Genomic DNA, 115,343 nt, shown 5'->3' on the forward strand with positions numbered 1-115,343 from the left:
GTTATTAGCTTAAAAGATACCTCGCTATTTTCAGCTATCGCAGTAGGGGAAATGGTGTATCAAGCGAAAACCTACTATGCTTCAACTTTTACCCCTTTCGAAACTCTGACGATGGTTTGCTTACTTTATCTACTGATTACAATTCCGACATCTCTTTATTTGAGACGGATTGAAAGGAAGCTGGATGTCTAATGATACAAGTAAAAGATTTGCATAAATCCTTTGGGAAATTAGAGGTATTAAAAGGAATTAACGCCAACATAAAGGAGAAGGAAGTTGTATGTGTCATTGGTCCTTCTGGTTCAGGGAAAAGTACGTTTTTACGTTGTTTGAACTTATTAGAAGAAGTGACAAGTGGTGAAGTGATCATAGATGGTGAGAATTTAACCGACCCTAAAATTGATATCAACTCGATTCGTTCACGAGTGGGTATGGTCTTTCAGCATTTTAACCTTTTTCCACATATGACGGTTCTTGATAATATCACACTGGGACCACGTAAAATTAAAAAGATGAGCCAAAGTGAGGCAGAAGCTGCCGCTTTGCCTTTATTAGAGAAGGTTGGTTTATCAGATAAAGCATCCGTATACCCAGATAGCTTGTCTGGTGGACAAAAGCAAAGGGTCGCCATTGCTAGAGCACTGGCAATGGAGCCGAAAGTGATGTTATTTGATGAACCGACTTCTGCACTCGACCCTGAATTGGTTGGCGATGTGCTACAGGTCATGCAAGATCTAGCTAGAGAAGGTATGACCATGGTCGTCGTGACTCATGAAATGGGTTTTGCAAAAGAAGTCGGAAATCGGGTACTGTTTATGGATGAAGGCATCGTCATGGAAGAAGGTTCACCAGGACAAATCTTTGATAACCCGCAGAATACCCGAACACAATCATTTTTAAGTAAGGTCTTGTAATTACTATTGAATATTTTCCAAGCATTTCTGGAGAAGTTGTTCCGGAAATGCTTTTTATTTGCTAAAAAGTTGAGTAAATCTGAGAGTTTAAACCCATGTTCACGATTTTGCGATTACTTTATGGACATTCAGCAACAATTCATCAAGTCGTCTCCTTTGTGTTTCATTTTTCCTTATAATTTTTTTAGGGAGGAGACAGTATATGAAATCAAAACAATACTATTATCGGCAACTCAGACGCAGACCAATAACCTTTCTAAGACAAGGGGTGAAAATAGCCTTCTTGTTATTTTCTCTCTATGTAGGGTTGCAGTTTTATCAGTTTTATCTCCATTTTGTATCAGCGACCCCAATGCCTTATGTTGAAAGGCCAGGCGCTGTCGAGGGTTTTTTACCAATCAGTGCTCTTATGGGATTTAAAGTTTGGGTAACGACAGGAGAATTTGATCTAATCCATCCTGCGGGACTTGTCTTATTTACTTTTTTTGTGGGATCGGGATTCCTTTTCCGCCGTGCTTTTTGCAGTTGGATTTGTCCGGCGGGGACTGTCAGTGAGTGGGCAGGCATGTTAGGGAAAAAGGTATTTAAGAGAAATTTTGAACTTCCAAAATGGCTTGTGTGGCTCTTATTTCCAATAAAGTATTTGCTCTTGGCATTCTTTTTATATATGGTTATTACAATGCCAGTCGACGCTGTAATCGGTTTTTTAGTTTCCCCGTATAACATCATTTCCGATGTAAAGATGCTACAATACTTTTTAAACATAAGTGGAGTCACACTTATTGTGATTACCGTCGTGGCAATTCTATCTCTTTTCTATAAAAATTTCTGGTGCAGGTTTTTATGTCCTTATGGAGCCTTGGTGGGGCTCGGCTCATTATTCGGCATCACACGAATTAAACGAAATGAAGATACCTGTAGTAGTTGCAACCAATGTACACGTGCATGTCCACAAGGGATTAAAGTAGCCGAAAAGAAATCAGTGCTTACACCAGAATGTTCTGCTTGTATGCAATGTATCGAGGCTTGTCCTCTAAAGGATACTCTTACTGTTAAGGTTGGTCCAAAGAAAGTGAATAAATGGGTAATCCCTGTCGGCTTTTTCATTTTATTCACCATCGTTGTTGTGACAGCAAAGCTAACAGGTCATTGGAACACCGTTCTTACATATGATCATTTTAAAGAGCTAATTCCCTGGGCTGACCAGATTCATTAAGAATTGAGGTGAATTAGAATCAAAAGAGCAAAAGGCAAGAGAAAAAAACTCAGAACTAATTCTGAGTTTTTTTTATGAAACCATATTTATAAACGGTAATAATCAGTTTGAGAAGGGGACATATCTATTTAGCCTTTGTTAAAATACTGTGAAACATCTGCTGCTTTTACATTTGTGAAAACATTGATCACAAATAACAACACACTTAGAACCAAAACATTAGGGAAAATCATTAACAGAAACATTAAAGATGTATTCCCTAAAAGAACAAAACATAATCCTAGCATAAATAATGGAAGTGAAATGTTATAAAGCCAGAAGTGGAGCTTTGCCAATACCGATTCTCCCGCTCTCGGGAATAGAACATAAATAATGCCGAATAGACCCATAGAAGCCCAACCAACTAGATTAATATGAGCATGTGCTCCACCTAGTCGTTGATCTCCGATGATTTCCATCGTAAGACCCATTCCCACACCTATTAAGAAATACAAGGCTGCCATTTTGAGAAAAAGGACCCCAACCCTCAAGGGTAACACCTCCTATAAAGTTTAAGCCTTTACAATTTTATTGGCCGTTATAGGTAAATATAACCATGTCGCTTGAATTTTGTTATGATAAGGAGACTATGTAATCAATCGGATTGAAAGTGGTTAGTTGAGGTGATAAGGATGTGGAAAATGGGACGAGGAAAAGAGACTAAATTAAAACATGTACCTAATCTTCTTACTAGTACAGATATAAATCACTATTTAGAGTTCTATGGAATTCATACGGAGGAGATTGAGCACGATTATGAATTTTTAAAGTACGGGGAGGAGAAAATCTTTATTCAATCGTTCACCCCATCAACACCAATAGGGATGGTAATTGTTGTTCATGGTTATTTGGACCACAGCGGGTCCATGAAGAACCTAATAAATGATTTGTTACATAAGCAATACCTAGTCATAACTTATGATTTGCAGGGACATGGATTGTCTAGTGGGGCTAGAGCAGAGATAATAGATTTTCATGATTATGTAGAGGTTTTTCATGAAGTAAACCAATGGGCAAAAAGGAAGACGGCATTACCCGTTCATGTTGTGGCCCACAGTACAGGCGGAGCGATTATTATTGACTATTTATTAAGGAAACAAGCTACATTTCAAAAGGTGATACTAGTTTCACCACTGATTCGTTCCCATCAATGGTATCTTTCAAAGTTGGGTATTAGGCTGATTAAGCCCTTTGTGTACCAATTGACCCGTGTGTTTAAAAGGAATTCCTCAGATTCTACCTATTTAGATTTTGTTAAACAAGACCCTCTTCAACATCATAAATTACCTATCGTTTGGTTTGAAGCACTAAGGACATGGAATAAGAAAGTAAAAGACTACAAAAAGTGCTATGAGGAAGTTCTCGTCATTCAAGGCGATCGAGACCGAACTGTGGACTGGAACTATAATCTGACTTTTATACAAAAGAAATTCCCTAACTGCCAAGTCCGTCTCATTCATGGGGGAGACCACCAACTCCTGAATGAGCATCCCCGCTTGCTTAATAAAACGTTATTTTATATTCATCAGGGATTGAAAGAATAATGGATTAAAAACGGATGCTCTCCTTTTCAAGGGAGCTGGCTTCTTCTATTCGAATTGTGAAGAGAAAATATACTATAATGATGGTATGAATACTAAATGTTGTGAGGTTGAAATAGATGAGTAGCACGATTTCAGATATTGCCAAAATTGCAGGAGTTGCAAAGAGTACCGTATCTCGATTTTTAAATGGAGGCTCTGTAGGGGAAGCCACTAGAAAGAAAATTGAAGAGGCGATCAGGGAAACCGGTTATGCTCCTAACCCATTTGCCCAAAGCCTAAAAGCAAAGAAAACAAATATCATTGGCACGATTGTTCCGAGGCTTGACTCCTACGCTTCTTCGCAAACGTTAATCGGCATTGATGAGCAATTAAAGAAAATGAATTATCAGATGCTTATCTCCAATACAAGCCAAAGTTTGGATCGCGAAATTGAGAGTATATATAGCTTTGCCAATCAAAAAATGGCGGGAATTATTCTTTTGGCTACTGAAATTACAGACAGACATATCCAAGCTTTTGAGTCAGTTCAGATTCCTGTCCTCCTTATTGGACAAGAGCATGAGGAATTTTATAGTCTTATTCATGACGATTATCATGCTGGTTATGCAATGGGGAGGTATGTTCTAGAGAAAGGCTATCGGAACATTGCTTATTTAGGGGTAACTGAAAAGGATATTGCGGTAGGAGTGAAACGGAAACAAGGATTTAAACAGGCAATCCTGGAGGGGCCAGAATGCCAGGTTAACTACTATGAGACGGAGTTTAATATCCCTGCTGCGCAAGCTAGTGCTAGTAAAATTATCGAGGAATCAAAACCGTCCATTTTCGTCTGTGCTACAGATAATATCGCCCTTGGTGTTCTTAAGGCATCCTATTCAGAGGGGCTGGCAATCCCAAAGGATTTAGCGATTACAGGGTTTGGCGGCTATGAGGTCACAGAAATCATTCATCCTAGCTTAACGACAGCAAAGTTTTTTTACAAAGAGGCAGGACAAACAGCTGCCAGGCATATTGTTGACCTCGTAAATGAACGGCCTGTAGAAAAATTAACCATTTCAAAATATGAAATTATCGAGAGAGAAAGCGTTGACACCAGAAAGAATCATGTTCTATAATACAATCAACGAAACCGGTTCCATTCAAGAGAACCAATCCAAAGGTTTAAACAATGAAATCGGTTTCTCGTTAAATTAATATATTTTTTTAGATAAAATTGGAACCGGTTCCTGTCATAAGGGTTTTATTTTTTAGTCATTAACGGAACCGGTTCCTCTCTAAGCAAATAGGAGGGGAAATAAGATGGATCATAAAAAAATAGCACAGGAAGTATTAGAAGCAATTGGTGGTCAAGAGAACCTATCGGCTGCAGCTCATTGTGCAACACGATTACGTCTTGTTTTAAATGACGAATCGGTCGTTGACCAAGCGAAGCTTGATCAAATGGATGAAGTAAAAGGGACCTTTTCAACTGGTGGTCAATTTCAAATTATTTTAGGGTCAGGTACGGTAAATGAAGTTTATAAGCACTTGGCAAAGTTATCTGGACAAACGGAAATGTCGACGAGTGATGTAAAAGAAGCGGCAACGAAGAAACTGAACCCGATTCAACAATTCGTTAAAATGCTGTCAGACATCTTTGTGCCGATTATTCCAGCCATTGTAGCTGGTGGTTTGTTAATGGGAATCAATAACATCCTAACAGCACCGGACCTTTTTATTGAAGGACAATCATTAGTGGACGCAAACCCAGAAATGGCTGATTTAGCAGCGCTCATTAATACATTTGCAAATGCTGCCTTTGTCTTTTTACCGATTTTAATCGGCTTTTCGGCAACAAAGCGATTTGGGGGAAATCCATTCCTTGGAGCGACTCTTGGAATGTTAATGGTTCACCCTGATTTGTTAAATGGATATAACTATGGAGCGGCTTTACTTGATAATGAAGTTCCTGTGTGGAATCTATTTGGCTTGGAAATTGAAAAGGTTGGCTATCAGGGTACGGTATTACCTGTTCTTGCCTCCTCATATATTTTAGCGAAAACAGAAACCTTCTTACGTAAGTTTGTTCCGTCTGCTTTAGATAATTTATTAACGCCTTTATTTTCGATTTTTATTACTGGTATTTTGACCTTTACATTAGTAGGACCACTAACCCGCTCAGCTGGGAACTTATTAACAGATGGAATCGTTTGGATGTATGACACTACTGGTGCGATTGGCGGTATTGTTTTCGGTCTGTTTTATGCACCAATCGTCATTACCGGAATGCATCATAGTTTCATTGCCGTAGAAACACAATTATTAGCAGATGTTGTAAAAACAGGTGGTTCCTTTATTTTCGTTATTGCAGCGATGTCAAATATCGCGCAGGGAGCGGCGACACTTGCCGTGTTAAAAACAACGAAAAATGCCAAAATCAAAGGGACAGCTTCAGCGGCGGGAATCTCTGCGTTGTTAGGGATTACCGAACCAGCTCTGTTTGGGGTTAACCTGAAATTACGGTATCCATTTATCGGTGCCCTTATTGGTGCAGGAGTCTCCTCAGGCTTTGTTACCTTGTTCCAGGTAAAAGCAACGGCCTTAGGTGCTGCTGGTCTCCCAGGTATCATTTCCATTCGTCCTGATACAATTGTATCTTACATCATCGGAATGGCGATTTCGTTTGCAGTAGCCTTTGGGGTCACAATCATTTTAGCGAAAAGAGATGCTAAAAAAACAGCTACACAGCGTTCTGAACAAGCAGCATAAGGAAAAACTGTTTTCGTAAGGATTGTTGTTAAAATTGTAAAAATCTTAGTGCCGATTTTTACTACTTAAAGCCGATTTTAACGTAGGAACAGCTATTTTGAATGTTAAAAAGTAAACTTGCAAGCTCTTTTCTCATAATTGTTGGCTGGTTCTAGTATAAAGGTTGTCATAACAATTAGTTTTCATTTTCAACAGCAACAAAGTTAGAGAAAAGAGCCTAATGAAAAAAGAATGATTAGGAGAATCCCATGATTCTCCTTTCTTCATTATTAGGAGTGAAACAGCATGGAATGGACAAAAGAACAACGATATAGAAAAATGGATGATGTAACAAAAGAAGAAATTCAAGCTCTAGCCAACATCGTGAATCAGTGTCCATGGCGACAGTCTTTTCATATTCAACCAGTAACAGGGCTATTAAACGATCCAAATGGTTTTGCTTATTTTAACGGAGAATATCATCTGTTTTATCAATGGTTTCCGCTCGGTCCTGTTCATGGATTGAAGCATTGGTATCATACGAAATCAACGAACCTTGTAAATTGGGAAAACGTCGGAATGGCGATTGAGCCATCAAATGAGTTTGACAGTCATGGTGCTTACTCAGGTAGTGCCCTTGAGCATGAGGGGAAGCTTTACCTTTTATATACAGGAAACACCCGTGACCAGAACTGGAATCGCCATCCGTATCAATGCTTGGCGGTTATGAATCAAAACGGGGATATTATTAAGATGGATAATCCTGTAATTGGTGATGTTCCAAGTGGATATACCGATCATTTTCGCGATCCGAAGATTTGGAAACAAGAAGATGAGTTTTATACAGTAATTGGTGCGCAAAGAGAAAATGAAACAGGGTGTGTGGTTTTATATCGTTCAGATAATCTAGTAGATTGGCAGTTTGTTGGAGAAATGAAAACTGACCTAGAGAATTTTGGGTATATGTGGGAGTGCCCCGATTATTTTGAGATGGATGAACAAGGGGTTCTGATTTTTTCTCCCCAAGGTCTAGAGGCTGAAGGGGATGCTTATCAGAATATTTATCAGTCTGGTTATGTAATTGGCCAACCGATAGATATAGAGACGAAAGAACTTACTCATGGGCATTTTTTAGAACTTGATAGAGGATTTGACTTTTATGCACCACAAACAACAATGGATGCTAAAGGTCGTCGAATTTTAGTAGGGTGGATGGGTTTACCAGAAATTGATTATCCTACTGATAAAAATGGCTGGGCGCATTGTTTGACTCTTCCGAGGGAATTATCCATTAAAGACGGGAAGTTAATTCAACAACCAGTTGATGAATTAAAATTGCTTCGCAGTGAAAGAATGGAAGCAGAAAAAATAGTAAGGAATGAAGCTATCACCCTTGAAGACTTTGAAAGTGAGACATTTGAAATGATTGCAGAATTCTCCGCAAGTACTGCGAAAGAATTTGGTCTCGAGCTCCGAGTAGGGGAAAATGAAAAGACCGTCATCAAGTATGATGCTGTTGAGAAAAAAGTGGTTTTTGACCGGACTCATTCAGGGCAACCGTTCGCAGAGAAATTCGGTACTGTTCGAAAATGTAAGTTGGATGCTAAGACAGTATCATTCCGAATTTTTGTTGATACCTCTTCCATAGAAGTGTTTGTCAATGACGGGGAAGAAGTGTTTACAGGGAGAATCTTTCCAGATAAAAACAGCCAAGGCATCCGCTTATTTGCCAATCAAGGTCAAACGAGTGTAAAAGTGGTTAAATGGGAGATAGCTGGTTAAACGATAGTAATATTTTAATGGGGTGACAGACAGAATGGGAAATCTTTTTTCAATCGGTGAAGTATTAATTGATTTTATTCCCCTTCAAAAAGGGGTTGCATTAAAGGACGTTACAGCTTTTGAAAGAGCTCCTGGTGGAGCACCTGCGAATGTAGCAGCAGCGGTTGCTAAGTATGGTCAAGAGGCAGAAATGATTTCTAAGTTAGGAACAGATGCCTTTGGTGATTTCTTGGTAGATCAACTTGCGAAGGCAGGAGTAAACACAAATAAAATTCTTCGTACAGATGAAGCGAATACGGCCTTAGCCTTTGTTTCTCTACAGGAAAATGGCGAGCGCGATTTTTCATTTTATCGAAATCCATCTGCTGATATGCTCTTAAGTGAGGATGAAATTGATCCACAATGGTTTAGTGCGGGTGATATTCTCCATTTTTGCTCGGTAGATTTAGTGGAGAGCCCCATGAAGCATGCACATAAGAAAGCAATTACAGCTGTATCAAACGCGGGTGGTTTGGTCAGCTTCGATCCAAATGTCCGGCTCCCGCTTTGGAAAAGCCAGGAAGAATGCCGACATGCCATTCTTGAGTTTTTACCGTTCGCTGATATTGTAAAGGTCTCTGATGAGGAGCTTGAATTCATTACGGGAATAGAAGATGTGGAGAAGGCGCTACAATCCTTGTTCATTGGAAATGTTAAAGTGGTAGTTTTTACCAAGGGTGCTTCAGGTGCAGATCTGGTTTTCAAAGCAAACCAATATACATCAAACGGATATTCAGTTGAGGTTAAGGACACAACTGGGGCTGGGGATGCTTTTATTGGAGGGCTATTATTTAAGCTATTAGAAATGAGTGCCAACCCATCAAACGTAGAAGAACTGCTTCGTTTAAATCATGAGGAGGTTCTCCGCTTTGCAAACGCTAGTGGGGCTCTGACCACAACCGGAAAGGGTGCCATCTCGGCTCTGCCAACAAAAGAAGAAATTGAGCTGTTAATCGCTCAGAATGGATAATAGATTCTACAAGCATAAGGAGCCTTAGCCCTATTTTTAAGAAGGGCTAAGGCTCTTTTTGAGGTGCAAAAAGCAAAAATCAGGGCGATCATTTTGAAGCATGCCATGCTCTTATCACTATTCCTACTTGCCTTTTTGACTGTTAAGAATAATAGAGGGAAAAATTCCGCTTAATGAGTAAATAGCATTGAAAATGGCCTAAATAAGCGGAGAAATTCCCGCTATTCATTCGAAAAAAGTGAAAATGGAGGATTTTTATTTGCATAAGGGGAAAATCTCCCTTTATATCGACCGAAATGCGCTCCATTCTGCAAATAAGGGGAAAACCTCCCCTTATATCGACCAAAACGCGCTCCAATTTTGCAGTAACGAAAAAACCCTAAGAAAAGGTATCTGTAATAAAATTTCACATCATCGCCAATGGCGAGCATACCTATAAAACCCTCAAAAAAATCGCATGGAGCGGAAATCCACAACCAAGTTTAATAAAGCAACATATTAATACTGGTTATCCTCCTGTCCAGTATTAATAAGTCGCACTTCAACCCACTTCCGTACACTATTAATAAACCAAATCCTTTTACTCTTATGCAAATCTCCAAGCGTTAATGTTCGCTCCTGAATTTCTCCATTTTTTATCAGCATATCACGGTAGGTACCAGATAGTAATCCACTTTCAATCGGCGGAGTCCAATAACAATCGTCCATCTCCAAGACAACATTTCCATTAATAAACTCTGTTAACTCTCCATCCTCGTTCCACAAAAGAGCATCAAAAACTTCAGCTGGTTTCTTTCCTTGAAAATACGAATAGATCTCTCGGTTTGTTGTCTTATGATAAAGAAAGGGATTATTTTTATCGACAGGTTCATCAGCAAGCATAACCGTTAGCGATTCCTCAAACTGTGAAAGAGGATGAGCATCTAGTGTTATCTTCCCATCCTTTGCGACTAAAAGTCGAACCTTTACTTTATCACCTGATGTAGAAGCAGCAAGTTCTGCAAGGTCCTTTTCTACTCTTTCTCGACTGTATTGATACCCAAAGTAGGTAGCTGTATTTTCGAGACGTTGAAGATGTTCTTCAAGCAAGAAGTATTGCCCCTCATGTAATAAAAGGCTTTCGAGCAACTGAAACTCCGGTCTATTTGCTGTTAGTAGGCTTGCCTTTGCTAGGACCTCATGATATTCTCCTTCACTTGTTGAATCCCATGTGACACCACCACCAACACCATACGTTGCTTTCCCGGTTTCCTGTTCAATCAAGACGGTCCGGATGGGAACATTAAAAATGGCCTCCTTATTTGGAGTGATATACCCTATCGCTCCACAGTAAACTTCCCGCGGCGCGGTTTCTAAATCAGCAATAATCTCCATTGTGCTAATCTTTGGTGCTCCTGTAATAGACCCACAAGGAAAAAGAGCTTTGAAAATGTCGCTGAGTTGGGTGTTTTCCGGTACTTTTCCTTTGATTGTTGAAGTCATTTGGTGAACGGTTGGGTATTGTTCAATCTCAAATAGTTTTTCAACCTTGACAGAACCAGTTTCAGCAATCATCCCTAAATCATTTCGAAGCAGGTCGACAATCATCACATTTTCAGCGCGATCTTTGTCAGAATGGTAGAGCCAGTTGGCATTTAGCTTATCCTCTTCCGTGGAGTTTCCTCTTTTAATGGTTCCTTTCATTGGCCGGGTGGTAAGTTCTGTTCCTTTTAATCTAAAAAATAACTCAGGTGATGCGGATAAAATACTATGCTCGCCAGTATGAACATAGGAACAATAATTAGAGGATTGTGCGCGTTTTAAGGTTTCAAAATAAGCGATATCATCGCCTTGAAACTGCGAACACATCCTCAGGGTATAATTAGTCTGATAAGTATCGCCAATTTCGATAGAGTGTTTTATAGATTGAATGACAGAATCAAACTCGCATCTATTTACTGATGGGGCCCATTCTGATAGATGGTATGCTCCAGAGCTGGAGATTGCTTCTTCCTGAGGCTCTGTAAAAATTCCGAACCATAGGAGTGGCATCGTTCCTCCACCTTGCACTTTAAAAGCAGGATCGAATGCTGGAGCACTTTCGTATGATAAAAATCCGGCTGCATAGTATCCTTTTTGGATTTCAGCTTGTACTCGTTCTAAATTCGGGAGTACGTCTTCGATTTTATAAGCTTTATATACTTTTAGCGGTTTTTGAAATGTAAGAGGTTTTATTGATCCTTCTGAAGTAGCAAACTCAAACGATAAGAGCGGGTCTCGATGTGTCATCTTTTTTTGAATCTTCCTTTAGCTTTTTTTTGTTTAGGTAAGAAAAAGTTGGCTAACATTTCTACCCCTTTTTCCGTTAGGATGGCCTCGGGGTGGAATTGAACTCCTTCTACCTCCAGTTCCCGATGCCGGATAGACATTACTTCTCCATCCTTCGCCCTTGCGCTGATTTCTAGGCAACTAGGCAAAGATTCTTCATCAACAATCAAGGAATGATACCTTGCTACCTGTAACGGGGTTGGCAGGTCTTGAAATATTCCTCTTTGGTCATGATCAATCATGGTGGTTTTTCCATGCATCGGCTGCAAGGCCTTTTTGACTTTTCCACCAAACGATTGGGCAATAATTTGATGACCGAGGCAAACACCAAGTATTGGAATATGCGGATGAAAGGTTTTTACTATATCTAAGCAAATACCAGCAGCATCAGGATTTCCGGGTCCAGGAGAAAGAAGAATATGAGTAGGTTGCATTTCGTTTATCTCAGCTAACGATATTTGGTTATTTCGTTTCACAATGACGTGTTCACCTAGTTCACGAATGTATTGGACCAGATTGAATGTAAAGGAATCATAGTTGTCTATTAAAAGTATCATGATCAACAATTGCTCCGTCCTAATATTTTCTCTTTGTTTAAGGAGTCAAGGCAGCTAACTACCATGCGCTTACAAGCATTCTAGCATAAAAACTTAATCCATTTACCATCATATCAGATGAATTTCTATTAAATTGTAATATTTTAATCGGGTTTTCTAAATAGAAAGTAGTAAAATATAGGAGAGATGAAAGAATGGAATTTATTAGTGAATTCTATTTATGTGAAACACTTCACAATAAATTAAAATATTTAGAAAAAGAGGCGCATTGTTTATGGCTTACAGGAATTCAGAAACAAACATCGAAAAAATTGTAGAAACAGGTGTGAACAAAACCACGTATCCATTATTGAAAATTATGATATTGGGTTTTCAAGCAGGAGCATTTATTGCTTTAGGTTATTTACTCTCCATTAGGGTGACGGCTGTATTACCCGAAAGCTTAGAAGGATTAAGTAGTTTAGTCGGGGCCTCTGTGTTCCCAATTGGACTAATTCTCACGTTATTGGTTGGAGGAGAATTATTAACAGGAAATATGATGGCTGTTCCGTTTGCTAGGCTTGCCAACAGAGTCCAGCTCGGCAAGGTTTTTTCAAACTGGACTTTGGTAGCAATTAGTAACTTTATGGGAGCTATTTTTATCGCCTACTTTTTCGGACATATCGTTGGTCTAACAGAAACGCCCCCTTATATGGCAGAGACTGTTTCCATTGCCGAACATAAATTAGAAGCAACGTTTTTACAGGCATTTATTTCAGGAATCGGTTGTAATTGGTTAGTTGCGGCAGCTGTTTGGCTTTGCTATTCCTCAGACGACTTAATCGGAAAAATGGTTGGAATTTGGTTTCCAACGATGGCATTCGTCGCCTTAGGATTCCAGCACGTTGTGGCGAATATGTTTGTGATTCCAGCAGCTATATTCGCAGGGCACTTTACTTGGTTGGAGTATATTGGGAACTTTTTCCCTGTCCTCCTAGGGAATGCGGTAGGAGGTTCTGTGTTTATCGCAGGAGCATATTGGCATGCATATAAGAAAAACGGCAATCCCATTAAAAAGAAACAGACTGTACCCAGCTATCCTCAGCCGCTTGCAAAAACAGGCGAACAATAAGGGAAATGTTGGTGCTTTCAAAGATTATTTAGTCTCCCTTCTCAATGGTAACCTTTTCCGGTTATATCTCATACTGTGTTAAAGATGTTTAACCAAGGGAGGCGAAACCATTGATTGAACAGCCATATAGGGAGATTTTGGCCAATTGGTGTGAAGAGATTGAAGATACTTTTAAAACAGCTTTAGAACAGCTAACCCACAGAATTGACGAACCTGTGTTAGCAGATTGGGAAAATAAACTGGTTTCATTAATGAATGAAGTGAACACAGAAGAAAGTCTCGTAGATGAAGCGACATTATATGAACAGGCCACAAGTTTACATGAAGAGTTTCAATTCTTGCTTCAAGAAACAGAAATAGAAACAGATTTGGTCCGTCAGGATACAGAAGCTTTAAAGCCAGTCCCACTAGGAGGACACAGATTACCTCCGCTTCCGTATGCCTATCATGCATTAGAGCCAGTCATCGCTGAGGAAATTATGCGGTTGCACCATTCGAAGCATCATCAAAGTTATGTAGATGGATTGAATAAGGCTGAAAATGAAATGAAAAAAGCTCGAGAAAAAGGAGACTTTAGTCTCATAAAGCATTGGGAACGTGAGGCTGCTTTTCACGGATCTGGTCATTACTTACACACTATTTTTTGGAACGTCATGAGTCCGAATGGCGGCGGCAAACCATCAGGACAATTAATGAATGCGATAAACAACACTTTTGGAAGCTTCAATCAGTTTAAAAACCATTTTACAGAAGCCGCCAAAAATGTTGAAGCGGTTGGCTGGGCGATTCTCGTATGGGCTCCACGATCACAACGATTGGAGATTTTAACCGCTGAAAAACACCAAAATTTAACCCAATGGGATACGATTCCTTTGCTTGTACTTGATGTATGGGAGCATGCTTACTATCTTCAATACAAAAACGAGCGGGCTAAGTATGTGGAAAATTGGTGGAATGTTGTCAATTGGAGCGAGGTAGAAAATCGTTATAATAAAGCTAGCAAGCTTTCTTGGAAGTCATATTAGGAGTTTTTTGCTGGCAAACACCGTCCCCAAAGAAATTCTTTGGGGGATTTTTTTGGAGTTTACATTATGAAATACTAGTTCAAAAAAATACTTTGTCTACTTTTTTGTCTTCTTCCATTATGGAGAATTTGTAATTTGGCAATCATGACTAATAGATCGTTTTATAAATAAACTTATGATTTTCCAATGTTAGTTATTTTTATATAGGAGGTAATGATGGCTTTCTTTCAAACGTTAGGTAAAGGGATGGTGTATATAGCAGGCTCTCTGATTGGAGGGGGAGTAAAGCTAGCAGGTAAATCGATGAAGTCTGACTGGATAGAGGGTGTCGGGGACGGGATAACCAAAGGCTCCAAAATGGCTTTCGGTACAGCGGGTCAAAGTATCGATAGAGGTGTTGAAAGTGCATATGAGGTTTTTTCAAACGAGGAGACAGTCAAATTAGAGGGCAAGGACGATTTGAAGAGTTCTGCTTTTCATGCAATTAAACAGCCAAATGATACTGTTTCTTTTAAACAAGTAGGTGTTTCATTTGGAGGAGGGGTGAAGGAGAAAGGGAAAGCAGGCTTTGTCGCTATTATGGCTGTAGGGAGCATCAACCCCTTAAAGGAAACAGAAAGCAATAGTGTTGAGGAGAAACAGCCGCCGCCCAATGAAGAATTAACAAGTCAAAATAAGGTCCCTTTTGTGGAAAAGACAATTGAATTACCAATCGGAGAAGTGACTGGCACATTTCCCGTATTTGACGTTGGTTTTGAAGTACAGCTCCCTGAAAGCTTATATCTGCAATCTGACCTTGTTCATTTTTCATATGCAAATGTAGTGTTGTATAACACTATAAAAGCCAATCCAGACCTTATCGATGAGTTAGGCTTAGATACCGAGGATATCGAGGAATTACTAAAAGGCAATACTCCAGACGGTTACGCATGGCACCACCATGAAGAACCGGGAAAGTTGCAGCTAGTAGATGAAGATTATCATCAACATAATGGCCATACCGGTGGTAGGGAGTTATGGGGTGGAGGATTTGAGAATAGATAGAAGTAATCTTAAATGGAGATAAGTCTGTTATACATAATAAACCTCTCGTTGCACAAATTAAACATATGTTCGGGAGGTGTTTTTGTGGGATCAAAAGACTTTAACCAAATTTTTAATGAGTATAAGCAACAAGGGGAAGAACAAGCCTCTGTGGAGTCAGGAATAGAAAGCAATTACGGAAAAGAAAAGATTGTCGCTGTTCGGAAAAATGATGATGGAGATATCATCGCCTTTAAAACTGAGAACGGGCAAGAGCTGGACTATATTACAGCACTTGAGCAAGCTAAAGCAGGGATGCTGGCACATGTTGATGTCTTTCATAAGTATGGGAGAGATATCATCCGCAGTGAGCCGGACGGCATAAAAGAAAACAACCTAGATGAACTTCCATCCTTTTAGAATATGGATAAAAAGAAAAAAGCGTCAGGACTCTAACGAGTTTCTAACGCTTTTTTCTCGTCCGTTATTCGTTTGTAAGTAGTTCAGCAGCATAGGAAAAGATGTTTGCCGCTTCATTTCCGAATGGATCTAGTTCTTGTGAATGGAGAACATTCCCATCCTTATCCAAAACCGCAAAACCACGAAGTGATTTAGGCGCATTCGGATCCACTAATTCCACTTTTCTAATTAGCTCTAATTTATCATCAGATACAAGTGGATAGTCTAAATTTAATTGCTTCTTTAAGTTTGTATGATCTCTTTCAGTTGAAACGCTCACAGCATATATGTTTCCAGGAAATTCACTAAAGAGTGCTTTACTATTTTGCAGCTCGACCAGCTGCGATTTACAATAGTCTCATTCCACTCCTGTAAAGAAAAACACTAACGCAGGTTGTTCCATATTTTCGAACTGTACTTCAGTTCCTTGATCATCATGCAGTGTTAGCGGACCGTCATTCGAACATCCAATGATAAATGCCCCAACCAATAGCAGCATCAAGAATAAAAATGATTTTTTCATAGCCTACCTCCTTAGTTGTTCCATTCAAGTATAAAGGCTTGTCGATGATTATGTTTGTGTGAGTTGTGAAAAATTTGTTTCAATCCCAATCTTAAACTTAAAATGGCTCTTTTATACCAATGATATCTACTCCAGTACTCACTATCCGTGGTACTCTCTCACCCTTTTAATAAATAGAGGCGTGTTTATTATGTATGAGCTAGCAAAATGTCTGCAAACTAGATGGTCGTAGTCAACATAAGAGAGACGGGAATAATATTCGAGTTGTAAACAAAGGGTAAAAGAGACATCTTATTAATCCTTAGAATCATGATGATTGTGTCACTTTAAGTTGGTAATAGGAGGGTAGATCCATGAGTGTAAACAAAGATTCAGTAGAGAAAATCATCCAAGCAGTAGGTGGGAAAGAAAATATTTCAGCTGCTACCCACTGCGTTACACGCTTACGTTTTGCATTAAAGGATGAAGGCAAGGTTGATAAAGAAGCATTGGAAAATGTGGATTTAGTAAAAGGGTCTTTCTCTACAAATGGACAATTCCAAGTAGTCATCGGACAAGGAACCGTCGATAAAGTATATAAAGAAATGGTTGCCATCACAGGTATTGGCGAGTCATCCAAACAACAGATAAAGGATGAGGCTGCGAAAAACTTGAATCCATTGCAGCGTGCAATTAAAACACTAGCAGATATTTTCATCCCAATCTTACCTGCGATTGTTACAGCGGGTTTACTGATGGGGATTAACAATATCCTCACAGGCCCAGGGATTTTCTTTGAGGAAGCAATCGTGGATGTTTATCCACAATGGGCTGATGTTGCCAGCATCATTAACCTGATTGCAAATACCGCCTTTACTTTCTTACCTGGATTAATTGGATGGTCTGCAGTGAATCGGTTTGGTGGCAGCCCTTTACTCGGAATTGTTCTAGGTTTAATGCTAGTTCACCCTGATTTATTAAATGCATGGGGGTATGGAGCTACCGACGAAATTCCTACTTGGAATCTTTTTGGGTTGGAGATTCAAAAGGTGGGGTATCAGGGTCAAGTTTTACCCGTCTTAATCGCGTCCTATGTTTTGGCTAGGATAGAGCAAGCATTAAGGAATAAAATTCCTGATGCTTTCCAGCTTTTACTTGTGGCACCTATTGCTCTCTTGGTCACAGGATTTATCTCCTTTATTGCAATAGGTCCAATAACCTTTGCAATTGGTAATGGAATTACCAACGCAGTTGTAGGAATCTTTAATGTAGCTCCATTGCTTGGTGGATTAATATATGGTGGCCTTTATGCACCACTTGTTATTACCGGAATGCACCATACATTCTTGGCTGTTGACCTTCAACTTATCGGGAGTACGGGTGGGACCTTCTTATGGCCTATGGTCGCTCTTTCCAATATAGCGCAAGGTACAGCAGCATTAGCGATGTTCTTTGTGCTTAAAGATGAAAAGTTAAAAAGTTTAAGTGCGACTTCAGCCGTTTCAGCTTATCTTGGTATTACAGAGCCAGCTATGTTTGGGGTCAATTTAAGATTCCGTTTTGCTTTTATCTCAGCGATTATTGGTTCAGCTTTAGCTGGTGCATTTATCGCAATGGCCGGCGTACAAGCTCCATCAATTGGAGTCGGTGGACTCCCTGCCTTTTTATCGATTTTTCCTAAGAACTGGGGATCCTTCTTCATCGGGATGGCGATTGTCATCATCGTTCCTTTTATCCTAACGTTCATACTTGGTAAAACACGTAAAACACAATAAAACAAGATGAAGAATATGGGAGCCTGCCGGTTTAGGTAGGCTCCTTTCACATAAAATAGTAAGGATTTTATGTGAAAGCCTATTGTTGGTTATTATAAAGGACGCACGAGGAAAGCGAAGTGCCCGGAGCAGAAATCAACAGCCACGTATAACATAGCTAAAGGATACTTGGAGGAAGATTAGGAGTTGAGATGGATGAATCAAACTTGGTGGAAACAAAGTGTGGTCTATCAAATTTACCCGAGAAGTTTCATGGACAGCAATGGGGATGGTATCGGTGACTTGCAAGGAATCATTTCAAAACTTGATTATATAAAAAACTTAGGAATCAATGTTATTTGGTTATCGCCAGTATACAAATCTCCCAATGATGACAATGGATACGATATTAGTGATTATCAGGATATTATGGACGAGTTTGGGACCATGAAGGATTGGGAAGAGCTACTGGCAAAGATCCATAAACGCGGGATGAAACTGATCATGGATTTGGTTATCAATCATAGCTCTGATGAACATTCGTGGTTTGTTGAGGCTAGGAAATCGAAGGATAATCCGTATCGAGATTATTATATTTGGAGGCCCGCCAAGGATGACCGCGAACCAACAAATTGGTATTCGAACTTTGGAGGTTCTGCATGGGAATATGATGCAACAACAAATGAATATTATTTGCATTTATTCTCTAAAAAACAGCCAGACTTAAATTGGAGAAATCCAAAGCTTCGCCAAGAAGTGTATGAGATGATGAAATGGTGGTTAGACAAAGGGATTGATGGTTTTAGAATGGACGTGATTAATTTTATTTCTAAACCTGAAATCCTGCAGGATGGGGAACCTAAACCAGGGAAGAAGTATGCCTCAGGAAGTAAGTTTTATCGAAACGGCCCCAATATTCACGACTATTTACAAGAAATGAATCATCAAGTGCTCTCTGCTTACGATGTCATGACAGTAGGGGAAATGCCAGGTGTTACTCCAGAGCTCGCCCGCCTTTACACGGAAGAATCGCGGAAAGAACTAAATATGGTGTTTCAGTTTGAACATATGGGGTTAGACAATGGTCCCTATGGAAAGTGGGATTTGAAGCGATTAGATTTACTCGATTTAAAACTAAACCTAACAAAGTGGCAAAAAGCACTTGAAGATAAGGGGTGGAACAGTCTTTATTTTAATAATCACGATCAACCACGGTCTGTGTCGCGCTTTGGCAATGATAAGGAATATCGTGTTGAATCGGCCAAAATGCTCGCAACCCTCCTTCATATGATGAAGGGAACTCCTTATGTTTATCAAGGCGAAGAAATAGGGATGACCAATATTCAATTTGAGTCGATAAACGACTACCGTGATATCGAAATACACAATTTTTATCGTGAGCAAAAAGAGGAAGGAATTCCGGAAGAAAAAATCATGGAAAGCATCTATGTAAAAGGGCGAGATAACTCGAGGACTCCCATGCAATGGAATTCCAGTACGAATGCCGGGTTTTCGACAGGAACACCTTGGATGAAAGTGAATCCGAATTATACCGAAATAAACGCGGAGCAGGAACTGACCAAACAAAATTCGATTTATCATTATTATTGCAAGCTCATTCAACTCCGAAAAGACCATGAAATCATTGTCTACGGAGGGTATGACCTATTGAATGAAGACCATCCGGAAATATTTTCATACAAGCGAACCTTGAGAAATCAAACCTTGCTTGTTATTTGTAACTTCTACGAAAATGAGCCTGTCTTTAAATTGCCTGACTCAATTCAATACAAGTCAGCCAATTTGTTGATTAGTAATTATGAACGTGGCGAAGTCTCCCTAGGAGAACAAATAAATTTGCTACCATATGAAGCGCGGGTTTATTTGCTATTTGGAGAGTAATTTGCAATTGCTACTAACAAAAGCTAAAAAGCCGTTCCAACAATTGTGGAACGGCTTTTTAAACGCTTTTTTGCGGAGGGGATTCTTCTATTAAACCCTCTTGGAGTGTAAATTGCTTTTCTTTTGGAAGTTTAAATAAAAGAACATTTTGCTTGACAATTCTGGTTATATTAAGAATGTTCAATTAGGATAAAAGTACTATACATCAGGAAAAAAGGAGAACAAGAGAATGCGAAGTTGTATCCTCTCCTTCTGGAGTATCCTGGACCCTATTTATTATTATTGTTCACGTCTTACTTATTTACCTTGTAAAAATAATATCTTAAGGGTTAGGTTAACTCGATATAAGGGGAAAAATATCTTACTGTCGGACGGAACGCCTATCAATCGGAATGATTTACTCGTCAAAATCCATCTTCACAACGTCAAACTGTTAAAGGAATTGAAGGATATTAAAAGTGAACTTCGGAGGGGGAAAAGGATATATCAATTGGTCCAAAGGTCGTTACCTGACCTTGAGACCTTTATCATGAATCATTACCATGCGAACGAAATTAAAGGAATAATTGGAATTACGATGTTAAATAAAGGATGTTCTCGATTGGGTTTTGAGGTTGTAACCATATCTCACCCTATTTACAAGTGGTTTAAGTGGATGGCTTTTTTACCAATTGAACTCCTTTCTAGGCAATCAACTACAAACACAACAACCTTATTGGAGCATAAACCAAGTTATTTATTAATGTCTAAAAGTACTTTATCAAAATTGTACCGACAATAAAGCAAAAAAGCTGCTAAAGATAGCAGCTGATTAGATGGCTTCAAGACCTTGGTTTTTAGCAGTTGTTAAGGCTAATTCATGGATGGTAATTTCAGGGCGACTACCTACTCGAATGTTCACGCCTGTTTGTCCAAGGCCTTCACTAATATAGTAGGGCTTTCCGTCTTGCATATGAAACCCTTTAATCTTGTTCATTCTCGCTAGTTTTCCCATTTTGGCAAGATGGTAAGCCCTCGGGTAACAAATCTGACCCCCGTGAAAATGACCAGAAAGCAAATAATCAAAGTGATAGTTTTGCATATGCAAAACAATATTTGGATCATGAGTTAACACAAGATTCGTTCCTGGTTGGATTTCTTTATAGGAAGAGTCGAGTTGGCTCCGTTTCGTGCTAAAGTCATCAATTCCGATGATGTTTACACGTTGTCCCTTTATGGAAATTGTCTCGTTCTCATTTCGTAATACCTTGCAGTTATACTTTTCAAGTAACCCAATAAGAGTTTCAAGGTGAACCTTTTTTAAGACATAATCATGGTTTCCAAGTACTGCAAAGATTCCATGTTTTGCATCTAGTTTGTTTAGAACCTCCAGATATGGGACGAGTTTCGGGATGGTTCGCTTACGATCGAGAAAGTCTCCAGTGAGAGCGATTAAATCGATTTTTTTATCTTTAAGTTTTTCGTAAAGTTCTTCTGGAGTAATCGAGATATTTTCAAGATGTAAATCAGATAGTTGAAGGATGGATAAGGTTGGATTATAGGCGTTTGAGGGATCTTGATTAATTTTCATTTCATTCAATTTAATATCTTTTGTGTTTTTATAGGCTTTTTTTATCAATGTTAAAATTAGGATAACCATAAATGCAATGAGTACGAATTTCAAAATATCAGCTCCTTCCATAACGAAGATTATACAGGAAAATGAATCATCTTTTTATATGAAATACATGGGTGGGTTTCCATATTATAAAAGTGTGGGGGTATGATACTTTAAATCACAATGTCAGGGAGGTGGCTGTTTAATGAAGAAGAAAACGAAAACGGTCCTTTTTTTACCCTTTTTGCAAATTCCCTCTGGTCACCACCATGCAGCGAATGCCTTAATGGAGGGGATTCACCATCACTGTCCGGAGATAAAATGTGAGAAGGTCGACATCCTTTCCTATAGTTATGGGAAAACGGAATCGCTTGTTTCAAACATCTATCTTCATTGGATTCAAACTTTACCTAGCTTATATAATGCTATATATAAAATGTCAGTCTGCAAGAATAGAGAGAAGCCGAAGCAATATCGATTATATGAGGTTTTGTTTCTTTCGTTCATGAAAAGGCTAGTAAACGAAAAAACGCCTGACTTGATTGTGTGTACCCATGCCTTACCAGCGTATATGTTGAATTATCTAAAAAGAGAAATAGGATTGTCGATTCCTGTAATCAATGTGTATACCGATTACTTTATCCATCGTTTTTGGGGTATAGAAGAAATTGATTTTCACTTTGTAGCTTCACAGCAAATGAAACAATTTTTAATCAAAAAAGGGGTGGAGGAAGAGAGGATTTTCATAACAGGGATTCCTGTTCATTCAAAGATAAGGAAGAGCTGTGTACAACCACTCCAAAATAAAAAAAACGTGCCGACAGTATTGATTGCGGGAGGGAACCTAGGGGTTGGGGCTATCGAGGAACTTATTCAAAAAGTAGCGAGGCTGAAACCGCCTTATCAGCTCCGGTTTATCGTCTTATGTGGAAAAAATCAGCGGTTATATGAAAAACTAAAATCAATGGGTGAGACCAATATTTCCCCTTACTCCTATATCAATTGTATGGAGAAAATGAATCTTCTTTATGATCGGGTGGATGCGATTATCACCAAACCTGGAGGGGTCACAATCAGTGAATGTCTATTTAAACGGAAACCTATTTTTATTTACAACGCCCTGCCAGGACAAGAAAAAGTGAACCTAGAAGAGCTACTAGACTCAGGTTTAGTCTACCAGTTAGACCAGGAGAGGATACAGGAGCAGATAGTAACTGTCCTCCAGGATACACAAAGGCATCGTCATTATCAAAATCAAGTCGAAAAATTTCACGCTCAGCTTCATGGAAAGGAACCCTCTAAAATCATTGCTGACTTATTATTGTGAAAACATTCTTTTTTAGCAAAATATCATCCCTTAATGCTGTATAAACTGGTAGAATTTAAATTGAAATAGAGAATACATACGGGGAGAGGTCAAAATGAAAACAGATGTTCAAATCGCACAAGAAGCGAAGATGGTTCCGATTACAGAGGTCGCCGATTATCTTGGAATAGACGAACATGAATTAGAGCCATATGGTCGTTATAAAGCAAAAGTTTCATTAGACGTTCTTGATCGCCTTGAAGATAGACCAGACGGGAAGCTCATACTCGTAACTGCGATTAACCCGACTCCTGCAGGAGAGGGAAAGACAACAATTAATGTTGGTCTGTCAATGGGATTAAATAAAATTGGAAAGAAAACGGTCACGGCCTTAAGGGAGCCTTCATTGGGACCAGTATTTGGAATTAAGGGTGGTGCCGCTGGGGGCGGATATGCTCAGGTTGTCCCAATGGAAGATATAAATCTTCATTTTACAGGAGATTTCCATGCCATCACTTCTGCACATAATCTACTAGCTGCCATGCTTGACAACCATATTCACCAAGGAAACAATCTTCAAATTGACCCTAAAAGAATTGTCTGGAAAAGAGTCCTCGACACAAATGATCGAGCACTAAGGAATGTAATCATCGGGCTAGGTGGTAGGATGGATGGTTTTGTTCGCCAGAGCGGCTTCGATATTACCGTTGCTTCAGAAATTATGGCCATCCTCTGCTTAGCAACAAGCCTTTCAGATCTGAAAAAGCGCCTTTCAAGGATGGTCATTGCTTATAATCATGCTGGACAAGCGGTTACTGCTGGGGATTTAGAAGCAACAGGTGCAATGGCTTTATTACTAAAGGACGCCATCATGCCCAATTTAGTTCAAACGATTGAAAATACTCCTGCCTTTATTCACGGAGGTCCGTTTGCCAATATCGCCCATGGCTGCAACTCTGTTATGGCGACGAAAATATCCCTGAAACTGGCTGATTACGTGGTCACAGAAGCAGGCTTTGGTGCCGACCTAGGTGCTGAGAAATTTTTTAATATAAAGTGTCGAGATGCCGAGCTAAAGCCGGACGCAGCTGTAATCGTCGCGACGATTCGTGCACTTAAAATGAATGGCGGCGTTGCCAAAAGTGATTTAGGCTATGAAAATCTATCTGCATTAGAAGTTGGTATCGTGAATCTAGAAAGACACATCGAGAATATTCATAAATTTGGTGTCCCTAGTGTTGTAGCGATTAACAAGTTCCCGACTGATACTGATGCAGAGATTGCGTTGTTAAAAGAAAAGTGTGCGGCCCAAGGAGTAGAGGTCGTGCTTGCTGAAGTGTTTACAAAAGGTGGAGAAGGGGCAGTAGAACTGGCGAGCAAAGTGGTACAGATTTGTGAAACGACTTTAGCCAATTACGCTCCATTATATGATGTTGAGGGTTCCATTGAAGAAAAAATCACGAAAATCGCAACGGAAATTTACCGTGCTGAAAGAGTGGAGTTTACTTCAGTAGCTAAGAAACAGATTTCACAGTTATCTACCTTAGGCTATGATAAATTAGCGATTTGTATGGCAAAAACGCAATACTCATTTTCAGATAACCCGACGTTGCTTGGCGCCCCAACAGGATTCACTCTAACAGTGAGAGAAGTGAAGGTATCGGCGGGGGCAGGCTTCATTGTTGCTCTAACCGGAGACATTATGACCATGCCTGGTTTACCTAAAATACCTGCCGCAAATGGAATGGATATTACGGAAAGTGGAGAAATTATTGGACTTTCATAATACAAGGAAACTGGATGGTGTTAACCATCCGGTTTTTTGTCTAAAGTGAATTTTAGAAGGGCACGAAGGAAATAATCATAGAGGGATAATAGACCGAATGGAGGTGTGTGAATGACACATCAAGTTTCTAAATTTGATTTACATACGCATCATGAACGCTGTGGCCATGCGAGGGGGAAAATAAGGGATTATATTGAAGCTGCCATCGAAAGGGGCTTGAACACAATCGGAATTGCGGATCATTCTCCGTTTTTCTCGTATGAAGAGGATCAGGCATTCCCTAAGATTAGCATGGCCAAAAGCGAATTTCCAGTGTACGTAAAAGAAGTACAAAAATTGAAGCAAGAGTACGAAGGAAAAATAGAAGTTCTTCTAGGAATTGAAGCAGATTTTTTTCCGGAACATATTGAACGTTATCGACCGTATTTTGACCGTTATCCATTTGATTATATCATTGGCTCGGTTCATCAAGTCGATGGGATTAGTATCTTTAATAAAAGACGATGGAACAGGCTAAATGAGCAACAACAAGTTCAAACGAAGGAAACCTACTATCAGCTGATTGAACATTCGGCACGTAGCGGAATGTATCAAATCTTAGGTCATATAGATGCGATGAAAGGCTTCTATCCAGAGTTTTCAAATATCCAAACTGACGTTGTTGAAAAAACGCTAAAAGTGATTGGTGAAAATGATGTAGCTATTGAAATTAATACCTCTGGAAAAACAAAGGATGTTGGTGGTTGGTATCCGTCTGATGTTATGCTGGAGCAAGCCAATCACTATGGCGTCAAGGTTACGTTCGGTTCAGATGCCCATGATCCAGAAAGGGTGGGCGATGAATTTGAACTTGTTGCTAAACGGCTCAAAGAAATTGGGTTCAAAGAATGGTGTTTCTTTAGACAGAAAGAACGGGTCATCGTGCCGCTTTAACATGTTTTGTATCGTAAACTCTACACCTTCCCTAAAAGCTCTTTCGTGATAACGAAAGGGCTTTTTAATATTGTCTAGGAAATTATAAAAAGTTAAGGGTGTGGATAATTATTGTACTGTTTTTTTTATTTTTTATCCAGCTCTAGCGGCTAGTGTCCTTCGCTCTCCTAGTAAAAATCGGCTTTTGGATTTTTACCGCCCTACGATAAGTCAAGCACGAATGCGCTAACGTATTTCGTGTTTCCTATATCTCAGTTGGAGCGCTCCAGGCCATACGCCGCTGAACAGGGCGCTTGCGCTTTTGTTCTGGTAAATGGCCCTTTTTTCCTCCTAAAGAATCAATTTTCACAAAATTTCTCGCAATAATATTGACAAATCCTATGTGTATGGTAGGATTAATTTTATCAAAGCAATTAATTAACTACATCGGGGAGGAGGGCGAACTAACTTGAAACCGTCGGAGTGGCAGGAAGTATCGGAACATGTGGAGAGAATGCTCCAGAGCGTCAAATATGGATCTATTACCTTGGTGATTCAAGATGGAAAAGTCATTCAAATTGAGAAGAACGAAAAGGTTCGTCTTCAATCAAATAAACGCGCTGACTAGACAAACTAGAGGCGGTCTATTCCTTTTAAGGGGTAGGCCGCCTTTTTTAACAGAAAGGTGGTTTCCAAAATGAGTAACGCTGTAACCTATGAAGAATGGAGTTCTATTTCGGATACTTTTCCGGTTGATGACAAGACAAAAGGGGCACTTGGTGTTTTGGAATGGGCTTATCGGGTTTATCCGGAAAACCAAATTGTTTATGCTTCAAGTTTTGGTGCTGAAGCAATTGTCCTAATTGATTTAATTCAGCAAGTGAAACATGATGCTCATATCGTGTTTTTAGATACAGCTCTCCATTTTCCAGAAACGTATGATGTGATTAAAAAAATTCAAGAAAAGTTTCCAACTCTTCGGATTGAAATGAAAAAGCCAGAACTATCGCTCGATGAGCAGCGAGAGAAGTTTGGGTCCGCACTTTGGAAGCGAGATCCAAATAAATGCTGTGAAATTCGCAAAGTCATTCCACTGCGAGAGACATTAAGCGCAAAGCAAGCATGGATTTCAGGACTTCGCAGAGAGCAGTCACCAACAAGAGCGAATACAGAGTTCGTCAATAAAGATGATAAATTCAAGAATATTAAACTATGTCCGTTGATCCATTGGACATGGGACGAAGTATGGGACTACATTCGTGAAAAAGATTTGCCATATAACCAATTGCATGATCAAAACTACCCAAGTATAGGTTGCTTTCCCTGTACACAGCCCGTCGGAGATGATGGAGATTCGCGAGCTGGACGGTGGTCAGGAAGTGGGAAAACGGAGTGTGGCTTGCACACCTAAAAGATTAGTAGAGTATAACCTGCAACTTAGGAAAAGGAGGAGATTCCCATGCTGACCATTATTGCCATAGCGATTGGCTTATTTTTTGCAGTGAATATTGGCGCTAGTGGGGCAGCAGCATCCATGGGAATCGCCTACGGTTCAGGAGTAGTAAAAAAACGAATGGCCTTGTTTTTATGTGCCATTGTCGTTTTTCTAGGTGCATGGCTTGGTGGTGGGGAAGTTGTAAAGACAATCGGGAGTGGAATTGTTCCAAGTTCTACTTTTACGATCCAAGTGGCCTTAATTGTTTTAGCTTCGGCAGCTTTATCATTATTCTTTGCAAACCTTTTTGGGATTCCGCTATCGACTAGTGAAGTAGCTGTTGGTTCTGTGGTCGGCGTAGGGATTGTGTATCAGTCTATCTTTGTTGGCAAGCTGGTATGGATTATGCTTTTTTGGCTCCTAACCCCAATAGTTGCCTTTTTCGCTGCCATTCTCTCAACCTATTTTTTAAAAAGCAAATGGGTAAAAGGGTTGTTGAAAATGCCAAAAGCTGTGCCTGTTTTATCTGTTCTTGTAGTAGTAATGGGACTATTTGAAGCATTTGCGGCTGGGATGAATAATGTTGCGAATGCGGTAGGTCCGTTAGTTGGGGCCGAAATCATGTCAACCGAAAATGGGATTCTTTATGGTGGCTTATTCGTAGCAATAGGCGCACTAGTTCTTGGTTATCGCGTACTTGAAACAAATGGGAAAAAGATTACCACATTGAAATTAGAAGAGGGTTGCGTTATTTCTGGAACGGGAGCAAGCATTGTAACGGTAGCTTCTATATTTGGTATACCGGTTCCATTAACACAAATTACGACTTCATCTATTATTGGGATTGGTTTTGCCAAACAGGGGAAATCAGTATTGCAGAAAGATATTGTTGTAAAACTCTTAACGGTATGGATTGTTTCCCCTGTGCTTTCGATGGTCCTTTCCTATACACTTATTCAACTTTTAATTGAAAAAAATATTTATCCTGTTATTGCCATGGTTGGCGTTTTGATTTCCGTATTTGGTGTGTTGTTTTTAATGAAAAGACCAAACTCAGAGACTCCTATCACTGAGATTGAATAGAAACTAATTATAAACGAGTAAAGAAAGGTTGATTATTACATGTCATTATTACCTAATCCACATGGTGGAAAGCTTATTCAAAACTTTGATCCTTCTTATAACATAGAAGGGATTGAGAAAGAAATTTTAATTGATGCTATTGCTCTAAGTGATTTGGAATTAATCGGAGTGGGTCTATTTAGTCCCCTAACTGGGTTCCTTGGGAAAGAAGATTATGAGTCAGTTGTCAGCGAAATGCGTTTAAAAGACAATACCATTTGGACCATCCCTGTCACCCTTCCTGTTTCAACAGAGGTAGCCGAAACACTTGAGGTAGGAGAACAATATAAATTAAAGTATGAAAATGATGTATATGGAGTGATCAAGGTCTCTGAATTGTTTGAGCCAGACTTAACAAAAGAAGCGCGTGAGGTTTACAAAACAGAAGAACTGGCCCATCCAGGGGTAAAGCGTTTGTTTGAAAGAGGTTCTGTTTACGTTGCTGGGGAAGTGACTCTTGTTAAAAAGCCAGAAAAGGGTGTTTTCGGAGACGTTTGGCTAGAGCCAAAAGAAACGCGTGCTTTGTTTGAAGAGAAAGGTTGGAAGACCGTGGTTGGCTTCCAAACGAGAAATCCGATTCACCGTGCCCATGAGTATATTCAAAAAGCTGCACTTGAAACGGTTGATGGTCTATTTGTAAATCCACTAGTTGGTGAGACAAAGTCGGATGATATCCCAGCCGATGTTCGTTTAAAAAGCTACAAGGTTCTACTAGAAAACTATTATCCTACTGAACGTGTTCAGCTAGGCGTGTATCCTGCGGCGATGCGTTATGCTGGTCCAAGAGAAGCAATTTTCCATGCGATTGCTCGTAAAAACTTTGGCTGCACCCACTTTATCGTGGGTCGAGACCATGCTGGAGTTGGAAACTATTATGGCACATATGATGCTCAATATATTTTCAGCAATTTCACTGAGGAAGAGCTAGGAATCAAACCGTTATTCTTTGAGCATAGCTTTTATTGCACGAAATGTGAGGGAATGGCATCAGATAAAACATGCCCGCATGGAAAAGAAGATCGGGTGATTCTTTCTGGTACAAAGGTTAGAGAACTATTGCGTGCGGGACAGTTACCACCTTCCACTTTCAGCCGAAAAGAAGTCGTGGAAGTGCTGATTGATGGGATGCGCGAAAAAACAACTGTGTAAGGAGAATGTAGGATGGGGAAATCAACCAATATTACTTGGCATGATGCAACAATTACAAAACAAGATCGGCATGCACAAAATGGACATGGTAGCTGTGTTCTGTGGTTTACAGGGCTATCAGGTTCTGGAAAGTCAACGATTGCAAATGCAGTATCCAATGAATTGTTTCGACAGGGAATCAATGAATATGTGTTAGATGGGGACAATATCCGCCATGGGTTAAATAAGGATTTGGGATTTTCTGAATATGATCGGACGGAGAACATCCGCCGAATTGGAGAAGTTGCGAAGCTGTTTGTGGACAGTGGTAAAGTTGTCACTACCGCTTTCATTTCCCCGTTTCGGTCCGACCGCGATCAGGTTAGATCCATCTTTACGGATAATGAATTCATTGAGGTTTTTGTTGATTGCCCATTAGAAGAATGTGAACGGCGCGATCCAAAGCAGCTATATGCAAAGGCTAGAGCAGGTGAGATCAAGGATTTTACAGGGATTGATTCTCCCTATGAAGCACCGGAACAACCAGAAATCACAATTCATTCCAATGAGGTATCTGTTGAAGATGCTGTTCAACTCGTATTAGGTTACTTACAGGATAAAAATATTATATAATGTAGGAATCATGTTACGATTAATCTGTACTTACAGCTGTAGAAGAAAGGGGCATATCATATGAAGGCGATTCTTTATGTTGGTCACGGAACACGATCGAAGAAGGGGGCCGAAGAGGCGAAGGCCTTTTTACAAAGGGTCATAAATCAGGTAGATGATGCCCCAATTCAAGAAATTAGTTTTCTTGAGTTAACACCACCATTCATTGACCAAGCCTTTAAACGATGTGTCGAAAGAGGGGCGACCGAGATTACGGTCGTGCCTCTCTTCCTTTTGGCTGCTGGCCATATTAAAAAAGATATTCCTGAAGCGCTGTTAAAATCACAAGAGAATTACCCAGCTATTCAGGTGGAAATGAAAGACCCATTTGGGGTTCAAGATGAAATTCTTGATGCTGTAGAAGAATTGGTTTTAAGTGTTGTAGAGGATATATCACCGGAGGACTCTGTCCTAATCGTTGGTAGAGGTAGTAGTGATCCAAGCATACATAAGGCCTTTGCGGAGATTGCTGATGGATTGGGTAGGCGCATAGGAACAGATAAGGTATCGGTATGCTACCTCGCTGCCGCTAGTCCTAATTTTGAAGAAGGACTTGAGACAGTCTCTCAGCGGACAACTGGGAAAGTGATTGTGATTCCCTATTTATTGTTTTCGGGCCTTTTATTAAGCGAAGTGATACAGAATGTACGAGCAAGACAAAGGAGTGGTGAAACCATTTATTGCACTGGTCCATTGACCGAGCATCGTGCAATTGAAAAGCTCTTTATCAAGCAAATCTTGAAGGATGAAAAATAGGCTTGTAATAATTTCAAATAGAAACTTTGCTCACTAGAATTTGTAAAACACTTTGTATAATGGGCAGAAAAAAAGCTTGGAGAGCCACTCCCAAGCTTTTTTTGTATTTGTGGATGCAACAACTCTATTTACCTGTCCAATCACTTAACTCTAGATAAATAGGATGCGCCTTGATCGATAATTTGATAGTTTTTATGAGAAACAACGGTTATGGGGGTTTCGATATTTAATTTCAATGCGTCATTTTTACTGACATTTACGATAACGCTTTCATTTCTGACAATCGTTACTTCACCAACAATGATCCTGCCGTTTCGAACAAAACGGACTTTGTCTCCGCACTCTGCTATTCCTCTTTGTTTCATCACATACTCATTTGAAGTTTCCAATTTCCTCATCGCTCCTTACATAATGTGGATGCATGAATTTTAGGTCGTACATGTTTACCTATTTTGTTAGAGGGGTGTAAAAAAACAAGAATAGATAAACATGAACTATAGTTCAAGTATTCCATATGACGCATATTTCGTCAAGAGAAACTGAACTTTGGTTCATATATAACTTTTGTGATATATTATTGTTGAGGTGATTTTTTTTATGAATGACCAGGAAAGTAACCAACTTATTGGACAATTCCCTTCCGTTCCAAAACAAGAACGTGCCTATCAGAAAAGGCAAGCTCTACTTGAAAGTGGACGGATCTTGTTTATCGAAAAAGGATTCGAACATACAACCGCAAAAGAGATTGCAGCCCACGCTAATGTCGCTACTGGGACTTTTTATCGTTATTTTTGTGACAAACGCCAGCTCTTGATGGAGCTTATAAAGGATCAGCTAGAGCGGTTCATGCCTCCAAGACCAAGCTGGTTGAATCATAATGACCCTGAAATGGTTTTAGCTGAACAATTAGAAAGCCATTATAACCGGCTCGAAAAATTAGGACTCCATCGGGTACTTCCAGAACTACTTCCGCATGATCCGGAATTAACGGAAGTATTTGCTGAAGCTAGAATGAAGCTTCACGAAAGTATATATGAAGGGCTAAAACAAGCTAAAGAGTTAGGATTTACTTGGAATGATTTAGACTTAAGGTCAGTTGCTTGGTCGATTATTGTTCTAACTGAAAACATCCCTAAAATGAAGATAGAGACTAAGGCTAGTCCTGATTATCTTGTTATTGCAAAAATAATTTGCCGCATGGTATTCCCACCAGGTGTTCTATTAAAATTAAAATCAGCTAGTGTATCAAATGGTGAGGACCTTTAAAGTAAATCCTTTCATAAGAAAATTTCTATACGAAAGGAAAATGTTAATTGTTATCATATATTATTCTCTTTAACGCTAGATAGTACCTATTACAACGAAAAACATAGATAAATTAACCGTACAGTAAATAGTGTACGGTTATTTGTGTTCAAAAAATTTTACAGTTGTATATAGCGAATGTTCGGATTTGTTTACAAGTCCAATAATAAATTGGACTGAGTGAATTGTATTTTTACATGTTTATAGCACGCTAGTCCCTTAATAGGCGTTTATAAATAAAATTGGCACAGAACTTGCTTTTATATAGCTGAGTCCATCATAAAAATTACTAATTAAAAGGGGGAAAAGTGTTTGAGAAAACTGTCCATTTCATTTTTTGTAAGCGTTTTATTATTGGGTGTACTAGCTGGTTGTTTGAATAAACAGACAGCAACTGAAGGGAATTCAGGGAAAGGTTCACAGGAAACGTTTAAATGGGTTGCACACTCCCCTTGGCCGGAGGGTACTGCACTTCAATTATTAGCTGAGCAGATTGCCACCGATATTACAGAGGCATCTGGTGGTCGGCTTGTAGTAGAAATGCATGCAGCAGGAGAGATTGTTCCGCCGACGGAGTTACTAGATGCGGTTGAAAACGGGACTGTGGATGCCATCCACAGTTGGGATGGTTATTGGGTTGGAAAAATTCCGCAGGTTGCTTTATTTGCTTCAGTTCCAATGGGGATGAATGAGCAGGAATATCTTGGGTGGATTACGACTGGTGAAGGTCGAGAACTGTGGCAAGAGGCTTATGATAAAGCTGGTTACAATTTAAAAGTCTTAGACTCCGGCCCTGGAACACCTGAAATTTTTTATCACTCGAATGTTCCCATTCGTACACTTGAAGATTTTAAAGGACTTAAGGTAAGGGCTGTAGGTGATTGGGGAGCTATCTTGGAACGAGTAGGGGCTTCTGTTGTATCCATTAGTAGTCCGGAGCTTTATCAATCGCTAGAGCGTGGAGTAGTAGATGCGGTAGAATTTTCGGGTCCTGCATCCAATTTGCCATTGGGTTTTCATGAAATTGCAAAGTACCTGATCACACCATCCATCCATCAACCATCTAGTGTGTCCAGTTTTATTATTAATCAAGAAAAGTGGGATGAGCTTCCAGAGGACTTAAAGCAAATTGTCCGTCTTGCAACAGAGAATATGTGGGGGAAAGGGTTCGCGATGGTTGCAAAGGAAGATTTTGAAGCGATGGACGAATATCGAAAACTAGAAGAAGCAGGCAAGATTGAGATTATTGAATTCGAAGAAGAATCGCAAAAGGAACTAAAAGGGATTATCGATAAGTATTACGAGGAACGTGCCGCTGATGATGAGTTATTTAAACGAATCTGGGATTCTCAACAAGACTATTTAGTGGAATATAAGTACTGGAAAGACTTAATGACACCAAAATATTAATGTAGAAGGAACTATGTAACCATGCAGTAACCACAGGTGTGGACTACTGCTTGGTTTACTTTTTATTGGATTATGTAAAGGTGGTGTATAGGTGATAAAAAAAATTGTGCATTTCTTAGAAGCATTGGGAGAATGGGCCGGGAAAATTTCGAGTTGGTTGATCCTTATTTTAATATTTACCTTAGTGTATGAGGTAATCAGCCGACATTTATTTAATAAACCAACCTTTTGGTCCTATGATATTAGCTATATGCTTGGAGGTTCTGCAGCTTTTCTAGGCATGGCCTGGGTGTTGAAAAACAGGCAACATGTTCGGGTGGATATCTTTTATGAGAAACTATCAGAACGAAATAAGGCAATTTTTGATATTGTTTTAAGTCTGTGCTTATTTTTCCCTCTCGTCATCTTTGGATTTAGTAATTCTTTGGATGCCGCTATTAATGCCTTTTTAAGAGAAGAAACAGCCGCAACAGGTTCATGGCGTCCATTAATTTATCCGTTAAGAATGGTTATTCCCATCTCCTTAGCTCTCCTCTTTCTACAAGGAGTGGCAGATATTATTCGAAACATTTATCAACTGCTAGGGAGGAGGATCTAAATGGATGGTCAATCAATCCTAGTATTTGTTTTGATGATTGCAGGGTTATTAGTAGGAATTTTCTCTGGATATTACTTATTTATTATCCTTGGTGGTTTGGGGTTAATCTTTGGTTATCTTTTTTGGAGTGAAACAGTCATCAATTTAGTTACAACCAGTGCTTTCACCGCCATGCAAAATTATACGATGTTGGCTGTTCCTTTGTTCATCTTTATGGGAAATATTATGGAGAAATCCGGTTTAGCTCATAAAATTTTTCATTCCCTCAGCATTCTTCTTGGTAAATTAAAAGGTGGCCTTGCTGTTTCTGCTCTATTAATCTCGTTATTATTTGCTGCGAGCACCGGGATAGTTGGAGCGACTGTTGTCACGATGGGACTCCTCTTTTTACCTGCCATGTTAGAAAGAAAGTATGATGTTAAATTGGCCACAGGGGTTATCACTTCTGGTGGGACGCTTGGAATTTTAATTCCTCCGAGTATCATGCTGATTGTCTATGGACCTTTAGCCCAAATTTCTGTTGGACAGTTATTCTATGCGGTTTTAATCCCAGGGATATTGTTAGGGATAACCTATATCGGTTACGTTTTAATCGTGGCCCATGTAAAACCGGATTCGGCACCTGCTATTCCAGAAGAGGAATTAGCACAATACACATTAAAAGATAAATTGATTGGGATTCTCCATATCTTACCAATCGCTGTAATTATTCTATCCGTTCTTGGATCAATATGGTTTGGGGTAGCTCCGCCAACGGAAGCAGCTGCACTCGGTTCTTTAGCTGCAATGATTGTGGCGCTTTGCTATGGGAAACTATCATTCACGGTGTTAAAAGAGACGCTATATAACACACTCCAAACCACTAGTATGATTTACGCGATTCTATTTTTAGGAACCTTTTTTGTAAGTGTGTTTATGCGCCTAGGTGGCGGGGATGTTGTGGAACAAGCGTTTACGTCATTGCCATTTAATAAATGGATGATACTAGCGCTAATGCTTTTGGTTGTTTTTATCCTAGGATTGTTGATGGATTGGGTCGCTTCGATATTGATTATTGTCCCAATTTTCACACCAATTGCTACTGGTCTTGGATTTGATCCAATTTGGTTCGCTGCGATGATTTGTATAATGTATCAAACATCGTTTATTACACCACCATTCGCACCAGCACTCTTCTATTTAAAAGGAGTTGCACCTAAAACAGTTAAAACTAAAGACATAATGAACGGTGCTTGGCCATTTGTGTGTCTACAGCTATTAGTATTAATACTTTGTGCGATATTCCCTGAACTAATCTTATGGCTGCCGAGTAAGATTATTGGTTAGGTCCAAAAATATTGCTTTCTTCTAAAATAAGTGTTTTCGATTGAAAGGAGTGAGTGGGAGAATGAATGTAGCGCATATGTTAGACCGACTAACTGGTGCTAGTCGAACGATTGATCCAGATAAAGTTGCTCTGATATTTGACACAGAACAAAGATGGACCTATCGAAAACTTGATGAGGTTTCCAATCGGTATTGTAACTCACTTATCGAACTAGGAGTTAAAAAGGGAGATCGAGTTGGGATTCTGTTATACAATTCATTAGAATACTGGGCGCTTTATTTTGCTATTGCAAAGTTAGGAGCGATTGCAGTGAGATTAAACTTCAGGCTATCTAGTGAAGAGTTTCGGTTTCTCTTAAACGACTCAGGGACGAAAATTCTTTGTTTTCATTCATCTTTAAAGAATGTACTGCACCCAATAAAAGATGAAGTGAGCGTTGAGGAATATATTTCATTAGATTATGAAGAAGTGCCAGGACCAGAATGGGCATTGGGATGGGATGTGCTAAATAGGGGAAGTACCAAACTAGAATTGAACGCAAGTATAGACATCACTGACCCTGTTATGTTGATGTATACCTCAGGTACTACAGGAAGACCAAAAGGGGCGATGTGGTCTCATAGCAATACTCTGTGGTTTTGTTCCATGCAAATCATGAAATGGGGAATACATGACAAGACAATTGTTATGACAACAGGACCGCTTTATCATGTTGGTGCCATGGAGGATTTTGCATTGCCAACGTTGCTCGCAGGAGGAACCATTATTATCATGAAGAGCGGGGACTTTCGTATTGAGCATGCACTAGGAATTGCAGAGCAAGAAAAAGCTACAGATATAATGTTTTTTCCATTTATGATTTATGAAATGCTCCATAAGACAACTGAACATGATTATCCACTCAAACATCTTCAGACGATTTATTCAGGAGGTGATCCAGTCCGCCCGTGGGCAATTGACCAACTACAAAAGCGTTATTCACAAATGGGTCTTGTTCAAGTTTACGGGCTAACAGAAGGAACCCCAATTGGGACGTCTTTGGATGGAAAAGATGCAAAGGAAAAAGGGCATACTGTCGGGAAACCTTTACCAATGGCTGAAGTGAAGGTAGTCAATGAACAAGGGCAAGATGTTCCGCACGGAGAAGTGGGTGAAATCTGTATTAAGAGCCCGGTGGTTTGTACGGGTTATTGGAATCGCCCTGATGCAAATGCAGTAACATTTGTAGATGGATGGTGTTTAACCGGGGATTTAGGCAAAATAGATGAGGACGGATTTTTAATCGTTTCTGGACGTAAAAAGGATATGATTCGTAGTGGCGGCGAAAATATCTATGCAGCAGAAATAGAAAATGTTCTTATGCATCACCCGGACATTTCGGATGTAGCTGTCATCGGGATTCCAGATCCAAAATATATAGAGGCGGTATGTGCCGTTATTATAATAAAAGAAAATAGTAACATTACGGAACATGATGTGGTTCACTATTGCAAGGAACACCTAGCGAGTTATAAAAAGCCCAAGAAGGTCTACTTTGTGGACCATATCCCGAGGACTGCTTCGGGGAAAATTCAAAAATATAAACTACGAGAAGAATATAAGGAAAAGGTATAGTCTAATTTGCTAGCAGGGTTTTAATTAAATGATAAAATAGGACTGTCTTTATCCTCTTTCTGGTAGGTAAAAAGCTATAGGGGATAAGGCAGTATTTTTTTAGGAAAGAAAGTAGCGAAAGAAAAACTTCTATTGTCAATTGTATCTGAAGATGTTATTCTAATTCAGCTGATTTCTTAGCCAATAAAATGGCATATAGGCAAAGATAGAATTCTTTAAATAAAGTGTTGACGGGATATTGGGTATGAGGTATATTAATAAACGTCGTCATAAACAAAGACCTCAAAACAACGAAAATACTATTGCTTAAAAACTTCATTTAAAAAACGTTTAAAAAACCTTTTAAAAGAAGTTGACTTTAAACGATAGATATGTTAAATTAATAAATGTCGCTTCTGAGCGAAATTGAAGTAATTGTTCTTTGAAAACTAAACAAACAAGCGTCAACAAACAATATTTATCATGTTTCTTCTATTAATATAGAAAAACATGAGCCGACGTTTTATTTTATGAGCTAATCACTCTTTATTGGAGAGTTTGATCCTGGCTCAGGACGAACGCTGGCGGCGTGCCTAATACATGCAAGTCGAGCGGATTTTTGGGAGCTTGCTCCCAAAGATTAGCGGCGGACGGGTGAGTAACACGTGGGCAACCTGCCTGTAAGACTGGGATAACTCCGGGAAACCGGGGCTAACACCGGATAATCCTTGTCTTCTCATGAGGACAAGTTGAAAGACGGTTTCGGCTGTCACTTACAGATGGGCCCGCGGCGCATTAGCTAGTTGGTGAGGTAACGGCTCACCAAGGCCACGATGCGTAGCCGACCTGAGAGGGTGATCGGCCACACTGGGACTGAGACACGGCCCAGACTCCTACGGGAGGCAGCAGTAGGGAATCTTCCGCAATGGACGAAAGTCTGACGGAGCAACGCCGCGTGAGCGATGAAGGCCTTCGGGTCGTAAAGCTCTGTTGTTAGGGAAGAACAAGTACCGGAGTAACTGCCGGTACCTTGACGGTACCTAACCAGAAAGCCACGGCTAACTACGTGCCAGCAGCCGCGGTAATACGTAGGTGGCAAGCGTTGTCCGGAATTATTGGGCGTAAAGCGCGCGCAGGCGGTCCTTTAAGTCTGATGTGAAAGCCCACGGCTCAACCGTGGAGGGTCATTGGAAACTGGGGGACTTGAGTGCAGAAGAGGAGAGTGGAATTCCACGTGTAGCGGTGAAATGCGTAGAGATGTGGAGGAACACCAGTGGCGAAGGCGACTCTCTGGTCTGTAACTGACGCTGAGGCGCGAAAGCGTGGGGAGCGAACAGGATTAGATACCCTGGTAGTCCACGCCGTAAACGATGAGTGCTAAGTGTTAGAGGGTTTCCGCCCTTTAGTGCTGCAGCAAACGCATTAAGCACTCCGCCTGGGGAGTACGGCCGCAAGGCTGAAACTCAAAGGAATTGACGGGGGCCCGCACAAGCGGTGGAGCATGTGGTTTAATTCGAAGCAACGCGAAGAACCTTACCAGGTCTTGACATCCTCTGACAACTCTGGAGACAGAGCGTTCCCCTTCGGGGGACAGAGTGACAGGTGGTGCATGGTTGTCGTCAGCTCGTGTCGTGAGATGTTGGGTTAAGTCCCGCAACGAGCGCAACCCTTGTCCTTAGTTGCCAGCATTCAGTTGGGCACTCTAAGGAGACTGCCGGTGACAAACCGGAGGAAGGTGGGGATGACGTCAAATCATCATGCCCCTTATGACCTGGGCTACACACGTGCTACAATGGATAGAACAAAGGGCAGCGAAGCCGCGAGGTCAAGCAAATCCCATAAATCTATTCTCAGTTCGGATTGCAGGCTGCAACTCGCCTGCATGAAGCCGGAATCGCTAGTAATCGCGGATCAGCATGCCGCGGTGAATACGTTCCCGGGCCTTGTACACACCGCCCGTCACACCACGAGAGTTTGTAACACCCGAAGTCGGTGGGGTAACACTTTTAGTGAGCCAGCCGCCTAAGGTGGGACAGATGATTGGGGTGAAGTCGTAACAAGGTAGCCGTATCGGAAGGTGCGGCTGGATCACCTCCTTTCTAAGGATAATGCCGTAAGGGCATTCGGAATGCGAATCTTTCGATTCGTAATGTTTGACTGCTTGTTTGTTTAGTTTTGAGAGTGCAATTCTCTCAAAGCTTTTTAATTTGTTCCTTGAAAACTAGATAATCGTAAGTAAGAAGGCAAAAGTAAAACACACATTTGTATCGCTTTTTTAATTTTTCTCTCTTTTAATAAAAAGAGAAACCAAAGACATGATTGTCTTATAGAGACGAATAAATTCGTCCATAGGTTAAGTTAGAAAGGGCGCACGGTGGATGCCTTGGCACTAGGAGCCGATGAAGGACGGGACTAACACCGATATGCTTCGGGGAGCTGTAAGTAAGCTTTGATCCGGAGATTTCCGAATGGGGAAACCCACTGTTCGTAATGGAACAGTATCTTTACCTGAATCCATAGGGTATTGAAGGCAGACCCGGGGAACTGAAACATCTAAGTACCCGGAGGAAGAGAAAGCAAATGCGATTCCCTGAGTAGCGGCGAGCGAAACGGGATTAGCCCAAACCAGAAGGCTTGCCTTCTGGGGTTGTAGGACACTCAACATGGAGTTACAAAGGAACGGGGTAAATGAAGTGGTCTGGAAAGGCCCGTCAGAGAAGGTAAAAACCCTGTAGTTGAAACTTCGTTCCCTCCTGAGTGGATCCTGAGTACGGCGGGACACGTGAAATCCCGTCGGAAGCTGGGAGGACCATCTCCCAAGGCTAAATACTCCCTAGTGACCGATAGTGAACCAGTACCGTGAGGGAAAGGTGAAAAGCACCCCGGAAGGGGAGTGAAAGAGATCCTGAAACCGTGTGCCTACAAGTAGTCAGAGCTCATTAATGAGTGATGGCGTGCCTTTTGTAGAATGAACCGGCGAGTTACGATTACATGCAAGGTTAAGTCGAGAAGACGGAGCCGCAGCGAAAGCGAGTCTGAATAGGGCGAATAAGTATGTGGTTGTAGACCCGAAACCAGGTGATCTACCCATGTCCAGGGTGAAGGTAGGGTAACACCTACTGGAGGCCCGAACCCACGCACGTTGAAAAGTGCGGGGATGAGGTGTGGGTAGCGGAGAAATTCCAATCGAACCTGGAGATAGCTGGTTCTCTCCGAAATAGCTTTAGGGCTAGCCTCACGAAGTGAGAGTCTTGGAGGTAGAGCACTGTTTGGACTAGGGGCCCTCATCGGGTTACCGAATTCAGACAAACTCCGAATGCCAATGACTTATCCGTGGGAGTCAGACTGCGAGTGATAAGATCCGTAGTCAAGAGGGAAACAGCCCAGACCACCAGCTAAGGTCCCAAAGTATACGTTAAGTGGAAAAGGATGTGGAGTTGCTTAGACAACCAGGATGTTGGCTTAGAAGCAGCCACCATTTAAAGAGTGCGTAATAGCTCACTGGTCGAGTGACTCTGCGCCGAAAATGTACCGGGGCTAAACGTATCACCGAAGCTGTGGGTGGACATCTTACGATGTCCGCGGTAGGAGAGCGTTCTAAGGGCGTTGAAGCTAGACCGTAAGGACTGGTGGAGCGCTTAGAAGTGAGAATGCCGGTATGAGTAGCGAAAGATGGGTGAGAATCCCATCCACCGTATGCCTAAGGTTTCCTGAGGAAGGCTCGTCCTCTCAGGGTTAGTCGGGACCTAAGCCGAGGCCGAAAGGCGTAGGCGATGGACAACAGGTTGATATTCCTGTACCACCTCTTTATCGTTTGAGCAATGGGGGGACGCAGGAGGATAGGGTAAGCGCACTGCTGGATATGTGCGTCTAAGCAGTTAGGCTGGTAACGAGGCAAATCCCGTTACCACATAAGGCTGAGCTGTGATAGCGAGGGAAATATAGTACCGAAGTTCCTGATTCCACACTGCCAAGAAAAGCCTCTAGCGAGATAAAAGGTGCCCGTACCGCAAACCGACACAGGTAGGCGAGGAGAGAATCCTAAGGTGAGCGAGAGAACTCTCGTTAAGGAACTCGGCAAAATGACCCCGTAACTTCGGGAGAAGGGGTGCTTTTTAGGGTGTTAAAGCCTTGAAAAGCCGCAGTGAATAGGCCCAGGCGACTGTTTAGCAAAAACACAGGTCTCTGCGAAGCCGCAAGGCGAAGTATAGGGGCTGACGCCTGCCCGGTGCTGGAAGGTTAAGAGGAGAGGTTAGCTCACGCGAAGCTTTGAATCGAAGCCCCAGTAAACGGCGGCCGTAACTATAACGGTCCTAAGGTAGCGAAATTCCTTGTCGGGTAAGTTCCGACCCGCACGAAAGGCGTAACGATCTGGGCACTGTCTCAACGAGAGACTCGGTGAAATTATAGTACCTGTGAAGATGCAGGTTACCCGCGACAGGACGGAAAGACCCCGTGGAGCTTTACTGCAGCCTGATATTGAATTTTGGTACAGCTTGTACAGGATAGGTAGGAGCCTTGGAAGCCGGAGCGCCAGCTTCGGTGGAGGCGTCGGTGGGATACTACCCTGGCTGTATTGAAATTCTAACCCGCACCCCTGATCGGGGTGGGAGACAGTGTCAGGTGGGCAGTTTGACTGGGGCGGTCGCCTCCTAAAATGTAACGGAGGCGCCCAAAGGTTCCCTCAGAATGGTTGGAAATCATTCGCAGAGTGTAAAGGCACAAGGGAGCTTGACTGCGAGACCTACAAGTCGAGCAGGGACGAAAGTCGGGCTTAGTGATCCGGTGGTTCCGCATGGAAGGGCCATCGCTCAACGGATAAAAGCTACCCCGGGGATAACAGGCTTATCTCCCCCAAGAGTCCACATCGACGGGGAGGTTTGGCACCTCGATGTCGGCTCATCGCATCCTGGGGCTGTAGTCGGTCCCAAGGGTTGGGCTGTTCGCCCATTAAAGCGGTACGCGAGCTGGGTTCAGAACGTCGTGAGACAGTTCGGTCCCTATCCGTCGTGGGCGCAGGAAATTTGAGAGGAGCTGTCCTTAGTACGAGAGGACCGGGATGGACGCACCGCTGGTGTACCAGTTGTCTTGCCAAAGGCATCGCTGGGTAGCTATGTGCGGACGGGATAAGTGCTGAAAGCATCTAAGCATGAAGCCCCCCTCAAGATGAGATTTCCCATAGCGTCAAGCTAGTAAGATCCCTGAAAGATGATCAGGTTGATAGGTCAGAGGTGGAAGCGCGGTGACGTGTGGAGCTGACTGATACTAATCGATCGAGGACTTAACCAAAATGAAAGTTATTTTCGCAATGCGAAAAAACTTTGATACAAATCTTTACTTTTACTTCTTACACATTATCTAGTTTTGAGGGAACAAAGATTTTTGCGTCAGCAAAATATCTATTCCTTAATTAAATAGTCTGGTGGCGATAGCGAGAAGGTCACACCCGTTCCCATGCCGAACACGGAAGTTAAGCTTCCCAGCGCCGATGGTAGTTGGGGGGGTCCCCCTGTGAGAGTAGGACGTTGCCAGGCTAGCCTGAAAAGGCTCATAGATTAATTAATAAATATGGCCCCTTGGTCAAGCGGTTAAGACACCGCCCTTTCACGGCGGTAACACGGGTTCGAATCCCGTAGGGGTCACCATAGTTTTTTCTCGATAGAGAAAATAACTTTCCTTATTATTAAACAAGTCAAAACCATTTACATTATTTCGGAGGATTAGCTCAGCTGGGAGAGCATCTGCCTTACAAGCAGAGGGTCGGCGGTTCGATCCCGTCATCCTCCACCATGATTTTTTCACTAAGTGAAATAACCATCAAGACTTGCCGGCCTAGCTCAATTGGTAGAGCAACTGACTTGTAATCAGTAGGTTGGGGGTTCAAGTCCTCTGGCCGGCACCACTTTTCAATGAACAAATTTGAAGAGCCACTAGCTCAGTTGGTAGAGCAGATTGCTCACTTCGCTGAATTGCTTCTTAGGCAATCTGCGAGGAAGACCGTAAGGTCTTTCGAGCATCGTAGATGCGTTACCAGTGAAAACTTTTGGGCAGTTCCATGTACTATTAATCATTTAGAGCCATTAGCTCAGTTGGTAGAGCATCTGACTTTTAATCAGAGGGTCGAAGGTTCGAGTCCTTCATGGCTCATAAAAGTTTTTCTCCCCTGGGAAAATAACTTTCAATATGCGGGTGTGGCGGAATTGGCAGACGCACTAGACTTAGGATCTAGCGCCGCAAGGCGTGGGGGTTCGACTCCCTTCACCCGCACCAAGTCTTTACTTAATGAAGTTAATATTTGCGGAAGTAGTTCAGTGGTAGAATACAACCTTGCCAAGGTTGGGGTCGCGGGTTCGAATCCCGTCTTCCGCTCCATTAATTTGCCGGGGTGGCGGAACTGGCAGACGCACAGGACTTAAAATCCTGCGGTAGGTGACTACCGTACCGGTTCGATTCCGGTCCTCGGCACCATAATTGTTTTTATGAAAATAACTATTAAAATGCGCCCGTAGCTCAATTGGATAGAGCGTTTGACTACGGATCAAAAGGTTAGGGGTTCGACTCCTCTCGGGCGCGCCATTATGACGGGAAGTAGCTCAGCTTGGTAGAGCACTTGGTTTGGGACCAAGGGGTCGTAGGTTCGAATCCTGTCTTCCCGACCATCCTATAATGTAGTGGGGCCTTAGCTCAGCTGGGAGAGCGCCTGCTTTGCACGCAGGAGGTCAGCGGTTCGATCCCGCTAGGCTCCACCAACAAATAATGAAGAAAATATGGCGGTGTAGCTCAGCTGGCTAGAGCATTCGGTTCATACCCGAAAGGTCGTGGGTTCGACTCCCTCCGCCGCTATTGCATTTTTGGAGGAATACCCAAGTCCGGCTGAAGGGATCGGTCTTGAAAACCGACAGGCGGGTCAAACCGCGCAGGGGTTCGAATCCCCTTTCCTCCTCCATTATTTCATCTATACTATTATCGCGGGGTGGAGCAACGAGCGTTACTTCATCGAATATTCTGCGAGTTGTACCGATTGAGCTGCATCTTGAATAGGCTTTCTGAAATCGGGACAGTCATTGCTCACTATGAGCATAGTAAAATAATCTTATATATTATTATCGCGGGGTGGAGCAGTCCGGTAGCTCGTCGGGCTCATAACCCGAAGGTCGCAGGTTCAAATCCTGCCCCCGCAACCAATTTTTTTGTAAACTTTAAAATGGTCCGGTAGTTCAGTTGGTTAGAATGCCTGCCTGTCACGCAGGAGGTCGCGGGTTCGAGTCCCGTCCGGACCGCCATTTATAATTATTTGTATGATATTAAGGCTCAGTAGCTCAGTCGGTAGAGCAATGGACTGAAAATCCATGTGTCGGCGGTTCGATTCCGTCCTGAGCCACCTTTATGCGGAGGGGTAGCGAAGTGGCTAAACGCGGCGGACTGTAAATCCGCTCCTTCGGGTTCGGCGGTTCGAATCCGTCCCCCTCCACCATTAATAACTAATAAAATGATTATGGCGGTTGTGGCGAAGTGGTTAACGCATCGGATTGTGGTTCCGACACTCGTGGGTTCGATTCCCATCAATCGCCCCATAGATATTAAAAATTAGTGCGGGTGTAGTTTACTGGTAAAACCTCAGCCTTCCAAGCTGATGTAGTGGGTTCGATTCCCATCACCCGCTCCATTATTATGTTATGGGCCTATAGCTCAGCTGGTTAGAGCGCACGCCTGATAAGCGTGAGGTCGGTGGTTCGAGTCCACTTAGGCCCACCATTTTGTTATTTTAGATTTTCCGCAGTAGCTCAGTGGTAGAGCATTCGGCTGTTAACCGAACGGTCGTAGGTTCGAATCCTACCTGCGGAGCCAGTATACATTCTTTATTGCTGGAAAAAAATTATAATTGATATGTCAATTATAATACGATATTATAATAAAGTGGCTTCTGAGACACAAGAAAAAGATTGTTCTTTGAAAACTAAACAAACAAGCGTCAACAAACAATATTTATCATGTTTCTTCTATTAATATAGAAAAGCATGAGCCAACGTTTTATTTTATGAGCTAATCACTCTTTATTGGAGAGTTTGATCCTGGCTCAGGACGAACGCTGGCGGCGTGCCTAATACATGCAAGTCGAGCGGATCTTTGGGAGCTTGCTCCCAAAGATTAGCGGCGGACGGGTGAGTAACACGTGGGCAACCTGCCTGTAAGACTGGGATAACTCCGGGAAACCGGGGCTAATACCGGATAATTCATTCTCTCTCATGAGGGAATGCTGAAAGACGGTTTCGGCTGTCACTTACAGATGGGCCCGCGGCGCATTAGCTAGTTGGTGAGGTAACGGCTCACCAAGGCCACGATGCGTAGCCGACCTGAGAGGGTGATCGGCCACACTGGGACTGAGACACGGCCCAGACTCCTACGGGAGGCAGCAGTAGGGAATCTTCCGCAATGGACGAAAGTCTGACGGAGCAACGCCGCGTGAGCGATGAAGGCCTTCGGGTCGTAAAGCTCTGTTGTTAGGGAAGAACAAGTACCGGAGTAACTGCCGGTACCTTGACGGTACCTAACCAGAAAGCCACGGCTAACTACGTGCCAGCAGCCGCGGTAATACGTAGGTGGCAAGCGTTGTCCGGAATTATTGGGCGTAAAGCGCGCGCAGGCGGTCCTTTAAGTCTGATGTGAAAGCCCACGGCTCAACCGTGGAGGGTCATTGGAAACTGGGGGACTTGAGTGCAGAAGAGGAGAGTGGAATTCCACGTGTAGCGGTGAAATGCGTAGAGATGTGGAGGAACACCAGTGGCGAAGGCGACTCTCTGGTCTGTAACTGACGCTGAGGCGCGAAAGCGTGGGGAGCGAACAGGATTAGATACCCTGGTAGTCCACGCCGTAAACGATGAGTGCTAAGTGTTAGAGGGTTTCCGCCCTTTAGTGCTGCAGCAAACGCATTAAGCACTCCGCCTGGGGAGTACGGCCGCAAGGCTGAAACTCAAAGGAATTGACGGGGGCCCGCACAAGCGGTGGAGCATGTGGTTTAATTCGAAGCAACGCGAAGAACCTTACCAGGTCTTGACATCCTCTGACAACTCTGGAGACAGAGCGTTCCCCTTCGGGGGACAGAGTGACAGGTGGTGCATGGTTGTCGTCAGCTCGTGTCGTGAGATGTTGGGTTAAGTCCCGCAACGAGCGCAACCCTTGTCCTTAGTTGCCAGCATTCAGTTGGGCACTCTAAGGAGACTGCCGGTGACAAACCGGAGGAAGGTGGGGATGACGTCAAATCATCATGCCCCTTATGACCTGGGCTACACACGTGCTACAATGGATAGAACAAAGGGCAGCGAAGCCGCGAGGTCAAGCAAATCCCATAAATCTATTCTCAGTTCGGATTGCAGGCTGCAACTCGCCTGCATGAAGCCGGAATCGCTAGTAATCGCGGATCAGCATGCCGCGGTGAATACGTTCCCGGGCCTTGTACACACCGCCCGTCACACCACGAGAGTTTGTAACACCCGAAGTCGGTGGGGTAACACTTTTAGTGAGCCAGCCGCCTAAGGTGGGACAGATGATTGGGGTGAAGTCGTAACAAGGTAGCCGTATCGGAAGGTGCGGCTGGATCACCTCCTTTCTAAGGATAATGCCGTAAGGGCATTCGGAATGCGAATCTTTCGATTCGTAATGTTTGACTGCTTGTTTGTTTAGTTTTGAGAGTGCAATTCTCTCAAAGCTTTTTAATTTGTTCCTTGAAAACTAGATAATCGTAAGTAAGAAGGCAAAAGTAAAACACACATTTGTATCGCTTTTTTAATTTTTCTCTCTTTTAATAAAAAGAGAAACCAAAGACATGATTGTCTTATAGAGACGAATAAATTCGTCCATAGGTTAAGTTAGAAAGGGCGCACGGTGGATGCCTTGGCACTAGGAGCCGATGAAGGACGGGACTAACACCGATATGCTTCGGGGAGCTGTAAGTAAGCTTTGATCCGGAGATTTCCGAATGGGGAAACCCACTGTTCGTAATGGAACAGTATCTTTACCTGAATCCATAGGGTATTGAAGGCAGACCCGGGGAACTGAAACATCTAAGTACCCGGAGGAAGAGAAAGCAAATGCGATTCCCTGAGTAGCGGCGAGCGAAACGGGATTAGCCCAAACCAGAAGGCTTGCCTTCTGGGGTTGTAGGACACTCAACATGGAGTTACAAAGGAACGGGGTAAATGAAGTGGTCTGGAAAGGCCCGTCAGAGAAGGTAAAAACCCTGTAGTTGAAACTTCGTTCCCTCCTGAGTGGATCCTGAGTACGGCGGGACACGTGAAATCCCGTCGGAAGCTGGGAGGACCATCTCCCAAGGCTAAATACTCCCTAGTGACCGATAGTGAACCAGTACCGTGAGGGAAAGGTGAAAAGCACCCCGGAAGGGGAGTGAAAGAGATCCTGAAACCGTGTGCCTACAAGTAGTCAGAGCTCATTAATGAGTGATGGCGTGCCTTTTGTAGAATGAACCGGCGAGTTACGATTACATGCAAGGTTAAGTCGAGAAGACGGAGCCGCAGCGAAAGCGAGTCTGAATAGGGCGAATAAGTATGTGGTTGTAGACCCGAAACCAGGTGATCTACCCATGTCCAGGGTGAAGGTAGGGTAACACCTACTGGAGGCCCGAACCCACGCACGTTGAAAAGTGCGGGGATGAGGTGTGGGTAGCGGAGAAATTCCAATCGAACCTGGAGATAGCTGGTTCTCTCCGAAATAGCTTTAGGGCTAGCCTCACGAAGTGAGAGTCTTGGAGGTAGAGCACTGTTTGGACTAGGGGCCCTCATCGGGTTACCGAATTCAGACAAACTCCGAATGCCAATGACTTATCCGTGGGAGTCAGACTGCGAGTGATAAGATCCGTAGTCAAGAGGGAAACAGCCCAGACCACCAGCTAAGGTCCCAAAGTATACGTTAAGTGGAAAAGGATGTGGAGTTGCTTAGACAACCAGGATGTTGGCTTAGAAGCAGCCACCATTTAAAGAGTGCGTAATAGCTCACTGGTCGAGTGACTCTGCGCCGAAAATGTACCGGGGCTAAACGTATCACCGAAGCTGTGGGTGGACATCTTACGATGTCCGCGGTAGGAGAGCGTTCTAAGGGCGTTGAAGCTAGACCGTAAGGACTGGTGGAGCGCTTAGAAGTGAGAATGCCGGTATGAGTAGCGAAAGATGGGTGAGAATCCCATCCACCGTATGCCTAAGGTTTCCTGAGGAAGGCTCGTCCTCTCAGGGTTAGTCGGGACCTAAGCCGAGGCCGAAAGGCGTAGGCGATGGACAACAGGTTGATATTCCTGTACCACCTCTTTATCGTTTGAGCAATGGGGGGACGCAGGAGGATAGGGTAAGCGCACTGTTGGATATGTGCGTCTAAGCAGTTAGGCTGGTAACGAGGCAAATCCCGTTACCCTGAAGGCTGAGCTGTGATAGCGAGGGAAATATAGTACCGAAGTTCCTGATTCCACACTGCCAAGAAAAGCCTCTAGCGAGATAAAAGGTGCCCGTACCGCAAACCGACACAGGTAGGCGAGGAGAGAATCCTAAGGTGAGCGAGAGAACTCTCGTTAAGGAACTCGGCAAAATGACCCCGTAACTTCGGGAGAAGGGGTGCTTTTTAGGGTGTTAAAGCCTTGAAAAGCCGCAGTGAATAGGCCCAGGCGACTGTTTAGCAAAAACACAGGTCTCTGCGAAGCCGCAAGGCGAAGTATAGGGGCTGACGCCTGCCCGGTGCTGGAAGGTTAAGAGGAGAGGTTAGCTCACGCGAAGCTTTGAATCGAAGCCCCAGTAAACGGCGGCCGTAACTATAACGGTCCTAAGGTAGCGAAATTCCTTGTCGGGTAAGTTCCGACCCGCACGAAAGGCGTAACGATCTGGGCACTGTCTCAACGAGAGACTCGGTGAAATTATAGTACCTGTGAAGATGCAGGTTACCCGCGACAGGACGGAAAGACCCCGTGGAGCTTTACTGCAGCCTGATATTGAATTTTGGTACAGCTTGTACAGGATAGGTAGGAGCCTTGGAAGCCGGAGCGCCAGCTTCGGTGGAGGCGTCGGTGGGATACTACCCTGGCTGTATTGAAATTCTAACCCGCACCCCTGATCGGGGTGGGAGACAGTGTCAGGTGGGCAGTTTGACTGGGGCGGTCGCCTCCTAAAATGTAACGGAGGCGCCCAAAGGTTCCCTCAGAATGGTTGGAAATCATTCGCAGAGTGTAAAGGCACAAGGGAGCTTGACTGCGAGACCTACAAGTCGAGCAGGGACGAAAGTCGGGCTTAGTGATCCGGTGGTTCCGCATGGAAGGGCCATCGCTCAACGGATAAAAGCTACCCCGGGGATAACAGGCTTATCTCCCCCAAGAGTCCACATCGACGGGGAGGTTTGGCACCTCGATGTCGGCTCATCGCATCCTGGGGCTGTAGTCGGTCCCAAGGGTTGGGCTGTTCGCCCATTAAAGCGGTACGCGAGCTGGGTTCAGAACGTCGTGAGACAGTTCGGTCCCTATCCGTCGTGGGCGCAGGAAATTTGAGAGGAGCTGTCCTTAGTACGAGAGGACCGGGATGGACGCACCGCTGGTGTACCAGTTGTCTTGCCAAAGGCATCGCTGGGTAGCTATGTGCGGACGGGATAAGTGCTGAAAGCATCTAAGCATGAAGCCCCCCTCAAGATGAGATTTCCCATAGCGTCAAGCTAGTAAGATCCCTGAAAGATGATCAGGTTGATAGGTCAGAGGTGGAAGCGCGGTGACGTGTGGAGCTGACTGATACTAATCGATCGAGGACTTAACCAAAATGAAAGTTATTTTCGCAATACGAAAAACTTTGATACAAATCTTTACTTTTACTTCTTACACATTATCTAGTTTTGAGGGAACAAAGATTTTGCGTCAGCAAAATATCTATTCCTTAATTAAATAGTCTGGTGGCGATAGCGAGAAGGTCACACCCGTTCCCATGCCGAACACGGAAGTTAAGCTTCTCAGCGCCGATGGTAGTTGGGGGCTTCCCCCTGTGAGAGTAGGACGTTGCCAGGCACAATGAAAAAGCAGCTGATATATTCAGCTGCTTTTTGTTTTCCCTCCTTTTTGTTGTGAATCGAATTCTTTCTTAATTAACCTTTAATCTAACGATAATGTAAAAATCAAGATAGGAAACATATATTTGTACGATTTGCACATTATAGGATAAATGAATAATCTCTACTTGTTAAAGTGAGGGCTTACGATGAAAAGGTTTATTCTAATCATTTCAAGTATATTTTTCTTTTTTTCTCCACTTTCAATTTTTGCTCAACAAGAAATTCCGATTTTAGTTTATCATTCAATTGCCGAATACACTGGTCAAGGTTCAAAAGAGTTATTTGTAACTCCCAAAAATTTTGAGGAGCAAATTGACTATCTACGAAAAAGTGGGTTTACCCCTTTAACGTTTGAGCAATGGCAAAACATCCATCAAGTAAACAAACCCATTTTTATAACCTTTGATGACGGCTATAAAAATAATCTTAATGCGTTACAGATCTTTGAAAAACTACAGACGAGTAATTTTAAGCCAGTGGGAACAATTTTTGTGATATCCGATTTTATTAATCGCCCGAACCGCTTATCGAACGATGATTTACGAGCTATGGTGAACTCTGGTTTATTCTCTATCCAGTCTCATACCGCAACGCATCCGGATTTAACAAAAATTACTGATTACGTTTACGAACTAAAAGGTTCAAGAGATAAAATCTCTCAAATAACCGGTCAACCTGTTATTGCCCTTTCTTATCCATATGGAAACTTTAATGACAAGGTTGTAGATGAAACTAAGAAGTATTACACCTTCGGGCTTACGACAACTCCTGCGAAGTATTCAGAGGAGGGGATTGAGAATGAACCACTCCTCTTACCAAGAATTTATATCAAGCATTCAACAAGCCTTGATGAGTTTGCTAAGATTGTTGAGGGAGATTAAATAATTTGTTAAAGAAGAGAATGAGTTCATAATGAATTCATTCTTTTTGATATTTCCTTTGCTTTACCACATAAATTTATCACTTAATTTCAAGAAGGATGTCAATAAGAAGAAAATATGTTTAACCTTAAGTTGTGTATAATAAATATTTGAGAAACCTTTCACATAAATTACCTAGCGGTAGCACGTATGATTGATGTATATTAATAGAATGGTGTTATTATGTTTCTTATCTGGTTCTACTTTTTAATTTGTAAGGAGTGATATAATATTGTTGTATAAGTTTAATAAGCGACTGGAAAAGTTAATGCCGATCATCACTCCTGTTAGTGTTATTATAGGGGTTTTATTTGCAAACTTTTTTATCGAATTTACCCATTTAATCCCTTGGATTTTTGCTTTTATTACGTTTGCTGGTAGTCTAGGCTCTAATTTCTCCTCCTTTAAGGAAACGTTAAAGCATCCACTACCATTGTTTGTTATCCTTATTATTCTTCATATTTTAATGCCTGTTTGGGCATGGAGCGTCGGGCATTTTACCTTTGATGGCGATGTTGAGACGATAACTGGTCTTGTTCTAGGAATGGCAATCCCTACTGGAATATCAAGTATGATCTGGGTGACTATTTATCGTGGCAACATCCCATTAACTTTGTCTATTATTCTACTTGATACTTTCCTTTCTCCTTTTATCGTTCCATTTACGTTGTCGATACTGGTAGGGGGAAGAGTGGATATGGACGTCTATAGTATGATGAGTGGACTATTTTTAATGGTTGTACTTCCTTCCATTCTTGGGATCCTGGTTAATCAATTTACTCATGGGAAAGCCAAAGAGAAACTAAGCCCCAAATTAGCACCATTTTCAAAGCTAGGTTTAGGACTTGTTGTTATGATTAATGGATCAGCTGTTGCTCCTTACTTACGGGAAATTGATATAAAATTGATTATGATTACGGTCACAGTCTTTTTTATTGCTTTTACAGGTTATTTATTTTCATTTGTAATTGGAAAATTGATTAAGGGAGATCGAGATACGGTTGTAGCTTTAACCTTTACTGGTGGAATGAGAAATATTAGTGCGGGAGCGGTATTAGCTGTTTCATACTTTCCAGCTGCAGTAGCTGTACCAGTGGTTATCGGCATGTTATTTCAACAAGTTTTAGCATCAATTTATGGATTTTTAGTAGACCGTCATTTTAATAGGCAAATACTTGCCAAGACTCATTCGGCATAATCAATAGATTTATAAGAAATACTTAATCACTATACAAGTTTGTTGTAATTCACTATGATTGAATAGATAAAAAGAATATCACATGAAGAATGTAGTAGAGTAGTATTTAAATTGATTACAAATTGACACTGCTATTTTGATTGTTGTATACTATTTTCATATTTAATTTAATATTCTCCTAAAGGGGAGTAGCTTTTACAGCAAGGTCGTCATTACGGAGCATTTGCTCTCGGCTTTGTTGGCAACTAAAGTTGTTAGCAAGACCTTTACCAATTGATAGTAAGAATTGGAAAAGGTCTTTTTATTTTATATTACAAAGGCTCTTACTATCTCGGAAAGGCCTTTTTTATACAAAAAGGATCTTAATTATCCCTGTTACCGGAGGTAGGTACTAATGCTTTACTATAAAACATATGAATTGGGGCCGAGCCATGATTGGGCAGTCTTTGTCCATGGAGCAGGAGGAAGTTCAACTATTTGGTATAAACAAATTAAAGAATTTAAGAAGCATTTCAATGTGTTAATAATGGATTTAAGAGGGCATGGTAAATCTAATAATAGTACGAAAACAAAGCGGCCATATTCATTTCATGAAGTGAGTCTGGATATTATTGAAGTATTAAACCATTTAAAAATAAAATCTGCCCACTTTATTGGAATCTCACTAGGAACAATTTTAATTCGAAATATTGCTGAAGTGGAGCCGGGTAGAATCAAATCAATGATTCTAGGTGGAGCGGTCATACGCTTGAACACGCGTGTGAAGGCATTGATGTTTTTGGGGAATATCACAAAAACAATCATTCCATATATGTGGCTATATAAATTATTCGCGTGGTGTTTAATGCCTAAAAAGAGGCATGGGCATTCTCGTTTACTCTTCGTTGAACAGGCGAAGAAGCTATGTCAAAAGGAGTTTATAAGATGGTTTAAATTAACGAAGGATGTGTCCCCGTTATTAGTCCGGTTTGAAGATAGACCAGTCAATATTCCAACTTTATATATTATGGGAAACGAAGACTATATGTTCCTTCTTCCAGTAAAGGAAGTTGTTAAGAAATTAAAGAATGCTAGTTTGACAATTATTGAGGACAGTGGCCATGTTTGCAATGTTGACCAAGCGCAAAAGTTTAATGAAATATCATTACAATATTTAAAAAAGTATACTTGAAAATTGAAAAGGCTAAATATAAAATTTCTGAGTATCTCCAGGCACTATCAAGAAATCAAAATGTAAAAAAAGACGGTTAGGATAAAAGAGAGTCAAAGCGTTTTATATTTGCTTTGACTCTCTTTTGTATTCGGAGAGATGCTATAATCCTAGCGAAATGTATTTCACCTCTAAAAATTCTTCTATCCCGTGATGTCCACCTTCTCGTCCTAACCCACTTTGTTTAAAGCCTCCAAATGGACTTTGCGGTACAGAGGGAAGACCATCGTTAAGGCCGATAATTCCATATTCTAATACTTCGGTTATTCGAATGCCACGGGTAATGTTCTCTGTAAATACATAAGCTGCCAGTCCATAATCTGAATCATTGGCGCGAGTAATGGCTTCTTCTTCTGTTTTAAAAGTAGTGACTGGTGCAACAGGTCCAAATGTTTCTTCCATCATACACTTCATGTTATCTTCGACATTTGTTAGAACAGTTGGTTCAAAATATAGGTTCTCGATTAATTTACCGCCTGTTTGAACCTTTGCTCCTTTATTTACCGCATCCTCTATTTGTAGGGCAACCTTAGAGATAGCCGCCGTATCAATCAATGGTCCGAGATCCACCCCATCTTCTAGCCCATTTCCAACCCGTAATTGTTGGGTTTGTTCCACAAGTTTTGATGTAAATGCTTGTTCAATGGATTCGTGGACATAGATACGATTTGAGCAAACACAAGTTTGTCCGGCATTTCTAAATTTGGAAGCAATCACACCATTTACTGCTTTCTCAAGGTCAGCATCCTCCATGACAATAACAGGAGCATGGCCACCAAGCTCGAGAGAAACCTTTTTGACTGTATCTGCAGCACCTCTCATTAATAGCTTTCCGACTTCAGTTGACCCTGTAAAAGTCAGTTTGCGAACCCGTTTGTCTTCTAACCATGATTGTCCTATTGCTTGTGCATCACCGGTTACTACATTAATCACTCCGTTAGGAAATCCTGCTTGTTCAGCTAATTGAGCTAACTTAAGTGCTGTCAGAGGGGTCTGCTCAGCAGGTTTGACGACTACGGTACATCCGGCTGCTAATGCAGGTGCGATTTTTCTGGTAATCATCGCTGCTGGAAAATTCCAAGGGGTAATCGCAGCAACGACTCCAACAGGCTGTTTCTGAACAAACAATCTTTTGTTTTTTACAGAGGCCGGAATGGTCTCGCCATAGATGCGTTTGCCTTCTTCTGCATACCATGCTACAAACCCATTCGCATAGGAAATTTCGCCTAAGGCCTCATTTAAAGGCTTTCCTTGTTCCATGGTCATCATTTTTGCTAGCTCTTCTTTGTTCTCGTCAATTAATTTATGCCATTTCCAAATGATCTCTGAGCGTTCGTAGGCCGTATAAGCTGACCAAGTTTTGAAAGCTTCATAGGCTGCATCTGTTGCTTGCTCTGCCTCAAGTGCACCGCCGTTTGGCACGGAGGCAATACATTCAGAAGTAGCAGGATTTGTCACTTCAAACGTTTCAAGCTCTTTTCCAGTCCACTGGCCATTAATATATAATAAATATTTTTCCAATTATATTCCTCCTTACGCAAATCGCAGTGTAGCGCTGTTATTCAGATTTTAACATAGCTTCTTCTAATAAGCAGACTGATAGATTTCCTCTATTTCATCAGTGGACAAAACTCGAGGATTATTTTTTAATAGTCTTGTTATTTGGGAGGCGTCCTCGGCCATACTGCGGATAGCATCCTCGGGGATGTTAAAATTCCTTAACCCCTTTGGAATATTCACGTCTGCGCATAGATTCCTCATTGCTGCAACGGCTATGTTCGCAGCCTCTGTATCGGCAAGACCGTTCGTAATCGCACCTAAGGCCTCGGCAATATCACGGAACCTTTCTGGACAAGCTATTTTATTCCATTCCATCACATAAGGTAAGAGAAGAGCATTGCTGACACCGTGTGGAATATGGTAACGCCCCCCAAGAGGATAGGCTAAAGCATGTACCGCACCAACTCCGGCGTTTCCAAAAGCCATACCAGCCATTAGACTAGCCGTAGCCATATTTTCCCTTGCTTCAATATGATTAGGGTTAGCATAGGCTTTTGGTAGATTCTTAGCGATCATTTTCATCGCACCAAGGGCTAAGGAATCTGTGATGGGGGAGGCATTAATAGAAATATAGGCTTCGATGGCATGAACGAGTGCATCAACCCCACTTGCGGCTGTAACAGACTTAGGCATGGTAAGGGTCATTTCCGGTGACACAATAGCAACGTCAGGGAGAAGATGATCACTAACAATTCCCTTTTTTAATTGCGCTTCGGTATCGGAAAGAATGCTAATATTGGTTACTTCAGACCCAGTACCTGCTGTGGTTGGAATCGCAATGATGGGTGCCCCTTTCTCGGGAACTAAGTCTGTTCCAAACAATTCTTCAATGGCGCCATCAAAAGGAGAATAAGCTGATACAGCTTTAGCGATATCAATCGCACTACCACCACCTAATGCAATAAATCCATCATGTTGACCAGATATAAACACCTCTTTGCATTCTGCCACTAATGATACCTCGGGCTCAGGCTTTACTCCGGTATACATTCCATAAGGGTGCTCTTGCAAAAGCTTGGTTACTTTTTCAACAACCCCAATTTTTAATAAAATTTGATCCGTTACAATCAAAGGATTTTTCATCCCTAACCGTATTGTCTCTTCTAATAGTTTTTCAGTTGCGCCTTTACCTGTGATTAGTTTATTGGCACTTTTAAAAGTTGACACATGATTCACTTTTGTTCGCTCCTTTCATATAGCTTGCTCATGTCTAGTTTCTTGATTGTCTTTGTACCCATTCTACAATATCTATTCACAATGAGAGTGAAAATTGAAATAATTTTGTAAAAAAATTGCAAAAAAATGGTTTATAGGCAGGAATACTTCGTTCATATGCGAAATAAAATAAGTGAATGTAAATAAATTCCTTTGGGGATAACCGGTAAATCCTAAGGATGTATGAACTATATAGAAATCCGGGGTGGGGGTAAAAATGGGGAAATATTCATGGGGAATTACAGCTATATTGGTTTGTAGTTTAGTAGGTTTAACAGGCTGTGCGACAGAAACGGTGAAGGAAGAAGAGTCGAAACCGGAAGAGACAGAGCAGCTAGAAGAAGAGAATCCCATCGAGATTGTCCAAATTGACGAACCAGCAGCAGTTCCGGTACATGTGAATGTAATTGAACCTAACACAAACGAAGTCTTAAGAACAATTGTGCCCGAAGTACTAGGCTTTGGGACGGAAGATGAAAAATATAAGAACGAACTTGCAGATTGGGCAAGTAAGTTAGCAAGAGGGACGGAGTCGGAACCAGGGTATGATCAAAGGAATATTCCAGACCGGCTTGATGAGAATGGCAATATCATTAAGGGAAGACCAACGGTTGTTCTTGAGGAAGCTGAGTTAGTAGAAAGCATCTTAAATGCTTCTGAAGAGGGCGGGGATGTTGAGCTACCCCTTTATGTAACAGAAAGTAAATACAAGGAAGAGGATGTCGCTAAATTAAGCGAAGTAGTCGTTGCTTCGTATACCACCTATTTTAATCGTAACGTAACGGGGAGAAATAAAAATATTGAGCTTTCCGCAAAGGCCATTGATAATGTGATTCTTGGGGTTGGCGATCATTTCTCTTTTAATGATACAGTTGGTCCAAGTGACGCTGAGCATGGATATCAACCAGCCCAAGAAATCGTAAATAAAAAATTGGTCATGGGCATTGGCGGGGGAATTTGCCAAACGTCCTCAACCTTATTTAATGCCGTAGATAAAATTGGTGTTGATTATGTGGAATGGCATCATCATTCCCTTTCAGTTGGCTATGTTCCGGAAGGAAGAGATGCCACAGTCTCATACGGAGGCAAGGACTTCCGCTTTCTAAATACAACCGGAGTTCCAATATTACTGAACGCAAAGTACGGAGATGGCACCTTAACAGTAGAGGTAAGTACATCAAAAGAATACGCAGAGGTTATGAAACAAAGCGTATAAAATAATGAAAGTGCCTGACCTATAACAAGTTAGGCACTTTTTCATATTCAGAATTACCGTTTCTTAAACCACATTTAAAAGCTTCCCAAATGGCACCTTTGGTTTATACTGATCCGGTATCAACCAATAAACATAAGGTTTCACCTCTAGCTCTTCGTATAAAAATCCGGTTACATCTGTAACGTATAAAACCGTTTCGATTTCTTGCTCATTTGCCCACTCAAAAACCTCAGTATAGGAAGATTTCCCATGAGAAAAATACTTGATTCCAGTTGCCTCTTTAATCTTTTCGATGGTTCGAATTTTGAAATCTGCTTGTAACAGTGTCGCTTCAGGATTCATTTCCCCAACAAATTTAATTACATTTTCAACAACTTCATGATCGGTTTGCTTGCTAGAAGTGTCAATTACCAAAGCAAGCTTTTTGTCTTTATTATTTTGCATAATTTTTAGCAATTCCCTTTGCCATCTCATATAAAAAGGGCCCCCTTTCGCGTCAACGAGATTATTATCTCTTGAGCGAAGGGAACCTATTACTACTTTTTTAGTTAATAAAAAACATAAAATAAACGAAAATGGAGATTCTATTTTTCATTAGTTGATTCAATAAATTTATTCGTTATTTTGTTTTTATCATAAAAGCTCAAATAACCAAGGTTGTTCTTGGTTTTGATTAAATCTCCATCCTCCAAAGGGAGGTAACGAATCTCTTCAGACCATATTGATGCTTGTGTCGAGGAAATGGGGGTGGATAATGTTTGATATAAAGAATATTCTGCGTCACAGCTCCGGTAGATAGATGATGACCTAGAATTATTCTCGAAAAACCAAACCGCACTCTTAAGCAGGAGACCCGGTAAGCCTGAAAAGGTTGGGTTGTTTAGCGGACTACTAGTGAATTGGATTAGTGTCATATCTCTGCCATCTTGATAGATATGTGAAAGGGCGGAAGAGGCTGTATGAGCATCTCCCGATAAAATAATACAAATGCTTGGGTTCCATTGAGAGATGGTTCGCAGAAACCGGGTGAACCCGCGCCCGTTATATTTCCAAGCTTCCATATCAAAAAGGGTCTTGATAGGGATTCCGACTAATTTCAAAGGTGCAATAAAGTTGTGAAGGAACGTTTCAATAAGATCAATACCATAAAAAGGAACCGGAGATACAACCACTAGAGGACTTCCTTGTTTCCATCCACTTTTCTTCAATTGATTTGTTAAATGCTTCCACGCTTCCCCACTTAAGAGTTCTGGACCCTCAATGGTGTGTTTAATCTTTGCCCTAATTGATTTCTGGTTGGAAGGTTCAGGGTAGGTTCTTTGTGTTCTGGTATCGAGGAATACTGTTGTTGGTGTCGTAGGAGCGATAAAGGACCATGAGTTAAACTCCCATAGTAATTTTGTCCACTTATCATACGTTTTTTGCTTGAATTTCTTTGAAGATAATTGCTTTTTCATCATTGAAAGGAATTGGTGGTCGAATTGTTCGGGTGAATTTCCCCAGCCTTGAAATGCCCAGTAAGCTACTAATCCATTGGCAATGACATGCCTTCCGAGAGGAGCCTGCCAAACACCCTCTCTCCAGCTCTGTGAAATATTCCAATCATCCGTCAAATCATGGTCATCAAATATCATATAGGTAGGGATATTAGCAAGTAACCTTCGGACTTGTGGTAGAGTTTTCCTAAAGTTATTAATCTGCTTTTCCTGTTCATCAAATTTTAATTCCTGCCGAGCTTTTGTATAGGTCTCAAAATTGTCGATTTCATCCCTAACTGTATATTGGAAAAAATGCTGATTATTTTGCACGAGCTTTTTAAATGACGACTTATCGAACAGGTCCCAGACTTGTGGACTCCAGGATAATAAGTACATTGCCGCATATTCACCAAAAGTGATGAGATGATTATCACTTTTCCTGGAGGTGAAATGGCATAACTCATCCATAATTGGCTTCCTGCCATGAACCTTAAACAAATTCGATTTATAAGGCTCTTTTTCTAAGCGATCGTCAAGAACAGACAATGGTGGTTCGTAATGGCCAATCAACTCTATTCCGAGCTCAAAAAGGTAAGGGGCAATTGGGTCAGGCACATCATCGGCGTAAATTTGATCTCCTACCAAAAACAGTGATCCGGGCCTATTTTCAAGATTAAGATAGGTCTCCCAAATGGCTTCATCTCCTGCTGCCAAAGCATCTTCGCCATCTCCATGTGGTTTTCGACATGATCCATAAAGAATCGGGCTTTCCTTTTCAGTAATATAAAAGCTCGGATATTCTAATCCCCCATACACGATTGATTCTGGATTTTCAGGAGATAATAAACCTTCACTACCTAAATCCATTTGCTTTTCATCTTCTAAAAAGAAAAGGTTATAGCCTAATAGAGTTTCAGTAGGAAATGCCACTTCCTGTGGTTCTATTTTAATTAAATGAATATATAGTTTTTTTCCTAGTTGAATGGAAGTAGTATTGGTTTGGTTGTTTATGAGGTCGTACTGAAAGGGATTGTTTCCTGAGCCTCCGTTGATTTCATATAAATTCGCATCTATTTTAAAAGGGCGGCTTGTCGCAATCCAAATATAAACTTGGTGTTTTTCAACACGCCTTAATATCGGACCAGATAAAACGGCTGGTAATTTCATCGTATATCACAGCTCCAATATACTTGGTTATCGTCAGTTAATGGGAAGGACACTTATCCCATAAGGGTAGATATCTCTAACCATCCTATTCAACCTAAAGAGCGCTTGTGTTGAAATATCATGGTTTTGAATATGGTGTATTTTGGTTGTGTAGTAAGCTCTAATTTATATATTTCACCAATTATTCTGATTGTTAATTATGGTGGTTTTGTGACAAACCACGGTAAAATAGGTGTTTGCAAGGAGCAAAGTCACACCCTGTTAGCACTTAATCTAAAGTTCGTAAAGTATTCAAATTCTTGAAAAAGAATTTCACAGATTGCTCGTAAATAGTTGCTACACTGAAAGGGAATTAAAGATTGGAAGTTTTATATATGATAGACAGTAAAATTTTTAGTAAAGGAGAGTAGGGGGATGAGCGAATTAATTTTAGCGAGGCTCCAATTTGGTACAACGACAATCTTTCACTTTTTATTTGTCCCAATGTCAATTGGCCTTGTTTTTCTTGTTGCCTTGATGGAGACCCTCTATGTAGTAAAAAAGCAGGAAGTCTATTTAAAGATGGCAAAGTTTTGGGGGCATTTATTTTTAATTAATTTTGCAGTTGGGGTTGTAACCGGAATCATTCAAGAATTCCAGTTTGGAATGAATTGGTCAGAGTACAGCCGATTTGTTGGGGACGTATTTGGAGCCCCGCTTGCGATTGAGGCACTTTTGGCGTTCTTTATGGAATCAACCTTTATTGGGCTATGGATTTTTGGGTGGAAGAAACTCACTCCTAAGGTTCACCTAGTTTGTATTTGGCTGGTTGCAATTGGGACCATGCTATCTGCCTTGTGGATTTTGGCAGCGAATTCTTTTATGCAGGAACCTGTGGGATTTGTCATTCAAAATGGTCGTGCGGAGATGAATGATTTCTTTGCTTTATTAACCAACCCACAATTGTTAGTAGAGTATCCTCACGTCATCTTTGGAGCTTTAGCGACTGGGGCGTTCTTTGTTGCTGGTGTCAGTGCATTTAAAATCAGAAAAAACCTTCAAGTGGATATCTTCAAAAAATCTTTTAATATTGCACTAATTATCGGTCTTGTTTCAGGCTTAGGAATCACTATTACGGGGCATACACAAGCTCAGCATCTAATGGAATCGCAACCAATGAAAATGGCTGCTAGTGAGGGGCTCTGGGAAGATAGTGGTGACCCAGCAGCTTGGTCTGCGTTCGCGATTATTGATGAGGAAGCTAAGAGGAATACCTTTGATATCAATATTCCTTATGCCCTTAGTTTCTTAGCATATAGCAAATTTGAAGGAAGCGTACCAGGGATGAACACCCTTCAAGCAGAATATGAAGCTACATATGGGGAAGGAAATTACATTCCACCGGTTAATGCGACTTTCTGGAGCTTCCGAATTATGGTTGGAGCAGGGATGTTAATGATCTTACTATCTGCGGTTGGATTGTTCTTAAGCTACCGCAAAAAGCTTGAAACTAGTAAATTTTATTTGCGTGCTATGGTTTGGCTCATTGCATTTCCTTTTATTGCAAATACTGCCGGTTGGGTGATGACTGAAATTGGTCGCCAACCATGGACCGTTTTCGGATTGATGACGACTTCTGCGTCAGTATCACCGAACGTATCTGTCCAAGCATTGCTATTTTCCTTGATTGCGTTCACTTTGGTTTATGCGATCCTAGCGATAGTCCTTGTCTACCTTTTCTTACGGGAAATCCGTAAAGGAGTTGTCTATAGTACAGAGGAAGATCCACAGGTATCCATCGACCCATTTGATAAGGGGGCTTACCAATGATTGAATTAAGTGAGCTTTGGTTTATTTTAGTGGCTGTTTTATTCATTGGATTCTTCTTTTTAGAGGGATTTGATTTCGGTGTAGGCATGGCAACTCGGACACTGGCTACAAATGATTTAGAGCGAAGAATGCTGATTAACACGATAGGACCTTTCTGGGACGCAAATGAAGTATGGCTATTAACAGCAGGTGGAGCAATTTTTGCCGCTTTCCCTCACTGGTATGCAACGATGTTCAGTGGTTACTATATTCCACTTGTCTTTGTTCTACTTGCCCTTATTGGGCGTGGAGTAGCTTTTGAATTCCGTGGGAAAGAGAAAGCTCAACAATGGAAGAATTCCTGGGACTGGGTCATATTCTTTGGCAGTGTTCTACCACCATTCTTATTCGGTGTCCTATTTACAAGCATCTTGAGAGGCATGCCAATTGACGCAGATATGAATATCTATGCAGGGTTCACAGATTATGTAAATATTTACTCTGTCGTTGGAGGAATTACTGTGACCCTGTTTTGCTACCTACATGGGTTAATGTTTGTCACACTTAAAACGGTTGGGGATATCCGTGAACGGGCCAGAAAACAAGGACAAAAGCTTATCTATGCTGTGTTAGCTGTACTTGTGTTATTCGTAGGACTTTCCTATTTTGAAACAGATTTATTTACAGTAAGAGCAGGGGTTACCATTCCACTCATTGGTTTGATTGTCATTGCTTATAGCTCTGTGATTTTCCTATTAGCGAGAAAAAGAGACGCTCTGTCTTTCACCATGTCTGGTCTAGGTATCATGATGACCGTTGGTTTGCTCTTTGTTGCTCTATTCCCAAGGGTAATGATTAGTTCGATTACGAGTGCCAATGATTTAACGGTTTATACGGCTGCCTCAGGTGACTACTCGTTAAAAGTGATGACCATTGTTGCGGTAACCTTGCTGCCATTTGTCATCGGCTATCAGATTTGGAGTTATTATGTCTTCAGAAAACGTGTAAATGGTAAGGATATGATTTATTAATGAATAAGGAACTTTTACACTATAAAGGCATTAAGCCATTAATCGTGATAGTAATCGTTATCACGGCCCTTCAAGGGGTGACCATCCTTCTCCAGGCGAAATATATTGCAGAAGGGGTCACTTCCCTTTTTTATTTAGGAAAAGAGTCAAATTTCACTAAGTCACTGGGGTTCTTTACCGTTGCTTTTGTTTGCCGATATTTATTAGTTTGGCTCAAGGATAAACTCGTTTACCAATACGCAGAAAAGACTACATCTAATATGCGAAAAGAAGTCTTAACTAAGCTTTTTACACTCGGTCCACGGTTTGCTAAGAAACAGGGAACGGGTGATCTTGTGACCTTGGTGATGGAAGGTGTCTCACAGGTAAGAGATTACTTGGAGTTGTTTCTTCCGAAGGTAGTCGCTGTATTGGTTTTGCCTATTATCGTTTGGGTTTATGTATGGAGTTTAGATGTGAAATCGTCGGTTGTTTTGGCCGCCTCATTGCCTATTCTTATCGTGTTTATGATTTTGCTAGGGGTTGTTGCCAAGGCAAAAGCAGATCGACAATGGAAGTCTTACCGTGTTTTATCCAACCATTTTGTTGATTCCTTAAGAGGTCTTGAAACACTGAAATTTCTAGGTCTAAGTAAAAGCCATGAAAAAAGCATTGCTGGTGTAAGTAAACAATATCAGAAAGAAACCATGAGTACTCTTCGTGTTGCGTTCCTGTCTTCCTTTGCTCTAGATTTTTTTACGATGCTTGCAGTAGCAACTGTTGCAGTCTTTTTAGGATTAGCCTTGATTGAGGGGGAGATGTTATTGGGCCCCGCACTTACGATTCTAATTCTTGCACCTGAGTATTTTCTTCCAGTGCGGGAACTTGGTAGTGATTTTCATGCCACATTAAATGGCCAAGAAGCAGCTAAGAGCATGAAGCGTATTTTAGATGAGCCATTACTAATAGAAGAAAAAGAATGGGAACTTCCTGACTGGTCCGACGAGGATGAGTTTCAATTCAATCATATGAATGTAATTCAACATCAAAACGAAGGGCCAATTTTAGAAGATATTTGTTTGCGAATAAAAGGGAAAAAGAAAATTGGAATTGTGGGCGAGAGTGGTGCAGGGAAATCCACACTCATTGATGTAATCGGAGGCTTTTTACAATCAGAAGGACAACCAATCACAATTAATGGAAGCGAAGTTCATCACTTGAAAAATAGAGCGTGGCAGCGAAAAATTCTTTACCTTCCGCAACATCCGTATATTTTCTTCGATTCATTAGCGAATAATATTCGGTTTTATCAACCGAATGCATCGATGGAGGAAGTGAAAATTGCCGCTGACCAAGCTGGTTTGACGGAATTAATAGAGGAATTAAAGGATGGTTTAGACGAGAACATTGGTGAATCTGGTAGAGAGCTTAGTGGCGGGCAAGCGCAAAGAGTTGCCATTGCCCGAGCCTTCCTTGAAAATCGTCCGATTTTATTGTTAGATGAACCAACCGCACACTTAGATATCGAAACGGAGATGGATATAAAGGCAAGATTGTTACCGTTATTTGAAAACAAATTAGTATTATTAGCTACCCATCGACTTCACTGGATGAAGGATATGGATGAGATTATCGTTCTCCATGGTGGAAGAGTGATAGAACAAGGGAATCATCAAGAGCTAATGGAAAGAAAAGGGAAGTATTTTGAGTTGCAACAAATACAAGGTGGGCGGACGTTATGAAGAAAGGGAAGGGATGGATTTACCCCTATATTCAAGAAAATAAAAAACTGATTATGATTACTGTTATTCTTGGGTTATTAACGGTACTTTCGGCTGCCTTATTAATGTTTACTTCTGGATATTTAATTTCTAAATCAGCTACAAAGCCAGAAACAATCCTAATGGTCTATGTTCCAATTGTCGCAGTCCGAGCCCTAAGTATTTTCCGAGCGGTTAGTCGGTATGTTGAAAGATTAATGGGGCATAACGTGATTTTAAACATCTTGTCTAAGATGCGGTTACGCTTGTATAAAATCATTGAACCTAAAGTATTAGTGATGGAGTCAAAGTTTCGCACTGGAGATGTGCTAGGTGTTTTAGCAGATGATATTGAACATATTCAGGATATCTATTTAAAAACAATCTTTCCTTATATTGTTGGCTTCTTTTTATATCTGCTAAGTATGCTTGCTTTAGGTTCCTTTTCATTAGAAATGGCGGGGTGGGTAGGCCTCTATTTGTTTGTGTCTGTGGTACTAATCCCGCTCCTATCATTGGTAGCGACGAAAAGGAAAATCATCCTAATCAAACAAGGAAAAAAAGCGCTCTACCAAGTACTAACGGATGCCGTTTTGGGAATTAGTGACTGGGTGTTTAGCGGTCGACAGGAAGATTTTATTGAGGCTTATGAACAGAAAGAAAGAGAGTTGTTATTAATAGAAAGAAAGCGTCGGGGCTTCAATAGGTTGCGAAACTTTATTTCTCAGCATATGGTTGCTGGACTCGTACTGATCATCATCTTTTGGGCTGCTGATCAAAGTGAGTTAGGATTCTTACCTGTTACGTTCATTGCAGCCTTTGTCCTAATCGTTTTTCCATTAACAGAGGTGTTTCTACCATTAAGTGACGCAGTTAGTCAGCTGCCGAGGTATCAAAACTCGCTAGAGCGACTTAAAAGTTTTAGCAACAATCGTCAATCCGAAAATCAAGCTTCTAAAGGGTCCACTTACACAGAGGAGATAGAAAGGATTGCTGCTGCTAAGGATGTTAAGCTAGAGTTTGAACATGTTACTTTTACCTATCAATCTGGTAAAACGGCTTTAGATGATGTATCGTTCACCCTTAAGCAGGGAGAGAAATTAGTTCTTCTCGGTCCTAGTGGATCAGGGAAGTCTACTATTCTTAAGTTAATACAGGGAATCTTCGTTCCCGATAGTGGAAAGGTGAACTTTAACGGTGTCTCAGCAAGTCATTTTGCGAAAGATAGATCAAAGGTTATCTCTGTTTTGAATCAGAACCCACATTTATTTGACACGACCATTTTGAATAATATCAGGCTTGGAAATCTGAATGCGACGGATGAGGAAGTCTATTGGGCAGCAAAGCAAGTGAAACTCTATGATTATATTCAATCACTTCCACAAGGCTTTGAGACACAACTACATGAATCAGGAATGAGGCTCTCAGGCGGTGAACGTCAACGAATTGCTCTAGCGAGGATCTTACTACAAAACAACCCGCTTGTCATTTTGGATGAACCAACAATCGGTCTAGACCCCCGAACAGAGCGAGATTTACTAGAGAACATGTTCCACGTTCTACGCGGGAAGAGCATCCTGTTTATTACCCATCATTTAGCTGGTATTAAACAAGATGATCGGATTCTGTTTGTTGATAATGGTAACCTTATTATGAATGGTACTCATCGACAACTTTTATCAGAGAACGAACGGTATGTAAAACTAAATGCTTAAAGAACTGGAAGGAAGACTTTGGAATCCCAAAGGGACCTGTTGCAAAACTTTTGATTTGGCTCTTTTCTCAAACTTTGTTGCTCTTAGTTGATGAATAGAGTGAATTAGACTTTGTCTCACTCCAAAATAGCTTTTATTATCATTATCTGAGAAAAGAGCTTGTAAACTTACTATAACGTACTAAATAGCTTATATTTCGTTAAAATCGGCTTTAGGATTTTAACAACAATCTTTAAGAAAACAGCCTTTACGTCATTCCTTCATTGCCCCTTGGACAGAGTATAGGTTGATATCCATTTCCATTTCCTCACCGACTGTAAGCTTTGCTAATTCTGACCCAATATAGGGACCCATTGTTAAGCCAGAGGCACCAAGTCCATTGGCAATGAAAATCCCTTTCCATTCCGGAAGGGGACCAATTACCGGAAGGAATCCTGGTGTGAATGGTCGAAAACCTGTCCTAGCCTCCAAGAAAGTAGTATCCGTTAAGCCTGGAGCGACGTCGATGGCCGTGTTAATGACCTCCTGTAGGCCACCAACTGTAATTCTTGTATCAAATTCCTCGATATCTTCATGAGTCGCGCCAGCAACGATACGACCGTTCTCAAACGCTAGTAGATATTGTTTTCCAGGAGGGATGAGGACTGGCCAATCATTTGTGTTATGATCGGGTAGTTCTAGATGGACTATTTGTGCCTTCTGGAATCGAACCTGAAAGTGAACATCCAAAGGCTTTAGCAATTGACCAGCCCAAGCACCAGCACATACGACTACGCTGTCAGACAGCAGAGTTTCATTTCCTACTCGTACCCCAGTTACCTGCTTTTCGCTAGTTAAAAGTGTAGCGTCCCCTTGCACAAGTGTTGCTCCGTTTTTCTGAGCCGTTCGTAATAAAGCGTCTCTAAGTGCACGTCCATCAACACGTGCCGCTCCACTTACATGGACAGATTCAAACTCATCATAAAGCGGAGGGAATAGGACTTGTGTTTCTTCTTTAGATAATTGGAGAATATCCCCCATTTCCGGAGCATCAGACTGTCTTTTCAACGCTCGTTCTTTTAGTTTGATCAATTTTTCCTTGTCCTTATATAAACTTAACGCACCCACTTTCGCGTAGCCTGTTTCAGTTTCCCCTTGGGTTTTTAATTCATCAATTAAAAGTGGGTAGAAGCGAGCACCTGCCTTCGCGAGTTGATACCAGGATTGATTTCGGCGCTGTGACAACCATGGACAGACAATGCCTGCAGCTGCATCAGTTGCTTGCCCTGTATCCTTTCTGTCAACAATGATCACTTCAACGTTCTTTTTTGAGAGATGATAGGCAGTAGAAGCACCTAGTATACCAGCTCCTATGACAATGATCTTTTCCATCTTGAAACACCCTTTATCGTAAAATCATTCTATTTTGTACCACTCTTATCATATACATTTTCGTTAACAAGCAAAAGTACGGCATTCCTATTATTTTTTTACCATAAAGGTCTATCGATGGGTACATATACCCAAAAAAACCGATCCGTCTGGAGCATATTAGAGGATATGGGAGTATCTGCTAATAATATTGAGTTATCCTCCTACTGAAAAGCCCAGGTCCTACGAGAGATAGAATAATCCATAATAATTCAGAAAAATACGATTTGTGTGGTAGATTTGATTCACGTAAACTTAAAAGAAAAGGGGGAAGATAATTGAAGAAGCTATATTCAGTATTAACTATTAGTCTATTAGTCTTATTTATGGCTGCTTGCTCAAGTACATCGTCTAATTCAAATGGCGAGGATGAGGGTACGAAATCTGTGCTTGAGAAGGCGAAAGAAGAAGGGAAAATTGTGGTTGGATTTTCCGGTGAAAAACCTTACGCTTACGAAGATGAAAATGGCAACTTGACTGGTCAGTCGGTTGAAGTTGCAAAAGCGGTGTTTAAGGAGCTTGGAATCGAGGAAGTCGAAGGGGTCTTAACGAAGTTTGGTTCTCTTATTCCTGGATTGCAATCTGGACAGTTTGATGTAATCACGGCTGGAATGTACATAACTCCAGAGCGTTGTGAACAGGTCCTATTTGGGGAACCGGAGTATAGCATTGGGGAAGCGCTAGCAGTTCAGAAAGGAAATCCTTTGGATCTGCACAGCTATGAAGACGTCGTAAATAATCCTGATGTAAAAGTAGCGATTATGAATGGTGCCATTGAGATTGATTACTTAACAGCAATGGGAATTGATGAAGATCAGTTTGAAATCGTTCAAGATATTCCATCCAATATTACGGCTCTTGAATCAGGTCGTGTGGATGCGATTACCATGACAGGCCCTACACTTGAATCAGCACTTGCAACAGCAAATGCCAAGAATATTGAACGTGTTGAAGATTTTACTCAGCCTATTATTGATGGCGAGAGTATTCGCGGATATGGTGCGGCAGCATTTAGCACAGATGACGAAGATTTAGTTGCAGCATATAATGAGGAGTTAGCAAAAATTAAAGAATCTGGTGAGCTATTAGACATCATTAGTGAGTTTGGCTTTACTGAGGCGGATATGCCAGGAGAAATGACAGCAGAGCAACTTTGTAATTAATTCTTTGACAAAGAATGGCGCTCTGTAGCAGGCGCACTAAATAGCGCCTGCTTTTTTTACATTTTTATATAAAAACAAAAAGGAAGTGGTCAAAATCATATGGATGCCTATAGAGAGATTATCCCCTTAATTTTACCTGGATTAAAGATAACACTCCAAGTACTAATTGCATCAGTAGCCCTTGCGATTTCTGTTGCTTTTATTGCTGGACTGGCACGCTTATCAAGATTTGCTGTGGTAAGAAAGATAACGGCTGTTTATGTTGAACTTTTTAGGGGTACTTCATTACTGGTTCAACTCTTTTGGATTTTCTTCGCCTTACCTGCCTTCGGGATTCAATTTTCCCCATTTCTTGCTTCAGTAGTGGCTTTAGGTCTAAATTACGGTGCTTATGGCTCTGAAGTGGTACGAAGTGCTATTCTTGCCATTCCAAATGGGCAGACGGAAGCTTCCATTGCATTAAATATGACACGCTGGCAACGAATGCGACTAGTGATTTTGCCGCAAGCACTAAGAATTATGCTTCCGGGATTTGGGAACAACGCGATTGAATTATTAAAGGGAACCTCCCTTGTTTCATTGATCACGTTAACAGATCTGACATATAAAGGGTTAATTATCCAAAACAACAATCTTAGTTATACGTTTCCAGTTTTCGTTGTCTTACTATTATTCTACTTTATCATTGCGTTGCCACTAATCTTCGGCGTGCGTAAGCTAGAGAAAAACGCATCGAGAGGAGTGGCGAAAGCATGACTTGGGATTGGCAGTTTGCGTTCGAAATTTTCCCAGATATCGCGAGTACGATTTGGCTTGTTATTGGAGTTACTTTGGGTGCTTATCTCGTTTCGCTATCATTTGGACTTATCTTAACCTTTTTAAGGAGATCAAGCTTTAAGCCATTAGCCTTTATTACCTATTGGTTTATTGAGTTTGTAAGAAGTACACCTCCTCTCGTTCAACTATTTTTTGTCTACTTTGCTTTGCCTGCAATTGGAATTACGCTTAACAAGTATCTTGCTGGAATACTGACATTGGGAATCCATTACGCAACCTACGTTTCAGAAGTATACCGCTCTGGAATTGATGCCGTACCTAAGGGGCAGTGGGAAGCTTCTAGAGCAATGAACTTTACTAAAATTCAAACATGGTTCCGAGTAATCCTTCCACAGGCAATACCTCCTGTTATCCCAATGCTGGGAAATTATTTACTCGTGTTATTTAAAGAGACGCCAATTTTAATGGCAATCGGTGTGGGTGAGTTTTTACAAGAAGCCCAGTTGATAGGGGCTGCGAACTTTAGATACTTAGAGCCAATTACGATTGTAGGACTATTGTTCTTATTGTTAAGTTATCCATCTGCTATCTTAATCAATAAGTTAGAGAAGAGATCAAAGCTTGGCTATGGAGCGAATAAGAAACAGAAAGGGATGAATGTAGTTGGGACTGATGGAGAAGCAGTTAAACAATCAGCAAATGGCTGATCAAGAACAGCCATTAGTAAAATATGAAAATGTGAAAAAACAGTTTGGTGATACAGAAGTATTAAAAGGGTTGGATTTAGACATTCAGCCAGGTGAAAAGGTGGCACTAATCGGACCAAGTGGATCCGGTAAAACGACAATCATCCGCATGTTGATGACACTAGAAAAACCGACTTCTGGCGTCATTACCATTGGAGGAGAACCACTATGGCATAAGAAAGTGGGCGAAAAGCTTGTGCCCGCTGATGAAAAACATTTAAGAAGATTGCGTAGTGACATTGGAATGGTATTTCAGCATTTCAATTTATTCCCACATATGACAATTCTAAGAAATGTTACCGAGGCACCGATTCACGTACTTGGACTATCGAAAGAGGAAGCGACAGAACGTGCGGTGGACATGTTAAATAAGGTTGGATTAGGCGATAAGTTAGAAGCTTATCCTGAGCAGTTGTCAGGTGGACAAAAGCAAAGGGTGGCAATTGCTCGAGCCGTGGTCATGCGTCCGAAGGTAATGCTCTTTGATGAAGTAACCTCTGCACTTGATCCAGAATTGGTCGGTGAGGTCTTAGAGGTTATCAAAGACCTAGCTGAAGAGACCGACATGGCGATGATTCTGGTCACGCATGAAATGGACTTCGCTCGCGATGTTGCCGACCGAGTAGTATTCCTGCATAATGGACAAATTGAAGAACAAGGTAAACCAAGTGAAATTCTTGAAAACCCTAAGAGTGAAAGACTACAAGCGTTTCTAAGTCGTTTCTTAGGTTAACGTGGATAGAAAAGCCTGCCGAAATTTCGGCAGGCTTTTCTATTGTATAAAGTCTCATAAAAATATGTGTAAAAACAGGAAGCCAAAGAATACGAAAGCCATCATAAAATGGAATTTACGTCGTTTTCCTGTCGCCTTTCTTCTCCGCAATAAACCACTAAATATAAGAATAGATAAAATACCGATAAGTAAGGCTCCGCTAATGGTTTTTCTTATAAAAAGATTTTCATAATGAGCATACAACATAATCCCCGCATGAAGAGCCACAAGAACTGTCGCAGTCACAGCAATCGCAACATGGTATTTCATCATTCTTTTCGAAATTTTTGCAAGTCTAATTTTCACGTCTCTTAATTTGCTTTTACGGATAAGAAGAAAGATAAAATACATATTGAGATTGATTAATAAGAGTATGAAAGCTACTTGGGCAAAGACTTTGCTGAGAAAAATTGAGCTTGATTCATAGCCTTGCAGGGTGCTCCAAATTATAATGATAAAAATCGTTAACAGATTGACGGTCAGCCATTTGGTAATCATTCAGGCCCTCCAGTTTTCTCCCTATCTTATCATTACCAACTAAAAAATGTCGTGAGTTCACTCACCAATTATTTGTGTTGACCGTGGTGGTCAAATGGGAATATAATGAAATTGACCATGGTGGTCAAAAGAATAGGAAGGGGGTTGAAACAATTGACTTCCAAATTTTTTAATCTTGATGAAGAGAAACAACAAAGAATTCTAAATGCTGCATTGAATGAGTTTGCCCAAAAAGGTTATGATCATGCATCAACGAATGCAATGGTCAAAGCCGCTGGAATATCAAAAGGATTGCTGTTTCACTACTTTAAAAATAAAAAAGAATTGTATTTATTTTTACACGAGCATTTTATTTCCGTGTTGCTAAAGGAATTCTTTGATGAAGAACAGTTCGCGGAACCAGATGTCTTCGAACGCTTGAAAAATATTATGATATTGAAAAGTCAATTGATGAAAAAATACCCTGAGATATTCACCTTTTTTATTTCTGCTTATAGGGAAACATCTAGCGAAATAAAAAATGAATTAGATCACAGTCACCATGAACTGATGCAAAGCAGTTATGCCAAAATCTTTGAGAACATTGATACGACGATGTTCAAAGAAAACATTGATATGAAAAGGGCAATTCAGATTGTCTTTTGGACGCTTGAAGGCTATAGCAATCAAGTAATGGAGAAAGTGAAACAATCAGGTCAAAGTGACAATGATTTCACAGCAGAATTTGCTGAAGCAGACCGCTATATTCAAATGCTGAAAACGGCTTTTTACCAATAGTTTCCCTGGGAGGGGTAATCATGAACGTAATCGAACTCAATAATCTGACAAAAATGTATGGAAAGTCTAGAGGAATTTCGGGTGTTAGCTTCCATGTGGAAGAAGGGGAGATATTTGGATTTATCGGTCCAAATGGTGCAGGGAAATCAACAACCATTCGGTTATTATTGTCCCTGATTTATCCTACTAGTGGAAGTGCAACGATTTTCGGCAAAGATGTGGTTAAGCATGCTTCTGAAATCAAAAAAGAGATTGGGTATTTGCCTTCAGAAGTGTTTTACTATGACAATATGAAGGTTATCGATTTACTGAAGTATTCTGCTAGTTTTTATAAAAAAGATTGTACGAAAAAAATAAAAGAATTAGCGGACATCATGGAACTTGATTTAACGAGGAAAATCGATGATTTATCCTTAGGAAACAAAAAGAAAGTTGGGATTGTTCAGGGGTTGCTGCACGAGCCGAAACTAATTATTTTGGATGAACCAACAAGCGGCTTAGATCCACTAATGCAACAAAGGTTCTTTGATGTACTAGAGAAAGAGAATCAAAAAGGTGCTACCATTCTCTTTTCTTCGCATATCTTAAGTGAGGTTCAACGTTTGTGCGACCGCGTAGCAATCATTAAGGAAGGTAAGATTGTTCAGGTCGAAAAAATTCGGACTTTAAAAGAAAATAATTATAAAAAGTTTAAGATTGAAACAGTTTCAAAGCTACCTGAGGATTTCTTTAGTCTACATGGTGTGAATCAACTAGAGGTAAAGGGAAAAACAATCTCCTTTATTTTTCGGGGCAATATCAATAACATCATGCAAAAAATATCAGAAATTGAAATAGCGAACCTTTGGGTAGAGGAGCCGGATCTAGATGAAATTTTTATGCATTTCTATCAAAAGGAGGAGTAGGCAGATGAATATGTACCTGCATGAGCTAAAAGCTTATCGGAAGTCTACGATTATTTGGACACTATCGTTAATTGCCATCGTCGTCTTGTTCATGTCGCTTTTTCCTGCCTTTTCGCGTGATGCTGAGAGCTTTATGAAGGTGCTTGAGGGTTTCCCAGAGGAAATAAAAAAGGCAATTGGCTTAACATTTGAAACGTTGGCAACTATTCTTGGCTACTTTTCCTATGCTTTTCTTTATATTAAATTATGTGGTGCGATTCAGGCTATGAACCTAGGCTTATCCATTTTTTCAAAGGAATCGAGAGATAAAACAGCGGAGTTTCTTTTTACGAAACCTGTAACAAGAATACAAGTAATGACCGCAAAGCTTGTGGCTAGTTTAACCTCATTAGTTTTGACAAATCTAGTCTTTGTTCTTGCAGTAATTGGCACTGTTTCATTGGTCAAAACAGAAGAATATAGTGGTAAGGCCTTACTGATGATATCAAGTTCATTACTCTTTCTACAGTTGATTTTTCTAGGCTTAGGGGTGTTACTTGCTGTATTAATTCCTAAGATAAAATCCGTTATTGCTGTTTCACTTGGTACAGTGTTTGCTTTCTTTATGGTTGGGATGATTAGTTCAAGTACGGATGATGAAGCTTTGCGCTATCTCACGCCCTTCAATTATGTTGATGATTATTATATCATTGAACACTTACGTTTTGAGACACCGTTCTTGGTAGTCGGAGTCGTCATTATTTTTGTATCAGTGCTTACGAGCTTCCTAGTTTACAGAAAAAAAGATATCCATTCTATTTAAGGGGGTGTGTGAAAATGAATATCATAATACGGGAGATGAAGGCGAATCTTAAGTCGCTTATTATTTGGAGTATTGGAGTTTTGGTGATGGTGATCGCAGGAATGGGGAAATATGCGGGCATGAATGGTACCGGTCAAACCATGAATGAGCTCATGGCAGAAATGCCTAGATCCATGCAGGCTATTATGGGCACGTCAGGGTTTGATTTATCAACAGCCCTCGGCTTCTATGGCCTATTGTATCTTTATTTAATTGTGATGGCTTCGATTCACGCCGTCATGCTTGGTGCGAATATCATTGCGAAGGAAGAGCGGGATAAGACGGCGGAATTTTTACTGGTCAAACCCATTTCAAGAGCAAAGATCATTAGTATGAAGTTGTTAACTGCTTTCATTCATATAGTGGTCTTTAATTTGGTGACGTTAGTTTCTTCTATTATAATGGTGGAAAGATATGCGGAAGCTGAAGCCGTTACGGAGGATATTCTGCTACTTATGATTGGGTTGTTCATTTTGCAGCTGATTTTTTTACTACTTGGTTCGGGCATTGCTGCTGTTTATAAAAAGGCCAAAAAAGCTTCCGCCATTGCTACTGGTATCCTGCTAATTTTGTTCATCCTGTCCATGCTCATTAATATGACCGAGAAAATTGAAATTCTGCAATACTTCACACCCTTTAAATATTTTGAAGCAGAACATATATTGAATAATGGAAACTTAGAGCCGGTTTACTTGGTTTTATCTGCCATTGTCATTGTAGCTTTTACAATTGTAACTTATCGTTTTTATGAAAAGAAAGATTTGAACTTGTAGTTTAATCACGTTGCCAGGCATCATCCATTATCTGGGTGGTGCCTCATTAAAATAGGAGTTGTATGTCTAATGAATGAATACCCCGTGATGATTAGATTAAAGAAAAAAAAAATAACCGTAATTGGCGGGGGAAAGGTGGCAGAAAGAAAAATAAATTCCTTGCTCCAAGCTGAGGGAAATGTGGTAGTCGTTAGCCCTGTTGTGACGAAAAAAATCCAGACATGGGTTGAAAATAATCAACTAACATGGTTTAAAAAAGAGTTCGAACCGGCTGATGTAACGAGTTCCTTCTTGGTAATCGCAGCAACAAATAAACGTAAAATCAATCAACAAGTCGCGGAAGCAGTGAACGAGTTTCAATTGCTCAACCTAGTGGACGATCCTGAGAAGAGCAATTTTATCGTCCCATCTTCTTTCCAACAAGGAAACCTAACAATCGCCGTTTCTACATCAGGATCTAGCCCAGGTCTCGCAAAAAAGATCAAAAATGATTTAGCTCAACAGTTTGATGATACATACGCTGAATATCTAGAATTTTTACGTGCCTGTCGGGATGAAGTAAAACAACGAGTAGAAAATCCCGAAAAACGAAGACAAGTACTTAAGGAACTTTTAAGAGATGAGTTCTTTGAGCTAACCCGGACCGGACAGATAAATGAAAGAAATAAACGATTCTTGTCTTTATTGGATGATGAAAAGGGAAGGGGAAATCACAGTAAGGGCCTGGCATGAAACGGCCAAAAAAGGATCCAATGCAGCGTTCTCATATACCCAATATCCAAGTAGCATCCTCTCAAACAGAATATCCTTCATATTCTTACTCCAGCATACATAAAATGGACAAGGGAACTTGTCAGGGGGAATGAAAGTGGGCTATTCGAAGGTAAAGGATTCTTTTTTTTGATATGTACCGAACGATTGTGATTTACGTTCTTTTACTGTCTGGAGCTGTTTTACAAGGCTTGGCGATGTCCCTATTTTTATTCCCACATTCGATTCCTTCCGGTGGAGGAGCCGGATTGGCTCTCCTTATGAATCATCTACTTGGACTCCCGTTAGGATTTGCCCTATGGTTGGCAAATGCTGTTTTTTTACTGTTTGCCTTGCAATATTTTGGTTTCAGATGGGTGTTTAGAACCATTCTGGCTGTTGGAATTACATCCATGACCGTTAGTATCGTTTCAGGATTTGTTTCGATCGATAGCAGCCATTTAATTCCTGATATGGCAGCGGGAAGTATTCTTTTTGGGATTGGAGTGGGACTGCTTATTAAGGCTGGTGCTTCAAGTGGTGGAATGGTTATTCCCGCGATGATGGTCGCAAATTATAAAAGGTTGCCTCCCGGTAAAGTAATGTTTTGGATTAATATGCTCATTTTTCTCTTAACCTCTATCGTCATCAATTATAAAATTGTGATATTTGCTGTTATCTGTCAGTTCTTTTCGACGAATATTATTGATTTTATCCACAAATTAAGGTTTACGAGGCCAAGCTTTATGAGTGCTAATTGGCGGAGAAGATAAAGAAGACCCTTTTTAAAGGATCTTCTTTGCTTTTAAATAGGTGATGATTTTGTCAACAGATTGCCCAATTGAAAGTTCATCTGTTCGAATGGTGATTTCTGGATGGTTAGGAGCTTCATAAGGGGAGGATATCCCTGTAAAGTTTGGAATTTCCCCATTTCGGGCTTTCTTATATAAACCCTTGGGATCACGATCCTCACAAACGTCAATCGGGCAGTCTACAAACACTTCTATAAACTCGTTCTCAGGAAACATTCTTCGAACCATATCACGATCTTCTCTAAACGGTGAAATAAAAGCAGTCGTGACGATTTGGCCACTGTCGACAAATAACCTTGCGACTTCTCCAATTCTCCGGATATTCTCCTGGCGGTCTTCTTTTTTAAAACTTAGGTCTTTATTCAATCCATGTCTGATATTATCACCATCTAAGACATAGCTTTTGCAATGTTCAAGATGCAGGCTATGGTCGACTGCGTTTGCGAGGGTTGATTTTCCAGAACCTGATAACCCCGTAAACCAGAGTACACAGCTTTTATGTCCATTAAGGGACTGGCGGTCTTGTTTGGTTATCGTGGAGTTATGCCAAGTTATGTTTGAACTTTTTCCCATTATCGACACCCTTTAATTTTTGATATAGACTTCTTGCATGCCATTAATTAAGATCTCAACCACTTCCGGTCGACTAAACTCCTTTGGTGGCTGCTGACCTCTCTTTAACATTCCTCTTACTTTTGTTCCCGATAAAATAACATGTTCTTGTTTATCATGTGGGCATGTTTTTTCAGAAGCCATGTTTTCGCATTTTTTACAATAAAAGCTATGTTCAAAGAACATTGGTTTAATTCCTAGTTCTTCTTCGGTAAAGTGACTAAAGATCTTTTGCGCATCATAGGTTCCATAATAATCACCAACACCTGCATGGTCTCTACCAACGATAAAATGGGTACATCCAAAGTTTTTGCGTACAAGGGCATGGAAAATCGCCTCTCTTGGACCGGCATAGCGCATTGCAGCCGGGAACACAGAAAGAAAGACTCGGTTTCGAGGATAGTAATTCTTTAGTAAAACTTCATAGCTTTTCATCCGAATATCACTTGGAATATCATCGGCTTTTGTTTCGCCCACAAGTGGGTTTAAAAATAGGCCGTCAACTGTTTCGAGTGCCGTCTTCTGAATATATTCATGCGCTCGGTGAACAGGGTTTCGGGTTTGAAATCCTACAACGGTTTTCCAGCCTAGTTCTTTAAAAGTCTTTCTGGTTTGCAAAGGGTCTAAATAATACCTTTGAAATTGACTTTTCTCTGGCCTCTTAACCAAGGTGATGGGTCCACCAATATAGACTTCGGAACGATCATACAATTTTTTTACGCCTGGATGTTCGATTTCAGTTGTGCGATAGACCATCTTAGCTTCAAGCGTTTTATTTGGAACATAAATTTCTTCAACGAGGATAGTTCCGTAAATTGAACCATCTTTAACAAGGTTCACGGTTTCCCCGATTGAAATTTCTGCCTTTTTTTCAGGACTGACAGCTAACGTAATGGGAATAGACCACGTAAGCCCATTTGCAAGTCTCATCCTGTTGACTACAGATTCATAATCAGCTTTCCCCATAAACCCTTCTAAAGGGCTATATGCACCGTTTGCAATCAATTCTAAATCGCTTAACTCTAAGGTATCAAGCTCTATATTGTTTAGGGAATAATTCCCTTCTAGATTCGTATTAATACGATTAACTAATTTCCCACCATGTGGAATACTTTTACTCACGAAAAGTTCCTCCTTCGTTCTTATGTGTATTAATTGTTTAAATGAAGACCGCATTCTGATTTCGCTTGACCTGCCCATCTACCAGCACGGGAGTCGGCATTGTCAGAAACAGGCTGAGTGCAAGGGGCACAGCCGATACTTGGATAACCTTGGTCATGGAGAGGATTGTAGGGTATTTGGTTTAATTCGATGTATGTTAGAATTTCATCCCATTTCCAATGGATGAGGGGACATATTTTAATGTTCTTGAACTTATCGTCTTTGTTGATGTATTGAGTTTTACTTCTAAGGGGAGACTGTTCACGTCTTAACCCAGATATCCAAGCTTTTGCTCCAGAAAGCGCCTCCTGAAGGGGGGCTACTTTTCTTAGTTGGCAGCATAGGTTGGGGTCTTTTTTCCATAGCTGATCACCGTATTTCTCTGCTTGTTCTTCTAAGTTCAGTTTAGGTTTTATCATTTTGATATTGAGTGTAGGATACTTTTCTTTTACCTGGTCAATCAGCTCATAGGTTTCTGAAAAATGCAGTCCTGTATCAAGAAAAATGATGGCTGCTTCTTTATTAACCTTATGAATTAAATCGATCAATACAACGCCTTCAGCCCCAAAGCTACAGGCATAGACAATATCTTCATTAAACTCTTGATAGGCCCATTTTAAAATGTCTAGGTAATCAGATTGTTTCTCCAATATCGTGTTTACGACCTCATCATTCCAGTTCTCATACGTAATCTTTGACATGGTGAACGCTCCTCTCTACCTTACAGTCATGAACTCTAATGTAATACATTCATTGTTCGCTACTGTAAGTTTATTCATATTGTTTATATGGCCATATTTCCAATAAGAAGAGATGGCTCTTATCCATGACCCATGACCAAACACTAAGATATTGTCGTACTGGCGATATTTCTTCAAAAACTGTACAATCCTTCTCTCAAAATCGACGAGATTTTCCCCTAACATCAAAGACATAGGATTTTCAACCCATGCTGTCCCGATTTCTTCCATTAACTTATTTTTCGGCTTTCCTTCAAAAGGACCAAAGTCTAATTCGTCTAGTAAAGATTCTGTTTCTGGTTGCCTCCCATAAAGTTTTGCTGTCTGATGGGTCCGAACTAAAGAACTTGCTAACACAATGTCAAAAGGGGATCGTTTTGTTAGAAGTTGTTGATTTTCAAGGATGCCCTGTTTATGTTCGTCTGTAAGAGGGGAAATCTCGATATCCCTACGCCCTTGAAGCCATGTTTTGTTATTCCATTCAGTGGGTAGGTGTCTGATTAAAGTAATTTGCATCGGCTTCCTCCAAATAAAAGGTTTCACTCCGTAGGCCATTGCGCTGTGCTTCAAGAACCAATACATCGTCTAGCTTGACGTTTCCTAGGTTCACGTTAGGACCTATTTGATTAATAAAGAACATCTGATGCTTTGACGTGGGTGCTTCAAAAATAATTTTTTTCACATCAATTCCCTTAACAAGCTCATCAATTAAGTCTGATTTAACTTGCCCATTGGATTGATAAATGCCCGCTGTGCCGGAGTCTCTACCTTCCGTGATGACATATTCACACCCGGCCTCTAGAAAGATTTGCATTTCTTCCTTCCATTCAGAGATATCCATGTCCATACTACAATCCTTTGAACCAACTTCCGCAATCACGTGGAATTCATCTTTAGCATGTGCAATGATATTTAGTCGGTCTTGAAGAGGGATATCCAATGTTCCGTTCGAAACCTCAAGCCAATCGATTCCTAGCGTTTTCAAATATGTCAGATATTCTGGTATTTTCTTTTGATAAAAACATTTTTCAAATAAAGTGCCACCGCAGTATGGCTTAATCTTATGTTCCTTATATAAATCCACTTTCTTTTTAATGTTGGGGGTAATATAAGCTGAGCCGATTCCCATTTTTGCTATGTCAATGATATGGCTGTAATCGTCCAATATATTTATTAAACGTCCTATTGGTGTTCCGAAATCGGCAATGGAAGTTAATCCGTAGTTTCTGTTTCCTGAGGTTCTTTTCGGTAATTTTAAAAAATCCATAGAGAAAGTGCCCTCCTCTTTTTTCTAGGATAGATTATTCAAATTTTGGGCGAATGTGTAAGGATTAGGCATTTTTACTTGAAATTAGGCTATTGCCCTTGAATAAAGCTTCCCGCCCCTTCAAATAATAGTAAAGCTTATTCTTTCAGTTAGGAGTGTGCTTTCATTGTCAAAGCAAAAACATAAAGGGTTAACCGTAACTGCAATCGGTTCAATTCCACTAATCCTTGTTTTGGGAAACTCGATGTTAATTCCTGTGCTCCCAAAAATGAAATCAGAACTTGGAATTTCCCAGTTTCAGGTGAGTTTAGTGATTACCGCCTTTTCCGTTGCGGCAGCTATTTCCATTCCGATGTTAGGTTATTTATCGGATCGATTTTCACGAAAAGCTGTGATTATCCCTGCGCTTATTTTATATGGAAGTGGTGGGATATTGGCTGGTGCCGCGGCTGCGTGGTTTGACAATGCATATCCTTGGATTCTAGCAGGGAGGATTATCCAAGGTATCGGTGCAGCAGGAACAGCCCCTATTGCCATGGCTTTAGCCGGTGATCTGTTTAAAGGGGGAGAGCAAAGCCAAGTACTTGGCCTAGTTGAAGCCTCGAATGGATTTGGCAAGGTTATCAGTCCAATTATCGGCTCATTGCTAGCGCTTTTATTCTGGTACGCAGCATTTTTTGCTTTTCCGATTTTCTGTGGACTTTCAGTGTTATTAACAATTATTTTTATCAAAGAAAAGAAAAAAGAAAAAGAACCTCCACCTGTTGGCCAATATGTAAGGGGCCTAGTATCAGTGTTTAAAACCGAGGGAAGGTGGTTATTTGCCGCCTATTTGACAGGGGCCACTTGCTTGTTTACGTTATTTGGGATCTTATTTTATATATCAGATATTCTTGAAACGAGCTATAAAATTGATGGTGTTTTAAAAGGGGCAATCCTGGCGATTCCACTCCTATTTATGACAACAACATCTTATATTACCGGGAGCAAGATTGGTAAAAAGATGGGTCTGATGAAATCGTTAATTATTATTGGCCTTCTTCTCATGACAGCATCTTTTGCCTCTTTGGTTTTATTTAAAAACCTAGTCCCGTTCTTTGCTGTACTTGTTGTCAGCAGTATCGGAACCGGATTAGCGTTACCATGTATTAATAGCTTTATCACTGGCTCAGTTCCGACCGACCGGAGAGGGTTTGTTACGTCCTTGTATGGTTCAGTACGATTTTTAGGCGTTGCCATTGGTCCTCCCATTTATGGAGCCCTAATGGCGTGGAATCGCACAGGAATGTTTCTCATAACAGCAGGTTTAACTTTATTGGTTGCCTTATTGTGTATGATGCTTATTCATGTAAAAAAAGCAAAACCTTCAGAGAATCAGGATACTTTATTTGAAAAATTACAATTAACATAATTAAGAACCGTGAAGCCAGATTGTAAAGGAGTGGATATAAATGCAAATCTATTTTTCACCAGAAGTCATTACCCCAGAATACCAAGTGTTAAATGTAGTGGATTCAGATAATAAAGCCGTTGGAAATGTTGCATTTCTATTTGATGAGAAAAAACTATTTGTGTATGGAATTTTAGAGGAAGAAGGCGTTGGAGCTGATTTTAAAGATTTAGTTACTCCTTATATAAAAGGCTTATCAAAAGCAAAACCAGGTTTAGACATTCTTTCTTGTCTATATGTCGGATGTAAAAAGATTAACCTAAAAGAGAAAGAAGAATAATAAACAATCTCAAACAAGCTCAGACTCAATGGGCTTGTTTTTGCTTCAGAATGGGCGTTTATAAACATCTTATTAGGTAACAAGGCTAATAACCCTGACATAAATTGGTGGTATGTAAAAAAGGGTTCTGGGAGTGTGCGCCTAATGAGTGTTGGAATGATAGTAATGGGTCTTTTTGTTGGATTTATGGTTGGATTAACAGGCGTTGGGGGAGCAGCCCTTTTAACTCCAATTTTAATCCTATTGGGAATCAACCCTTCAGTAGCTGTGGGAACGGATCTTGCTTATAATTCGGTTACCAAATTCTTTGGATCGGTGCAGCATTGGCGACAAAAGACCATAAACTTTAAACTAATGAAATACCTAGCAATTGGAAGCATACCAAGTGCAATCTTAGCAGTAGCTATGTTGCGGCTTTTTGATACTTTTTTTAACAATCAAGAGGAAATCATTAAGCATGCCTTAGGATATATGCTAATACTTGTTGCCATGGCTACGTTGGTAAAAACCTTCATGAAGGGAAGGTTTGAATTTAATCCAATACAAATGAAGCCATTGGAGGAAAAACGGACGTTGACCATTGCAATTGGTGCAGCATTAGGTTTCTTGGTTGGGCTAACTTCAATTGGCTCAGGTTCATTATTTGCATTGGTCATGTTGTACTTATATAAAATGACTCCAACGGAACTGGTAGGAACCGACATTGCCCATGCGTTCTTCTTGGTTACAGCTGCGGGGTTAATGCATGCTGGCATTGGGAACATTGATTATATGCTTACGGTAAATCTTTTAGTTGGTTCTATCCCTGGGGTTCTCATCGGGAGTACTTTATCAGCCAAAATCCCTGCAAAACCGTTAAGGGCTATCATGGCTGTGATGATTTTATTAAGTGGACTAAAGTTGATTTAATAAGGCTCTTTTCTAAAACTTTGTTGTTTTTCAATACAAAATAGGATGGATGAAGCTTCTTTTCACCGCAAAATTGGTTTTTATTATAGAAAAGAGCTTGCAAACTTACTATAACGTAAAAAATCCCTTACCTTACGTTAAAATCGGCTTTAAGTAGTAAAAATCGGCACTAAGATTTTTACAATTTTAACAACAATCTTTACGAAAACAGCCTTTAATAAAGCTCTTTTCTTTTAAAGAAGAGTACCAAGAATTATTCATTACATGGATGATACTTGGTACTCTTTTTTTGTTTCAATTATCTGTTTCGGTTTGTTTCGAAATGAAACACGAAACAAATTTACCATCGTTACAATGGGATTAATAAGGACTTTTAAGGGTTGGCATGAAAATTGCATTAATAAGAGTAAAGAATTTTAAAAATTATCGTTAAGGGGAGAATCGAATGTTTAAAGAAAAGATGGATTTACGATTACCAGGACCTGTGCAAGTACCAAAAGAAATTCAAATAGCGATGCAACAAAGCTTTGATCATCCAATGATGGACTATCGGAATCCTGTTTTCCAAGAGGTATTACAGGAAACAATCGAAAAATCAAAGATGATTTTCCAAACCAAAAATCTTATAATTCCGCTTACATCAAGTGGAGCCTCCGCATTAGAAACGGCCATTATCAATACTGTTGGCCCTAATGATACAATCATTCTTTGTGTTGTCGGTTATTTTGGGGAATACCTGCAAGGGATTACGAATCATATAGGCTGCAAGGTGGTCCGTGTGGAAGCTGAGTGGGGAGAAATTGTTGATCCAGAGGATGTTCGTAAGGCGTTAAAAGAGAACCCAGAAGCAAAGGCTGTTTTTGCAACCCATTGTGAAACCTCTACATCCGCAATCAATAATATCCAAGCAATTGCCGCAATCGTTAAAGAAACTGAGGCCATTTTTATGGTGGATGCTGTTAGTTCGATTGTCGGCACACCATTATATATGGACGAATGGGGAATTGATATTGTCGCAACCGGTGGACAAAAAGCACTCATGCTCCCTCCAGGTATCGCTCTTATCACAATGAGTGAGAAAGCTTGGAAGGTGATTGAAAACCAGCATTGTCCATCTTTCTATTTTGATCTAAAGGAATATAAAAAAGGGTTAGAATCTGGGGTGGGAACTCCTTATACACCGAACATTGCTCTGGTTTGTGGTTTAAGAGAAGCATGCAACATGATTGAAAGAGGTGGAGGAATTGAAAATGAATTCAAGCGCCATGCTGGACTCCGTGATATGACACGTGCTGGCGTCCGGGCACTGGGACTTGAATTACTAGTAGACGATTCCGCAGCAAGCCCAACCTTAACAGCTGTTAAATTAGACAACGCGGATGAATTCCGAAAAATGATGCGAGAGGAGTTCCACATTGCCCTTGGAGGAGGACTAGGAAAAGTGAAAAATAAAATTCTTAGACTAGGGCATATGGGATATACGGATGCGGCAGATATGTTGAAGATGTTTGCGGCGATGGAGCTGGCGCTTAAGAAAAGCGGGCATGAGGTTGAGCTTGGAGCTGGCGTATCCGGTGCTCAAAGGCATTGGCTAGAGAATCCTTATTGTTAGAAAATTCCTTTCCTAAGGAGGGATGGGATGGGTGAATATTATTGAGAAAGCTTTAGCTAAAAAGGCCCAACTTGATTCGGTTATTCCTGGAGAACGAATCAGATTCGTTCCAGATATTCTGTTGTTATCAGGTGATAGCATTTTAAGTATAATAGAAGAATTTTATGACTTAGAGTATGAGAAGGTCCTTCAGCCCTCTTCAACTTTTATTGTACAGAACCCACTCAATAACAGTGTGGAAGTTATTTGTTTCAGTAAGAAGTATGGTGTGGAGTTGTTGGAGCGAGAAAGTACTGTATCTATACAGGTGGAATCTCTGAGAGAAATGGTGATTACTGGTGTTGAAGGCGAGATTGGTGCCTTTGGTAGCATTGGTGCGATTTCAGTTAAGGTTTCTCCAGCAGCAATGGCTAAATGTTTAGGCAAGGGGACCATCGAATTCACAATTCCAGAGACCATTTATATTGAGCTAAGTGGAGTATTGAACGGGAAACAGAAGGTGGAACGGCTTTGTGACTACTTGATGGACTATTTTAATGATAGTTTGGTCGGATATGGGATTATTTTAAGTGGAGAAGCACTCGAACAGCTTGATATAGAAGAAAAGCGAAAGCTTACAACCTTTTTATATGAGCTTGGCGGAGCAATTGGGATGATTTCCCCGTCAGGACCTCTTGGTCAGGTTGAAAGTGTAGTAAAAATCAACACTCTACAAATTCCAGATAAAAATAGTGTTTAATTAGAATGAAGGAAATATTTCGGAATAATTATCTAATTTTTCTTAACATTTAGACACAATCGATTAGAATAGAATTAAGGATTGTCTCAAAAAAGGGAAATTAGAGGTGTTTTGAATATGTCGAAAATTGCTATTCTATCTCCAATTGATGAAATCATTCCTGTGGCAAAAGAGGCATGCAGGAAAACGGGCGAAAACTTCCTCGTACGAAAAGTGAATTTTGATGAAGCGATTGCCACGGCAAAGCGACTTGTAAAGAGTGGTACGGAGATTATTATTAGCCGAGGAACCTTAGGCTTAAAAATTATTGAATCCAATCTAGATATTCCCGTCGTTCAAATTCCCATAACCGGATATGATTTATTGCGAACCATAGTCGAGGCGCAAAAATTAGGAGATAAAATTGGTATTGCTGACACAGCGGTAATTCTAGAAGGGGTTGAGGCGATTGAATCGGCATTGGGAATCACCATTGAAAAATATGTGATTCAGTCGGTGGAGGAAGTTGAAAAGGCTGTTCATAGTTTGGTGGATAAAAACATTGATGTTCTAATCGGAAAAAGTGTTTTCATTAAGAACGTACCAAATCCAAATGTAAAAACTGTGGTCCTTAGCTCCGGAGTAGAATCGGTTATTCAAGCAATTCAAGAGGCAAAGAGTTTGCTTGAAGTTCGCCATACTGAAGAGCAACGGACGAAACAACTTCAAGCCATCCTTGATTTTATAGCGGATGGGGTTATCGCTGTTGATGAGAAGGGGATTATTACAGTCTGCAATCCTTCTGCGCGAAGGATTCTGAACATTCCGTATGAAAGAGTGATTGGCAAACGAATTGATGATATCCTCCTTAACTCGAGGATGGGGAAGGTTATCACAACTGGAAAAGAAGAACTAAATCGAATTCAAGATGAAAACGGTGTCAAGATTATTACCAATCGAATCCCAATTCTTCATGAGAATAAGGTTTTTGGAGCGGTTTGTACCTTCCAAGAGTTACAGAAACTTCAACAACAAGAACAAGAAATTCGGAAGAAGTTACTGCACCGAGGCCATGTTACGAAGTATGATCTCGAGAATATTGTTGGAAAAAGCCGCTCCTATCAAAATGCCATTGAAAAGGTGAAAAAGTATTCTCAAGTAGACTCCACCGTTTTATTGACTGGGGAAACAGGTGTGGGAAAGGAAGTTTTCGCCCATTTAATTCATAGCTTAAGCAAACGTGCGGATGGTCCCTTTGTTGCAGTGAACTGTGCAGCCATTCCGAAAAATTTACTGGAAAGTGAACTATTCGGCTACGTAGATGGTGCTTTTACAGGTGCTCGAAAGGGAGGGAAAACAGGTCTTTTTGAATTAGCCCATCAAGGAACCATCTTTCTTGATGAAATCGGTGAGTTAGCAGAATCCGTTCAGGCACAGCTTTTAAGGGTTCTTCAAGAAGGAGAGGTCATGCGCATTGGGGATGAGAGGGTTATTCCTATCAATATCCGGGTCATTGCCGCTTCTAACCGAGACTTCGAGGATATGGTCGAAGATGGGAAATTTCGTGCTGACCTCTACTATCGCTTAAATATTTTAGATATCCTGATTCCGCCATTACGACAAAGGAAAGAAGACCTACCACTTTTATGTAGCCACTTTATTGGAGAATTAGAACAAAGTATTCATAAAAATATCACGGGGTTTGATAGTGAAGCAATGGAGGTTCTCCAAAGCTATCATTGGCCTGGAAATATACGTCAGCTACGTAATATTGTCGAAAGATCAATGATCCTTTCTCATGGGGAGGTTATTAATAAAGAAACCGTCCTACTTGCTGGTGGGAAAGACTTTCTCCAGTTAAAAACAAAGCGGCAAGAGCAGATCAACGAAGAAAAACAAGATAATGGGAAGCTACAAGAATATGAAAGAGAGTATATTCTTGATGTCCTCAATCAGGTAAACGGAAATAAGACGGAAGCAGCGAAAATATTAGGGATTGGTCGAACTACATTATGGAGAAAGATTAATAATTAATAAAAGGAGAATATTTATGACAGAGACTATGGCACGACCTCCTTTAGATAAAAATATCATCTCTAGGCTAGAGGAGATTTTTGGTGAGGAACGTGTATTAACAAGGAACACAGATATGATTACGTATTCCTACGATGCTTCATTTGAAACACAACTGAACCCTAGAAAACCAGAGGTTGCAGTCATTGCTCTATCGACTGAAGAAGTAAGCCAGTGTGTAAAATTAGCAAATGAGCATAATATCCCTATCTATCCAAGAGGGGCTGCCACTGGGCAAACAGGTGGAGCGGTTTCAACCAAGGGTGGAATTGTGATTGATCTATCAAAAATGAATCGAATTTTAGATATTGATCATCGTAATATGCAGGTCATCATTGAGCCTGGAGTCGTACAAAATGATTTGAACGAGGCTTTGAAACCATACGGGTTGCGTTTTCCACCAGACCCAGGAAGTGCAAATATGTGTACAGTTGGCGGGATGGTGTCAAATAACTCAAGTGGGTTGAGAGCGGTAAAGTATGGAGTAACAAGGCATTATGTACTTGGAATGGAAGTAGTCCTTCCAACAGGAGAGGTCATCGTAACTGGGGGAGCAAAATCTAAGGCGTTGAAATCAGTTTCTGGTTATGATTTGGCCCATTTAATGATTGGATCTGAAGGTACATTAGGGATTGTGACGAGACTTCGCTTAAAGCTTCTGCCACTACCGGTAACCCGAGGCATTGTTCTTTGTTCTTTTAAGCAATTGGAAGATGCAGGTGCCGCGGTAAATGCTGTGTTTTCATCAGGGCTGCAGCCATCGGCCATTGAAATCATGGACTTTAATTGTACGAAAGCTGTCAATATGATGAAACCAGAATTAAATCTACCGATTGATAATGAAGCCATCCTTGTATTCGAGGTAGATGGGGCGAAGGAGGAAGTATCTTCGCAAGTAACCCGCTTAAAAAAGGTTGTTGAAACCTATGCTAGTTATACTAGATTCAGCGATGAACCAGAAGAGTGTGAAAAGCTTTGGCAGGCAAGGAAGCTTGTCGGTGCCGCAGTAGGTCTGTTAAAGCCAGGAGGCTTCCGTGTATACGGAGGCGAGGATATTTGTGTACCGATTTCAAGACTTCCAGAAACCTTGCGTGAGATTCATAATATTGCTGATCGATACGGAATTGTCTGTGGAATTTACGGGCATGTAGGGGATGGGAATTTGCATACCGGTCCAGTAGTTAACAGCAATAACGAAGTGGAAATGGAAAATGTTCAAAAAATGATTGATGATATCCATGATCTTGCAATCAAAATGGAGGGCACCACCACTGCCGAACATGGGGTAGGAATTGTTCGCGCGAAGTATATGGATGTGGAGCATGGTCCAGCAATGGACATTATGCGTGCAATTAAAAAAACACTTGATCCGAACAATATATTAAATCCAGGGAAAATGGCACTCCCGAACTAGGCAGAAGGCGAGGTGAAAAACTTTGAAACTACTAACACCTGAAGAGTCAATGTATACTTGCGTACGTTGTGGAGCATGTCGCGGCGTATGTCCAACCTTGAATATTACTGGACGTGAAGCAGATGGACCTAGAGGCAGGGTATTAATGGCCCGTAGTGTTCTAGAAGGAGAAATTCCTGTAAACCAAGAAATTAAGGAACAGTTGGACCGTTGTCTTCTTTGTTCGGCCTGTGTAGACGCCTGTCCAATGGATGTCCAGGTTCCAGACATTATAATGATGGCAAAAGAACAAATCGCCGCGGCAACGGAAATGAACTCATTCCATGAGCGGAGCGTGAAAATCGATACAAGTCAGAACGATATTAAAAGAACTGCAAAGCCGGTACGAAGTGTAAAAGACTTCTTTTTTGATAAGGTATTAGGAGACCAAAAGAATCTTAACAAAGTAGGGAATTTGTTATGGATGTATCAAAAAAGTGGTCTCCAAAAGGTAACAAGAGCGGTCGGTATTATGAAGTTTTTCCCAGAGCAAATGCAACAAATGGAACGAATCATGCCAGAGATTTTGCCACCTTCAAAGCGAAAGCACCACCCTGAATATACACCGAGGGCAAACGATAATAAGGAAACCCGAGGTCGAGTCGCATTTTTCCAAGGGTGTATAATGGACGTAATGTTCCGAGATACAAATGATAATTCAATAAAGCTGCTTTCTAAAGCAGGTTTTGATGTCGTCACTCCACAGGCACAGGTGTGCTGCGGTGCCTTGCACCATCATAGCGGGAAATCCGATAAAGCGATTGAATTAGCAAAAGCCAATATTGCTGCATTTGAGAATGCAAATGTCGATTACATTATTACAAATGCTGGTGGATGTGGTGCAGCATTAGTTGAGTACGAGGAATTTTTCCGTGATGATCCAGCTTGGTTAGAGAGAGCGAAAAAGTTTTCCGAAAAAATTCGTGACATCAGTGAAATTGTCGTTGAAAAAGGTGAATTACCAGAGTTAGCTGGACGTGGAGAACGCGTCACCTATCAACCTTCCTGTCATTTGCAATATGTTATGAAGGTCAAGGATGCTCCTGCTAAACTAGTAAAAAAGGTTCCTAATGCCGAATATGTTGACCTTCCTGAGAAAAAATATTGCTGTGGGTCAGCAGGAATTTATAACATGCTTCAGCCTGAGTTAGCGAATGAAATCTTGGATAAGAAAATGGAGAAAGTAAAAGAAACCAATTCAGCCGTACTAATTACCGCCAATCCCGGCTGTTATCTGCAAATGAAATTAGGCGTTTATCGGGAAGGAATGGAAAGCGTCATCGAGACAAAACATGTAGTCGATTATTTAGTTGAATCGATTGAAAGAGCAGAAGCAAAGAGCCCAAATTAAAAAAAGTGTTGGAACCAAACACAAATTGCCCAAGGAAATATCCTTGGGTTATTTCAATTATAATGGCTGTGTTAATGTATTCACATCTTGATTGGAGCGGATATCAACAGCCACCTTGGACAGAGCTTTTTATGGCCGATTTTGGTTAAAAGAGCCTTAAAAATTAAAAAGTTTGACAACTAAATCAAAGGAATCTATGATTTAATTGTATACTGTATACACATTCCGTAAGAATAGTATAAGAATAGAGAGAAGCGAGGGATCGAATTGGGTTTAAACATTCCTGAACCTTTATATCAACAAGCATATAGGGAGTTAAAGAAACTTATCGTTACGGGGAAACTACAACCAGGTGAAAAAGTGATCATGTCAAAGCTGGCTGATCAGTATGAGATTAGTAGAACACCGCTGAGGGAGGCTTTACGACAGCTTCAATCTGAGGGATTAATCATCCAAGAGCATTCAACTATGCGAATTGTTGAAATCAATAAAGAAGATTTTCTTCATCTCTATCAAACACGGATTGTTTTAGAAAAAGAAGTGATCAAATCCATTGTAACCTTAATTCCAGAAGAAGATTTCCCTGAAATTGAAGCTGTACTGACTGAATCGGGAACGGCGATACAAGAGGGGGATCCTTTTAAAATTCTGGAACTAAATACCCAATTTCATGAATTACTCATGAATTATTGTCCAAATCCAAGAATGATTCAATTATTAAATTATGTCCGATCATTATTGTTAATTTATCGAGCGAATATTAATAAAAAAGCAAAAAATAACATGGAGATTTACGAGGAGCATAAAGAAATAATAGAGGCCCTAAAAGCTAGGGATATAGAAAAGTCCATCCAGGTGGTTGAAACTCATATGCTTAATGACCAAAAAAGAGGTTTAGAAGATCTATAGAAGAGAGCAAACATTTCCCCTAGAGATGTTTGCTTTTTTATTTGCTTCAGAATAATAAATTTAATTTTTAGAAAATTCAATTGACTTTTAAAATCACGCCCATTACAATAAAGGCGTATCCTGTATACAGTATACATATAAAGCGAAGAGAAGAAGGATAAAAATAGAAAAGTGAAGTGAGGAAAAGGAGGTTTTTTTATTGGGTCCTCTAAGAGGAGCGAAAATATTGGATGCATCTCAAATCATGGCAGGTCCATATTGTACGATGGTCCTTGCTGATTTGGGTGCTGAGGTGACAAAAATTGAAAAACTCCAAGGTGGAGATGATTCTCGTCAGATGGGACCATTTGTCAATGGAGAATCTACTTGTTTTTACCAGATCAATCGAAATAAAAAAAGTATCGCCCTTGATTTAAAATCAGAAGAAGGAAAAGAAGTTTTTTATGAGTTGATAAAGGAAGCAGATGTTTTTGTTGAGAACTTTCGACCAGGGGTAACGAAATCCTTAGGAATCGATTATGAAAAGGTAAAAGAACTTAATCAGGGGATTATCTATTGTTCAATCTCAGGTTATGGTCAAACGGGACCATACTCGCATAAAGGTGGGTTTGATCTTGTTGCCCAAGGGTTGACAGGGCTAATGAGTATGACAGGGGAGCCGGTGGGACGCCCATTAAAATCGGGTATTGCCGTTTATGATATTGGCGCAGGAATCACCGCGGTTTATACGATTTTGGCTGCCTATATCCATAAGTTGAAAACTGGAAAAGGACAAATGGTTGATATTTCATTAGCCGAAATTGGACTCCCATGGTTTACATGGGAAGCGGCAGCGTATTTTTCTAATCAAACAATCCCGCAACCAACAGGTCATAGACACCGTGTATCCGCACCTTATCAGGCAATTAAAGCCAAAGATGCTTATATGATGATTGGCTGTGCAAACCAACGAACTTGGGAGAAGCTCTGTAATCACGTGCTCGGAAAACCTGAATGGGTGAGAGATGAGCGATATTTAACCAATTCGCTTCGTCATGTTCATGTTGAGGAATTAGAGCGTGAAATTGAAGAAATCACCATGGAGAAAGATAGCTCTTACTGGATTGAGAAATGTGAGCAGGCTGGGGTTCCAGCCGGTCCAATTAATAACTTTGGTGAAGCGTTGAATAATGAGCATTATCTAGCGAGGGATATGATAAAAGAGTTAGAACATCCAGTCATAGGGAAAATGAAGGTAATTGGTTCTCCTACAAAATTCTCTGAAACAGAAGTAGAGATCAACACTCCGGCACCGCTTCATGGACAACATAGTGAAACCGTTCTTCAAGAGATAGGGTACTCTTCGGAGAAAATTCAAAGATTAATAGAACAAGGGATAGTAAAACAATACTCGCAAACAGTTCAAAAATAACAAGTGGGGGGATGGACCTGGTGAGTAAAACGGATCAAAAGAAAGTTTATTTGCAAGTGGAAAATGGTGTAGGAACCATCTACATTAATCGTCCTGAAAAAAGAAATGCACTGACCTACGATATGTGGATCGATCTAGCTCAGTTAGTTGACCAGTGTAATGATAATAAGGATGTAAAGGTAATGGTTTTCCGCAGTACAACCGAGGTTGCATTTTCGGCAGGTGCCGATATTGGCGAGTTTAAAACAGTCCGTTACACAGCAGAGGGTGCAGAAAAGTATAACGATGCAACTATGATCCTCGAGGAGAAAATTGCAAAAAGCCCTAAACCAAGTATTGCCATGATTTCTGGGTTTTGTGTAGGTGGAGGATGTGAAATTTCCGTTGCTTGTGATTTCCGTTTCTCGGACGAATCAGGTCGTTTCGGAATTACACCGGCAAAACTCGGGTTGATATACAATACACCAGGTACGAAAAATCTCGTTGATTTAGTCGGTCCTTCAAACGCCAAGGATATTTTATTTACAGGAAGAATCGTCGATACAGAAGAAGCTCTCCAAATGGGCCTTATTAACCGAATCATAGCAAAATCTGAACTCGAAGAACGAACATACGAATTTGCCCACCTTATCTGTAGAAACGCGCAAATGTCTGTAAGAGGTTCTAAAACCATCATAAACCGGGTTCTTAGTGGTGATGTATCAGATTCTGAAGAAATATCTGAACTAGTTTTGGAATCGTTCGTTTCAGAAGATTATCGTGAAGGGGTTAGTGCTTTTCTTGAGAAGAGAAAACCAAATTTCAAATTTTCGTAGTTTAACACAGCAATGATTGTTTCTTTTTGAAACAGGCATTATGATATCGGCCGATTCATATTGGAACAAAAGTAATATCCCTTCACTTTTATGTAACCATAGAACAAGGTTTCTACGTTTGGCACAATAATTGCATAATTAATAATTAGAAAATTACTAAAATTACAAAAAGAGATTCCTTATGGGGGTGACCTAACAATTTTAGTATAGGTGGTAAATGACAGCGCTTTCCGAGGTAGCGTTAAAATGTGAGAAATCATAGCCGAGAGTGAAAGAAAAAGGTAAGTGAAGAATTATAAAAATGGGGGTAAATTATGAGGATAAAAAGGTTATCATTTTTAATTATTCTACTAGCATTTGCAATGTTATTAACGGCGTGTAACTCAAACGAAACGGGCTCTTCTTCTGAAGGGGAAGGCGGAAAGGATAATAATTATCCTGAGAGACAAATTGAAGTTGTCGTTGGTTTTGGAGCAGGTGGAGGAAGTGACAATTTCGCTCGTGCCATTACAAAGGAATTACAAGAGATTCTCGGTGTAAATATAAATGTTGTCAATATGCCGGGTGCCGCTGGAATCCCTTCTGCTGATTATGTAGCCAGAAAGCCAGCAGATGGATATACGATTTGGTCCATGACTTCCAACCATCCTGTCAATATTGCATCTGGTTCAGAACCAAACGATATGAGCGTATTTAAGTCAATTGGCCGTGTGCAGAACGATACGATGACACTGCAGGTAAAAAGTGACGGTAAATTTAAAGATATCGATGATTTAATTGCTCAAGCAAAAGCAAAGCCCGGTGAAATTACTGTCGGTGGAACAGGAGCAAAGGGATTTGATGAACTAGTTTTAGCTCAGTTTGAAGCAGCGACGGGAACTGATTTTAACTATGTATCTTTTGATGGATCTGGAGAAATGACAGCAGCTTTACTCGGTGGTCATATTGATGTCATTGCGGAAGAACCAGGGCCATCCGTGGCACAATTAGAGGATGGATCCATTAAAATGTTGATTGCCTTTACGGATACTAAAATGGAAGGCTTTGAAGATGTTCCAATTTCAACTGATCTAGGTATTGATGTTACTGATGGACAAGGTCGAGGATTTATGGTCCATAAGGATACACCACCTGAAATCGTGGAAGTGTTAGAAAAAGCGTTGGAAGAAGCAAAGGATGCTTCAGATTACAAGGAATATGAAAAAGCAAGCTATCTACATCTTCGTGATGGCTGGTTAGGTTCTGAGGAATACGATGCTGAACTAGAGAAATTAATTGGGACCTATAAAAAGATTTTAGAGAACTAGTAAAAGTAGATAGAAAGGCAGGGGAACCTGCCTTTCTATATTCCATTAAGGGGAGGAAAGACATGTTACTAGAACGATATATTTCTATTGTCATGATCGCCTTTTCGCTGTTTTTTCTGGTGATGTCATTTCAAATTGAAAATCGAGCCGGGGATTTAATAGCACCAGGTTCATGGCCGGCAGCGCTAATGATTATCATGCTGGTATTGTCAATTGTATTATTTATAAAAACGTTCTCAAATAAGAGAAATCTGGTGAAAACAGCAAACGAAGAGGCTGAAGATTTAGCTAACGAAGAGGAAAATTTAGTTTATCCTAAAAAGTTTTTCTTTTTACTAGGTGCGCTTATTGGATATACCCTTCTGCTGGAGTATGTAGGGTTCATTATTGATACAGTGGTCTTTATCTTTGTTTTGTCCCTAATCTTTGGGATTAAGAACTGGACACGGGGTCTTCTGACTGGTTTGTTAGCTACTGCTGGTGCAGTTGTTCTATTCCCCATTTTACTAAACACACCATTTCCAAGAGGAGTAGGTATTTTTAGTACATTTAGTTTACTGTTCTATTAATCTTATATCACTACTAATTAAAAAGAGGTGAACTTGATGATTGATGGCCTGTTAGGAGGAATAGGGAATTTACTGGACCCGTTCAATCTTCTTATTTTAATAGCCGGGATTCTCTTGGGCTTTATCGGCGGTGGGATTCCCGGGATAAGCGGTACAATGTTGGTAATAATTCTTTTACCCGTCAGCTATGCAATGGATCCAACAGCTGCTTTCCTACTATTAACATCCATATATGCGACTTCTGTATTCTCCGGAAGTATAAGCGCCATTCTTTTCCGGACACCTGGAACACCTGAAGCGGTGGCGACTGTTTTTGATGGCTACCCAATGGCTCAAAAAGGAGAAGGAGGGAAAGCTTTAGGTGTTTCCATCTTTAGTTCTGCGACTGGAGGGGTAATAGGGACAATTGTTTTAATCTTCTTGACACCTCTATTAGCTACATTTGCATTAAGCTTTTCTGCCCCTGAATACTTTGCCTTAGCATTAATGGGGTTAACAGTGGTTGCTTCTTTGAGTGCAGGAAATCTAGTTAAAGGGTTTATTGGAGTTGCATTTGGTTTATTCATTGCAACTATTGGTCTAGATTCAATGACAGGGACTCCCCGGTTCACATTCGGATCAGGTCAGTTAATGTCTGGAATTGACTTTATCCCAGTATTGATTGGTTTATTTGCTATATCAGAAGTTCTTCGGCAAGTTCAAAAAAGACCAAGGCAAACCTCGAAGCAGAAGGTTAGGACCGAGCTTCCTAGTTGGGGATTAATGAAGCGGATTTCGAATGTTATTGGTAGGTCCTCCCTATTGGGGATTTTCATTGGTATTTTGCCGGGTATCGGTGCTACAACTGCGGCAATGTTAAGCTACAGTGAAGCAGCACGTTGGTCAAAAAAGCCTGAGGAATTCGGAACAGGGATCCCAGAAGGTGTTGCCGCTCCTGAATCGGCAAATAATGCCGCTGCTATGGGAGCCATGGTTCCCTTACTTTCATTGGGGATTCCAGGGAGTGCTACAACAGCCATTTTACTTGGGGCATTTATTCTCCATGGAATTCAGCCAGGCCCACTAATGTTTCAAACCCAAGGCTCGTTAGTTTACACCATCTTAATTGGGCTATTATTTGCCAATTTATTAATCCTATTGATAGCAAAGCCGTTTATCTCCGTTTTTTCTAAAATATTACGAGTCCCGTACTCGATTATTGGCCCGCTAATTGTACTTTTTTGTATCATAGGAACTTTTGCAGTTAGAAATTCAATTTTTGATGTTGGCGTTATGTTGTTATTCGGTGTAATTGGGTATTTCCTAGAAAATGCAAAGTTCCCGCTTGCCCCAATTGTATTAGGGGTTGTTTTAGGACCGATTGCAGAAGACCAATTTAGAAGAGCCATGCAAATGGCTAATAATGACTTTACGATTTTCTTCACACGCCCAATCAGCTTGGTTTTATTACTTCTTGCGGTAACTAGTATCATTTATCCTTTACTTAAAAAATGGATCAATTACAGAAGAGGGAAACTTAGGGGCGATAAAACAATTGCGTCGTAACCATAAAATTGGAGGTACATGAAAATGCTGTATGAATTAGATGGGATGAGGCCGAAGGTGGACGAATCCGTATACTTAGCTCCTGGTACTTATTTAATTGGTGATATAACTTTGGAGAAGGATGTATCCATTTGGTTTAATTCTGTTCTTCGAGCGGAGAATGATTCGATAACAATTAAAAGTGGTAGTAATGTACAGGAAGGAACAACCATCCATGTTGATGAAGGGCATCCAGTGCGTATTGGTAAAAATGTAACCATCGGGCACAACTGTATCATTCATGGTTGTACCATTGAGGATGGTGCTCTAATTGGAATGGGTGCAATTATCCTGAATGGGGCCCATATTAAAAAGGGCGCAGTTGTTGCAGCAGGAGCAGTTGTCGGAGAAAATAAGGTTATTGAAGAAGGAATCCTTGCAGCAGGAGTACCGGCCAAACCATTAAAACCGATAAATGATAGCTTAAAACAAAGGATCCTTGAAGGAGCTAAACACTATCAAAGAAATGGAAAAAGATTTAGAGATGCCGGAATTATTGCTAAAGAATAGATTTCTATCTCATTGGAATTTTTTTAAGAGTGATTAATAGGGATGGTGGTTTATTGTGCTGAAAACAAGTTTTCTGGCCAAGCCACCATTTTTTACTTTCTTTTTCGTTTTATGTTAGAATATACTGAAAATACATACTTTTCAATAGACATGACATGATAGGGGGATCACGATGAGTAACACTAGTAAAGGAGATGTCATCTCGCTTCAAAACATCGTCTGGCATCGAAATGGCAAAGATATTTTAAAAAACGTTTCATGGGACGTGCAAAGTGGGGAACACTGGGCGTTACTCGGATTAAATGGCTCCGGTAAAACGTCCATATTAAAGATGATTACGGGATACCAATGGCCAAATGGCGGGGAAATATCGGTGTTGGGAAATCTATTCGGAAAGACCAATATCCCTGAATTGAGAAAATCAATCGGTTGGGTAAGTTCGTCATTAGATGATCAATACCAGTCCCGTCCAAGTGATACGACACTAGAAGTAGTTTTGAGTGGAAAATTTGCCTCGATTGGTTTGTATGAAGAAATTACCGAACAGGATGTAGAAATAGCGACAGAGTTTCTACAAAAATTTAGAATTAGGCATCTAGCAAATCAATTAGTTTCTTCTTTATCTCAAGGAGAAAGAAGGAAAGCCATGATTGCACGCGCCTTAATGTCGTCTCCGAAACTATTAATATTGGATGAGCCTTGTAACGGCCTTGATATCTATTCTAAGGAAGAATTACTTTCAACCATTGATGAGATGGTTGTAACTCCTGGTGGACCGACCCTTTTATACGTGACCCATCATATTGAAGAGATTGTTCCTTCTATTACCAATGCATTGTTGATTCGGTCTGGTGAGGTTGTGGCCAGTGGGCACAAATCATCAACGCTAACCGAATCTTTATTAGAACAAACATTTCGTGTCCCAATCTCATTAGTATGGGAAAATGGGCGTCCTTGGATTCGGATTAAATCCTACGCAGAGAAAAGATAATTAACCACAAATAAGCCTCCAAAAACGAAATGGTTTTTGGAGGCCTTTTTAAGTGATTGCTGAACACAGCGTTTGCGCTTATTGTTAATTTCTATCTCCACCGAGAATGTCAAATAATCCCCCGATTCCTCCTTCTCCCTTCGAGGCTCCTCCTGTTTGTGGAGCAGCGGCAAAAACTCTGCTTGCTAGTCTACTGAATGGGAGGGATTGAATCCAAACGGTTCCTGGTCCACGGAGCGTAGCAAAGAATAGACCCTCACCACCAAATAACGCTGTTTTAACCCCACGCACCATTTCGATGTTATAGTCTACATTTTGGGTCATAGCAACTAGGCAACCTGTATCAATGCGGAGCACTTCTCCTGGCTCAAGAGTTCGTTTATATAGTGTTCCTCCAGCATGCACAAAAGCCATACCATCGCCTTCGAGTTTTTGCATAATGAAGCCTTCTCCGCCAAAGAAGCCTGTTCCTACTTTTCGCTGAAATTCTATCCCAACAGAAACACCCTTTGCTGCAGCTAAGAAAGCATCCTTTTGACAAACCACTTTGCCTCCAAGTTCACTTAAGTCTAAAGGAATGATTTTACCGGGATAGGGAGAGGCAAAGGAAACCCGCTTCTTTCCACTACGTTCATTTGTGAATGTCGTCATAAACAGGCTTTCACCTGTAAGGACGCGTTTTCCGGCTCCGAGGAGTTTCCCCATTAGCCCACCCTGATTGGATGAGCCATCTCCGAATACCGTTTCCATGCCGATACCATCATCCATCATCATTAAACTTCCAGCTTCAGCGATTACTGTTTCCCCTGGGTCAAGTTCTACCTGCACAAACTGCATATCGTCTCCAAATAATTCGTAATCAATTTCATGGTTATTCATCTCATCATCCCCATTTTTTCATCTACTTTCAGTAATCTGTACGAACTAGACTGGTAAAAGTTTCAAATATATTTTCGACATTTTTCTTTATTGAGGAAATAATTTATTGTTGGTAAGGTTTTATTAACTTCTAGTGCGTCCTAATGTCACTTAGGCCCAATAGATAAAGGGGTGACCTTTAAGTGCCACCCCTGGTGATCTTCCATATTCTTTTTTTACTAATGGACTGATTGATTCAAGTGTTTTCTACCCTTTGGCAGCGCTTGTACGATAGATTTGCGTATGCATACTTCCTTGAATGATATTTTTCAGGAAGAAGTCGCCAATGAGTTTTAGGTATTTCTCGTCATCAAACATTTTTTTATCCTGAAGCTCCATCTCAGCTAGTCCGTCATAAGTCGACAGAAGAGCATATGTATGATCCTGTCCAGAAATGGGGGATAAAATCTCTACTTTTTGATCGAAATGCTCATTTCTAAATTTTTGCAATTCCTTCAAATTTTCCATTGCATCTTGAAATTTATCCTGTTTGATTTCAAATGTCTGATAAACAAAAACTGTCATCATTAGCACCCCTAGAAATAATTAACCTACTCCATAACAATAGAATGGTCCTAGATGTGGGCATTTATTCTACAATTTTAAACAAAATTTAATAACAGTTATGGAATTTGTCCGTCAAGTCACGTGGGCTTGCCCCGTGGAGTTAGTCAGGGAAGGAGTGCTTGAATTCCTTGATATCCAAAGTAAAGCCCGAAGCCAATTAGTGACAAACCTGATAGGACGGATACTATAATGAGGCTTTTGTAGTTTAGATAATTTCGGAGACCAGAGGTTAAAGCAGCTACAAGTATATCCCAAACCGCCAAGCCTAGAAAAATCATACTACTGTATACCAATAAGTGACCGGTCCCATATGAGGAAGCCGTTTTGGCAAGGATTGAACCATATATCCCTAACCAGAACAAAATCGACAAAGGGCTTGTAATAGACATAATAAAACCGGTTAGAAAGCATCTGAATAGGGAATCTTTTTGCCTTCGATTATCAAATGAAAATTTATTTGCCCCTAAAATACTCTCAACTCCCGAGTAAATGAGTACAAATCCCCCAAAAAGCCACAGGAAAATTTGAATGATAGGGATGTCCAAAAAGTTAACAAGTCCTAAATAAATCATAATCATGAAAATTCCATCGGCAATCATTGAACCTGTTCCGACAATCCATGCATGCCAAAAGCCATTTTTAATCCCTTTGTCCAATCGAGCAGAGTTAACTGGGCCGATTGGAGCAGCTAGAGTTATACCTAAAAAGATATAACTAACTAATAAATTTACACTAATATTCAAAGGTACCCACTCCCAAGGCTCGTTATAAGTTTTTACATCTTATGAACAAGGTTTGGAATTTAAAACTCCTTGTCCCAATAAAAATGCCTCCACCTCATTATCTGGGGGAGACATAGGTTTCATTTCGATAAATCACCTTATCCTTCCTCAATTATATTCTCAGGCTTTTTCTTTTTTGAGGAATTTAGTTATTAGGGTCGTTTGAATGATTTTCTAGTTTCAGTTAGTGGGGATGTCTGCTTGTCACTTCTAACATCCTTAAAACTAGTTGGGAATAAAAACAGCATCATCACAACACTAAACATACATAGAAGGCTAAGTGAAAAGTAGAGAAGCTTTTTAGTTGTTTTCTTTAAGTAGGAGGCTATCGCCATCTTAAAAAAAACAAAAAAGAGAATCAGGAAAATAATGATTAGTATTTCTCCCATGGTCATCCCTCCTAAAATTTTGAGGTACCTTACGAACAAAAATCCAGTGTAAGTTTTAATGGTAATCCTATGGTTATGGGAAATACGAAGAATATGAGGAGATTCGTTTCCTATTATATAAGGTATGAAAAATTTAATATTATAACACAAAAACCATCAATTTATCCAACCATTATAGGATGTAAATTTCCTTTTGTTACCCTGGTGCTATATCACTATTATATTTACGGTTTATCCCTTCCAAGTTAACCAAGAGTATAAGTAAGTGAAGTATATATAAGATTTGTAACATTCTAACGACCCATATTTACTGATGTATAGTTGTTCGCCTTAACAGCCTGTACGAGGATTACATAGTATACAGTACAAAGATGAAAGGAGGGAATATCTTATGGGTTACTTTAATGATGATGTCGCAGGACTTTTCACAAGTGACGGAAAAAGAAGAGACGATGTTGCAGGTGCTTTTACTGGACGCCGTCGCAAGAGAGACACAGGAGACGTAGCAGGTGTTACTGACAGAAGACGCAAAAGAGACGATGATGATGTACTTGGAACTTTTGATAACTTCAAGATTCCAGTGAAGGCTTTTGTTGACAGTGAAGACATTTGCCGTGCAGTTCGCCGTTGTCTAATTAATGATCTCGTTGCTGGAATTCGAGATGAAGACGATGACGACAGGAAGAAAAGACGTCGTAGAAGATAAGGACTGGACACCCTAAACAACCTCCTAGAAACCCTTATGGCCATATGGCTTTAGGGGTTTCTTTTTTCTTATGTTAGCAGTATTAACAACCACGTCTAATACACAGCCTTAGCAATAGATAGTAGCTAAAAACAAGGAATTTGTTCAATCATGAGCAAATTTGACATAAAGACATGAATGTTTTGTGAATTGCATTAAAAGGATATTGAACCGCGGCCCTTACCCGAATACGCTAATCTATATGCTAAGAAAAATGGAGGCAAAGATATGGAGCTCAAAAGAAGAACTCTGCTCAAGGCGACAGCAGTTTCATTGACAATGGCCGCTGCCGGTTGCAACCAATTAGAAGGAAAACCAGCATCCGTAGAAAGGTCTGCTTCGGTAGAGCCTGATGAATGGAAACCATCCGTTTGCCGTTTTTGTGGGACAGGTTGTGGAATGCTCATAGGCATCAAAGATGGAAAAATTATCGCAACAAAAGGCAATCCCAATAACCTCTCGAACAAAGGGTTAAATTGTATTAAAGGGTATTATGCAGGGAAAATTTTATTTGGAAAAGATCGGATTACGAAACCTTTAATTCGTGAAGATAAAAGCAAAAAAGGAACGATGGGAGGGTTTAGGGAAGCAACTTGGGAAGAGGCGTTAGAATTAATTTCGAAAAAAATGCGTGAAGCCCATGACACAGATTCAAATTCTATTGCTTTCTGGGGGTCAGGTCAGCAAACCATTACGGAAGGCTATGCAGCGGTTAAATTATGGAAAGCTGGAATGCTAAATAACAATATTGACCCTAATGCAAGACTATGTATGGCCAGTGCCGTAACGGGTTTTATGAGTACGTTTCAATCTGATGAGCCAATGGGGGCATACGAGGACCTTGATCAAACGGATGTCTTCGTTACTTGGGGAGCAAATGTAGCCGAGATGCACCCAGTGCTTTACTCTAGACTAACTGCAAGAAAACTTAGTGCCCCTGGTGTGCTGCACTATGACTTAACAACAAGGAAATCACGAACTTCCGAATCAGCCGACATCACAATGGTTTTCCGACCACAAACAGACCTTGCAATCGCTAATGCGATTGCTAATTATCTAATCCAGAATGACAAATATGATAAAAAATTTGCTGAAGAACACCTGCAATTTAAGGCAGGAACAGAGAACCTCGGACATTCACTTGAAGATGACTATGATTCTAGTGAAGTTGGACAAGCGGCAGATAAAAACTGGCCTATTTCTTTTGATGAATATAAAGAACGATTAAGTGAGTATACCTTTGAGAAGGTCTCTACACTCTCAAATGTAGCTGTTGAAGATTTGCGGTCACTTGCTCAACAGTTTGCTGACCCTGAAAAGAAAATCGTCTCGTTATGGACAATGGGTGTCAATCAACATACACGGGGCACATGGATCAATAACCTGATATATAATTTGCATCTCTTAACTGGAAAGATATCAAAGCCTGGAAGTGGACCATTTTCATTAACTGGTCAGCCAAGTGCTTGTGGTACGGCTAGAGAAGTAGGCGTCTTCTCCCATCGTTTACCTTCAGATATGGTCGTGAACAATCCTGAGCATAGACAATATGCAGAATTGGTTTGGAATCTTCCTAAAGGCTACTTGGACCCAATCGAGAAGCCGGGTTTCCATACGATTAAAATGTTCCGAGAACTAGGCTTAGGAAATATTAAATTCCTATGGAGTATGTCCAATAACTGGGGCCAAAGCTTACCGAAACTAAACCGTTTTAGCGGTAAGGATGAGGACGGTAAGGGCGTGTTGGATGCCTTTATTGTTGTCTCCGAAGGGTACCCGACAAAATCGACTAAATTGGCAGATGTTGTTCTTCCAGTGGCGATGTGGATTGAACGTGAAGGACAGTTTGGAAATGCCGAAAGACGAACGAATATCTTTGAAAAGCTTGTTGAACCACCAGGTGAATCAAAGCATGATTTGTGGGCAATTATCCAGGTTGCAAAAAGAGTTCTTGAACGGAAAAAGATTGGTGATCAACCAGCTTTTGATGTTTTATTTGGAAATGTTTGGGATTACGAAAAGAATGACGTCCTAGAAGACCAACGTGAGTTGAATAAAACGTTATTTGAGGAATACCGATATTTTACGAATCCGCATGAACATTCAAGCCTAAAGGTTCAAGAATTAGGGAAAAAGTTAAAATTAACTGCCAAGCAGCTGGCGCCTTATGAAGAGTATCTTAAACAAGGGCTGACCTGGCCAGTTCGCAATGTTAATGGTAAATGGCTTGAAACAAGTTGGCGTTATGCCGATGGCAAACAAGAAGACGGATTTGATCAATATGGAATTGAGGAGTTTGGGGAACAAGGAAAATATAAAAATATCGATTTTTACAAGTCGGTAGACCATCGTCCTTCTGTGATTTTTCGACCTTTTGAAGATGCAGCAGAAATTCCAGATAAAGAATACCCTTTTTGGCTATGTACAGGCAGGGTCCTTGAGCACTGGCATACCGGCTCTATGACAAGAAGGGTTCCAGAATTGCATCGAGCGGTACCAGAGGCGTTCTGTGAGTTAAACCCTGAAGATGCGAAGGAACTTGGCGTCATTCGTGGCGACAAAATTAAGATTGTATCAAGAAGGGGAGAAGTAACGATAAAAGTAGAAACCAAAGGAACAGGGACTCCCCCTAAGGGCCTCATTTATGTACCATTCTTTGCGGAAGAAACCCTAATTAATCTGGTTACTCTGGATGCTTATTGCCCGATTTCTAAACAGCCAGACTTTAAAAAATGTGCCGTGAAAATTGTAAAGGCTTAGGGAGGCGGGACCGATGAAATCAAAAAAATTGCTTTATATTGGATTGTTCATCTTTGTTTTTGCTTTAGCAATCGTTGTGACGGTTGTGGTTGATGGTGGGAAGAGGAGTGAGGTAAGTTCTGAGCTAGACAGTCCAATTCTTGTCCAATTAGAGGAAGAGGGTCGCCCTAACGCAGAAACAATGGGGTTGGTCGGGGCACCGCCCATGAAACCGGTTGACCATATTGACCGTTGGGTACCAGAGTTACGGCATCAAGGGTGTTTATCTTGCCACCAAAACGGAGCTTCTGGAGCACCAAAGCCAACTGCGGATCATTATTATCTAGAGGATCAAGACGGACAAATTTTTCGTGACAACTGTATTCAGTGCCACGCAGATCAAAGTGGTCAGAAAACAGTTTTCAATAGTGAAGAGTGAAATCGGAGGAAATAAGAAATGATTATTTCTGGATTATATGTGGAGACTGTCCCAGGAAAGGCCGAGGATGCCGCTAAAGAGTTAGGCAAAATGAAGGGGGTTGAGATTCATCATATTGAAAAAAATCACAAAATTATTCTTACGATAGAAGCCGATACGGTTGACCAAAGTTATAAAATTTCGGATACCTTTAAACAGATTCCTAGCATCCTATTGGTTTGTCTGGTTTACAATCATTTTGAAGAAGAACCTAATTATCTTGAGGCAGTAATCAGCCAATGACCAATCGAGTAAATCGCCGTCAATTCCTCTCTCTAAACTTGGATGCAAGTGTTGGCTTTCTTGGGAATCTATTTTTTTCACAAGTGGAAACAGACCGTTATTTTTTCAGGCCCCCTGGAGCAGGAGATGAAGTTGCGTTTTTAACGTCTTGTACCAGGTGTGGAGTATGCAAGGAAGCTTGTCCAGAGGACAGCATTAGTCTTTTCTCAATCAAAAGTGGAGCGAAGTTAGCGCGCACCCCGTTTTTAAATCCGAATGTCAGTCCTTGTACCATGTGTGGGAAATGTATCGATGCTTGTGAAGCAGGAGCCTTAACCACAAGCCTAGCTAGTGGTGGGAAATCCAAAAGAATAGGACGGGCTGAGGTTCAACAAGGACATTGCTTGACCTTTAAGGGCATTTTATGTGAATACTGTATCAGAGCATGTCCTGAAGAAGGAGCACTAGCAGTTAGCAATGGAAAACTGGTCGTGAATACACAGAACTGTACAGGGTGTGGACTTTGTGTTTCAAGCTGCATTTCAGAGTCTGCCGGAGTCTGGGTAAAAAATTAAAAAAAGAAAAACTCTCCTCATCTTTTGTAACGAGTTCGGATTTCGAATACAAAAACTAAATTAGCACACCAATTAGCAGTCCTATTCGCAACTGAATTAGACTGCTTCTTTTGTTGATATATATGGGGGATAATAAAATGAACGGTAAATCCGCCCTGAATTTCGAACCCCTTATAACATAGTGTCATAAGTTTTTGTTAGCATGAAAATTCGCATGCTAATTGTTATACCAATTGGTGTGCGGGAGGGTGTTGATGTCTGAGAGGCAGCTAAATGAAGCAGACATTCTTTCTTATCCTTAATTGAGTAACCACTGATAATTTAAATAAGCGGAGTTTTTCCCGTTAGCCTGCAGAATAGAGCTAGGTCGGTGGATATAAGAGGAGTTTTTCCCGTTAAGACAAAGCAAAATGGTCCATTTTCATGTTTTTCGATTAAATAGGGGGAATATTTCCCTCTATTTAATCTATTTTTTGTGCTATTTCCTCATTAAAAGGAATTTCTCCACTTATTTTAGTAGCTCATTTCCTGGCAATTCTTTTTCTCATTCATTTATCGTTTTTTAACATTATTTATTGGTCTAAATGGAAGGGTGTTCGGGAGAGTTTGTAAGGGTTTTCATATTGACATTTTTTAAAAACGATGGTAAATTTAAGGAGCCGATTGCACGGGTTAGAAAACGCAATTAGCTTGTTCGAAAATGATATGGTTTGAATAAGTTGAGTATGAATGCATTGCTAAACGTTGTAAATGGCAAAAACAACACGGCTATAGTTAGATAGCCAATCTAGGAGGATTTTTTTAAATGAAAAACGGTAAAGTTAAATGGTTTAACGCTGAAAAAGGTTTCGGATTCATCGAGACTGAAGATGGCAATGACGTATTCGTTCATTTCTCTGCTATTCAATCCGAAGGTTTCAAATCTTTAGATGAAGGTCAAGAAGTTTCCTTCGAAGTAGTTGAAGGTGCTCGTGGACCACAAGCTTCTAACGTTGTAAAACTATAATTAAATTTAACTATAAAACTCTAAGCCCAGCCATTTTGGTTGGGCTTTTTTTAGTTCCATTTTACGGTACTGATTGATTTACACCTTCTCTATGAGCTTTTTTTGCTCATTTTTAGAGCCCACATATTCCCATCATCCCAGAAAGCCCTATGGTATTTAAATTGATCTTGTTGTACCTCGTTCATTCCATAATTTCTTTCAGGATTGTTTACAGTACGCCAGTGTTCAGGATGTCTTAGCCTTTTTCTTTTATTATCATGAGTTCTTCCAGTGTCGCTGTCATCCAGTAAGGCTGTCGTTCGAAGCTTATATTTTCCAGCTTTAATTCCTCTTACAATTTCTTGGACTTCTTCGCAAGGATCACAGGTGCCTATATCATCTTCTAACCCATGAGACTCACGGCTTTCACTCATGCTACTCGTAGTTAACTCGTCTGTAAATGAATCCGTATAGTGCGTTTTAGGTTGTGGGGAACCGAACATGATAACATCAAAAATGTTCTTCTTTGGCGTTTCTATCCCTTTGTCCCCCCCAGTAAGTTCCCTATAATCAGTACTTTCAGTCTTTTCAAGGGTATCACGGCGTTTTTCACGTGGGTGTTGCTTCATAAAGTTATTAAGACCTCTTGCCTCAGCCACCTCAACCGCTTTTTCGATATCATGACTTGAATATGAACGTTTCAAAACCAAACCTCCCTTATGTTTATTTCTTGTTCTATTAATAAAATACTGTAATGACCTAAAAAGGTGGTAGGCTAGTGCGTATTTTTTATAAAAATGGACGAATGATTTAGAGGACATGGTCCCCCTTTACATACGATTTAATAAAAGGAAAAAGGGGGAGTATCATGAGCATTCCTATTTACAACCTAAATCTTGAACCCCTAGACTTAAAAGAACTCCAGCGAGACGTATGGATTGACGATCCATTCCCAGCAAAGCTCTTGATTCAAAGAGAAAAGTTGGATGTTGATATCGCTTATCGTGGTTCCCATATTCGCGAGTTTAAAAAAAAGTCTTACCATGTTGGTTTTTATCATCCACCTACTTATCAAGGTGCGCGAGAAATTCATCTCAATGCAGAATATAAAGATCCTTCATTCATTAGAAACAAGCTATCCCTTGATTTTTTTTCGGAGATCGGTTGTCTATCGCCAACGTCTAAACATGTTTTCTTAAATCTGAATGGGAAGGCCGAAGGGATTTACTTAGAGCTTGAATCAGTCGATAAACAGTTTTTAGTTAAAAGAAACCTCCCTTTAGGGGCCATTTTTTATGCCGTAAATGGGGATGGGAATTTTTCGTTACTAAGTGCGATTGATAAGAAAGCGAAAGCATCGCTCATTTCTGGTTATGAAAGGAAATACGGTAATCAAAAGACCGAACTGTATTTAGAAGAAATGATTGTAAAGATTAATACCTTATCTCGTGCAGATTTTAAAAGGGAGATTGTTAGAATCCTAGACGTTGAAAAATATCTACACTGGCTAGCAGGGGTCGTGCTTACCCAAAACTATGATGGATTTGTTCATAATTATGCTTTATATCGAAATGGTGCTGCAGGACGTTTTGAATTGATTCCATGGGATTATGATGCTACCTGGGGGAGAGATGTCCATGGAAGGCTTTTAGCTCATGACTTCGTGCCAATCAATGGTTTTAACACCTTAACTGCTAGAATTCTGGACGTGGATTCCTTTCGAAGTCGCTATCAACAAATCTTAGTGGAGCTGATAAATGCCTCTTTTACTTTAGAACAGATGAACCCTAAAGTAGAGCGCCTTGCCAACAATCTACGACCGTACGTTCTTAAAGATCCCTATAAAAAACATGCAATCGAACAATTTGACCGAGAACCCACTGTGATTGCAGAGTTTATTGAAAAGAGACGAAGGTTTATTAAAGAACAATTGTATAAATTAAATTGATATAAGGCTAAACAAGGATGCATTAATAGTAAATATTGATGCATCCTTTTTTTATTTTTTTTCGATATAGTTCTTGGTAGATTCTTTCTGTATTTATTGGTAAAATAAGAACAAATGTTCCTTTTATAGGGCTTGGCAAATTTTCATTACATATGGTGTTTAGCAGGACACGCCCCTGTGTTTAAAAGGAGACATGTGCTTGGAATTGTTTCCTTATTTTGTCCGGCTTAAGGAGATAACTTGTCTGCTATAATAATAGCATTGCAGATAGAGATAAAGGAGAGGTGAAGAACTTGAAATTTATCCATACAGGAGATTGGCATTTGGGTAAGCTCGTTCACGGAATTTATATGACGGAAGATCAGCGTTTTCTGCTCAACCAATTTATCGAAGTAGTAGCCGAAGAGAAACCAGATGCGGTCGTGATAGCTGGTGATCTCTATGACCGTTCGGTGCCGCCAATCGATGCCGTGGAGCTTTTAGACGAGGTGCTTTTTAAGATAAATGTTGAGCTTAACATTCCGATTGTTGCGATAGCAGGAAATCATGATAGTGCCGAGCGTCTTTCTTTTGGAAGCTCTTGGTATAGACATAATCATTTTTATTTAACAGGAAAGTTAACTGCCGACCTACACCCGGTTAAGGTTAATGGAGTCAATTTCCACCTAGTTCCATACGCTGAGCCTGGACAAGTCCGCCACCTTCTTGATGACCCATCAGTTCATTCCCATCAAGATGCGATGAAAGCGCTCATTGGTAGAATTGAAGAAAATATGAATCCAAACGAACCGAATGTCTTGGTTGGACATGCCTTTGTCCTTGGGGGTGAGACTAGTGAATCGGAACGAACTTTGTCGGTAGGCGGGTCAGGGTGTGTAACTTCAGATTTGTTTGCCCCTTTTGCCTATACAGCATTAGGCCACCTGCACAGTCCAGATGCGATTCGCCATGACAAGATTAAATACTCAGGTTCATTGATGAAATACTCTTTTTCGGAAGCGAAACAGCGGAAATCAATTTCTATTATTGAAATGAAGGAAAATGGGAGTTTTGATATTAGACAAAGAACTCTAAATCCAAGGCAAGATATGCGGGAAGTAGAAGGCCATCTCGAGGAACTACTTGATCCACAATTTTATGATAAGCAGAAGGTGGATGATTACCTAAAAGTTACACTTCTTGATGGTGGTTCTTTAATTGACCCAATCGGCAAGCTGAGGCAAATCTATCCGAATGTCCTTCACCTAGAAAGGAAGATTGAGTCAGTAGATGAAAAGCAATTATCCCATTTCAATTCTTTTAAAGATGACAAAAAATCAGAAATTGACTTGTTTGAACATTTTTACCGGGAAATGACAACGGCTGAGTTCACCGATGATAAGCGTGAGGTTATGTCGGGTATTATGAATAAAGTCCTGAAAGCGGAGGGACAAAGATGAAACCATTAAAACTAACTCTACAGGCTTTTGGACCCTATGCAGGAACGGAAATTATTGATTTTACTAGACTTGAAAATCGGACGATGTTTGTTGTTTCAGGTAAAACTGGTTCCGGGAAGACTACGATTTTTGACGGGATTAGTTATGCAATTTACGGTAAGGCAAGTGGAGAAGACCGTAATGGTACCGATCTTCGTAGTCAGTTTGCTAAGGATGAAGTATTGACAGAGGTTAGTCTTGATTTCTCACTTCGTCAAAAAACCTATCGAATTACCCGGTCTCCTCAGCAGGAAAAGCGGAAAGAGCGTGGAGATGGCTATACAACCGTTGGGGCAAAGGCTGAGCTGTATCTTATAGAGAGTGACAATGCTCCGAAACTACTAGCAGCCAATGTTCGCGATGTGGACGAAAAAATTAAAGAAATAATGATTATAGATAGCAATCAGTTTCGCCAAATTCTAATGATTCCCCAAGGGGAATTTAGAAAACTATTAACTTCTGATAGTAAAGATAAAGAAGTAATCCTGCAGAGGCTCTTTCACACTGAAATATATAAAAAAGTAGAGGAGCGGCTGAAAGAGGAAGCCACAGAACTTAAAAAGACTGTTGAAGTCCAAATCGATGAGCGAAATGCTACCCTTCGGAGGGCGCATTCCTTTGAAAAGGAAGAATTAAAAGAATATCTTGAAGGTGCTAGTACAAATGATGTCCTAATGATTCCTTTGATAAAAGAAGAAATTGTTGCGATGGAGGTAAAACTAGCAGGTTTAAATGAAGCAAAAAACGATAAGCAACAAAAGCGGGACCGGGTGCAGCAACAGCTCTTTGAAGCTGAATCCATTTTAAAGCAGCTCCAGGTGATGGAAGGACTTCAACAAAAGAAGATTGAACTTGAAGGACAAAGAGTAGTTTATGAGGCAAAGGAACAAGAAATACAAAATGCCAAAAAGGCGGCAATTCTTGAAAGTCAAGAGTCGCTATGTCATAGTCTGAAAAAGGATCTTGATCAGGTGGAGGCATTCTTGAAGTCCACTTCTGAGAAAATCGCTGGTTTAACAGAAAAACTGAATGTAAGTAAGCAAGAGTTCGAACGTCAAACAAATCGGGAACAAGAGCGGAAGGATGCGGCTGAGGCAGTCAGTCGGCTAGAACATATGAAAGACGATGTAAAAGCTTTTTCGGGGATGAAACAGGAAACGGAACACGTACACCAAAGTCTGACTTCGGTTCAAAAGCAAAATGAGCAATGTGAAATTTCAGTACGGCAAGCTGAGGAAAAGCTGACAACCTTACAAATTAATAAAGAAGAGATAGAAAAATCACAACTTACCTTCCTAGAGGGTGAACGGACAATTGAAAAACTTGAACATGAATTGGACAAGCTAAAAAAATACGAAACAATTACGCATCGAATTCAGAAAGGTAACCTAGAAAATGCTAAGCGAAGAGCTGAATTGGAAAATGCCGAAGCAAGACTCCGCGATGGGAAAGCACTAGTTCTAACTCTCGAACAAACATGGTTGCATTCGCAGGCAGCTGTATTAGCTAGCAATTTAACTTATGGCCATGAATGTCCGGTTTGTGGCTCAGAACATCATCCTAAGCCAGCTAGAGCTGACGAGGGGGCAATTCCTACCGAGAAGGATATTAAAGCTGCCAGAGAACAAGTAGATCTCTTAGAGAAAGAAAAAAATAGATGCGAAAAAGTTTTTATGGAGATAAGCCTCGCACTAAATACACTAGTAGAAAATGGCGAGGAATTATTATCTAATCTTAAGGGTATACATCCTGATTTTGCTGATGCAGATGAATTACCGAATCGCATCCTAACAGTGGAATCCAAGCTTTCTCAGCTTGTCACAGACCAACAAACAGCTTCTAGTAAAATCAAACGTCTACCGCTAGTGAGAGAAGAGCTAACAAAGTTTGAAAACTTGAAAGTAGAGCTAGTGGAGAATAAGAAAACACTTGAAAGTGAGTTGCAACAACTTACGATTCAATATACGGAGAAAAAAACGACATTGGCACGAATGATGGATAGTATCCCTGAGGATTTGCGTTCCTGGCAGGCATTTGAAGAACAGTATAAACATGCTATTCGTACCCAGGAAGATTTGGCTAGGCAGCTTGAAATGGCGCAACAGCGATACCAGGATGCTAAGGATTTACTAGATAAGGAAAATACTCGCTCCGAAGAAGCGGAAAAGCGACTCTATGAGACGAAAACAAAATTAGCTGATGAGCGTGCTACTTTTATAGAAACGATGAATCAACAAGGCTTTGAAACCTACTCTCACTATCGGGAAGCGAAACGAGAGGACGCGATGATTGAAAAACTAGAAGCGGAAACCCGTAATTATCGCGAAGAGTTTCGTTCTGTTTCGGATCGATTAGAAGAATACACAAAGCTATTAAAAGATGTAAAACGTCCTGATATTGATGGTGTGCGCAAAGCTTTATTAGAGCTCGATAGGTTAATTACAGACATAGAGAAGGAATATCAAAATCTCTATATTAAGTTGCGTGAGAATGAACAGATTGTCGCTACTGTCGAGAGCATCAATGAGAATATAAAGTCATTAGAAGAGCGGTATAAACTAATTGGACATCTTTACGAAATTTCGAAAGGACAGAATACGTATCGAATTACTTTTGAACGCTTTGTTCTGGCTGCGTTTCTTGATGATATTTTGACTGAAGCGAATGTACGGTTGGGAAAAATGACAAGTGGCCGTTATAAACTGCTGCGAAAAACAGACCGTTCGAAGGGGAATATCCAGAGTGGACTAGAACTGTTGGTTTTTGACCAGTATACGGGTCAAACACGCCATGTAAAAACACTCTCGGGTGGGGAAAGCTTCAAGGCATCCCTTTCCTTAGCACTTGGATTAGCTGATGTTGTTCAAAATTATGCCGGTGGGGTATCACTAGAGACGATGTTCATCGACGAAGGTTTCGGAACGCTTGACCCTGAATCACTTGATCAAGCAATCGAGGCATTGATAGATATCCAAAGTAGCGGTCGCTTAGTCGGGATTATTTCACATGTACCTGAATTAAAAGAACGGATTGATGCCCGCCTAGAAGTGACTGCTACCCAATCAGGAAGCGAAACAGAGTTTTATTTTTCAGTTTAAAAAGCAGATTTTAACCATCTACCATGAAGAATCCAAAGAAGGGTCCACTTTATTCCAATGTGTGCCCTTCTTTTTTAAAAATTCAATGAGTATGAATTCTTCCGATAGAAGCATTTGTGATAGATTATTAACTAAGGTAGTTAAAGCTAACTTAAGGAGGTCCATGACAAATATGCAGAAGCGTATTGGGATTGATGCTGGCGGTTCCTTGGTCAAAATTGTTATTGAAGAAAAAGGAAAGCTTACATATAAAAAATATCCGATTGAAAAGCTAGACGATGCAGTGGGGTGGCTAGCCATTCTAGCTCAGCAAGCTGAAGTGAACGTAACTGGAGGCAAGGCTGAGTATTTAAGGAAAAGGTACTTTCCAAATGCTAAGGTGGTAACGGAGTTTGATGCCTCATGTGAAGGGGCTAGGTATTTAATTAAAAAGTCCAGACTTAAAATAGCCTCTAAGTTCATGCTAGTTAACATCGGGACCGGAACCTCTTGGTACTTAATTGAAGCTGAGAAAACAGAAAGAATACTCGGAAGTGGTATTGGCGGCGGAACATTTATGGGGTTGGGGAAACTTCTTTCCACTAGGACTGAATATTCTCAACTTGTCGAACAAGCAATTGAAGGCGACAAAGCCAATATTGACTTGTTAGTAAAGGATATCTATCACCCTGAAGATCCACCTATTGAAGGGACATTAACGGCAAGTAATTTTGCAAAAGCAGCAGAAACTGTAGCCCATTCTGAATCAGACCGAATAGCGGCTATCGTGAATATGATAGCGGAAACCATCGTACTCCTTAGTAACCAAACAGCAAAACTTCACCAAACCCAGGAGATTGTTTATATCGGTAGTACGCTCATTGAGAACTCAACTTTGCAGGCTGGATTAGAGCGTTTTTCATCAATGGTTGGTCTTACTCCGCATTTCTTGCAAGACGGAGAATATTGTGGGGCAATTGGGGCACTAATTGTTTGAAAAATCGTTTCTTGAACAAAAGTGACATTCAAGGTAGAGTATTAGAGGTAGAAGAGATAAAAGAAGGTGTCAGTATTGAGCAAACGATATTTTACTATCGGTATGGCTGGCCATATCGATCACGGAAAAACGACATTAACGAAAGCGTTGACAAACGTCGATACAGATCGTTTAAAAGAAGAAAAAGAACGGCAAATCTCCATAGAGCTTGGCTTCGCTCCATTGTATGAAGATGATGAGCTACAAATTTCCGTTGTCGATGTGCCAGGACACGAGCGGTTCATCCGTCAAATGATTGCTGGAGTTGCCGGTATCGACTTAGTTGTTCTTGTCGTTGCCGCCGACGAAGGGGTTATGCCGCAAACAAGGGAGCATCTGGATATCTTGGGGTTCCTAGGTATTAAAGCTGGAATCATAGCGGTAACGAAGATTGATCGAGTTGAGGAAGAATTCATTGATCTTGTCAAAGATGATATCTTAGGCGAGTTAGAAGGAACCGTTTTTGAGGACGCGCCTTTTATGATGGTGGATTCACTGTCTAAAAAAGGGATTGAAGAGTTGAAATCACAAATTATCGAGACCTTGAAACAACAAGAGGTTCGTGATTCTCGTGGAGCCTTTCGCTTGCCAATTGACCAAGTGTTCACAGTAAAAGGACAAGGAACTGTGGTCAGAGGAACAGTTTATGAGGGAAGTGTTGAAGAAGGGCAACTTTTAAAAGTTATGCCGAAAGGACTTGAAGTCCGGGCGCGTCAATTGCAGGTACATCATAAGCCAGCTTCCTCAGCCTTTGCAGGTCAACGAGTGGCTATTAATCTGTCTGGTGTTTCTAAGGAAGACATTGAACGCGGGGAAGTACTTGTATCTTCTGAGCAGTTTATAGTAACGAGAACTCTTGATGTCGCCATCAAGGTGGTCGAAGATCTTGAGTACTTAGTTAAGCAACGAACTCCAATCAAATGTCACATCGGAACAGCAGAAGTAATGGGGAGAATTGTCTTTTTTGACCGGAATGAATTAAAAGAAGAAAATGAAGAGATCCTTTGCCAGCTCCGCTTAGAAGAGGAGATTGTCACGAAGCGGGGAGATCGTTTTATTATTCGCAGACCGAGCCCACAGGAAACAATTGGTGGTGGCTGGGTTATCGACCCTCGTGGTAATAAATACCGTTTTGGTGAAAAGACGATTGAAGAGCTTGAAAAGAAGAAAGTTGGTACTCCAATAGAACGTGTATCAGCGGCTTTATACGAGGCAAAAAGCTTACCACTAATTGAGTTAATTAAACGAACTGCCCTTGATGAGGAAACATTAAAAGATACTCTTCAGAGTGAAGAATTTGTCTTATTTAATGGGAAGGAA

The 115,343-nt window shown here is 40.7% G+C and carries 97 protein-coding genes, 20 tRNA genes, 6 rRNA genes and 1 pseudogene (2 of these 124 running past the window's edge); 100 read left to right on the forward strand and 24 right to left on the reverse strand.

Features of this window, described 5'->3' with window-relative positions:
• The 3 genes from LG336_RS10685 to LG336_RS10695 all read left to right on the forward strand — a co-directional run.
• Positions 1-192, forward strand: partial view of an amino acid ABC transporter permease gene (locus LG336_RS10685; protein ID WP_404332532.1) — the final stretch only. It extends 465 nt beyond the left edge of the window; 192 of the gene's 657 nt are visible here — the last part of the coding sequence; its start codon lies beyond the left edge, outside the window; it ends in the stop codon at positions 190-192.
• Positions 192-914, forward strand: coding sequence for an amino acid ABC transporter ATP-binding protein (locus LG336_RS10690; RefSeq protein WP_404332533.1), 723 nt, complete (start codon positions 192-194; stop codon positions 912-914). Before LG336_RS10685 ends, LG336_RS10690 begins: the two co-directional genes overlap by 1 nt.
• Positions 915-1,116: 202 nt before the next feature.
• Positions 1,117-2,130 (forward strand): 4Fe-4S binding protein, encoded by a 1,014-nt coding sequence (locus LG336_RS10695; protein ID WP_404332534.1) that lies wholly within the window; start codon positions 1,117-1,119, stop codon positions 2,128-2,130.
• Between the two features lie 128 nt (positions 2,131-2,258).
• On the opposite strand, the gene LG336_RS10700 is transcribed toward LG336_RS10695, so the two are convergent.
• Complete coding sequence (locus tag LG336_RS10700; protein ID WP_404332535.1) at positions 2,259-2,660, reverse strand: cytochrome-c oxidase; 402 nt, start codon at positions 2,658-2,660, stop codon at positions 2,259-2,261.
• A gap of 150 nt (positions 2,661-2,810) precedes the next feature.
• Between LG336_RS10700 and LG336_RS10705 the strand changes: the two genes are divergently transcribed.
• The 5 genes from LG336_RS10705 to LG336_RS10725 all read left to right on the forward strand — a co-directional run bounded on the left by LG336_RS10705 (position 2,811) and on the right by LG336_RS10725 (position 9,231).
• Entirely contained in the window at positions 2,811-3,713 is a 903-nt protein-coding gene (locus tag LG336_RS10705) for an alpha/beta hydrolase (RefSeq protein WP_404332536.1), read from the forward strand.
• A gap of 116 nt (positions 3,714-3,829) precedes the next feature.
• Complete coding sequence (locus LG336_RS10710; protein ID WP_404332537.1) at positions 3,830-4,828, forward strand: LacI family DNA-binding transcriptional regulator; 999 nt, start codon at positions 3,830-3,832, stop codon at positions 4,826-4,828.
• Between the two features lie 184 nt (positions 4,829-5,012).
• Entirely contained in the window at positions 5,013-6,461 is a 1,449-nt protein-coding gene (locus tag LG336_RS10715; RefSeq protein WP_404332538.1) for a sucrose-specific PTS transporter subunit IIBC, read from the forward strand.
• Between the two features lie 285 nt (positions 6,462-6,746).
• The gene (locus LG336_RS10720; protein WP_404332539.1) at positions 6,747-8,222 is read left to right on the forward strand and encodes a glycoside hydrolase family 32 protein; all 1,476 of its coding nucleotides are present in this window, start codon (positions 6,747-6,749) and stop codon (positions 8,220-8,222) included.
• A gap of 34 nt (positions 8,223-8,256) precedes the next feature.
• Positions 8,257-9,231, forward strand: a complete 975-nt coding sequence (locus tag LG336_RS10725) for a carbohydrate kinase (protein ID WP_404332540.1) — start codon at positions 8,257-8,259, stop codon at positions 9,229-9,231.
• Positions 9,232-9,729: 498 nt separating this feature from the next.
• Here LG336_RS10725 and pabB read toward each other — a convergent pair whose 3' ends face one another.
• Both pabB and LG336_RS10735 read right to left on the reverse strand, forming a co-directional pair.
• Positions 9,730-11,499 carry an aminodeoxychorismate synthase component I gene (gene pabB / locus LG336_RS10730; protein ID WP_404332541.1) on the reverse strand — a complete coding sequence of 590 codons (1,770 nt, stop codon included), beginning with the start codon at positions 11,497-11,499 and terminating at the stop codon, positions 9,730-9,732.
• Complete coding sequence (locus LG336_RS10735; protein ID WP_404333136.1) at positions 11,496-12,095, reverse strand: anthranilate synthase component II; 600 nt, start codon at positions 12,093-12,095, stop codon at positions 11,496-11,498. Before LG336_RS10735 ends, pabB begins: the two co-directional genes overlap by 4 nt.
• Before the next feature lie 274 nt (positions 12,096-12,369).
• Between LG336_RS10735 and LG336_RS10740 the strand changes: the two genes are divergently transcribed.
• The 4 genes from LG336_RS10740 (at position 12,370) to LG336_RS10755 (ending at position 15,674) form a co-directional block, all read left to right on the forward strand.
• Complete coding sequence (locus tag LG336_RS10740; RefSeq protein ID WP_404332542.1) at positions 12,370-13,206, forward strand: formate/nitrite transporter family protein; 837 nt, start codon at positions 12,370-12,372, stop codon at positions 13,204-13,206.
• 110 nt (positions 13,207-13,316) lie between these two features.
• Complete coding sequence (locus LG336_RS10745) at positions 13,317-14,231, forward strand: superoxide dismutase (protein WP_404332543.1); 915 nt, start codon at positions 13,317-13,319, stop codon at positions 14,229-14,231.
• 213 nt (positions 14,232-14,444) lie between these two features.
• A complete protein-coding gene (locus LG336_RS10750) occupies positions 14,445-15,275 on the forward strand; it encodes an HNH endonuclease (protein WP_404332544.1) in 831 nt (276 codons plus the stop codon).
• 84 nt (positions 15,276-15,359) lie between these two features.
• On the forward strand, positions 15,360-15,674 hold the full coding sequence (locus LG336_RS10755; protein WP_404332545.1) for a DUF3892 domain-containing protein: 315 nt from the start codon (positions 15,360-15,362) through the stop codon (positions 15,672-15,674).
• A gap of 64 nt (positions 15,675-15,738) precedes the next feature.
• On the opposite strand, the pseudogene LG336_RS10760 reads toward LG336_RS10755, so the two are convergent.
• Positions 15,739-16,056, reverse strand: a pseudogene (locus LG336_RS10760) (redoxin domain-containing protein); the annotation flags it as partial.
• Between the two features lie 15 nt (positions 16,057-16,071).
• Positions 16,072-16,236 carry a hypothetical protein gene (locus LG336_RS10765; RefSeq protein ID WP_404332546.1) on the reverse strand — a complete coding sequence of 55 codons (165 nt, stop codon included), beginning with the start codon at positions 16,234-16,236 and terminating at the stop codon, positions 16,072-16,074.
• A 353-nt stretch (positions 16,237-16,589) separates the two neighbouring features.
• Here LG336_RS10765 and treP point away from each other — a divergent pair, with 353 nt between their 5' ends.
• The 3 genes from treP to LG336_RS10780 all read left to right on the forward strand — a co-directional run bounded on the left by treP (position 16,590) and on the right by LG336_RS10780 (position 20,652).
• Complete coding sequence (gene treP, locus LG336_RS10770; RefSeq protein ID WP_404332547.1) at positions 16,590-17,990, forward strand: PTS system trehalose-specific EIIBC component; 1,401 nt, start codon at positions 16,590-16,592, stop codon at positions 17,988-17,990.
• 195 nt (positions 17,991-18,185) lie between these two features.
• The gene (locus LG336_RS10775) at positions 18,186-19,871 is read left to right on the forward strand and encodes an alpha-glucosidase (RefSeq protein ID WP_404332548.1); all 1,686 of its coding nucleotides are present in this window, start codon (positions 18,186-18,188) and stop codon (positions 19,869-19,871) included.
• 229 nt (positions 19,872-20,100) lie between these two features.
• Complete coding sequence (locus LG336_RS10780) at positions 20,101-20,652, forward strand: YkoP family protein (RefSeq protein ID WP_404332549.1); 552 nt, start codon at positions 20,101-20,103, stop codon at positions 20,650-20,652.
• A gap of 30 nt (positions 20,653-20,682) precedes the next feature.
• On the opposite strand, the gene LG336_RS10785 is transcribed toward LG336_RS10780, so the two are convergent.
• The gene (locus tag LG336_RS10785; RefSeq protein ID WP_404332550.1) at positions 20,683-21,534 is read right to left on the reverse strand and encodes a metallophosphoesterase; all 852 of its coding nucleotides are present in this window, start codon (positions 21,532-21,534) and stop codon (positions 20,683-20,685) included.
• 139 nt (positions 21,535-21,673) lie between these two features.
• Here LG336_RS10785 and LG336_RS10790 point away from each other — a divergent pair, with 139 nt between their 5' ends.
• The 3 genes from LG336_RS10790 to LG336_RS10800 all read left to right on the forward strand — a co-directional run bounded on the left by LG336_RS10790 (position 21,674) and on the right by LG336_RS10800 (position 25,493).
• Positions 21,674-22,795: a glycosyltransferase gene (locus LG336_RS10790; protein ID WP_404332551.1), complete on the forward strand. Its 1,122-nt coding sequence runs from the start codon at positions 21,674-21,676 to the stop codon at positions 22,793-22,795.
• 94 nt (positions 22,796-22,889) lie between these two features.
• Positions 22,890-24,560 carry a formate--tetrahydrofolate ligase gene (locus LG336_RS10795; RefSeq protein WP_404332552.1) on the forward strand — a complete coding sequence of 557 codons (1,671 nt, stop codon included), beginning with the start codon at positions 22,890-22,892 and terminating at the stop codon, positions 24,558-24,560.
• Positions 24,561-24,671: 111 nt separating this feature from the next.
• Positions 24,672-25,493: a histidinol-phosphatase gene (locus LG336_RS10800; protein WP_404332553.1), complete on the forward strand. Its 822-nt coding sequence runs from the start codon at positions 24,672-24,674 to the stop codon at positions 25,491-25,493.
• A 417-nt stretch (positions 25,494-25,910) separates the two neighbouring features.
• Here the strand turns inward: LG336_RS10800 and LG336_RS10805 are convergent, their stop codons facing one another.
• Positions 25,911-26,003, reverse strand: a complete 93-nt coding sequence (locus LG336_RS10805; RefSeq protein WP_404332554.1) for a CxxxxCH/CxxCH domain-containing protein — start codon at positions 26,001-26,003, stop codon at positions 25,911-25,913.
• Between LG336_RS10805 and LG336_RS10810 the strand changes: the two genes are divergently transcribed.
• The 6 genes from LG336_RS10810 (at position 25,978) to LG336_RS10835 (ending at position 30,585) form a co-directional block, all read left to right on the forward strand.
• Positions 25,978-26,100 (forward strand): YezD family protein, encoded by a 123-nt coding sequence (locus LG336_RS10810; protein WP_404332555.1) that lies wholly within the window; start codon positions 25,978-25,980, stop codon positions 26,098-26,100. The genes LG336_RS10805 and LG336_RS10810 overlap by 26 nt on opposite strands.
• Positions 26,101-26,169: 69 nt before the next feature.
• Positions 26,170-26,883 carry a phosphoadenylyl-sulfate reductase gene (locus tag LG336_RS10815; RefSeq protein ID WP_404332556.1) on the forward strand — a complete coding sequence of 238 codons (714 nt, stop codon included), beginning with the start codon at positions 26,170-26,172 and terminating at the stop codon, positions 26,881-26,883.
• A 48-nt stretch (positions 26,884-26,931) separates the two neighbouring features.
• Positions 26,932-27,990, forward strand: a complete 1,059-nt coding sequence (locus LG336_RS10820; protein ID WP_404332557.1) for an anion permease — start codon at positions 26,932-26,934, stop codon at positions 27,988-27,990.
• 39 nt (positions 27,991-28,029) lie between these two features.
• The gene (gene sat / locus LG336_RS10825; protein WP_404332558.1) at positions 28,030-29,178 is read left to right on the forward strand and encodes a sulfate adenylyltransferase; all 1,149 of its coding nucleotides are present in this window, start codon (positions 28,030-28,032) and stop codon (positions 29,176-29,178) included.
• Positions 29,179-29,190: 12 nt separating this feature from the next.
• A complete protein-coding gene (cysC, locus tag LG336_RS10830; RefSeq protein ID WP_404332559.1) occupies positions 29,191-29,790 on the forward strand; it encodes an adenylyl-sulfate kinase in 600 nt (199 codons plus the stop codon).
• A 60-nt stretch (positions 29,791-29,850) separates the two neighbouring features.
• Positions 29,851-30,585 (forward strand): sirohydrochlorin chelatase, encoded by a 735-nt coding sequence (locus tag LG336_RS10835; protein ID WP_404332560.1) that lies wholly within the window; start codon positions 29,851-29,853, stop codon positions 30,583-30,585.
• A gap of 140 nt (positions 30,586-30,725) precedes the next feature.
• On the opposite strand, the gene LG336_RS10840 is transcribed toward LG336_RS10835, so the two are convergent.
• Positions 30,726-30,974 (reverse strand): DUF2187 family protein, encoded by a 249-nt coding sequence (locus LG336_RS10840; RefSeq protein WP_404332561.1) that lies wholly within the window; start codon positions 30,972-30,974, stop codon positions 30,726-30,728.
• A gap of 208 nt (positions 30,975-31,182) precedes the next feature.
• Here LG336_RS10840 and LG336_RS10845 point away from each other — a divergent pair, with 208 nt between their 5' ends.
• From LG336_RS10845 to LG336_RS11010, 34 genes are all read left to right on the forward strand, one after another.
• The gene (locus tag LG336_RS10845; protein ID WP_404332562.1) at positions 31,183-31,851 is read left to right on the forward strand and encodes a TetR/AcrR family transcriptional regulator; all 669 of its coding nucleotides are present in this window, start codon (positions 31,183-31,185) and stop codon (positions 31,849-31,851) included.
• A gap of 351 nt (positions 31,852-32,202) precedes the next feature.
• Positions 32,203-33,300, forward strand: coding sequence for a TRAP transporter substrate-binding protein (locus tag LG336_RS10850; protein ID WP_404332563.1), 1,098 nt, complete (start codon positions 32,203-32,205; stop codon positions 33,298-33,300).
• A 91-nt stretch (positions 33,301-33,391) separates the two neighbouring features.
• The gene (locus LG336_RS10855) at positions 33,392-33,898 is read left to right on the forward strand and encodes a TRAP transporter small permease subunit (protein WP_404332564.1); all 507 of its coding nucleotides are present in this window, start codon (positions 33,392-33,394) and stop codon (positions 33,896-33,898) included.
• On the forward strand, positions 33,899-35,224 hold the full coding sequence (locus LG336_RS10860) for a TRAP transporter large permease subunit (RefSeq protein ID WP_404332565.1): 1,326 nt from the start codon (positions 33,899-33,901) through the stop codon (positions 35,222-35,224). It abuts the gene before it with no gap.
• 61 nt (positions 35,225-35,285) lie between these two features.
• On the forward strand, positions 35,286-36,839 hold the full coding sequence (locus LG336_RS10865) for a class I adenylate-forming enzyme family protein (protein WP_404332566.1): 1,554 nt from the start codon (positions 35,286-35,288) through the stop codon (positions 36,837-36,839).
• Positions 36,840-37,364: 525 nt separating this feature from the next.
• Positions 37,365-38,917 (forward strand): 16S ribosomal RNA (locus tag LG336_RS10870).
• 252 nt (positions 38,918-39,169) lie between these two features.
• A 23S ribosomal RNA gene (locus tag LG336_RS10875) occupies positions 39,170-42,107 on the forward strand.
• 129 nt (positions 42,108-42,236) lie between these two features.
• Positions 42,237-42,352 (forward strand): 5S ribosomal RNA (rrf, locus tag LG336_RS10880).
• The 16S, 23S and 5S rRNA genes sit together here with 20 tRNA genes alongside, the layout of an rRNA operon.
• Before the next feature lie 36 nt (positions 42,353-42,388).
• Positions 42,389-42,463 (forward strand) — tRNA-Glu (locus LG336_RS10885).
• Between the two features lie 69 nt (positions 42,464-42,532).
• Positions 42,533-42,608, forward strand: a tRNA-Val gene (locus LG336_RS10890).
• Positions 42,609-42,644: 36 nt separating this feature from the next.
• A tRNA-Thr gene (locus LG336_RS10895) sits at positions 42,645-42,720 on the forward strand.
• A 172-nt stretch (positions 42,721-42,892) separates the two neighbouring features.
• Positions 42,893-42,965, forward strand: a tRNA-Lys gene (locus LG336_RS10900).
• A 38-nt stretch (positions 42,966-43,003) separates the two neighbouring features.
• A tRNA-Leu gene (locus LG336_RS10905) sits at positions 43,004-43,088 on the forward strand.
• Between the two features lie 27 nt (positions 43,089-43,115).
• Positions 43,116-43,190 (forward strand) — tRNA-Gly (locus LG336_RS10910).
• Between the two features lie 7 nt (positions 43,191-43,197).
• Positions 43,198-43,286: transfer RNA gene (locus tag LG336_RS10915), tRNA-Leu, on the forward strand.
• 31 nt (positions 43,287-43,317) lie between these two features.
• Positions 43,318-43,394, forward strand: a tRNA-Arg gene (locus LG336_RS10920).
• Between the two features lie 6 nt (positions 43,395-43,400).
• Positions 43,401-43,477 (forward strand) — tRNA-Pro (locus LG336_RS10925).
• Between the two features lie 14 nt (positions 43,478-43,491).
• Positions 43,492-43,567 (forward strand) — tRNA-Ala (locus LG336_RS10930).
• Between the two features lie 20 nt (positions 43,568-43,587).
• Positions 43,588-43,661, forward strand: a tRNA-Met gene (locus LG336_RS10935).
• A gap of 10 nt (positions 43,662-43,671) precedes the next feature.
• A tRNA-Ser gene (locus tag LG336_RS10940) sits at positions 43,672-43,764 on the forward strand.
• Between the two features lie 161 nt (positions 43,765-43,925).
• Positions 43,926-44,002 (forward strand) — tRNA-Met (locus tag LG336_RS10945).
• Between the two features lie 22 nt (positions 44,003-44,024).
• Positions 44,025-44,101: transfer RNA gene (locus LG336_RS10950), tRNA-Asp, on the forward strand.
• Positions 44,102-44,126: 25 nt separating this feature from the next.
• Positions 44,127-44,199: transfer RNA gene (locus LG336_RS10955), tRNA-Phe, on the forward strand.
• A 9-nt stretch (positions 44,200-44,208) separates the two neighbouring features.
• A tRNA-Tyr gene (locus LG336_RS10960) sits at positions 44,209-44,292 on the forward strand.
• Between the two features lie 24 nt (positions 44,293-44,316).
• Positions 44,317-44,392: transfer RNA gene (locus LG336_RS10965), tRNA-His, on the forward strand.
• Positions 44,393-44,410: 18 nt separating this feature from the next.
• Positions 44,411-44,484: transfer RNA gene (locus LG336_RS10970), tRNA-Gly, on the forward strand.
• A gap of 12 nt (positions 44,485-44,496) precedes the next feature.
• Positions 44,497-44,573: transfer RNA gene (locus LG336_RS10975), tRNA-Ile, on the forward strand.
• An 18-nt stretch (positions 44,574-44,591) separates the two neighbouring features.
• A tRNA-Asn gene (locus LG336_RS10980) sits at positions 44,592-44,666 on the forward strand.
• Positions 44,667-44,872: 206 nt separating this feature from the next.
• Positions 44,873-46,425: ribosomal RNA gene (locus LG336_RS10985) — 16S ribosomal RNA — on the forward strand.
• A gap of 252 nt (positions 46,426-46,677) precedes the next feature.
• A 23S ribosomal RNA gene (locus LG336_RS10990) occupies positions 46,678-49,614 on the forward strand.
• Positions 49,615-49,741: 127 nt separating this feature from the next.
• Positions 49,742-49,857, forward strand: a 5S ribosomal RNA gene (rrf, locus tag LG336_RS10995).
• 190 nt (positions 49,858-50,047) lie between these two features.
• A complete protein-coding gene (locus LG336_RS11000; RefSeq protein ID WP_404332567.1) occupies positions 50,048-50,782 on the forward strand; it encodes a polysaccharide deacetylase family protein in 735 nt (244 codons plus the stop codon).
• A gap of 271 nt (positions 50,783-51,053) precedes the next feature.
• A complete protein-coding gene (locus tag LG336_RS11005) occupies positions 51,054-52,019 on the forward strand; it encodes a bile acid:sodium symporter family protein (RefSeq protein WP_404332568.1) in 966 nt (321 codons plus the stop codon).
• Positions 52,020-52,413: 394 nt separating this feature from the next.
• Entirely contained in the window at positions 52,414-53,190 is a 777-nt protein-coding gene (locus tag LG336_RS11010; RefSeq protein ID WP_404332569.1) for an alpha/beta fold hydrolase, read from the forward strand.
• 141 nt (positions 53,191-53,331) lie between these two features.
• Here LG336_RS11010 and LG336_RS11015 read toward each other — a convergent pair whose 3' ends face one another.
• Complete coding sequence (locus LG336_RS11015; protein WP_404332570.1) at positions 53,332-54,750, reverse strand: NAD-dependent succinate-semialdehyde dehydrogenase; 1,419 nt, start codon at positions 54,748-54,750, stop codon at positions 53,332-53,334.
• A gap of 63 nt (positions 54,751-54,813) precedes the next feature.
• Positions 54,814-55,965, reverse strand: coding sequence for an iron-containing alcohol dehydrogenase (locus LG336_RS11020; protein ID WP_404332571.1), 1,152 nt, complete (start codon positions 55,963-55,965; stop codon positions 54,814-54,816).
• A 256-nt stretch (positions 55,966-56,221) separates the two neighbouring features.
• Between LG336_RS11020 and LG336_RS11025 the strand changes: the two genes are divergently transcribed.
• On the forward strand, positions 56,222-57,220 hold the full coding sequence (locus LG336_RS11025; protein WP_404332572.1) for a VanW family protein: 999 nt from the start codon (positions 56,222-56,224) through the stop codon (positions 57,218-57,220).
• 63 nt (positions 57,221-57,283) lie between these two features.
• Here the strand turns inward: LG336_RS11025 and LG336_RS11030 are convergent, their stop codons facing one another.
• Positions 57,284-57,694 (reverse strand): VWA-like domain-containing protein, encoded by a 411-nt coding sequence (locus LG336_RS11030; protein WP_404332573.1) that lies wholly within the window; start codon positions 57,692-57,694, stop codon positions 57,284-57,286.
• Between the two features lie 110 nt (positions 57,695-57,804).
• A complete protein-coding gene (locus LG336_RS11035; protein ID WP_404332574.1) occupies positions 57,805-59,865 on the reverse strand; it encodes a hypothetical protein in 2,061 nt (686 codons plus the stop codon).
• Between the two features lie 414 nt (positions 59,866-60,279).
• On the opposite strand from LG336_RS11035, the gene LG336_RS11040 reads away from it, so the two are divergent.
• Genes LG336_RS11040 through cydC form a run of 4 tightly spaced genes read left to right on the forward strand, consistent with a single transcriptional unit; the run spans position 60,280 to position 66,138 of the window.
• Entirely contained in the window at positions 60,280-61,674 is a 1,395-nt protein-coding gene (locus LG336_RS11040; RefSeq protein ID WP_404332575.1) for a cytochrome ubiquinol oxidase subunit I, read from the forward strand.
• Positions 61,671-62,684, forward strand: coding sequence for a cytochrome d ubiquinol oxidase subunit II (gene cydB / locus LG336_RS11045; RefSeq protein ID WP_404332576.1), 1,014 nt, complete (start codon positions 61,671-61,673; stop codon positions 62,682-62,684). Before LG336_RS11040 ends, cydB begins: the two co-directional genes overlap by 4 nt.
• On the forward strand, positions 62,684-64,405 hold the full coding sequence (cydD, locus tag LG336_RS11050) for a thiol reductant ABC exporter subunit CydD (protein WP_404332577.1): 1,722 nt from the start codon (positions 62,684-62,686) through the stop codon (positions 64,403-64,405). The genes cydB and cydD overlap by 1 nt, the downstream gene beginning before the upstream one ends.
• Positions 64,402-66,138: a thiol reductant ABC exporter subunit CydC gene (gene cydC / locus LG336_RS11055; protein ID WP_404332578.1), complete on the forward strand. Its 1,737-nt coding sequence runs from the start codon at positions 64,402-64,404 to the stop codon at positions 66,136-66,138. The genes cydD and cydC overlap by 4 nt, the downstream gene beginning before the upstream one ends.
• A gap of 252 nt (positions 66,139-66,390) precedes the next feature.
• On the opposite strand, the gene LG336_RS11060 is transcribed toward cydC, so the two are convergent.
• Positions 66,391-67,509: an NAD(P)/FAD-dependent oxidoreductase gene (locus LG336_RS11060; RefSeq protein ID WP_404332579.1), complete on the reverse strand. Its 1,119-nt coding sequence runs from the start codon at positions 67,507-67,509 to the stop codon at positions 66,391-66,393.
• A 317-nt stretch (positions 67,510-67,826) separates the two neighbouring features.
• Between LG336_RS11060 and ehuB the strand changes: the two genes are divergently transcribed.
• From ehuB to ehuA, 4 genes are all read left to right on the forward strand, one after another.
• Complete coding sequence (ehuB, locus tag LG336_RS11065) at positions 67,827-68,711, forward strand: ectoine/hydroxyectoine ABC transporter substrate-binding protein EhuB (RefSeq protein WP_404332580.1); 885 nt, start codon at positions 67,827-67,829, stop codon at positions 68,709-68,711.
• 99 nt (positions 68,712-68,810) lie between these two features.
• Entirely contained in the window at positions 68,811-69,467 is a 657-nt protein-coding gene (ehuC, locus tag LG336_RS11070) for an ectoine/hydroxyectoine ABC transporter permease subunit EhuC (protein WP_404332581.1), read from the forward strand.
• Entirely contained in the window at positions 69,464-70,195 is a 732-nt protein-coding gene (gene ehuD, locus LG336_RS11075; protein WP_404332582.1) for an ectoine/hydroxyectoine ABC transporter permease subunit EhuD, read from the forward strand. The genes ehuC and ehuD overlap by 4 nt, the downstream gene beginning before the upstream one ends.
• On the forward strand, positions 70,161-70,967 hold the full coding sequence (gene ehuA, locus LG336_RS11080) for an ectoine/hydroxyectoine ABC transporter ATP-binding protein EhuA (protein ID WP_404333137.1): 807 nt from the start codon (positions 70,161-70,163) through the stop codon (positions 70,965-70,967). The genes ehuD and ehuA overlap by 35 nt, the downstream gene beginning before the upstream one ends.
• 54 nt (positions 70,968-71,021) lie before the next feature.
• Here the strand turns inward: ehuA and LG336_RS11085 are convergent, their stop codons facing one another.
• Positions 71,022-71,504, reverse strand: coding sequence for a hypothetical protein (locus LG336_RS11085; RefSeq protein WP_404332583.1), 483 nt, complete (start codon positions 71,502-71,504; stop codon positions 71,022-71,024).
• Positions 71,505-71,657: 153 nt separating this feature from the next.
• On the opposite strand from LG336_RS11085, the gene LG336_RS11090 reads away from it, so the two are divergent.
• From LG336_RS11090 to LG336_RS11115, 6 genes are all read left to right on the forward strand, one after another.
• Positions 71,658-72,281, forward strand: coding sequence for a TetR/AcrR family transcriptional regulator (locus tag LG336_RS11090; RefSeq protein WP_404332584.1), 624 nt, complete (start codon positions 71,658-71,660; stop codon positions 72,279-72,281).
• Between the two features lie 20 nt (positions 72,282-72,301).
• Positions 72,302-73,186, forward strand: coding sequence for an ABC transporter ATP-binding protein (locus LG336_RS11095; protein WP_404332585.1), 885 nt, complete (start codon positions 72,302-72,304; stop codon positions 73,184-73,186).
• 4 nt (positions 73,187-73,190) lie between these two features.
• A complete protein-coding gene (locus LG336_RS11100; protein ID WP_404332586.1) occupies positions 73,191-73,988 on the forward strand; it encodes an ABC transporter permease subunit in 798 nt (265 codons plus the stop codon).
• A 14-nt stretch (positions 73,989-74,002) separates the two neighbouring features.
• Complete coding sequence (locus LG336_RS11105; RefSeq protein WP_404332587.1) at positions 74,003-74,800, forward strand: ABC transporter permease subunit; 798 nt, start codon at positions 74,003-74,005, stop codon at positions 74,798-74,800.
• Positions 74,801-74,869: 69 nt separating this feature from the next.
• Positions 74,870-75,532 (forward strand): NAD(P)-binding protein, encoded by a 663-nt coding sequence (locus tag LG336_RS11110; protein ID WP_404332588.1) that lies wholly within the window; start codon positions 74,870-74,872, stop codon positions 75,530-75,532.
• 173 nt (positions 75,533-75,705) lie between these two features.
• Positions 75,706-76,323: a YitT family protein gene (locus LG336_RS11115; RefSeq protein ID WP_404332589.1), complete on the forward strand. Its 618-nt coding sequence runs from the start codon at positions 75,706-75,708 to the stop codon at positions 76,321-76,323.
• Positions 76,324-76,335: 12 nt separating this feature from the next.
• Here LG336_RS11115 and cysC (LG336_RS11120) read toward each other — a convergent pair whose 3' ends face one another.
• Genes cysC (LG336_RS11120) through LG336_RS11140 form a run of 5 tightly spaced genes read right to left on the reverse strand, consistent with a single transcriptional unit; the run spans position 76,336 to position 80,142 of the window.
• Positions 76,336-76,935 carry an adenylyl-sulfate kinase gene (gene cysC / locus LG336_RS11120; RefSeq protein WP_404332590.1) on the reverse strand — a complete coding sequence of 200 codons (600 nt, stop codon included), beginning with the start codon at positions 76,933-76,935 and terminating at the stop codon, positions 76,336-76,338.
• A gap of 12 nt (positions 76,936-76,947) precedes the next feature.
• Positions 76,948-78,096, reverse strand: coding sequence for a sulfate adenylyltransferase (sat, locus tag LG336_RS11125; RefSeq protein WP_404332591.1), 1,149 nt, complete (start codon positions 78,094-78,096; stop codon positions 76,948-76,950).
• A gap of 29 nt (positions 78,097-78,125) precedes the next feature.
• Entirely contained in the window at positions 78,126-78,836 is a 711-nt protein-coding gene (locus LG336_RS11130) for a phosphoadenylyl-sulfate reductase (protein ID WP_404332592.1), read from the reverse strand.
• A gap of 15 nt (positions 78,837-78,851) precedes the next feature.
• On the reverse strand, positions 78,852-79,391 hold the full coding sequence (locus LG336_RS11135) for a histidine phosphatase family protein (protein ID WP_404332593.1): 540 nt from the start codon (positions 79,389-79,391) through the stop codon (positions 78,852-78,854).
• Positions 79,357-80,142 carry a phosphosulfolactate synthase gene (locus tag LG336_RS11140; RefSeq protein ID WP_404332594.1) on the reverse strand — a complete coding sequence of 262 codons (786 nt, stop codon included), beginning with the start codon at positions 80,140-80,142 and terminating at the stop codon, positions 79,357-79,359. The genes LG336_RS11135 and LG336_RS11140 overlap by 35 nt, the downstream gene beginning before the upstream one ends.
• A gap of 166 nt (positions 80,143-80,308) precedes the next feature.
• Here LG336_RS11140 and LG336_RS11145 point away from each other — a divergent pair, with 166 nt between their 5' ends.
• The 16 genes from LG336_RS11145 (at position 80,309) to LG336_RS11220 (ending at position 98,084) form a co-directional block, all read left to right on the forward strand.
• Positions 80,309-81,553, forward strand: a complete 1,245-nt coding sequence (locus LG336_RS11145) for an MFS transporter (RefSeq protein ID WP_404332595.1) — start codon at positions 80,309-80,311, stop codon at positions 81,551-81,553.
• A 40-nt stretch (positions 81,554-81,593) separates the two neighbouring features.
• Positions 81,594-81,872 carry a hypothetical protein gene (locus tag LG336_RS11150; protein WP_404332596.1) on the forward strand — a complete coding sequence of 93 codons (279 nt, stop codon included), beginning with the start codon at positions 81,594-81,596 and terminating at the stop codon, positions 81,870-81,872.
• Between the two features lie 144 nt (positions 81,873-82,016).
• Positions 82,017-82,781 carry a sulfite exporter TauE/SafE family protein gene (locus tag LG336_RS11155; RefSeq protein ID WP_404332597.1) on the forward strand — a complete coding sequence of 255 codons (765 nt, stop codon included), beginning with the start codon at positions 82,017-82,019 and terminating at the stop codon, positions 82,779-82,781.
• A 445-nt stretch (positions 82,782-83,226) separates the two neighbouring features.
• The gene (locus LG336_RS11160; RefSeq protein ID WP_404332598.1) at positions 83,227-84,393 is read left to right on the forward strand and encodes a pyridoxal-phosphate-dependent aminotransferase family protein; all 1,167 of its coding nucleotides are present in this window, start codon (positions 83,227-83,229) and stop codon (positions 84,391-84,393) included.
• A gap of 31 nt (positions 84,394-84,424) precedes the next feature.
• Positions 84,425-85,132 carry a hypothetical protein gene (locus LG336_RS11165; RefSeq protein ID WP_404332599.1) on the forward strand — a complete coding sequence of 236 codons (708 nt, stop codon included), beginning with the start codon at positions 84,425-84,427 and terminating at the stop codon, positions 85,130-85,132.
• A 117-nt stretch (positions 85,133-85,249) separates the two neighbouring features.
• Complete coding sequence (locus LG336_RS11170; protein ID WP_404332600.1) at positions 85,250-87,145, forward strand: sigma 54-interacting transcriptional regulator; 1,896 nt, start codon at positions 85,250-85,252, stop codon at positions 87,143-87,145.
• A gap of 16 nt (positions 87,146-87,161) precedes the next feature.
• Complete coding sequence (locus LG336_RS11175) at positions 87,162-88,598, forward strand: FAD-binding oxidoreductase (protein ID WP_404332601.1); 1,437 nt, start codon at positions 87,162-87,164, stop codon at positions 88,596-88,598.
• A gap of 22 nt (positions 88,599-88,620) precedes the next feature.
• The gene (locus LG336_RS11180; protein WP_404332602.1) at positions 88,621-89,988 is read left to right on the forward strand and encodes a (Fe-S)-binding protein; all 1,368 of its coding nucleotides are present in this window, start codon (positions 88,621-88,623) and stop codon (positions 89,986-89,988) included.
• A 267-nt stretch (positions 89,989-90,255) separates the two neighbouring features.
• Complete coding sequence (locus LG336_RS11185) at positions 90,256-90,897, forward strand: GntR family transcriptional regulator (RefSeq protein WP_404332603.1); 642 nt, start codon at positions 90,256-90,258, stop codon at positions 90,895-90,897.
• Positions 90,898-91,096: 199 nt separating this feature from the next.
• Entirely contained in the window at positions 91,097-92,308 is a 1,212-nt protein-coding gene (locus LG336_RS11190) for a CaiB/BaiF CoA transferase family protein (RefSeq protein ID WP_404332604.1), read from the forward strand.
• A 20-nt stretch (positions 92,309-92,328) separates the two neighbouring features.
• Positions 92,329-93,123 carry an enoyl-CoA hydratase/isomerase family protein gene (locus LG336_RS11195; protein ID WP_404332605.1) on the forward strand — a complete coding sequence of 265 codons (795 nt, stop codon included), beginning with the start codon at positions 92,329-92,331 and terminating at the stop codon, positions 93,121-93,123.
• A 314-nt stretch (positions 93,124-93,437) separates the two neighbouring features.
• Positions 93,438-94,430: a tripartite tricarboxylate transporter substrate binding protein gene (locus LG336_RS11200; RefSeq protein ID WP_404332606.1), complete on the forward strand. Its 993-nt coding sequence runs from the start codon at positions 93,438-93,440 to the stop codon at positions 94,428-94,430.
• A 62-nt stretch (positions 94,431-94,492) separates the two neighbouring features.
• Entirely contained in the window at positions 94,493-94,999 is a 507-nt protein-coding gene (locus LG336_RS11205; protein ID WP_404332607.1) for a tripartite tricarboxylate transporter TctB family protein, read from the forward strand.
• A 36-nt stretch (positions 95,000-95,035) separates the two neighbouring features.
• Positions 95,036-96,544, forward strand: coding sequence for a tripartite tricarboxylate transporter permease (locus LG336_RS11210; RefSeq protein WP_404332608.1), 1,509 nt, complete (start codon positions 95,036-95,038; stop codon positions 96,542-96,544).
• A gap of 24 nt (positions 96,545-96,568) precedes the next feature.
• The gene (locus LG336_RS11215) at positions 96,569-97,093 is read left to right on the forward strand and encodes a gamma carbonic anhydrase family protein (protein WP_404332610.1); all 525 of its coding nucleotides are present in this window, start codon (positions 96,569-96,571) and stop codon (positions 97,091-97,093) included.
• Positions 97,094-97,265: 172 nt separating this feature from the next.
• On the forward strand, positions 97,266-98,084 hold the full coding sequence (locus LG336_RS11220) for an ABC transporter ATP-binding protein (RefSeq protein ID WP_404332611.1): 819 nt from the start codon (positions 97,266-97,268) through the stop codon (positions 98,082-98,084).
• Positions 98,085-98,168: 84 nt separating this feature from the next.
• Here LG336_RS11220 and LG336_RS11225 read toward each other — a convergent pair whose 3' ends face one another.
• From LG336_RS11225 to LG336_RS11240, 4 genes are all read right to left on the reverse strand, one after another.
• Positions 98,169-98,963 carry a TIGR00266 family protein gene (locus tag LG336_RS11225; protein WP_404332612.1) on the reverse strand — a complete coding sequence of 265 codons (795 nt, stop codon included), beginning with the start codon at positions 98,961-98,963 and terminating at the stop codon, positions 98,169-98,171.
• Positions 98,964-99,209: 246 nt separating this feature from the next.
• Complete coding sequence (locus LG336_RS11230) at positions 99,210-99,530, reverse strand: hypothetical protein (RefSeq protein WP_404332613.1); 321 nt, start codon at positions 99,528-99,530, stop codon at positions 99,210-99,212.
• A gap of 143 nt (positions 99,531-99,673) precedes the next feature.
• Positions 99,674-100,306, reverse strand: a complete 633-nt coding sequence (locus tag LG336_RS11235) for a LysE family transporter (RefSeq protein ID WP_404333138.1) — start codon at positions 100,304-100,306, stop codon at positions 99,674-99,676.
• 197 nt (positions 100,307-100,503) lie between these two features.
• A complete protein-coding gene (locus LG336_RS11240; RefSeq protein WP_404332614.1) occupies positions 100,504-100,740 on the reverse strand; it encodes a hypothetical protein in 237 nt (78 codons plus the stop codon).
• Positions 100,741-101,131: 391 nt separating this feature from the next.
• On the opposite strand from LG336_RS11240, the gene LG336_RS11245 reads away from it, so the two are divergent.
• From LG336_RS11245 to cspD, 6 genes are all read left to right on the forward strand, one after another.
• Complete coding sequence (locus LG336_RS11245) at positions 101,132-101,446, forward strand: hypothetical protein (protein WP_404332615.1); 315 nt, start codon at positions 101,132-101,134, stop codon at positions 101,444-101,446.
• Between the two features lie 267 nt (positions 101,447-101,713).
• Positions 101,714-104,245, forward strand: coding sequence for a nitrate reductase catalytic subunit NapA (napA, locus tag LG336_RS11250; RefSeq protein WP_404332616.1), 2,532 nt, complete (start codon positions 101,714-101,716; stop codon positions 104,243-104,245).
• Between the two features lie 13 nt (positions 104,246-104,258).
• A complete protein-coding gene (locus LG336_RS11255; RefSeq protein ID WP_404332617.1) occupies positions 104,259-104,663 on the forward strand; it encodes a nitrate reductase cytochrome c-type subunit in 405 nt (134 codons plus the stop codon).
• 18 nt (positions 104,664-104,681) lie between these two features.
• Positions 104,682-104,945, forward strand: coding sequence for a chaperone NapD (locus LG336_RS11260; protein WP_404332618.1), 264 nt, complete (start codon positions 104,682-104,684; stop codon positions 104,943-104,945).
• Positions 104,942-105,499 (forward strand): 4Fe-4S dicluster domain-containing protein, encoded by a 558-nt coding sequence (locus LG336_RS11265; protein ID WP_404332619.1) that lies wholly within the window; start codon positions 104,942-104,944, stop codon positions 105,497-105,499. The genes LG336_RS11260 and LG336_RS11265 overlap by 4 nt, the downstream gene beginning before the upstream one ends.
• 805 nt (positions 105,500-106,304) lie before the next feature.
• Complete coding sequence (cspD, locus tag LG336_RS11270; protein WP_221870707.1) at positions 106,305-106,505, forward strand: cold-shock protein CspD; 201 nt, start codon at positions 106,305-106,307, stop codon at positions 106,503-106,505.
• An 89-nt stretch (positions 106,506-106,594) separates the two neighbouring features.
• Here the strand turns inward: cspD and LG336_RS11275 are convergent, their stop codons facing one another.
• The gene (locus LG336_RS11275) at positions 106,595-107,188 is read right to left on the reverse strand and encodes a CotG/ExsB N-terminal domain-containing protein (protein WP_404332620.1); all 594 of its coding nucleotides are present in this window, start codon (positions 107,186-107,188) and stop codon (positions 106,595-106,597) included.
• Positions 107,189-107,352: 164 nt separating this feature from the next.
• Here LG336_RS11275 and LG336_RS11280 point away from each other — a divergent pair, with 164 nt between their 5' ends.
• From LG336_RS11280 to selB, 5 genes are all read left to right on the forward strand, one after another.
• Positions 107,353-108,432: a CotH kinase family protein gene (locus LG336_RS11280; protein WP_404332621.1), complete on the forward strand. Its 1,080-nt coding sequence runs from the start codon at positions 107,353-107,355 to the stop codon at positions 108,430-108,432.
• 293 nt (positions 108,433-108,725) lie between these two features.
• Positions 108,726-109,871, forward strand: coding sequence for an exonuclease SbcCD subunit D (locus LG336_RS11285; RefSeq protein ID WP_404332622.1), 1,146 nt, complete (start codon positions 108,726-108,728; stop codon positions 109,869-109,871).
• Positions 109,868-113,008, forward strand: a complete 3,141-nt coding sequence (locus LG336_RS11290; RefSeq protein WP_404332623.1) for an SbcC/MukB-like Walker B domain-containing protein — start codon at positions 109,868-109,870, stop codon at positions 113,006-113,008. The genes LG336_RS11285 and LG336_RS11290 overlap by 4 nt, the downstream gene beginning before the upstream one ends.
• Before the next feature lie 163 nt (positions 113,009-113,171).
• Positions 113,172-113,984, forward strand: coding sequence for a type II pantothenate kinase (gene coaW / locus LG336_RS11295; RefSeq protein WP_404332624.1), 813 nt, complete (start codon positions 113,172-113,174; stop codon positions 113,982-113,984).
• A 75-nt stretch (positions 113,985-114,059) separates the two neighbouring features.
• A protein-coding gene (gene selB, locus LG336_RS11300) for a selenocysteine-specific translation elongation factor (protein WP_404332625.1) crosses the window boundary here: on the forward strand, positions 114,060-115,343 show its 5' portion. 600 nt of this gene lie beyond the right edge of the window; only the first 1,284 of its 1,884 coding nucleotides appear in the window; the start codon lies at positions 114,060-114,062; the stop codon falls past the right edge of the window.

Origin of the sequence: Mesobacillus maritimus (assembly GCF_044803185.1) — a bacterium.
In the GTDB taxonomy this organism is placed as follows: domain Bacteria; phylum Bacillota; class Bacilli; order Bacillales; family Cytobacillaceae; genus Mesobacillus_B; species Mesobacillus_B maritimus_B.

Coding starts and splice junctions, on each gene's coding strand:
- LG336_RS10690 (WP_404332533.1), top strand. CDS start 192: ATGATACAAGTAAAAGATTTGCATAAATCCTTTGGGAAATTAGAGGTA.
- LG336_RS10695 (WP_404332534.1), top strand. CDS start 1,117: ATGAAATCAAAACAATACTATTATCGGCAACTCAGACGCAGACCAATA.
- LG336_RS10705 (WP_404332536.1), top strand. CDS start 2,811: ATGGGACGAGGAAAAGAGACTAAATTAAAACATGTACCTAATCTTCTT.
- LG336_RS10710 (WP_404332537.1), top strand. CDS start 3,830: ATGAGTAGCACGATTTCAGATATTGCCAAAATTGCAGGAGTTGCAAAG.
- LG336_RS10715 (WP_404332538.1), top strand. CDS start 5,013: ATGGATCATAAAAAAATAGCACAGGAAGTATTAGAAGCAATTGGTGGT.
- LG336_RS10720 (WP_404332539.1), top strand. CDS start 6,747: ATGGAATGGACAAAAGAACAACGATATAGAAAAATGGATGATGTAACA.
- LG336_RS10725 (WP_404332540.1), top strand. CDS start 8,257: ATGGGAAATCTTTTTTCAATCGGTGAAGTATTAATTGATTTTATTCCC.
- pabB (WP_404332541.1), bottom strand. CDS start 11,499: ATGACACATCGAGACCCGCTCTTATCGTTTGAGTTTGCTACTTCAGAA.
- LG336_RS10735 (WP_404333136.1), bottom strand. CDS start 12,095: ATGATACTTTTAATAGACAACTATGATTCCTTTACATTCAATCTGGTC.
- LG336_RS10740 (WP_404332542.1), top strand. CDS start 12,370: ATGGCTTACAGGAATTCAGAAACAAACATCGAAAAAATTGTAGAAACA.
- LG336_RS10750 (WP_404332544.1), top strand. CDS start 14,445: ATGATGGCTTTCTTTCAAACGTTAGGTAAAGGGATGGTGTATATAGCA.
- LG336_RS10765 (WP_404332546.1), bottom strand. CDS start 16,236: ATGAAAAAATCATTTTTATTCTTGATGCTGCTATTGGTTGGGGCATTT.
- treP (WP_404332547.1), top strand. CDS start 16,590: ATGAGTGTAAACAAAGATTCAGTAGAGAAAATCATCCAAGCAGTAGGT.
- LG336_RS10775 (WP_404332548.1), top strand. CDS start 18,186: ATGAATCAAACTTGGTGGAAACAAAGTGTGGTCTATCAAATTTACCCG.
- LG336_RS10780 (WP_404332549.1), top strand. CDS start 20,101: ATGCGAAGTTGTATCCTCTCCTTCTGGAGTATCCTGGACCCTATTTAT.
- LG336_RS10790 (WP_404332551.1), top strand. CDS start 21,674: ATGAAGAAGAAAACGAAAACGGTCCTTTTTTTACCCTTTTTGCAAATT.
- LG336_RS10795 (WP_404332552.1), top strand. CDS start 22,890: ATGAAAACAGATGTTCAAATCGCACAAGAAGCGAAGATGGTTCCGATT.
- LG336_RS10800 (WP_404332553.1), top strand. CDS start 24,672: ATGACACATCAAGTTTCTAAATTTGATTTACATACGCATCATGAACGC.
- LG336_RS10815 (WP_404332556.1), top strand. CDS start 26,170: ATGAGTAACGCTGTAACCTATGAAGAATGGAGTTCTATTTCGGATACT.
- LG336_RS10820 (WP_404332557.1), top strand. CDS start 26,932: ATGCTGACCATTATTGCCATAGCGATTGGCTTATTTTTTGCAGTGAAT.
- sat (WP_404332558.1), top strand. CDS start 28,030: ATGTCATTATTACCTAATCCACATGGTGGAAAGCTTATTCAAAACTTT.
- cysC (WP_404332559.1), top strand. CDS start 29,191: ATGGGGAAATCAACCAATATTACTTGGCATGATGCAACAATTACAAAA.
- LG336_RS10835 (WP_404332560.1), top strand. CDS start 29,851: ATGAAGGCGATTCTTTATGTTGGTCACGGAACACGATCGAAGAAGGGG.
- LG336_RS10845 (WP_404332562.1), top strand. CDS start 31,183: ATGAATGACCAGGAAAGTAACCAACTTATTGGACAATTCCCTTCCGTT.
- LG336_RS10860 (WP_404332565.1), top strand. CDS start 33,899: ATGGATGGTCAATCAATCCTAGTATTTGTTTTGATGATTGCAGGGTTA.
- LG336_RS10865 (WP_404332566.1), top strand. CDS start 35,286: ATGAATGTAGCGCATATGTTAGACCGACTAACTGGTGCTAGTCGAACG.
- LG336_RS11000 (WP_404332567.1), top strand. CDS start 50,048: ATGAAAAGGTTTATTCTAATCATTTCAAGTATATTTTTCTTTTTTTCT.
- LG336_RS11010 (WP_404332569.1), top strand. CDS start 52,414: ATGCTTTACTATAAAACATATGAATTGGGGCCGAGCCATGATTGGGCA.
- LG336_RS11025 (WP_404332572.1), top strand. CDS start 56,222: ATGGGGAAATATTCATGGGGAATTACAGCTATATTGGTTTGTAGTTTA.
- LG336_RS11030 (WP_404332573.1), bottom strand. CDS start 57,694: ATGAGATGGCAAAGGGAATTGCTAAAAATTATGCAAAATAATAAAGAC.
- LG336_RS11035 (WP_404332574.1), bottom strand. CDS start 59,865: ATGAAATTACCAGCCGTTTTATCTGGTCCGATATTAAGGCGTGTTGAA.
- LG336_RS11040 (WP_404332575.1), top strand. CDS start 60,280: ATGAGCGAATTAATTTTAGCGAGGCTCCAATTTGGTACAACGACAATC.
- cydB (WP_404332576.1), top strand. CDS start 61,671: ATGATTGAATTAAGTGAGCTTTGGTTTATTTTAGTGGCTGTTTTATTC.
- cydD (WP_404332577.1), top strand. CDS start 62,684: ATGAATAAGGAACTTTTACACTATAAAGGCATTAAGCCATTAATCGTG.
- cydC (WP_404332578.1), top strand. CDS start 64,402: ATGAAGAAAGGGAAGGGATGGATTTACCCCTATATTCAAGAAAATAAA.
- LG336_RS11060 (WP_404332579.1), bottom strand. CDS start 67,509: ATGGAAAAGATCATTGTCATAGGAGCTGGTATACTAGGTGCTTCTACT.
- ehuC (WP_404332581.1), top strand. CDS start 68,811: ATGGATGCCTATAGAGAGATTATCCCCTTAATTTTACCTGGATTAAAG.
- ehuD (WP_404332582.1), top strand. CDS start 69,464: ATGACTTGGGATTGGCAGTTTGCGTTCGAAATTTTCCCAGATATCGCG.
- ehuA (WP_404333137.1), top strand. CDS start 70,161: ATGGAGAAGCAGTTAAACAATCAGCAAATGGCTGATCAAGAACAGCCA.
- LG336_RS11085 (WP_404332583.1), bottom strand. CDS start 71,504: ATGATTACCAAATGGCTGACCGTCAATCTGTTAACGATTTTTATCATT.
- LG336_RS11095 (WP_404332585.1), top strand. CDS start 72,302: ATGAACGTAATCGAACTCAATAATCTGACAAAAATGTATGGAAAGTCT.
- LG336_RS11100 (WP_404332586.1), top strand. CDS start 73,191: ATGAATATGTACCTGCATGAGCTAAAAGCTTATCGGAAGTCTACGATT.
- LG336_RS11105 (WP_404332587.1), top strand. CDS start 74,003: ATGAATATCATAATACGGGAGATGAAGGCGAATCTTAAGTCGCTTATT.
- LG336_RS11110 (WP_404332588.1), top strand. CDS start 74,870: ATGAATGAATACCCCGTGATGATTAGATTAAAGAAAAAAAAAATAACC.
- LG336_RS11115 (WP_404332589.1), top strand. CDS start 75,706: ATGTACCGAACGATTGTGATTTACGTTCTTTTACTGTCTGGAGCTGTT.
- cysC (WP_404332590.1), bottom strand. CDS start 76,935: ATGGGAAAAAGTTCAAACATAACTTGGCATAACTCCACGATAACCAAA.
- LG336_RS11130 (WP_404332592.1), bottom strand. CDS start 78,836: ATGTCAAAGATTACGTATGAGAACTGGAATGATGAGGTCGTAAACACG.
- LG336_RS11135 (WP_404332593.1), bottom strand. CDS start 79,391: ATGCAAATTACTTTAATCAGACACCTACCCACTGAATGGAATAACAAA.
- LG336_RS11140 (WP_404332594.1), bottom strand. CDS start 80,142: ATGGATTTTTTAAAATTACCGAAAAGAACCTCAGGAAACAGAAACTAC.
- LG336_RS11150 (WP_404332596.1), top strand. CDS start 81,594: ATGCAAATCTATTTTTCACCAGAAGTCATTACCCCAGAATACCAAGTG.
- LG336_RS11155 (WP_404332597.1), top strand. CDS start 82,017: ATGAGTGTTGGAATGATAGTAATGGGTCTTTTTGTTGGATTTATGGTT.
- LG336_RS11160 (WP_404332598.1), top strand. CDS start 83,227: ATGTTTAAAGAAAAGATGGATTTACGATTACCAGGACCTGTGCAAGTA.
- LG336_RS11170 (WP_404332600.1), top strand. CDS start 85,250: ATGTCGAAAATTGCTATTCTATCTCCAATTGATGAAATCATTCCTGTG.
- LG336_RS11175 (WP_404332601.1), top strand. CDS start 87,162: ATGACAGAGACTATGGCACGACCTCCTTTAGATAAAAATATCATCTCT.
- LG336_RS11200 (WP_404332606.1), top strand. CDS start 93,438: ATGAGGATAAAAAGGTTATCATTTTTAATTATTCTACTAGCATTTGCA.
- LG336_RS11205 (WP_404332607.1), top strand. CDS start 94,493: ATGTTACTAGAACGATATATTTCTATTGTCATGATCGCCTTTTCGCTG.
- LG336_RS11210 (WP_404332608.1), top strand. CDS start 95,036: ATGATTGATGGCCTGTTAGGAGGAATAGGGAATTTACTGGACCCGTTC.
- LG336_RS11215 (WP_404332610.1), top strand. CDS start 96,569: ATGCTGTATGAATTAGATGGGATGAGGCCGAAGGTGGACGAATCCGTA.
- LG336_RS11220 (WP_404332611.1), top strand. CDS start 97,266: ATGAGTAACACTAGTAAAGGAGATGTCATCTCGCTTCAAAACATCGTC.
- LG336_RS11225 (WP_404332612.1), bottom strand. CDS start 98,963: ATGAATAACCATGAAATTGATTACGAATTATTTGGAGACGATATGCAG.
- LG336_RS11230 (WP_404332613.1), bottom strand. CDS start 99,530: ATGATGACAGTTTTTGTTTATCAGACATTTGAAATCAAACAGGATAAA.
- LG336_RS11240 (WP_404332614.1), bottom strand. CDS start 100,740: ATGGGAGAAATACTAATCATTATTTTCCTGATTCTCTTTTTTGTTTTT.
- LG336_RS11245 (WP_404332615.1), top strand. CDS start 101,132: ATGGGTTACTTTAATGATGATGTCGCAGGACTTTTCACAAGTGACGGA.
- napA (WP_404332616.1), top strand. CDS start 101,714: ATGGAGCTCAAAAGAAGAACTCTGCTCAAGGCGACAGCAGTTTCATTG.
- LG336_RS11255 (WP_404332617.1), top strand. CDS start 104,259: ATGAAATCAAAAAAATTGCTTTATATTGGATTGTTCATCTTTGTTTTT.
- LG336_RS11260 (WP_404332618.1), top strand. CDS start 104,682: ATGATTATTTCTGGATTATATGTGGAGACTGTCCCAGGAAAGGCCGAG.
- LG336_RS11265 (WP_404332619.1), top strand. CDS start 104,942: ATGACCAATCGAGTAAATCGCCGTCAATTCCTCTCTCTAAACTTGGAT.
- cspD (WP_221870707.1), top strand. CDS start 106,305: ATGAAAAACGGTAAAGTTAAATGGTTTAACGCTGAAAAAGGTTTCGGA.
- LG336_RS11280 (WP_404332621.1), top strand. CDS start 107,353: ATGAGCATTCCTATTTACAACCTAAATCTTGAACCCCTAGACTTAAAA.
- LG336_RS11290 (WP_404332623.1), top strand. CDS start 109,868: ATGAAACCATTAAAACTAACTCTACAGGCTTTTGGACCCTATGCAGGA.
- coaW (WP_404332624.1), top strand. CDS start 113,172: ATGACAAATATGCAGAAGCGTATTGGGATTGATGCTGGCGGTTCCTTG.